The following is a 109611-nucleotide window of genomic DNA, read 5'->3' on the forward strand; positions in this document are numbered from 1 at the left end:
GACGAATCCCAGGGCGAGACTCAGCGCCGGGGGCACCTCCGCCACGCCCGTCTGCGCGGCGAAGAGAATCGCGCCCGCCGCCGCGTTCACCACCCCGCCGACGAGGTGCAGCGCGTGGTCTACGCCGGGAATCTTGTCCCCGACGAAGTCCAGCACGCCCAGCACCCCGATTCCCAGCAGGACCCAGGGATTTGCCAGCAGGTCGAAGGGCGCGGCGAGGTCGAGGACCCCAAACCGCGCGAGCAGGCCCACGAGCAGCAGCGGGATGGAGGCGTTCAGCCCCGCCGCCCCCGACAGGCCCAGCGAGGACAGCAGACCGGAGAGGAGTTCCATAGCCCCTACGCTTCCCGGCCGCTCAGCGCAGGTACGCGACGAGGAGGTCCACCCCGGCCCGCAGGTCCGTTTCGTGGACCGCCTCGACGACCGTGTGGATGTAGCGGGTGGGTAGGCTGAGGGTCAGGGCGGGCACCCCCGCCCGCGTGCGCTGGATGGCCGCGCCGTCGGTGCCGCCCAGGGCCAGCACTTCCATCTGGTAGGGAATGCCTTCTTTCTCCGCGAGGTCCACGAACTCGTCCACCAGCCAGCGGGTCGAGATCATGGTGGAGTCGAAGACCTTGATCCCGATGCCCTCGCCCAGCCGGGTGACCGCCTCGTCGGGGCCGACGCCGGGGGTGTCCACCGCGAGGGTCACGTCGAGGCCGATGCCCAGGGTCGGCTCGACCCCATACGCCGCGACGATGGCCCCGCGCAGGCCGACCTCCTCCTGCACGCTGAAGACGGCCACCACGTCGTGCCGGGGGCGCTCCTCCCGGAAGGCCCGCAGCACCTCGAGTTGCAGGAAGACGCTGGCGCGGTCGTCCATCGCCTTGCCGACCGTCATGGCCCCGATCTGCCGGGCGGTCTGGTTGAGGGTCACCATGTCCCCGATCCGCACCCGGCCCTTCACGTCGTCCGCACCCAGGCCCAGGTCCACGAAGAACTCCTTGACCTCGGGCACCTTCTTGCGGTCTTCCGGGGTGGCAATGTGGACGGGGCGACCGCCGGGGGTCAGCAGGCCGGGAAGCGCCCCGCCGCGCGTGTGCACCGTGACGTTGCGGGCGAACAGGTTGCGGGTGTCGAAGCCGCCGAGCGCCTGCACCCGCAAGAAGCCCTTCTCGTCGATGTACCGCACCAGAAAGCCGATCTCGTCCATGTGGGCGCTGAGCATCACGCGCTCGCGCTTCCCCTCGGCGTCCTCGCGCCCGCGCTTGAGGGCAATCACGTTGCCCAGCGCGTCCACCCGCACCTCGTCCACCAGCCCGTCGAGGTCGGAGAGCACGAAGTCGCGCACGGCGTCTTCCTGACCGGGGACGCCGTTCAGGTCGGAGAGGTGGCGCAGGACATCCAGCCGCAATTCGGTTGTGGTCACGCGGGTCAGGATACGCCGGGGTCGGAGGCCGCGCCGGAGGTGCTCGGCTCGGCGGGACGCTCGGGCACGGGCGTGGGTTCCGGCTTGGGCCGCAGATCGGTGCTGTTGAAGCGGCCCTGCGCCTCGGCCAGCCCGGACCCCGCCCAGACCTCCACCGCGTCGGCCCCCAGCCGGACGAGTTCGGCCAGCGTTGCGGCCTCCTCCTCCCGCCACTTGCTCAGCACCCAGTCCGCCGGGTCCCAGCCCGCCGGGGGGCGGGAAATGCCGATCTTGAGGCGCGGGAACGTCTCGGTCCCCAGCACCCGGATCAGGTCGCGCACCCCGTTCTGGCCGCCGTGCCGCCCGCCGGGGCGCAGTTTCAGCAGACCGAAAGGGCTGTCGAGGTCATCCTGCACGGCCAGCACCGCCGTCGGCTCCAGCTTGTAGAAGCCGACGAGGGGGGCCACCGCCTTGCCCGACGCGTTCATGAAGGTCTGTGGCTTGACCAGCAGGACCTTCGTGCCGGGGGCCGGACCCACCCGGACCTCTGCGACGTGCGCGTCCTTCTCCTTGCGCCACACGGCTCCCCAACGCCGCCCCACCTCGTCCACGACGAGCCAGCCGACGTTGTGGCGGGTCCGCTCGTACTGATTCCCCGGATTGCCCAGCCCCACGACGAGCTTCAAGGGTCAGGCCTCCAGACTGTTCAGCGTCTCGCGCCAGCGGGCTTCGGTCTCGCGCACGCGGGCCTCGCCACGGGCGCGGGCGTACCCGGCGCGGAAGTCGGCGAAGCGGGTGTCCGTCTCCGCGAAGAGCAGGCCCAGCGCCTGCCGCACGTCGGCCACGTTCTGGGGGGTGAGGGTGGTGTCTTTGGCGTCCAGCACCTCGTCCAGCGTCGCCATCAGGCCGGAGAGGGGCCGCAGCCACTGAAAGGAGGGGTGGTTGATGACCAGCGAGTACAGCTCGAAGGGTCCCTTCACCGGGCCGTGCAGGAACTCGTACTCGCCCTTGGCGAAGTCGAGCAGGGCCGAATGGAAGTGCCGCAGGGCTGTTGCCAGCGCCGTGAGCCGGGTGCGAACCGCCGCGTCGGAAGCCGTCATGCGCCGAGGGTAGCAAGCGCGGCGAGGTCGGCCCGGTCCTTCTCTCTTAATTCCACCCCGTAGAAAGCCGCCACGACGCCTTTCATCGCGCGGTGCCCGGCGGGGGTGAGCGTGGGCACGCGGACCCCCTCCCACTCCACCACGTGGGTCGTGAAGATTCCGGCGGGCCACACGATGGAGGCGAGTTCGCCCACGGTGCGCGGCGGCTCCACGTCATCCCGGACAGGCACGAGGTCCACCAGCACCTCCCCCCGGCGGTAGAACACGTCCCCGGCGGCGAGCGAGCCGTGCGCGTGGGTGAAGCCGAGGCCCTCCAGCACGGCGACGGCCCGCGCCCCGTCGGCCTCCCGCACCAGGAAGTCAATGTCGTCGTGGGTGCGGACATTCCCGCCGCACAGCACTTCCACCGCCTGACCGCCGATCAGCCAGCAGGTGACGTCCGCCTGCGCGAACGCCCGGACGAGGGGGAGGGTGTCGGGGTGCAGCACGGGCCGGACTCTAGCACTCCCCTTCCCCTACCAGCCCCACGTCCCCGGCTCGCCCTTGAACGGTCCCACCACGTCGGGCGTGATCCAGCCGCCGTAGAAGCCGCCCGGTTGCGGGGTCACGCGCACTCCGTCCACCCGGCACTCGTCCATGCGGCCCGCGTAGACGGCGACGTATCCGGCGATCTCCCGGAAAGCAGGGGTGGGCCGCTCATAGCTCCAGCCCGCGCCCTCGGCCACCTTGCCACCGGCTGAGAGCGTCCAGTACGACGCCTCACCCTTCCACTCGCAGACGCTGCCGCCGGGGGCGGGGGTCAGCACGCCGGGCCGGAAGGCTTCGCGGGGCAGGTAGTAGGTGGGTGGGTGGCTGGTTTCGAGGACGCGGAAGGCGCCGGTCGTCTCGGCAATCTTGACGCCGCCCAACCAGAGTTCCACTGTCCGGGCGGTGCGCTCCAGCCGAGGCGGGCGCGGGTAGTCCCAGACGCTTTCCTGGCCGGGACCGGGGGGAATGGGCTGTGGGCGCGGCATGGGGGCAGTGTGACGCCCCGTGCGGCCGCAGGCTGTCGGCTTCCTTGCCCTTCCGTTACCCTGACCCATGACCACCCCCAACCTGCCGGACGCGGAAACGCCCGAACTCGGCGGCACCGTCAACCTCGCGGACCTGGAAGCGCTAGGCCGATCACGCCTCGACCGCAATGCGCTGGAGTACTACGCGAGCGGGGCGAATGACGAGCTGACCCTGCGGGAAAACCGCGCCGCCTTCGCCCGGCTGAAGCTCAGGCCCCGCGTGCTGGTGGACGTGTCGAACGTGGATACCCGGACCGAGGTGCTGGGCCTGCCGTTGAGCAGCCCGGTCGGCATCGCGCCCAGCGCCTTTCACGGCCTCGCGCACCCGGACGCGGAGGTCGCCACCGCGCGGGCAGCGGCCTCGGCAGGCAGCGTGATGACGCTCTCGACGCTCAGCAACACCCCGATTGAGGAGGTCGCGGCGGCGGCGGGCGGCCGGTTCTGGTTCCAGCTCTACCTCTACACCGACCGCGCCCTGAGCGCCGAGATCGTGCAGCGGGCGGAGGCGGCGGGGGCGCGGGCGCTCGTGCTGACCGTGGACGCGCCTTTCCTGGGCCGCCGGGAGGCGAACGAGCGTCACCGCTTCGCCCTGCCGCCCCACCTGCGGGTGCCCAACGCGGGGAGCCGGGAGCGGCTGGCGCAGATGGAGTCAGCGAGCGGCTCGCAGCTCGTGAACTACTTTCAGGGCCTGATCGACAAGACCTTCACCTGGGCGGACCTCGCGTGGCTGCGCGGGCAGACTTCCCTCCCCATTGTCCTGAAAGGCATCCTGACCGCCGAAGACGCCCGCCTCGCCGCCGAGCATGGATGCCACGTCTGGGTGAGCAACCACGGCGGACGCCAGCTCGACACCGCCGTTTCCTCCATTGAGGCGCTGCCCGAGATCGCGGACGAGGTGGGCGGTGAGGTGGAGGTCTACCTCGACGGCGGCGTGACGCGCGGCACGGATGTGGTCAAGGCGCTGGCACTGGGAGCCAGGGCGGTTTTCCTGGGTCGTCCCATCCTGTGGGGCCTCGCGGCGGGAGGGGAGGCGGGCGTGCGCCGAACGCTGGACCTGCTGCACGACGAGGTACGGCTGGCGCTCGCGCTGTGCGGCAAGCAGAACGTCGGGCAGGTGGGGCGGGGGTTGGTGCGGCTGTGAAGGGGAGCCTTGTAGAGTCAGCCCATGCCCCACGCCCTGATCGTCCACGCCCATCCCGAGCCGAACTCGTTTTGCTCCGCGCAGATGCGGGAAGCGGCCCGGACCCTCACCGAGCAGGGCTATACCGTGGAGATCAGCGACCTTTACGGCATGGGCTGGAATGCCGAACTGGGACGGGGCGATTTCACCCACCCACTTGCCGACTTTTTCAAGCCCCAGGCGGAACAAGTCAGAGCGGTCCAGGAAGGCACCTTCGCGCCCGAAGTCGCCGCAGAACTGGAGAAGCTCCGCCGGGCCGACCTCCTGGTGTTCTCGTTCCCGATGTGGTGGTTCTCGCTTCCGGCGCTGCTGAAAGGCTGGGTGGACCGGGTCTTCGCTATGGGCGCGGCCTATGGCGGCGGCGTCGGCACCTTCGCGCAGGGGGCGTTCCGGGGACGGCGGGCGCTCCTGCTGTTCACGACCGGCAGCCTGGAGGAGTATTTCGGCCCCGGACGACGGGATGGGGAGATGGACACGCTCCTCTTCCACATCCAGCACGGCATGTTTTACTTCGTGGGCTATACGGTGCTGGCTCCAGTGGTGAGCTTTGCGCCCGTCCGGCAAACGCCTGAGGAGCGCGAAGCCCAGTTGCGGAAAGTCCGGCGGGCTTTCGCGGAACTGGGAACGCGGCAAGTCATCTTCGATTTTCAGGAGGGCTGACGCATAGGAGCAGATGGGTGGCCACCGGCGAACGGGGGCAGCCTGCGGCCAGCCCCACTCCAGCCGAGGCCCAACCTTCCGCTGCCGACGTGAATGAAGCGCCCAGACCCAACCCCCGCACGAGGTCCACATGCACATCACCCAGTCGGCCATCTCCCTCAACGTGCCGGACGTTCGCGCCTCCGCCGAGTTCCTGAAACGGCACTTCGGTTTCGTGCCCGAGATGGAGTACGAGGGCGTCGCATCCCTGACGCGCGAGGACACGGGCTTCAACCTGATCTTCCTCCAGACAGGGCTGTCCACCTTCAAGCCGCCACAGATCGCCGGAAGTGCTGGGCAGGGGCTGCTGGTGGTATTCGTGGTGGACGACATTGACGCCGAGTACGCCCGACTACAGGCCGAAGGTGTGCCTGTGGTCACCCCCATCGAGACTGAGCCGTGGGGCGAGCGGTACTTTCAGGTTTCGGACCCCAACGGCGTCGTGGTGCAACTGGTGCAGTGGGTTACGCCGCCGGAAGGTGCGGAGAACGTCTAAGCGTTAACCCCGCTCCCCACGCGGCCCCGGCCACGCCCCGGTCGACCACAGCGCCCACAGCACCAGCAGCGGCTGGAAGAACAGCCGGGTCAGCCGTGCCTGGTCCGTCTCCAGCCCGAAGGCGTCCGTGCGGGTGAGGTACTGCGACACGTTGCCGGGAAAGATGGCGACGAAGAAGGCAGCCGTAATCCACCCCACCGTCCTCCGCTGGCGTGGCAGGGCAAGCAGCGCGGCCCCCAGCCCGATCTCGACCACGCCGGAGGCCAGCACCACGAAGTCCTTGTCGAGCGGCACCCAGTTCGGTACTTGGGCCTGAAATTCCCCGCGCAGGGTGGTCAGGTGCCCGGTCCCGGCTCCGATCAGCGCCAGCCCCAACAGCCAGCGGGCGACGTGGCGCGGCCAGGACAGACGGGTCACGCGGCCACGTCCACCTTGCGGCGGGGGCGGCGGGTCCGCAGCGTCTTCTCGCTTTCCAGCATCCGCTTGAGCGCGGCTTCCGAGCGGGTCAGGCCTTCCAGATCGGCCTCGGTGCGGCCCGCGCGGGGTTCGTAGTCGTCGAGCACCTTGCCTTCCTGGTAGCGGTCAAAGATCACCGGGCAGATGTAGCTGCCGCGCGTGACGGCGGGCGTGTTGCCCAGGTCAGCGGCCACGTATTTGACGCACTCCACCAGCGTCTTGCGGGCCTGCCGCTCGGACTGGGGCGCTCCGGCTTCGGCCAGAAACTCGGCGGCCACCAGCGTTCCGCCCCAGGTGCGGAAGTCCTTGGCGGTGAAGGGGCCGATCACGTCTCGCAGGTAGGCGTTGAGGTCGTGGGCGCGGACACGCGAGCGCACGTCCTCCTCCACGCTCTGGAACAGCCAGGGGCCGGGCAGTGCGAGCAGGCGCTCCATGTTCGTCGCCAGGGTGCGGTCGCGCACCGTCTTCTCCTGCAGGATGGAATGCTTGCCCTTGAACCTGAACTGCACGGCGCTGCCCTCCACCTTCACGTGCCGCTGGCGCAGGGTGGAGAGGCCGTGCGTCTTGTGGGCGCGGGCGTAGGTGTCGCTGCCCACCCGAAAATGCGCGACGTGCAGCACCCGCGTCATCACGGCGAGCACCTTGCGCCGGGGCAGCCCGGAGAGGCGCAGGTCGGCGGCCGTGACGGTGCGGAGGGTGGGCAGCGCCTCGGCAAACCGCGCCAGCCGTTGCCACTTCTTCAGCGCCCCCGCCTGCATGAAGTCGGGGTGGTAGCGGTACTGCAGCCGCCCCGCCGCGTCGCGCCCGAAGGCCTGCAACTCGGCGTCCGGGTCGGGCGAGACGTACACGTCCGTGTAGGCGGGCGGCACGGCGAGGGACGCGATGCGGGCCAGGCCTTCAGCGTCGCGGTACTCCTCCCCGTCCGGCCAGAAGTAGCGGAACTCGGTGGGCTTCTCCCCCTCCCGGCGGAGGTACTCGTCTTGCAGGATGGTGGTGCGGCTCGTCATGGGCGTCAGGATGGGCAGGCGAGGGCGGGCGTGGCTGTCCGGCAGGCTGCAATCCGGCTTGAGCCGAGCTGAAGGTGGCGGGGGAGGCTCAAACGGATTCCGTCCGATGGATGAACAGGCGGGACGGCGCCGCCTGTTCATCCATCTCCCGAAATCTGTCACCTTTCCTGCTCCCTTCCGTCGGATTTCCGGGTGCTGGGGGCACCCTTCAATCGGAATTTTTATCTCTCCTCGGCCTGCATGGGCAGTTGCCAGTCGATTGGCGTCTGTCCCGACTCCTCCAGCGCCGCGTTGACCCGCGAGAAGGGCCGCGTCCCCATGAACTTCGCCACGCTGAGGGGGCTGGGGTGGGCCGACTCGATGATGACGTGCTGGGGATTGGTGACCAGCTTCGCCTTCTTGCGGGCGTAGGCGCCCCACAGCACGAAGACCACCCGCGACTCCTTCGCGTTGACGTGGCGAATCACGGCGTCGGTGAAACTTTCCCAGCCCTTCCCCGCGTGGCTGTTGGGCTCGCCCTGGCGCACGGTGAGCACGGCGTTCAGCATCAGCACGCCCTGCTCGGCCCAGTGGCGGAGGTAGCCGTGGCGAGGCGGCTGGAAGCCCACGTCGGCCTGCAACTCCTTGTAGATGTTCGCCAGGCTGGGCGGCGGGCGCACGCCGGGCCGCACGGAGAAGGCCAGCCCGTGCGCCTGACCGGGGCCGTGGTAGGGGTCCTGCCCCAGGATGAAGACCTTCACGTCCTCCAGCGGCGTGTACCGCAGCGCATTGAACACGTCGGGCGCGGGTGGGAAGACGTTGTGGGTGCGGCGCTCCTCCACCAGAAAGTCCTTGAGCGCGTGGAAGTACGGCGCGGCGAACTCGTCATGGAGGGCCTCACGCCACGAGTCGGGCAGACCCGCCGGAACGAGGGGCTTGGGAGCTTCGGGAGTGGTGCCGAAGAGGTCGGGCTGGTCGGTCATGGGGGGCTTCCTCCGGGGGGTGGACTTGGGCGGCCGAACAGGTTTGGCAGGCAGACCCCGCGCCACCCGCTCGGCCCGCAGCACCGCCTTCTTGCGGCTGCCATGCCTGTGATAGACGCGCCGGGCCTCGGCCTCAAAGGTCGCACTCTCCCGCGCAGCATAGATTCTGGCCCGCGCGGCGGCCCCCGCCTTTCCTTCATCCACGATCGGCGGCGGGTAGCCCAGCCGGGTCGCCCCGCTCCACTCCCAGGGCGCGTGCAGGAAGTCGCCGGGCACGTCCCCCAGTTCGGGCACCCAGCGGCGGATGAACGTGCCGTCCGGGTCCTGTTCGCGGGCCTGCCGGGTCGGGGAATAGATGCGGACGCGGTTGATCCCCACCGTCGAACTCTGCATCTGCATCTGCGACCAGTGGATGCCAGGTTCGTTGTCCAGCCACTGCCGCGCCAGGAAGAGGCCCGTCGGCCGCCAGTGCAGCCACAGGTGCTGCGAGGCGAAGGAGACGAGCATCGCTCGCATCCGAAAGTTCAGCCAGCCCATCTCGTGCAACATCCGCACGCAGGCGTCCACGAGGGGATAACCCGTCTGCCCGTGCGCCCAGCGGTCGAAGAACTCCGCGTTCCAGCCGGGGTCGCCCACGTCCGGGCGCAGGCCGTCGAAGGCGCGGTTGAGGTTGCGGAACTCCATCTCCGGCTCGGATTCCAGCCGCTGGATAAAGTGACAGTGCCAGTGCAGGCGGCTCTCGAAGGAACGCAGAGACCGCACCCAGCGCTCGTCGGCGTCGGGGTCCCCCTTGACCGCCGCCAGCCGCTGCCGGGTCGCCTGCACCACCTCCCGCAGCGACACGGTGCCGAAAGCGAGGGGAGCCGAGAGCCGAGAGCAACTCTCCTCGGCGGTCAGCGGGCTGCTCATCTCGCGCATGTAGTTCACGCCGCGCACGGCCAGGAAGCTCTCCAGCGTGGCGCGGGCGACGCTCTCGCCGCCAGGCGGAATGACCTTGCCCTCCGCGGGAACGCCCAGCTCCGCGTGGGTGCAGAGGCCGCCGGGCGGGAGGCCGGTGCCCCTCAGCGCGGCGGGCACGGGCACGACCAGGGCCGACATCCGTTCCTCCCAGATGTCGGCCCAACCGTCGCGGTCACGCAGCCTCCGCACCACGCCCGTCTGCGGCAGCTCCACGAACGGCACCCCCCGCTCCCGCGCCCAGGCCCGCACCCGTCGGTCGCGCTGGAAGCTGACCATATTGCCCGTCTCCTCGTGCGCCCACAGGCCGCCGATGGGCACGAGTTCGGCCAGTTCCTCCAGCACGGCCACCGCCTCGCCGCGCCGCACCACCAGCCCCGTGCCCAGCGCCCGCAGCCGCCCATCCAGCTCGGCGAGGCACTCATTCAGGTAGGTCAGGTGGTGCCCGGCGAACTCCTCGTGGTGCAGTTGTTCCGGCTCGTAGAGGTAGAGCGGCAGCACCGGCCCCCGCGCGGCCGCCTCCGCGAGCGGCGCGTGGTCGTGCACCCTCAGGTCCTTTTTGAACCACACGACTTGAACGGGCGGGCCAGTGGGCGGACGGAGCATCTTTCCCAGTTTCCCCCACCCCGCCCACGCCGTCGGTACGCGCCCCCGCAAACAGAAAGGGACGGGCGCTCAACCCGTCCCCTGCTGGCTGTTGGCCGCTCCTACACCCCCAGTCGCCCCGCCACGGCCTTTACCACGGGCGAGCCGTCCGCCCCGTCGAAGGCGTCGATCTCCTCGATAAAGCGGTCGAACAGGTAGCGGCTGTCGTGCGGCCCCGGCGAGGCTTCCGGGTGGTACTGCACCGAGAAGACGGGGTAGCGGCTGTGCGCCATGCCCTCCAGCGTCTGATCGTTGAGGTTGACGTGCGTGGCGACGAAAGCCCCGTCGGGAATGGACTCGATATCCACCGCGTAGCCGTGGTTCTGGGAGGTGATCTCTACGTTCCCGGTGAGCAGGTTCTTGACGGGCTGGTTGCCGCCCCGGTGCCCGAACTTCATCTTGAAGGTCCGGCCACCCGCCGCGAGGCCCAGAATCTGGTGCCCCAGGCAGATGCCGAAGGTGGGCAGCAGGCCCATCAGCTCCCAGGCGGTCTTGTGCGCGTACTCCAGCGGCGCGGGGTCGCCGGGGCCGTTGGAGAGGAACAGGCCGTGCGGTTGCAGCGCCATGATCTGCGCGGGGGTGGTGTGCGCGGGCACCACGATGGGCTCGATGCCCACCTCGGCCAGCCGCTCAATGATGGTGTGTTTGATCCCGAAATCCATCAGCACAACGCGCTTGCCGTGGCGCAGGGTGGGAAAGGCGTAGGGCAGGGCGGTCGTGACTTCCTTGGTCATGTCGTGCCCGTCAATGTCCTGATGGTCGCGGGCACGCTGGACATACACCTGTTCCTCGGCGGGAGTGAACTCGCCGTAGGGGTCTTCGGGGTGGGTGTAGGAGCGGTGGGCGATCACGCCCTTGACCACGCCGCCCGACCGCAGCCGCCGCACGAGCGCCCGCGTGTCGATGCCCTGGATGGACACGACGCCGTACTGCTGCATAAAGGCTTCCAGCGACTGCTGCGCCCGGTGGTTGGAGTACTCGCCGGAGAACTCGCGGGAGATGAAGCCCCGCACGTAGGGCTTGTTGCTCTCCATGTCGTAGATGGCCACGCCGTAGTTCCCGACGTGGGGATAGGTGATGGTCACGATCTGCCCGTTGTACGAGGGATCGGTCATGATCTCCTGGTATCCGGTCATGGAGGTGTTGAACACGACCTCTCCCACCGTCTCGCCCCGGTGCCCGAAGGCGTAGCCTCGGTACACGGTGCCGTCTTCCAGCGCCAGGATGGCGCGTTCCTTGCGAATCATAGGGACCTCCATTCGCGCCTCACGGGACGCGTTTTATGGCGGAAGCAGGAGGTCGGACGCCGCCCGCTTTCAGCCACAGAGCTTATCAGGCGTGCCAGCAGCCAATCGTGCCGACCGGACCGGGCCACGTCACGCCAATTCCCTGAGCATCGCGATCTCGTTGCAATTCTCGAAAAAGGCGCAGCGCTGGCACTCCGACCACACCTTGGGATGCAGGTGGGTCTTGTCGATCCGCACGAAGCCGCACTTCTCGAAAAAGGCCTGCTGGTAGGTCCACGCGAAGAGGGCGGGGAGGTCAATGTCGCGGGCCTCGCGCTCGCAGGCTTCGACGAGCTGCTTGCCCAGCCCCCGCCCCTGCATGTGGGGATGGATGGCGAGGCCGCGCACCTCCGCGAGGTCCGGCGCGAGGAGGTGCAAGCCGCACACGCCCGCCAGGCCACCCGGCTTGTCCCCGTACGGCTCGGCCAGCACGAGGTGAAAGTCCCGGATGGTCTCGGCGAGCAGCGACCGGGACCGCACGAGCATCTGCCCCCGCGCGGCCCAGTAGCCAATCAGTTCGTGAATCGCTTCGATGTCGCCCAGCCGCGCCTTGCGGGTGACGAGCGGTGCCTGCGGGTGAATGTCGGGAACGGCGATGGAATCGAGGCTGAGAAAGGTCATGGCTGAACCTCCCCCGGCCAGCCACGAAGAGCGTGGACCGTGAAGAGGCGTGCCCCTCCCACGACCCACGCGGACGACGGCGCGGCGGGCGTTAGGCCTGCCCGACCCCCACGTCCAGCGCCCGCATCCACGTAAAGCCGCCGGGGCGCTCGCTGCGGGCGCGGTAAGCGCGGACCTGCGGGGTGTCGGGCACGTCGCCCAGCACGACCGCGAGGGGCACCTGCGTGAAGCCGAAGCTGTGCCAGTCGCCGCCCTTGCTGAACAGGTAGATGGCCCGGTCGCCCCGCGCCCTGGCATACTCCACGGCGCTCATCACCAGCCGCCGCCCCAGCCCCTGCCCCTGCGCCGAGGGGAGCACCGCCGCGCCGCGCAGCAGGGAGGCTCCCTCGCCATGCTCCAGGCCGATGGCCCCGACGGGCTTTCCGCCGCGTTCCATCACCCAGTAGGTGGTGCCCGCTTCCAGCGCGGCCTCGGTTTCCAAACCGGCTTCCTGAAAGATGCGGCAGACGGTGTCCTTGTCCTGGGGCTGCGCGAGACGAATCTGAACGCTCTGCTCGGTCATGGGTGGGTCCTCCGGAGGGGATGTCCGACCGGACGACCCAGCGGGCGTCCGGCGCGGCTGGATTGTGCGTGGGGGCAGCATAGCGCACGCCCGCGCCGCGCGAGCCCAGGACCCTCACGCCCCCCCTCCCCCGCCCAGCACGCGCTTCCAGGCCTGCTCGCGCTCGATCCAGCCTTTCAGCAGCCCGCTCTGCACCTGCGGTGTGTCCGGCAGCGCGGCGGCGATCTCGTCCGCGCCCACGGGAACGAAGCCGAAGCGCCGCCAGTAGTCCCCCGCCTCCTGCGAGAAGAGGTACACCGTCCGGTCCCCGCGCAGGCTGGCATAGGTCAGCGCCGACGCCACGAGCGCCCGCCCCAGCCCCTGCGAGCGGGCTTCCGGGAGGACGGCGGTGGACCGGATCAGGGACGCGCCTTCGCCGTGTTCCAGGCCGATGCAGCCGCCCGGCACCCCGTTGAGGTCGGCGATCCAGTAGGTGCTGCCCTCCGGCGTCACGCTGGAGGTGTGCAGGTCACAGCGGGTCAGCAGGTCCACGATGGTGGGAAAGTCGGCGGGCGCGGCCTGCCGCAGCTTGACGTGCACCGTGTCGAGGGGCGCGGGGATGTAGGTCATGGGGAAGGCCTCCTCTGGGGGCAGGAAAGGGAGATCAGACGGATTCGGCGGCTTGTGCAGCGCGGGCCGCTTCCTTGAGGAAGTACCGGAGGCCCGCCCCCGCGCTGGCGTCCGTACTCCAGCGGGGAATGACGTGCAGGTGAACGTGCGGGATGTGCTGCCCCCCGGCGGGGAGGACGTTCCAGCCCACCGTATAGCCGTCCGGCCGGATGGTGGTGTCGAGGTGCGCCCTCACCTCGGCGAGCAGGGCATGGGTGGCGGCGGTCTCCTCGGGCGTGAGGTCGAAGACTGTCTCGCAGGGGCGCTTGGTGACGATGATGCCTGAATAGGGCAATCCCTCGGCGTACTGGGGCTGAAGCTGGCTGTAGACACACAGGTCGTTCTGAATCGTCCAGCCCTCCCCGGTCAGGCGACCTGCGGCGTTGGGGACGAGGGGGTTGTCCTCCGGCTGGGCGAGGTGCTGCTGCCACTCCGCCTCCCGCTTCTTCAGCAGGGTGCCGTCCAGAGTCACCGTGACTTTCACGAGAGGGCCGCCTTCGCCGCCGCGACCGCCTCGCGCACCCGGTCCGGCGCGGTGCCGCCGAAGCTCCGGCGGGATTTCACACTCTCCTCGACGGTGAGCGAGCGGGCCACGTCCGCACTCAGGAGGGGATGGGCCGCCCGCAGCTCCCCGTCCTCCAGTTCCCACAGTTGGCGACCCGAGCGCGAGGCCAGCCCAACGAGACCGCCGACGACCTCATGCGCCTCGCGGAAAGGCACCCCCTCACGGGCCAGGAAATCTGCGAGATCGGTCGCGGTGGAAAAGCCCCGACCCGCCGCCGCCTTCGTCACGTCCGCGTGCCAGACGGATTTGGGCAGCATGTCGGCGTAGAGCCGCAGCACGATGGAGAGGGTGTCGTAGGAGTCGAACACACCCTCCTTGTCCTCCTGAAGGTCCTTGTTGTAGGCCAGCGGCGTGCCCTTCACGACCGTCAGCAGGCCCATCAGGTTGCCGAACAGCCGCCCCGCCTTGCCCCGCGCGAGTTCGGCCACGTCGGGGTTTTTCTTCTGGGGCATGATGGAGCTGCCCGTCGTGTGCGAGTCCGGCAGCGTCAGGAAGCCGAACTCGAAGGTGGAATAGAGGATCAACTCTTCGCTGAGGCGCGAGAGGTGCGCTCCCAAGATCGCCGCCGCCGACAGAAACTCCAGCGCGAAATCCCGGCTGCCCACCCCGTCGAGGGAGTTGGCGGTGGGCCGCGCGAAGCCCAGCGCCCCCGCCGTCGCGTGCCGGTCGATCGGCCAGGGCGTTCCGGCCAGCGCAGAAGACCCCAGCGGCGACTCGTCCATCCGCTCGGCGGCGCCCCTGAAGCGCCCCTCGTCACGCTCCAGCATGGCGGCGTAGGCCATGAACCAGTGCGAAAGAAGGATGGGCTGCGCGACCTGAAGGTGCGTGTAGCCGGGCAGAATGACGGCCTCTCCCCCGTCCGAGGTCAGGTGATTTTCAGCCTCTGCCACCATCACGGCCCGCAGCGCCCGCGTCTTATCGGCGAGGTCGAGCGCGGCTTCCTTTGTGAACAGGCGGAAATCGACCGCCACCTGATCGTTGCGGGAGCGGGCGGTGTGCAGCTTCCCCGCCACCGGGCCGATGCGGTCGCGCAGGGCGGCTTCCACGTTCATATGAACGTCCTCGCGGTCGAGCCGCCATTCGAAGGCCCCGGCGCGGACCTCGGCCAGGATGCCCTGCAAGCCCTCCTGAATTTGCGCGACGTCTTCCGCCGTCAGGATGCCCACCTGCCCCAGCATCGCCACATGGGCGAGCGAGCCGCGAATGTCCTGCTCGGCGAGGCGCTGGTCGAAAGGCACGGAGGCGTTGAACAGCTCGACGAGGCCGTCAGTGGCTTCGGCGAAGCGGCCGCCCCAGAGTTTGGATTCTTGTTGAGATTGAGTCATGCATCGTCCTTGCGGGCGGGAGAAGTTAGGGAAGCGTCAGCACGCGCAACAGTGCCCAGGCCAGGTACAGCACGGTCAGCACGGCTCCGACAATAAAAACGCCGCGCCACAGGGACGGGGAGCAGGGTGCGACTGATCACCGGACCTCCCTGACCAGCACCACCGGCGGTGGACTCGCCGGATTCGCGTGGGCGTATGCGGCCCCCTCGTCCACCCGGTAGCCCAGGCGCTCGTAGAAGGGGACGACTTCGAGGTTGTACTGGCTGACGGCCAGCAACACGCGGGCGTAGCCGTCCTGCGCCGCGATCTCCTCCACCGCCCGCACCAGCGCGAGGCCGAGGCCCTGCCCACGCACGTCGGGGAGGGTCGCCAATTTGTTAAGGGTCAACGTCTCCGGTCCATCCGGGCGCCAGCCCACGCAGCCCACCGCCCGCTCCCCGTCCCAGGCGAGGAAGCCCCCGCCCTGGCCCAGGCTCCAGGCCACGTCCTCTGGCCGGGTGCGGCTCCAACTGGAGCGTGGGTCCATCCCGGCGGCCATCATGACCGCGTGGAAGGCGGCGGCGTCGGCGGGGGTCGCGGGGCGAATCATGCGGGCGGCTCCAGGGTCAGGCGCAGCTCGGGGTGGGTGGACTCCACGAAGCCCAGCCGCTCGTAGATCCGGCGGCCCATCGGCGCGGCGTTGAGGGTAACCTGCCGCAGCCCCCGTGCCCGGACCTCCTCCAGCACAGCTTCCATCAAGGCTTCAGCCAGTCCCTGGCGGCGGTGGACACGGTCCACCGAGACGTTCAGGACGTGGACTTTCTGGGTCGCGGGATCAGCGGTGGTGGGCATCTTGGGAAAGACCATCAGCCCCGCGCCGCCCACCACCGTTCCCTCCCACTCGGCCAGCACGCCTACGTACTCGCCGGATGCGAGCGCCCCGCGCAGCCAGTCGGTCCAGAGGGGCACTTCCGGGGCGGCGGCCTCCGGGGTCAGGGTGCCCATGTCCACGAACATCTGCGCCCGCTGCCGGGCGACGGCGGGCGCGTCGGCGGGGGTGGCCCGGCGCAGCGCGTAGCCCGGTGGCTGGGAACCCTGGGGCGCGGTCATCTCAGACCCGCTCGACTTCCTGTTGCCCGGCCTTGGCCTCGACCCGCGCCTGCACCCGCATCCGCAGGGCGTTCAGCTTGATAAAGGCCCCCGCGTCGTGCTGGTTGTAGTCGCCGCCTGCCTCGAAGGACACGAGGTCCTTGTCGTACAGGCTCCGAGGAGCCCTGCGGCCCACCACGGTGCAGTTGCCCTTGTACAGCTTCAGGCGGGCGGTGCCCGTCACGCTGCGGGCCACGTGGTCGATGTAGACCTGGAGGGCCTCGCGCTCGGGAGCGAACCAGAAGCCGTTGTAGACAAGTTCGGCGTACTTGGGCGCCAGGGCGTCGCGCTGGTGCAGCACCTCGCGGTCGAGGGTCAAGCTCTCCACCGCGCGGCGGGCGTGGTAGAGCAGCGTGCCGCCGGGCGTCTCGTACACGCCGCGCGACTTCATCCCCACGAAACGGTTTTCCACGAGGTCAATGCGGCCCACCCCATGCTTTCCACCGAGTTCGTTGGCCTTCTGCAGCAGGGCGGCGGGGCTGAGGCGCTCGCCGCCAATCGCCACCGCGTCCCCATTCTCGAACTCGACCTCCACGTATTCGGGCTGGTCAGGCGCGTCTTCCGGGCTGACGGTGAGCTTGAACATGTGCGCGGGCGGCTCGTTCCAGGGGTCTTCTAGAATCCCGCCCTCGAAGGAGATGTGCAGCAGGTTGGCGTCCATGCTCCAGGGGTCCTTCTGGGTGGTGGGCACCGGGATGCCGTGCTCGCGGGCGAAGGCTTCGAGGTCGGCGCGGCCCTGGAAGTCCCAGTCGCGCCAGGGGGCCACCGTCACGATGTCGGGCTTGAGCGCGTAGGCCGTCATCTCGAAGCGCACCTGATCGTTGCCCTTGCCCGTCGCCCCGTGCGAGACGGCGACCGCGCCCTCCTGCCCGGCGATCTCGACCATCTTCTTGGCGATCAGGGGCCGGGCAATCGAGGTGCCCAGCAGGTAGTAACCCTCATACAGCGCCGAGGAGCGGAACATCGGGAACACGTAGTCGCGCACGAACTCCTCGCGCAGGTCGAGGGCGTAGGCGGCCACGGCGCCCGTGTTCAGCGCCTTGACCCGCGCTTCCTCGACCTCGTCCCCCTGCCCGAGGTCGGCAGTAAAGGCCACCACGTCGTAGCCGCGCTCGGTTTGCAGCCACTTCAGGATGATGGAGGTATCCAGCCCGCCCGAGTAGGCGAGGACAATCTTGGGTCGGTCGGCTTGGGTCATGGGTCGATTCTCTCCTGTGCGGGGCAAGGCCACACGACCCCCCGGCGCGTGAGCCCCCGGCCTGTCCAGAAAGGAAGGCCGGGCGGTCAGCGTCGGGGGGTCAGGATGGGCATAGGGTGTATGGATATACGCAAAAAGCGTATAGCTATTCAGGAGGGTAGCAGCCGGGGGCGCCGAACGCAAGGGTACCCACGAAAAACCCCAGCCACCGAGGGCTGGGGCTGGGGGTGAGATGTGACTCAGCGCAGGTTGTAGTTCAGGCCCAGCCGCACGCCCGCGCCGAAGCCGAAGCCTGACCCCCCCGTCGACACGCCGATGGTCGGGCCGACATTCCCTTCCACGAACACGCTGAAAGGTTGGGCCACGTTGTAGCGCAGCCCGCCCAGCACGTGCGGGTAGGCCGAGACGCCAACGACCGAGCCGACCGCCGCGCCCGCCCCCAGGCCAAAGCCGTAGTAAGGCTCGAGGCCGCCGAAGCTTTGTCCACTGATGTTCTGGAGGTACGCCACCTCGCCGCCCACGCGGAAGGCCCCCGCAAACAGCCCGGTGGTGCTGAGGTTCAGGCCGTAGCGCACCGCCGAGTTGGCGGTCAGGTCGGTCTGGTAGTGCAGACCTGTGGTCGTGCCGATGTGTCCACCAATCGAGTCGGCGGCGGCCGTCGAGACGGCGCCCAGCGCCAGGAGTCCAAGCATCGTCTTCTTCATGGGTTCAGCTTAGGCGGCGGCTCCCGTCCGGCACACCCCGCAAAATCTTTAGGAAGGTGCCGGGGCTATCCTCATGCCCGTGCCTCCTTTCCTGCGCGGCCTGGGCCTGGGGCTGTCCCTGATCGTCGCCATTGGACCGCAGAACGCCTTCGTGCTGCGCCAGGGGCTGACCCGGCGGCACGCGCTGCTGGCCGCGCTGGCCTGTTCGCTGTGCGACACCCTGCTCACGGCGGTCGGGGTGCTGGGGGTGGGGGCGCTGCTGGCGCGGTCCCCGGCGCTGGTGACCCTGGGGACGCTGGCGGGCGCCGCCTTTTTGCTGTGGTACGGGTGGCGCTCCTTCCGCTCGGCCCAGCATCCGGCAACGCTGGATACCGGGGGGCAGGCTGCGCCGACCCCGGCCACCGTGATCGCTACCGCCGCCGCCTTCAGTCTCCTCAATCCGCACGCGATTCTCGACACGGTGGTGCTCATCGGCGGGGCCAGCGCGGGATTGGGCGACCGGGCACGGCTGGCCTTTCTGGGGGGCGCGGTCGCTGCCTCGTGGCTGTGGTTTTTCGCGTTGGCGCTGCTCGCGGGCCGCCTCGCGGGGCTGATGCGCTCGGCGCGGGCGTGGCAGGTGCTGGACGTGCTGATCGGGCTGCTGATGTGGGCGATTGCGGGGGGATTGGTCGCCAGCCTGCTTCATCGGTAGAACTGCATAACCTTGCAGCTACCTTCGCCTCCCATCCGTGCCATACTCCCTTTCTGGAATGCCCAAGCGCACTGACCTCCAGACCATCCTGATTCTCGGCAGCGGCCCCATTCAGATCGGGCAGGCGGCCGAGTTCGACTATTCGGGCACGCAGGCGCTCAAGGCGCTGAAAAAAGAAGGCTACCGGCTCGTGCTGGTGAACTCCAACCCGGCGACGATCATGACCGACCCCGATCTCGCCGACGCCACCTACCTGGAGCCGCTGACGCCCGAGTTCGTCCGCAAGGTCATCGAGAAGGAGCGCCCTGACGCCCTGCTCCCCACCCTGGGCGGGCAGACAGCGCTGAACCTGGCGATGGACCTCAACGCCAACGGCACCCTCGCCGAGTTCGGCGTGGAACTCATCGGCGCCAACGCCGAGGCCATCCACAAGGGCGAGGACCGCGAGGCGTTCCAGGCCGCGATGAAGAAGATCGGCGTGGAGACGGCACGCGGGAAGATGGTGCATTCGATGGAGGAGGCCGTCGAGTACCAGAAGGAACTCGGCCTCCCCATCGTCATCCGGCCCTCCTTCACGCTGGGCGGCACGGGCGGCGGCATCGCGCACACCTACGAGGACTTCCTGAAGATCACCGAGGGCGGCCTGCGCGACTCGCCGGTCCATTCGGTGCTGCTGGAAGAATCTATCCTGGGCTGGAAGGAGTACGAGCTGGAGGTGATGCGCGACCACGCCGACACGGTGGTCATCATCACCTCCATCGAGAACTTCGACCCGATGGGCGTGCATACCGGCGACTCGATCACGGTGGCCCCGGCGCAGACCCTCAGCGACGTGGAGTACCAGCGGTTGCGGGATCAGTCGCTCGCCATCATCCGCGAGATCGGGGTGGACACGGGCGGCTCCAACATCCAGTTCGCGGTGAACCCCGACAACGGGCGCGTCATCGTGATCGAGATGAACCCGCGCGTCAGCCGCTCCTCGGCGCTGGCGAGCAAGGCGACCGGCTTCCCCATCGCCAAGATCGCCGCCCTGCTCGCGGTGGGCTACCACCTCGACGAGCTGCCGAACGACATCACCCGCGTCACCCCCGCCGCCTTCGAGCCCACCATCGACTACGTGGTGACGAAGATTCCGCGCTTCGCCTTCGAGAAGTTCCCCGGCACCCCCGACGCGCTGGGCACCCAGATGCGCTCCGTGGGCGAGGTCATGGCGATTGGCCGCACCTTCAAGGAGAGCGTGCAGAAGGCGCTGCGGAGCATCGAGTCGGACGTGCGCGGGGCGTTCGCCGCCATGTCCGACGACGACTTACGCGGCCTGCTGTACGGCAACCCGCGCCGATTAGAAGCCGTGCTGGAATTGCTGCGGCGGGGCGAGGGTGTCTCGGCCCTCCACGACGCGACGAAGATCGACCGCTGGTTCCTGGGGCAGCTTCAGGAGATTGTGGACGCCGAGAAGGAGATCGCGGACCTCGGCCCTATCCAGGGTTGGAAGTACGAAATCTGGCGCGAGGTCAAGCGGCTGGGCTTCTCCGACGCGCGGCTGGGCGAACTCGTGGGGCTGAGCGAGTTGGAGGTGCGCGGGCTTCGCAAGGCCGCCAAAGCCACCCCGGTCTACAAGACGGTGGACACCTGCGCCGCCGAGTTCGAGGCGTACACGCCCTACCACTACTCGACCTACGAGTGGGAGGACGAGGTGACGCCGACCGACAAGCCCAAGGTCGTGATCCTGGGCAGCGGCCCCAACCGCATCGGGCAGGGGGTGGAGTTCGACTACGCGACCGTCCACGCCGTCTGGGCGCTTCAGGAGGCGGGCTACGAGACGATCATGGTCAACTCCAACCCGGAGACGGTCAGCACCGACTACGACACCGCCGACCGCCTGTACTTCGAGCCGCTGACCTTCGAGGACGTGATGAACATCGTCGAGCACGAGAAGCCCGTCGGCGTGATCGTGCAGCTCGGCGGGCAGACGCCCCTCAAGCTGGCGCGGCGGCTGGCGGACGCGGGCGCCCCCATCATCGGCACCAGCCCCGAGACGATCCACGAGGCGGAGGACCGCGCGAGCTTCAACGCCCTGTGCGAGCGGCTGGGGCTGCCGCAGCCGAGGGGCAAGGTGGCCGAGACGCCCGCGCAGGCCCGCGAACTCGCCGCCGAACTCGGCTTCCCCCTCATGGCCCGGCCCTCCTACGTGCTGGGGGGCCGCGCGATGCGGACGGTGCGGAGCATGGAGGAGCTGACGACCTACCTGGACGAGGTGTACGCCGCCGTCGAGGGGCAGCCGTCCATCCTGCTCGACCAGTTTCTGGAGGGCGCCCTGGAACTCGACGTGGACACCCTCTGCGACGGGGAGCGGGCGGTCGTGGCGGGGGTCATGGAGCACGTCGAGGCCGCCGGGGTCCACTCGGGCGACTCCGCGTGCGTGCTGCCCCCGGTGAACCTCTCCCCCGAACTGATGGCGCGGGTGAAGGCCGACACGGAACGCCTCGCCCTGGAGCTGGGCGTGCGGGGGCTGATGAACGTGCAGTGGGCGGTGAAGGACAGCGTGGCGTACATCCTGGAGGCCAACCCGCGTGCCAGCCGCACCGTGCCCTTCGTCTCCAAGGCGGTGAACCACCCGCTCGCCAAGAGTGCGGCGCGGATCGCCGTGGGGCAGACGCTGGAACAGATCGGCTTCACCGAGACGCCCACGCCCCCCATGTACTCAGTGAAGGAGGTCCACCTGCCCTTCCTGAAGTTCAAGGGGGTGCTGCCCGTCCTCGGCCCGGAGATGAAGAGCACGGGTGAGAGCATGGGCATCGACACGGACCCGTACCTCGCCTTCTACCGCGCGGAGCTGGGGGCCAAGAGCAACCTGCCGCTGTCGGGCACGGCGCTCCTCCTCGGGGACGGTCTGGACGGGGTGGCCGCCACGCTGGAGGGCGCGGGGCTGCGGGTGATCCGCGAGCAGGAAGGCGACACGCTGCCCGACCTCCTCATCGACGTGACCGCCTCGCCGCTCCTCCGCACCGCCCTGGAACGCGGCAAGCCCATCGTCAGCACCCGCGAAGGCGCCGAGTGGACCGCCAGGGCGATAGGAGCGGTGAAGGGGAAGGAGTTGGGGGTGCGGAGCTTGCAGGAGTGGCAGAAGTTGGAAGCTGTGGCTAACTGAATGGTGGTTTCTTTGAACGATGACTTTTATGTTCGTTACCTCAGCATTCTCCGCATGGCGAGAGAGGCCGGAATAAACAGCATCAACTTTTCACCCCGTTTGATTCACGAAGGGAAGGCAAAGCCGTCAGATGTCAAGAGGTTTGTGGCAGCTTGTCATAGAGGCTTTCAAAAAGCTCAAGATGCCGTTGTAAAAGAGTTGACGAATTTATCGTCTACAGAGGAGCTGCCAGAGGATGAAAAGGGTTATAGAGAAATACTTTTAAGAAAGGTAATAGATCATATTGCCTTCACAATGTTACAGGGGAAAGTGCATGTACAGAGAAGAATAGGTTATCTTGACGAGATACCCTCGATTGATTTATCTACTGTATATGTAGCTCAGAAAGAAGCGAATAATCATAATGAGATGTCACGCTCAAGCTTCTCACTTCTAGCGGACCTAAGTACATTTATACATGTTTGCGATATTTTGAAAATTGAAACCCAACCGGAGAAAAAAATTTCATATATTGAATTGAAGAGTGGAAAAACAAACGAATTTTTGATGGATAGAATCAAGAACATAGAATTGAAGGATGAATCTATAGATATAATTGAAAAAGATCTAACACTTACGGTGAAGCAGAGAAAGCAAGCGAAAAGAATGCTGCGACAAAAAATTAGGATCGCCAATGTAGAAGAGGTTATTTCCACTGATTCAGGCATCGATTTAGGAACACGAAAACCAATTAGATTGTCGAAAGACTACGTAAATGTGGACGACTTTGGTGGCGTTCTCCAAGAATTAATTGATGTAGCGGTTGAAAAATCCCTATCATCTCACACGGTAGACCGTTGCCTACATCTCGCCGTTGGCTATAGTGAATCGATAGAGGAGGCACGTAAGCTCGCTGCCCTAGCCTTGCAAACCCAAGTAGCTCTTGCACGAGCGGGCGCTGATGAACGAGAAAGAGAAGTTATTGAAGAGATTAACAGAAAGATTGCAGAGGGGAAGTCTCTTACGCTAACTAATCTATTCAAAACCAATCTAATTAGCGTCCCATCTGAACCATTCACAACATGGCCTGTATCTATAAACAACCTTAAACATATAATAGAGGGCAAGGCAATTATATACATAGCATTTGATCTGCCACTCTTTCTTGCCTTAGCAAAATCCATGAACATAGAGCTATCACTTGCCTCTCGCAGCGCAACAACAAAAGTAATAGAGCAATATGGCTCCAGCAATGTACCCCGATGGGATAATAGGGGGATTGAGTTTAAAAGTATTAATGGCAGACCAGTGAATAGCTTTCTATTATCCGGTTTCATAGGTCGCTTTTTTGTAAATCTAACAACTCCATCATCATTCTTACAAGGTCTCAAAGAGTCAAGCCTACTAATGTAATACCAGGACTTGCTTTTGTTTGACAAAAACCAGGAACTGCCTCGCCCCAGCACAGGCCGCAGCCCCAGACAGTGGGGTTGGGCGGGGTGGGGTGGGGAGGGGATAGAACGGCCCATCTCCCGTTCAGCCCTCCGACTCCCCCTCACGGTTCTACACAACCTCTTGTGTAAGCATAGGGTATGGCGACGAACCTGCAAATCGACCCGGAACTGCTGGAGCGTGCCCTCAAGGTGGGCGGGCACCGCACCAAACGGGAGACGGTGAACGAGGCTCTGGCCGAGTACATCCGCCACCGCGAGCAGCGCAAGGTGCTTGAGCTGTTCGGCACCATCGACATGGACAGCGAAGAGGAGATGCGGGCACAGCGCAAACGCTCGTGAGCGGCCTCGTCATCGTGGACACGGACGTGTGGTCGGAGGGGTTTCGCAAGCGCGTCGGCGACCCCTCTGCCGAACGCCTGTTCCTGGCCGAACTGGTGGAGGCCGGGCGGGTGCAAATGCTGGGATGCATCCGTCAGGAGGTCTTGCAAGGCATTCGTGACCGGGCGCAGTTCGAGCGTACCCGGACGGCCCTGCAAGCCTTCGAGGACCGGGCACCGAGGGCGGCGGAGTACGAGTTGGCGGCAGAGTTCTTCAACACCTGCCGGGGCAAGGGCATTCAGGGGAGCAGCACGGATTTCCTGATTGCCGCTTGCAGCGTGGCCTGGGGAATGCCCCTATTGACGAAGGACAAGGATTTCCAGCGGTACGCCGAGCACATCCCACTGCGGTTGGTCCGGGTTTAGCCTTCCCCCAGCACGGGCCACAGCCACAGACGGTGGGGTTGAGCTGGGGGGGGGCAGGACCATAACAATCACAGAGAAGGGGCGGACGCCGCTTGGGTGTCCGCCCCTCTTCCCTCCTTGGCTTTAGCTGCCAGCGGGGGCCGTGCTCGCCGTGCCGATGCGCGACCACACGATGACCGTGAAGCCGCCGCGCTCGTAGACGCGCAGCTCGTAGGTCTGGCCGCCCTGGGTGAAGATTCGGCTTTCACCCTCGGGGAGCCCGGCCAGGCCGGTGGCGGTGGTGCCGGTGCCCGCGCTGGCGGCTGTGTCGGTGGCCGCCGTGTCGGTGCCGGTAGCGGCATCGTTGGTTCCGGTCGCAGCGGTGTCGGTGCCCGTGGTGCCCGTGCCAGTAGCGGCCGTGCCCGTCGCGGCGGTTCCCGTCGCCGCCGTACCGGTGGCAGCCGTTCCCGTTGCAGCGGTGCCCGTCGCGGCCGTGCCGGTGGCGGCCGTTCCAGCCGCCGCGTCGCCCGTGGTGCCGGCCGCGGCGTCAGTGCCCTCGGCCGTGTCGCCAGCGTCGGTGCTGTCAGCCGCCGTGAAGCCGGCGGTGGTGAAGGCCTGCACGATCTGGTCGATGGAGCCCGTCACCGAGCCGCGGTAGATCACGCCGCCACCCAGCACGGTGGAGAATGTCTTGACCAGCGTGGCGTCCTGAAGGCCGGGAATCGTGACCGTGGCTTCGCCGATGGTCAGGGCGGCTTCCTGCGACACGACCGGGGCAGGCGTCTCCTCGGTGGCGGGGGGCGTGGCGGGCGGGGTCTGCGTCTGGGCGAAGGCGGTTCCCAGGCCCATCAGCAGCGCGGCGGTCAGCAAGCTCAGGCGTCCAATGTTCTTCATAGCAATACCCCCAATGGTGCGGTCCTGCGGCGTGACAAAGGTCCGAAACGAAAACAGCTCTGCGGTTGGTTCCCGCGTAGCCTAGCATCCCAGATGAGAACCCGCGCAAGTCTCCCCCGCCGGGACCCTGCGGCAGCGTTTATCTCGCCGCCCGCCCCCGCAACACTTGCGGCACGCAGGCTGCCCCAAGCTGCCTCAAGGCCGGTTGGGAGGCCCCACACCCGGCTTCCGGCCCCACCGCCTACCCTCGGGCCATGACCGACGACAGGAAGAGCGGCAACGAGGCCGAGCAGATGCAGGAGGCTTACGCCCAGCGCCAGGAGCACGAGCGCCAGACGGGCAAGACCAGTGCGGGCGGCGCGGGCAGCACGGGCACCCCCGGCAACGCCGAGTCCGGCGCGGACCCCACCGAGGCCGGGGACGGCGGAGCCCGGTCGGGCGCTGCCGAGAGCTGAACAGGACGACGGCAGAGGGCCGCGTGCAAGTCGTTCACGCGGCCCTCTCTCCTGTTCGCCTTACTTCTGGAACAGGTTCAGGTACTCGCCGTAGCCCTGAGCCTCGAGCTCGGCCACCGGCACGAAGCGCAGCGCCGCCGAGTTGATGCAGTAGCGCAGGCCGCCTTCCTCCCGCGGGCCGTCCGGAAAGACGTGGCCGAGGTGCGAGTCGGCCTCCCGTGAGCGGACTTCGGTGCGGGCGTAGCCGATCTTGTAATCGGTGTTTTCTGCCAGGGAGGTGCCCGGCAGCGGGCGGGTGAAAGAGGGCCAGCCGCACCCCGCGTCGTACTTGTCGAGGCTGGAAAAGAGCGGCTCGCCCGACACCACGTCCACATAGAGGCCGGGTTCCTCGTGGTCCCAGTACTCGCCGGTAAAGGCCCGCTCGGTCCCTTCCTGCTGGGTCACCCGGTACTGCATGGGCGTGAGCCGCTGACGCAAGTCGTCGTCGCTGGGCTTGACGAAGGGGGGCCGGGCAGGATCGGTGGTCATGGCCCGAGTGTAGGCAGCCGGGGCGGCCGGGAATAGGACCTCCCTCCCGCGCTCCGCGTGCTCTCATCCTGGCAAGGGTGTATCCGCAGAGGAACGGGAGACTTGCGCGGCTGCGGACCCGAGGGGGCGGGGGCGGGCGGTTCCCCCCCACCTGCCCGACCAGGCTCCCGGCCGCAAACGTGCCCCAATGCGTTGCTTTGTTTTTTAAAGCAGATCAGAATGGGGGCATGACAGCTTTCACTCCCTCCTCTCCGGACAAGCTGCGGGTGGATATCTGGTCGGACATCGCCTGCCCGTGGTGCTACGTCGGCAAGCGGCGCTTCGAGACGGCCCTCGCGGCCTTTCCTCAGCGCGATCAGGTCGAGGTGGTGTGGCACTCCTTCGAACTCGACCCTGGGGTCGCCGCGCGGCCGGGTCAGTCCATGCGGGCCATTCTGGCGGGCAAGTACGGGCGCAGCGAGGCGCAGGCGCAGCAGATGCTTGATGCCATGACCCAGACGGCGGCAGGCGAGGGGCTGGACTACCACTTCGGGGACCTCCAGCCCACGAACACCTTTCAGGCCCATCAGGTGATTCACCTGGCGGCGGAGCGGGGCTTGCAGGACGCCATGAAGGAGCGCCTGCTGCGGGCCTACTTCACCGAGGGCGAGTTTCTGGGTGACCCGGAGGTGCTCGTGCGTCTGGCGGCAGAAGTGGGGCTGGACGCGGAGGAGGTGCGGGCGGCCCTGGCTTCCGGCGAGTACGCGGGGGCCGTGCGGCAGGACGAGGCGCAGGCCCGCGCCCTGGGAATCGGCGGCGTGCCCTTCTTCGTACTGGGGGGCAAGTACGGGGTCAGCGGCGCCCAGTCTCCCGAGGTGCTGCGCTCGGCGCTGGCGCAGGTGTGGGCCGAGAGCCACCCCGAGCCCCTGACCCTGCTGGGCGGCGACACCCCCGCCGAGGGCTGCGAGGGGGATGCCTGCGCGGTGCCGGGCGCGGCGAACCGGGCCTGATACGGAGTTGAAAGGGCCGCCTTCTCCTGTGGGGGAGGGCGGCCCTCTTCCTTGTCTTACATCCGGCGCACCAGCCAGCGCATCACCATCTGGCTGCCGAAAAAGACGGCGGCGAACAGCAGCGCCCCGGTCGGCTCGCGCACGCCAAAGATCGCCACCCCGCTCAGCAGCGAGGCGAGGACCCGCAGGGCCAGCCGTCCCCGGCCGTCGCCCGCCAGCGTGAGGCGCAGGAGCAGCCCCAACCCCAGCAGCCCGGCCAGCAGCACGCCGAGGTCCAGCGGGTCACGGCGCAGCACCCAGGTCGCTCCGAGGAGGGCGGCGGCCAGCAGCGCCCCGGCCAGTGGCGCTGCCCCGCGCATCACTCCCTCCAGAGGTCGCAGCGGTGCTCCTGTTCAAAGGCGGTGGTGCCCGCGATGCGGCCTGGCTGGAAGGTCTGGACCGTGCCGCCGGGGGAAACGAAGGGTTGCCACAGGGGCAGGCCCGTTCCATTGGGGTTCCCCGTGCGGGCGAAATTGCCCCAGTAGGCGCGGAGGGTGCGGGCGAGGTCGGCCTGGGCGGGCGTGAACTGCGCGGGGCTGGCGAGGCCGGTGAGCGGCGTGCCGAACACGCTGACGAGTTCACCCGCGTGGTAGGCGCCGTAGTCGGGAATGGCCGCGCTGGGCTTCAGGAAGCTGGGGGCGTCGCGGTCGCGGAACTCGTAAGCGTAGACGGGCGTCAGGCGGGCGAGGTCGCGGGCGATGTCGGAGCTGGGGCAGGCGAAGACCCCGTCCGTGACCAGCGCGGCGGCGGTCAGTCCCACCGTGGGGTAGTCGCGGGTGGGGTAGTTGAACAGCACCCGTAGCGCGTCCCAGCCCTCCAGTTGCCCCACCAGCAGCCAGTACTGCCACACCGGGAGGTCCTGCCCGCCGCGCCCGAACGGGGCGACGAAGAGCGTGCCCTCGTCGAGGTTGGTGCCGATCAGGGTGGGTACCCGGATGAACTCACCGCTCGCAAAGACCTCCTGCGGCGAGCGGGGCAGCACCCCATCCCCGTACACCGGCGGGAAGGCCACGAAGGTCAGCCCCGGCGTCTCGGCGGTGAGCAACCGCTCGGCAGGTACGGCCCGCAGGCAGGCGGCGCCCGCGTCGGGGCAACCCACGGTGCGGGCAAACGCCGCGCCCGTCTTCAGCGCGTCCGCGAGCGGGCTCAGCACGATCTCCGGCGTGCAGGGACCGCTCTGGATCATCGCCTTGTCGAAGAGGCCCGCCGCTCCCGGCGAGGCGAGCTGGTCACAGATGCTCATGCCGCCCGCCGACTCCCCGAACACGGTCACGTTGGCAGGGTCCCCCCCGAAGGCCGCGATATTCTCGCGCACCCAGCGCAGCGCCGCCTGCTGGTCGAGCAGGCCGTAGTTCCCGGCCCCCCGGCTGTCTACCAGCCCCGGCGCGGCCAGAAAACCCAGCGGCCCCAGCCGGTAGTTGATCGTCACCACGACCGCGCCCTGCTCGCGGGCAAGCACCCGCGCGTCGTAGTCGCTGCCCGCGCCGCTGCGGAAGGAACCGCCGTGAATCCAGACCATGACGGGGGCGCGGCTGGCCCCCGACGGGGCATGGACATTCAGGTAGAGGCAGTCCTCGCTGCCGCGCGTGGGGCCGTCGCCCAGGGCCGAGCGCTGGAGGCAGACATTGCCGGGCCGCGAGGCGTCGCGCTCGCCCACCCAGATCGCCGGGGGCTGGGGCGCCCGCCAGCGGCGGTCCCCGACGGGCGGCGCGGCGTAAGGAATCCCCTGCCAGAGCCGCACCCCACTCGCCTCGCGGCCCACCAGCGTCCCGGTGCGGACCTGGGCGCGGACGGGCGTGCCGGGCGCGGCCGACGGAGCCGACTGGGAGGTGGGGGGGGCCGCAGGCGCGGCCGTGTCCTGGGCGTGGGCGACGCCGAGCACGAGCAGCGCAGTGGTGATCAGGGTGCGGGTCATGCCCCAGCGTAGGGGACGGAGCGCGGGGCGGGATGGGACCGAACTTCAGGCCGGATTGGGCGTCAGTCCGGGAGGCGCAGCGGGTGCCTCGCCGTCGTCGTCCGGGAAGGCGGGGACCGTGAGGCTTCCTCCCTGCAAGATGGTGACGAGTTCCTCGCCGCTCAGCGACTCGCGCACGATGAGTTCGTCGGTCAGGCGGTGCAGCACATGCAGGTGCTCACGCAGCAGCCCCACGGCCCGCTCGTACTGGCCGTTGAGGATGCGGGCGACCTCCGCGTCGATGCGCTCGGCGGTGTGGTCGCTGTACACACCCTGCTGCGGCCCGTACCCCAGGAAGCTGCCGCTCTCCTGCGCGAGCGCGAGCTGCCCGACTTCCGACATGCCCCACTCGGTGACCATGCGCCGGGCCAGACCTGTGGCCTGCTGGAAGTCCTTGGCCGCGCCCGTGGTGACCTCCCCGGTGGCGACCTCCTCGGCGGCGTGCCCAGCGAGGGCCACGCACAGGCGGTCAAGCAGCGCCGCGCGGGTGTGGTGCATCCGGTCTTCCGGCGTGTAGAGCGCCGACCCCAGCGACCGCCCACGCGGCACGATGGTGAGCTTGTGGGCCTTGTCCGCGTGGGGGAGAAGCTGAGCGGCGAGGGCGTGACCGACCTCGTGGTAGGCCGTCACCCGCCGGTCCGCTTCCCGCACCACCAGCGAGCGGCGCTCCGGTCCCATCAGCACCCGGTCCCGCGCTTCTTCCACATCCCGCATCACGATCTTCGATCGCCCTGCCCGCGCCGCCCCCAGCGCCGCCTCGTTCAAGAGGTTCTCCAGATCCGCCCCCACCATCCCCGCCGTCCGGCGGGCAATCACCCCCAGATCGACGCTGGGATCCAGGGGCTTCTTGCGGGCATGAATGCGCAGGATCATCTCCCGCCCCCGCACGTCGGGGGCGTCCACGACCACCTGACGGTCGAAGCGTCCTGGACGCAGCAGCGCGGCGTCCAGGACATCGGGGCGGTTGGTGGCGGCCAGGATGATGACTTCCTGCCCGGAGGCGAAGCCGTCCATTTCCACCAGCAACTGATTCAACGTCTGTTCGCGTTCGTCGTTGCCGCCCTGGAGGTTGACGCCGCGCTTTCGGCCCACGGCGTCGATCTCGTCGATAAAGACGATGCAGGGGGCGGACTTGCGGGCCTGTTCGAAGAGGTCACGGACGCGGGCGGCGCCGACGCCGACGAACATCTCGACGAAGTCGGAGCCGGAGATGGAGAAGTAGGGGACGCGGGCTTCGCCCGCGACCGCTTTGGCCAGGAGGGTCTTGCCGGAACCGGGGGGGCCGACGAGGAGGACGCCGTGGGGGATGCGGGCACCGAGCTGGTGGTAGCGCTCGGGGTGGCGCAGGAAGTCGACGACTTCCTGCAAGTCCTGCTTGGCCTCGTCGCACCCGGCGACATCGGCGAAGGTCAGTTTGATCTGGCCCTCGCTGATCACCGCCGCCTTCGACTTCCCGAAGTTCCCCGCCGCGCCCTCCCCACCCCCAGGGCGGCGGAAGAGCAGGACGAGCAGGGCCACGATCAGCAGGCCCGTCAGCAGGCCGCTCACCAGCGTGATCACGCTCAGGCGGGGAGGCGCGGCGTAGGTGACCTCCACCCCCGCCGCCTCCAGCCGGGGCAGCGCGATCAGGGGATCCGCGGCCAGGGTGCGGGTCTGGAACGATTCCCCGTCGTCCAGCCGACCCGTCAGCAGGGCGGTGTTGTTCTGAATCTGCACGGTCAGCGTCGCGACCTTGCCTGCCCGCAGCGACGCCGCGAGGTCGTCCAACCCGAGTTCGTCCGGGCGGCTGCGGGGACTCAGCACGATGATCAGGAGCAGCAGCGCCCCCACCGCCGCCGCCAGTCCCCAGCCCCAAGCGCCGCGTTTCACCCGCGTGCCCCCCGCCCCCGCCCCTGTGTCATGCCCCAGTGTAGGCCGATGCGTCCGGGAAACTCTGGAAGAGAACTAGCGATGTGGAGGACTGGCCAGTCGTCAGGGTTGAGCGAAGTGCACTCAAGTCTATTGACATCTCCAAACTGTAGCCTTATGCTGTGAGCAGTTCAGAACTGCTGTCCACCGGGCAGCAGAATCTTACGTCTGTACCCCTCACTTCTCGGTTTCAAGGAGTCATCATGCCCAAAGCTGTCGGAATCGACCTCGGTACCACCAACTCTGTGATCGCTGTGATGGAAGGCGGGCGTCCCGAAGTCATCGTGAACGCCGAAGGCGCCCGCACCACCCCCTCGGTCGTGGCCTACAAGGGCGACGAGCGTCTTGTCGGGCAGATCGCCCGCCGTCAGGCCGCGCTGAACCCCAAAGCGACCCTGTTCGAGGTCAAGCGCTTTATCGGCCGCCGCTGGGACGAGATCCGCGAGGAAGCGGGCCGCGCTCCCTTCGTGGTGAAGGAAGGCCCGGGCGGGTCGGTGCGCATCGAAGTGAACGGCCAGGACCTCGCCCCCGAGCAGGTCAGCGCGGAGGTGCTGCGCAAGCTCGTCAACGACGCCTCCGCCAAGCTCGGCGAGAAGATCCGCGACGTGGTGATCACCGTGCCCGCGTACTTCGACAACTCGCAGCGTGAAGCCACCAAGCAGGCAGGCGAGATCGCGGGCCTGAACGTGCTGCGCGTGATCAACGAGCCCACCGCCGCCGCGCTCGCCTACGGGCTGGAGCGCAAGGGCAACGAGACAGTGCTCGTGTTCGACCTCGGGGGCGGCACCTTCGACGTGACCATCCTCGAACTCGGTGACGGCGTCTTCGAGGTGAAATCCACCTCCGGCGACACGCACCTTGGCGGCGCGGACTTCGACCAGCGCCTCGTGGGCTGGCTCGCGGGCGAGTTCCAGAAAGAGCACAACTTCGACCTGCGCAAGGACCCCCAGGCCCTCCAGCGCCTGATCGAGGCCGCCGAAAAGGCCAAGATTGAGCTGTCCAACGCCTCGGAGACCACCATCAGCCTGCCCTTCATCACCTTCGATCCCGAGACGCGCACCCCGCTGCACCTTGAGCGCAGCCTGACGCGGGCCAAGTTCGAGGAGCTGACTGCCGACCTGCTGCGCCGCGTGCGGCACCCGGTCGAGCAGGCCCTCGCGGACGCCAAGCTGAACGCCTCGCAGATCGACGAAGTGATTCTGGTCGGTGGTTCGACGCGTATCCCCGCTGTCAAGCGCATCGTGCAGGACATCATCGGCAAGACGCCCAACGAGTCGGTCAACCCCGACGAGGCCGTGGCGCTGGGCGCGGCGGTGCAGGCGGGCATCATCCAGGGGGACTCGTCCCTCGGTGACATCGTGCTGGTGGACGTGACCCCGCTGACCCTGGGCGTGGAGGTCAAGGGCGGCATGATCGCCCCGATGATCACCCGCAACACCACGGTCCCCGCCAAAAAGACCGAGATCTACACCACCGCCGAGAACAACCAGCCCGGCGTGGAGATCAACGTGCTGCAAGGCGAGCGCCCGATGGCCGCCGACAACAAGAGCCTCGGCCGCTTCAAGCTCGAAGGCATTCCGCCCATGCCCGCTGGCCGCCCGCAGATCGAGGTGACCTTCGACATCGACGCGAACGGCATCTTGCACGTGACCGCCAAGGAGAAGACCAGCGGCAAGGAAGCGTCGATTCGCATCGAGAACACCACCACCCTCGACAAGGGCGACGTGGAGCGCATGGTCCGCGAGGCCGAGCAGAACGCTGAGGCCGACCGCCAGCGCCGCGAGAAGGTCGAGAAGCGCAACAACCTCGACTCGCTGCGGGTGCAGGCCCTGACGCAACTTGACGAGAACGCCGGGGCCGCCCAGGATGCCAAGGACCGCCTGAAGGCCGCCGCCGACGAGGCCGAGGACGCCGTGCGCTCGGACGACGACAGCCGCATCGAGAGCGCCCAGAAGCGGCTCGAAGATGAACTCCGCACCTTTATGAACGCCGCGCAGTCGGGCGGACAGGGTCAGGACGGCGCCGCCCAGGGCCAGGCGCAGAAGCAGGACGACGACGTGATCGACGCGGACTTCAAGCCCGCCGACTGAGCCCAGCGTCCACTCCGCGCAAGACCACACACCCAGGGGAGAGGACGGCTGATTGGCCCCTCTCCCCTATCTTCACACCATGTTTCGCAGACGGGGGACCCCCATGACCCAGGACGACCAGAACACAGAGAACCAGAAGAAGACCGTGGACGCCGACACCGGCACCGAAATCGACACGGACCTCCCGACCGCCGAGACGGACAACCTCGAAGAGGACCTTGACGCGGCGGGCTTCCCCGGCATGGACGAGGGGATGTTCGCCCAGGTGCAGGAGATGATGGGCAAGCTCGAACGGGCCGACGAGCTGGAGAAGGAAAACGCCGAGCTGAAGAATCGGCTGGGGCGCCTCGCCGCCGACTTCGAGAGCTACCGCCGCCGCACCCAGGAGGACGTGGACGCCGCCCAGGGGCAGGGGGTGGCGAAGGCCGCCGAGGCCCTGATGCCCGTCTACGACGACCTCGACCGGGCGCTGAGCATGGGCACGGGCGACCCCGCCAAGCTGATTCCCGGCATGCAGGCCGTGCAGAACAAGGTGCTGCTGGTCTTCAGCGGGCTGGGCCTGGAAGCCACCGGGCGCGAGGGCGAGGTCTTCGACCCCCGCTGGCACGAGGCGATTCAAGTCGTGCCCGCCGACGAGGACGACGTGATCGTGCAGGTCTACCAGCTCGGGTTCCGCATGGGCGACCGCTCGGTGCGGCCCGCGCGGGTGGTGGTGGGCAAGAAGCAGTGAGCACCCCGTGGTCAGCCGCCAGCCCGTGACAACTCTGTTCCCGCTGGCGGCTGGCCGCTGAACGCTGGAGGCTCCCTATGGCATACAAGGATTACTACAACGTCCTCGGCGTCACGCGCGGCGCCTCGGACGCGGACATCAAAAGCGCGTACCGCAAGCTCGCCAAGCAGTACCACCCCGACAAGAACCAGGGGGACGAAAAGGCCGCCGACCGCTTCAAGGAGATCGGGGAAGCCTACGCGGTCCTCTCTGACCCGGAAAAGCGCAAGCTCTACGACCAGTTCGGCCACACCGGGCAGGTGCCGCCGGGGTACGGCGACGCCGGGAACTTCCAGGGCGGCGACTTCGCGGGCTTCGACCCCTCGCAGTTCAGCGACTTCTTCCAGGGCCTCTTCGGCATGGGGGGGCGCCGGGGCGGCGGCTTCCAGGGGGGCACGGGAGGCTTTCCGGGCGGCGGGCAGGTCAACCTCGACGACCTGCTGGGCGGCATCGGCGGCACCCAGGGGCGGAGATTCGTGCAGAACGTGGAGGGCGAGTTGCAGGTCACCCTTCAGGAAGCGTTCCAGGGCTCGGACGAGGTCATCAACGTGGACGGCAAGCGCCTCGCCCTGCGCGTGCCTGCCGGAACCCGTGACGGCTCCCGGCTGCGGCTGGCGGGGCAGGCTCCGGGGGGCGGCGACGTGCTGCTCACCATCCGGGTGCTGGAAGACGCCCGCTTCGACCTGGAGGGCGACGACCTGATCACCACGGTGGACGTGCCCGCTCCTGTCGCGGCGCTGGGCGGCTCCGTCACCGTGCCCACGCTGGGGGGCAACGTGACCCTCACCGTGCCGCCCGGCAGCAGCGGGGGCCGCCGTATGCGCCTGCGCGGGCAGGGCTGGCCGAGGCGGGACGGCACGCGGGGCGATCTCTACGCCCGGCTGAACCTGACCGTGCCCCGCGACCTCACCGACGAGGAGCGGGAGCTGTACCGCAAGCTGCGCGAGTTGCGCCCATGACCACCACAGCGAGAAGGGCCGCCCGGTGAAGAGGCGGCCCTTCTCGCTGTCACGCTTACTGGGGATCGACGCTGGGCTGGCTGACCCCTTGCAGGGCCGTCTCGTCGGCATTCCCGCCCGCGCGGACGGCGAGGTCCCCCAGGCTGACCATGCCCACGACCTTGCCGCCGTCGGTCACGGGCAGGCGGCGAAGCTGGCGGTCGGCCATCTCGCGGGCGGCCTCCTGCACGTCGGTGTCGGCCTCCATCGTGAAGACGCTGCCGGTGGTGTAGTCGGTCACGGCGGTGCCGTAGTCGTGACCGTAGGCGACCGCCCGAATCACGATGTCGCGGTCGGTGATGATCCCGCTGGGGTGCTCCCCGTCCATCACCAGCACGGCCCCGATGTCCTGTTCCAGCATCAAGGTGGCGACTTCCTTGAGGGTGGCCTGGGGGTCCACGGTCACGGGGTTGGGGGTCATGATCTCTCGGAGGGTGGGCATGGGGGGACGTTACCCTGGCGCAGGGCGGCGTCCGGTGGGAGCCAGCTAAAGAGGTCAAGAGAAGAGGAGAAGGCCGGTGGCCCTCTCCCCTTTCCCGGATGGCTGCGGCTTCAGCGCATCAGCCAGTCGAAGCTCGTCTTCATCAGCAGGGTGCGGCTCTGGGGGGTCAGGCCCTCCAGTCCGAAGCCCATGTTGACGGTGCGGTAGGTGCCCGCGTCGTTGGCGACGATGGCCCCGGCGTTCTCGCCCGCGTTCTGGGCCGACACGCGCGGCGCGGGGGTCTGGGCCTGGGCCTGCGTCTGGCCGCCGAAAATCTGGTTCAGCAGGCCGCCGATCAGGTTGGCGGCGAGGCGCTCGACCAGGCCGCGCGGGTCCTGCACCTTCTGCCCGGCGCGGGCCGTGTTGGGGTCCACCCGGATGCTCTGGGCGGTGATGGTGCCCGCCGTTGCATTCGCGCTGCCCCAGGAGGCGACGACCTGCGAGCCGCTGAGGTCTGCGATCACGTCGGGGTAGTACTGGTTGCCCGCGCTGCCCGCCGCGTTGAGGGTAAAGGCGGTGTTGCCGAACGCGCCGCGCGTCACCAGCTTCGGGGTGCCCGAGCTGTCCGCCACGAAGCGGGTCTTGAGGGTCCCCGTGTAAAAGGCGCTGCCGCCGATGTCATAGCCGATGTCCTGCCCGGTCACGAGCAGACGGCCCCCACCCGCGAGGTATTGGCGCAGGGTGTTCTGGTCCTGCGCGGTGAGGGTGTTCTGGTACTGCTCGCCCGTGGCCCAGATCACGACGTCCACCCGCTGCATCTCGGAGAGGGGCACCGCGCCCTGGGTCTGGGTGTTCCACACAAAGGCGCCGCCCGCAGCCGCGTTGGCCCGGATCGCGTCGCGCAGCGCGGCCGTCACGTCGGCACCCTGGCCCATGTCGTCGTCGACCAGCAGCACGCGGGGCTTGGTGTCACTGGCGGGCGGCGTGGGCGTGGGAGCCGGAGTCGGCGCGGGGGCAGGCGCAGGAGCGGGCTGGGCCGCCACCGGCTTGATGAAGCAGCCCTTGCGCACGCCGGGAGCGGGGTCACTGCCCCACTCGGCCACCGTGCAGTTGAAGCCGTCGGTGCCGATACCTGTCAGGTAGCGCCCGGCGGTGCCGAAGGCCGCCTCGCGCTGGCCCTTGAAGTCGCAGAAGCTGCCCTCCACCGCGCACAGCTCGAAGCCCGCCGGACCCGTGGGGTTGGCCGGAGCGGGAGTCGGGGCCGGGGTGGGTGCCGGAGTCGGCGTGGGGGCGGGCGTGGGCGCCGGGGTCGGCGTGGGGGTCGGGGCCGGAGTGGGCGCAGGGGTGGGGGTCGGCGCGGGCGTCGGCGCCGGGGCCGGAGTGCCCGCCGTCACACCGAGCTTGCCCAGCGCTCCGGGCACGCTGATCAGCCCGTAGCCAACGTTGTTGTTCTTGCTGCCCGCGTTGCTGGCAGAGGTGTACAGCGCGTTCTTGATCGCGTCCACACCCGTGCCCGGCTTGGCCGAGAGCATCAGGGCGACCGCGCCCGCCGCGATGGGGCTGGCCTGGGAGCTGCCGCTCAAGGCCCCGTACTGCCCGTTCGGGAAGGAACTCGTGATCGCCACGCCAGGGGCGGCGATGTCGGGTTTCACGAAAACGCCGTTGATCTGGCCCTGCCACGCGACCGGGCCACGGCTGCTGAACGAGGCCACCTGCCCGTTCTGGTCCACCGCGCCCACCCCGATGGCGTCCGGGAGGTTGCCGGGACTGCCCGTGCTGGCGGCCGTCGGCCCGAAGTTGCCGATGGCGAAGACCGGAGCCACGCCTGCCTTGAGCATGTTCTGCACCGGCACGATGAACTCGTCGTAGGTGCCGGGAATCCCCAAGCTCATGTTCACGACCTGGGCGCCGTCGTTGGTGTCGGCATTGTTGTCGGGGTCGAGGACGTACTGCATCCCCGCGATGACCTGCGCGAAGGTGCCCTCGTTGTTGGGGAGCACCAGCGCACTGATCAGCCGGGCCTCAGGTGCCACGCCCACCGTCTTGCCCGCGATCAACCCCGCCGTGTGGGTGCCGTGGTTGGTGGTGTCGCGCGGGGTGCTGCCGATGCGGTCGCCCTCGGCGTTGAATTCCGCGAAGGCGGCGATCCGGCCCGCGTATTCGGGGTGGTTGGGGTCGATGCCGCTGTCGAGGTGCCCCACCCGGATGTTCTGGCCCCGGAAGCCCGAAGCCCACGCCTGGGGCGCCCCGATGCTCTGGAGGTGCCACGGGGTCCCGGTCGGCGCCGAGGCCGCGCTGAGGGCGGCGGCGCGGGGAATCTGGACCCGGAAGTTCTCGAACACCGCGTCGACAAAGGGCAGCGCCGCGAGCGCCCGCGCCTGCACCGGGGTCAGCGGCAGGAAGATGCTCTGGTCGAGCCACAGTTGGGTGACCCGGCCCGAGTTGACGGCCTGCCCGATGAATCCGGCGGCGGGACCAAGCTGCGCGAGCCGCGCCTGAAGCTGCTGGCGCGAACTCTTGAACAGCGCCCGGCCCCGGTCGGTGTTGCTGAACTTGAAGCGGACGATCACGCCCGTGGGGGTCTGGTCGCCCTGCTGCGCCCGCTGGAGCAGCGTGGGCGAGAGGGTTCCAGCCTCGGCGAGGCTGGCGCTGCCCAGCGTCAGCGCGGCGCCGAGCAGCAAGGTGGCCTTGGTCTTGGTCATACCCGGCAGCCTAACGGCCCCCTGGTGACGCCCCCTTAAGCTCAGGTGAGGACGCCTTGAGGCGGCGTCAGGGTCGGGTCAGTCGCCGGGGGGCCGGGGGCAAGGTTCTCAGCGCACGTACTGCACGATCACGCGTCCGTCGCTGGTGCGGCCGTTCATCATGCTGAAGCGCGACACGCTCAGGACAATCTGCCCCCCCTTGAGCGCGACGAGCTGCACGATCAGGTTGATGCCGTTCTGGGTGTAGGGGTTGTTGCCGCGCAGGTTCCACTCGAACCCGCTCTGCACGTCGAGGGCACGTTCCTGCCCGTTGTCGGCGACGAACGCCTGCGGCTTGCCGGAAAAGCCCTCCGGCGCCCGCAGCTCGCCCGTCAGCAGGTCGATCTCCAGGCCGCGCAGCACCCCGGCCAGACCTGCCACGTCCCCGAAGCGCAGGCGGTTGCCCTCGCGGGTGACGGGCAACTTGACCCGCTTGTTGGACGGCACCAGCGAAGGCTCGAACAGCACGTAACTGTCGAACTCGGCGCGGCTGATGCCCAGCCGGGGGTCGTAGGCGAGCTTCTCGCCGCGCTGGAACTTGCTCATGATCGTCCGCAGCGCCTCGCGGTCGCCCCCCGTCTCCGCGACCCGGGCCGTCAGCGTCACGATCAGGCGGCTGGGCTGCCAGTCCATCAGTTGGGCACTCTGTCCCGGCTGCGGCAGCAAGCCCACCAGGCGCGTCAGCCAACCGCTGGGAAGCGGCGTGCCCGCCGGGGCGGCGTGGACCCCCACCGGAGCCAGGGCCACGCTGCCCAGAACCAGCAGCATCAGAGGAAGGCGAAAGGCGCGCATGCCACGGCGGAGCATACGCGCCCAGGGTGAGAATTGCCCTCCGGCTGCGCCTCATCCGGCCCCACGCGGGCGTCAGACGGACGTCAGCTTGGCCGGGCGAGGCCCAGGCATCAGGCTTTGCCCACGCTCCCCAGCACCCGCAGCTTGTGCTCCACGATCTGGCCCATCAGGTCACGGGCGGGGCCAAAGATCTTGCGGGGGTCGAATTCCTTGGGATTTTTCTGGAGGGCCTCGCGGATGGCGACGGTGCTCGCGAGGCGCAGGTCGGTGTCCACGTTGACCTTGGCGATGCCGTGCTGGGTGGCCCGCTGAAGGTCCTCGTCCGCGATGCCCGCCGCGTCCCCGATCTCGCCGCCCGCGTCGCGGAAGCGCCCCACGATCTCGGCCGGAACGCCGGAGGAGCCGTGCGCGACGAGCGGGATGGTCGTCAGCCCCGCGATCTTCTCGATACGGGCGTGGTCGATGTAGGGACGGCCCTTGCCCTTGTACGCCCCGTGCGAGGTGCCGATGGCGATGGCGAGGTAATCGGTGCCCGTCTGCTCGATGAACTGCACGGCTTCCTCGGGGTCGGTCAGGAAGGCGTCTTTCTCGTCCACGACGATGTGCTCCTCGATGCCGCCCAGGCGCCCGAGTTCGGACTCTACGCTGATACCCATCGCGTGCGCGGCCTCCACGACGCGGCGGGTCTCGCGGACGTTTTCCTCGAACCCGTGGTGCGAGGCGTCGATCATGACGGAGGTGAAGCCCATCTTGATCGCCTTCAGGGCCGACTCGTAGGACGAGCCGTGGTCGAGGTGCAGCGCGACGGGGACGGTCGCCCGCTGGGCGAGGTCGATCACGATATTGGCGAGGTCCTGGCCGCCGTACTTGATGGCGCCCTCGGACATCTGGACCATCACGGGCGCCCGCAGCCGCTCGGCGGTGTGGATGATCGCCTGGGTGATCTCCATGTTGTTGGTGTTGAACGAGGGAACGCCGTAGCGCCCCGCGCGGGCGGGAACCAGAATGTCGCTGCCGGTGACGAGCATGAGTCCTCCTTGGGTGGGCCTACTTCGGTGGGCCGCGTAGGCCGGAATGTGCCTCAACATCCTAACCCGGCCGGGTCCAGCGTCCCCGGACACCCGGCCGGGACAGGGGCGGGCAGGGGTAGGATGGACCCATGACCCCCACCCTCCCCACGCGGCCCGACGTGGATTTCGCGCACCTGCTCTCGGCCCGTGCCGGGCGCATGAGTGTCAGCGCCATCCGCGAACTCCTGAAGCTCACGCAGCGCCCCGAGATCATCTCGTTCGCGGGGGGCCTGCCCGCCCCCGAGCTGTTCCCGCTGGACGCGATCCGCACGGCCGCCAACACGGTCCTCGACCGCTACGGCCCCGCCGCCGTGCAGTACGGCACGACCGAGGGCCACCTCCCCCTGCGCGAGTGGATCGCTGCGCAGACCCCCGGCCTGACACCGGGACACGTGCAGATCGTGACCGGCAGCCAGCAGGGACTCGACCTCCTGGGCAAGATTCTGATCGACGAGGGCGACGTGGTGCTGGTGGAGGCCCCGACCTACCTGGGCGCCCTGCAATCCTTCCAGCCCTACGGCCCGCGCTACGTGGAGCTGCCCACCGACGAGCACGGCATCGACGTGGACGCGCTGGAGGACGTGCTGAAGGCGCACCCCGCCAAGCTGCTGTACGCGATTCCCAACTTCCAGAACCCCACCGGGCGCACCCTGAGCCTGGAGCGCCGCCGCCGATTGGTCGAGCTAACGGCCCAGTACGGCGTGATGGTGCTGGAAGACGATCCCTACGGCAAGCTGCGCTTCCGGGGCGAGGCGCTGCCCAACCTCTTTACGCTGGGGCTGGAGCACGCGGGCGGCGACCCTGAGCGCAACCACGTGCTGTACTCGGGCTCCTTTTCCAAGACGCTGGTGCCGGGCCTGCGCGACGCCTGGGTGCAGGGGCCGCACCTCATCATCGAGAAGCTGGTGCAGGCCAAGCAGGGCGCCGACCTGCACACGCCGATCTTCAACCAGATGATCATCACCGAGCTGGTGGGCGAAGTGCTGCCGCGCCAGATCGAGATCGTGAAACAGGCCTACGGCGAGCGGGCGCAGGACATGGTGGGCCGCATCCGCGAGCACTTCCCGGCGGGCGTGCAGTTCACTGAGCCGGAAGGCGGCATGTTCCTGTGGGTCACGCTGCCGGAGACGCTGGACACCACCGAGTTGTTCCCGCGTGCCCTGGAACGCGGCGTGGCCTACGTGCCGGGCCGTCCCTTCTTCGCGCTGGGCGGCGGCGCCAACACCATGCGCCTGAGCTACTCCTCGGCCACCCCCGAGCAGATCGAGCGCGGCATCCGGGCGCTGGCCGAGACGTTCCGGGGGGCGATGGGCTGAAGCTCATCCGGATTCGGGAGGCCTCCACGCGGGGGCCTCTTTTTGTTGTCTTCCATCCATCCGGCTGACCCCCGCTATCATCCCCCCCGATGACCCCGCCGCCGACCCCTTCCGAAGCTCCCCTGGGCGTATTCGACTCCGGCGTGGGGGGCCTGAGCGTGCTCTCGGAACTGCGCCGGGTGATGCCGGGGCAGGACTTCCTGTATCTCGCGGACACAGCCCATGTGCCTATCGGGGGGCGGCCCGACGAGGAAATTCGTGATCTCACCGACCGAGCAGTCTCGGCGCTGCACGCTCGGGGGGCGGGGGGAGTCGTCGTGGCCTGCAACACGGCCTCGGCGTTCAGCCTCACGCACCTGCGGGAGCGGTACGGTCCGGACTTCCCCGTGATCGGCCTGGTGCCCGCCGTCAAGCCCGCCGTGGCCGCGACCCGCACGGGGGTGGTGGGCGTGCTCGCCACGCCGGGGACCCTGCGCGGCACGCTCCTCAAGGACGTGATCGAACGCTTCGCGGACCCCGCCGGGGTGCGGGTCCTGACCGCCGTGAGCGCCGAACTCGTGCCGCTGGTGGAGGCGGGACAGGCCGAGGGCGAGCGGACGCGGGCGGTCCTGCGTGAAGTGCTGACCCCCCTGGACGAGGCCGGGGCCGATCAACTGGTGCTGGGGTGCACCCATTATCCCTTTCTGGCGCCGAGCATCCGGGCCGAGTTCGGAAACACCTTCACGCTGGTGGACTCGGGGGCGGCGGTGGCGCGGCACGCCCGCAACGTGCTCTCGGCGTCGGGGAGGCTGCGGGAGGGGACGGGGAGCGGGCACGTGACCTACCTCGTGACCGGGGACCCGGCGGCGGCTCGGCCAGTGATCACCACCCTGACGGGCGAAGACGGGCACAATGTCACGGTGCAGCAGGTGACGACTTGACCTCTTCCCCCTCCTCCCGGCTCCCCGTGCGCGAGGGCCGCGACCTCCTGACCCCCCGGCCGCTGACGCTGGAGCGGGGCATCAACCCCCACGCGCCCGGCAGCGCCCACCTGAAACTCGGGCGTACGGAAATCCTGGCGACCGTGAGCATCGAGGACAAACCCGCTCCCCACATGCGCGGCAAGAAGGAAGGCTGGCTGACCGCCGAGTACGCCATGCTGCCCCGCGCCACCACCGACCGGCAGGCCCGCGAGCGCAACCTGCAAAACGGCCGCCGCCACGAAATTCAGCGGCTGCTGGGGCGGGCGCTGCGGGCTTCCATCGACCTGCGGCACTTTCGCAACCAGACCCTCTACGTGGACTGCGACGTGCTGGTGGCCGACGGCGGCACCCGCGTCGCCAGCGTGCTGGCCGGGTACGCCGCGCTGCACGACCTGTGCGACCGTCTGATCCACTCCGGCACCCTGACCGAGTGGCCGCTGGTGCATACGGTCGGAGCTGCCAGCGTGGGGCTGGTGGGCGACGAGCTCCGCGTGGACCTCGACTACGCCGAGGACAAGGTCGCGCGGGCCGACCTCAACGTGGTCGCCACCGCCGGGGGCCTGGTCATCGAGGCGCAGGGCGGGGCGGAGGAAGGCCCCATCTCGCCGGAGGAGTATGTGCGGCTGCTCACGGCGGGTGTGGAGGCGGTGGGCGGGCTGCTGCGGGAGCTGGGGCGGCAACTCTAGAGCCGTTGTCCGAATGGACCCGGTGTCGCCCACCCAGCCCGGTCAGAAAGAACCTCTCTCTTTGACCAATGCTCTCGCCGGGCCGCGCCCCTATACTGGCCTTTCAAGCCAAGGAGGCCACATGAGCGTGACGGGAGCCATCGGGCGGGCGCTGCTCGCCAGCATCTTCATCAAGAACGGGCTGGACCACCTCCAGAACCCCGAGCCCATCGTGCGGGCCACGCGCGGCGCGGAGATCCCGCAGCCCGAACTCGCGGTCAAGGCCAACAGCGCCGTGATGGTGGGCGCCGGAACGCTGCTCGCGCTGGGCCTTGCACCCCGCGCGGCGAGCGCGGCGCTGGCGATCAGCCTGGTGCCGACCACCGTGATCGGCCACCCCTTCTGGGACCGCGAGGGCCGCGAGCGTCAGCAGCAGCAGAACCAGTTCCTGAAGAACCTGGCGCTGTTCGGGGCGCTGCTGGCGGTGGGCAGCCGCCGCTGAGCCTGGTTACAGCTCCAGTCCGCCCGGCGTCCGCGCCCCCGCCGGAATCGCCGTGACGAGCACCTCGTATTTGCCCGTCACGAACACCTTGAAGCCCGCCTTCTGCAAGCCCCGGCGGGCTTCGGTCACGTCGGCGGCGAGCAGGCTGAGGTCGGGGCGGGCGAAGTTGCGGAGCCGTGCGCCGTAGCTCAGCAGGCCGTCGCGGTAGCGGGCATTGGGGTAGCCCAGCACGAAGCCCCCCGCAGGCGTGAGGTGGTGCCGCCGCAGGGCCGCGAGCAGCACGTCCTGCCGGATGCCGGGGCTCTGGAGCAGGCTCAGCGCGAGGACGAGGTCGAACTGGCCCAGCTCCGGCCGGGGCAGGGTGGTCACGTCGAGTTCCAGAAAGGTGCCGCTCGGATGCTGCGCCCGCGCCGCGGCGAGGGCCGAGGTGTCCACGTCCACGCCGACGACTTCGGGGGTCCGGCCCCGAAGCGCGAGAGCCAGGGCATCCAGCTCCCGGCCCCGGTTCACCCCCAGCGCGAGCACCCGCCCACTCTCCGGAGGATTCACCCGGCGCAGCGCCTCCACCAGCGTGAAAAGGAACACCGGGTCTTCCAGCTTGTCCACCCGCGCCCAGTCGCCCCCTGCCCCGTAGCCCCCGGCGTCCGGCTCAGGGGCGTCCGCCCACGCCCGGAACCGCAGGCGCACCCGGCCCTCCCCCATCCGTTCCGGGGTGAGCAGGTGTGCCCCCAGCAGGTCCGCGAGGTCGGTCCAGGTTTGCCAGGGGCGGTGCAGGCCGTGTGCGGCCGCCTCGCCCGCGTAGAGGCCCACACCCACGTCGGGGTCGGGAACGGTGAAAGTGACCTCGCCCGCGTCGGCCAAAGCTGTGCGGAGGGCGGGCAGGATGACGGAGAGGGGTTCGTGGGTGAAGTCGAGGTCAGGGGGCGGGGACACGGCGCGTCCGAGCCTACCCTGGGGCGGCGGAGGGGACAAAAGGACGCAGCCCAGACCCGGAAGGGCCTGAGCCGCTGCGAGGGGTGGGGTCTCAGGGGCGCAGCATGGAGGCGAGCTGGCGCAGACCGTCCTGATCGGCGGCGGGGGCCATCTGCGCGGCCTGCTCGGTGGCATCGGCGAGCGAGGGAAGCAGGGCCGCCGCGCCGTCGAGGTCGCCGCTTTCCAGCATGGAGCGTAGGCTGGCGAGCTGGCTGGTCAGGCCCCCGGCGCCCGCCGCGCCGCCCAGGGTCTGCTCCCAGGCCGAGATGTTGCGGATGGCGCTTCCGGCATCCAGGCCAGTCACGCCACCCTGAAGGGCTTGCAGGGTCTGCTGAAGCTGCTCGTTCATCTCCCTACCTCCTTGTGATGGTGCCCGGCCATCTCACTCCGCCGGGGCGGGGCAAGCTGTAAGCGTTGATGCAGGTGCGGCCAGAGGTGAAGCTCCGCTTCAGATGAGTGTGGGACCCCTTACACCTGCGCCCATCGCGGCGGCATCTGCTGAGGCATGACGGCACCGGACAGTCCCGCCGCCCGGCTGGAAGCCCGCCTGTTGCGGGTGCTGGGGGCCGTCCACCACGACCCTGACGCCGATGCGCTGGTGCGTCGGCGAGCGGCCATCACCTTCCAGATCACCGACCCCAACGTGACGGTCCGGGTCAGTGGCCGTGACGGGGTGCGGGCCGTGGTGACTACGGGCGAGGCGGCGCGGGGGGAGACGAGCGACCTGACCTTCGGCCTGAGTGCGCGGGTGGCTCATGCGCTGTGGCTGGGACAGCTCAATCCCGCCGCCGCCGTGCTCTCCGGGCAGATGACGATGCGCGGGCCGCTGCCCCTCGCCCTGGCGCTGGCTCCGGGCATGCGGGCGATGCAGGCGGCGTACCGGGCGGCGGTGGAGGAAGAGGAGGCCGCGGGTCGGGTCAGTACCCCCGGTGGGTGACCCGTGCCCCCTGCCCTTCCAGCCAGTCCGTCAGCGCGCCTACCGCTGCCTTCACCCCGGGCGTGACCACCGGGCCGCCGAAGCGCGAGAGCCGGATGAGGTGCGAGCCGTCCTCCCGCGCCGTGATGCCGACGAGCACCTCCTGGGTGAGTTCGCCCTCCACGACGTGCGCGAGGGCCACCCAGCCGTCCTTGCCGAGACTGGCGTAGAGGTCGAGCAGCACGACGGTCCAGCCGTCCGGGTTGTTGCGGGTGACGCCGCCACGGGCGGTGTGCTTGGCGAATGCGGTGGGGGCGAAGTCGGCGGGCAGGGTCAGGATCGCGTGGGGCACGGCAGGGGCATCCTCGGAGTCGGGAAAGCGGGCGGCGGTGACGGGGAACTCGCCTGCCAGGGCGGAGGCCGGAGCCGTCGGCACGAAGCGGGCGTGCCGGGGGTCCAGGCCGAGGTCGCGCCACTTGCGGGCGTATTTGGTTTCCAGGGCGGCGGGGGGCGGGGGCTCGGTGAGGTGAACGGCCATCACGCCGCTCGCCCCGGCCTCGCGGCAAGCGAACTCGAAATATTCCTCGTGGTCGGTGGTGAACAGCACGGCCCCGCCCGGTTTCAGGCGGCTCGCGGCCAGCCGAAAGAAGGGTGCCCGCAGCAGGCGGTGCTCCTCGTGGCCCGCCTTGGGCCAGGGGTCAGGAAAGTTCACCACGATGGCGTCCAAGCTCTCTGGCGGCACCACCTCGCGGATCAGGGGCGTGGCGGGCAGACGGGTCAGCACCGCACCCCCCAGTCCCGCCGCCCGCAGCCGCCGCTCGGCCTTGAGCAGCGACGTGCCGCTGATTTCCACGCCGAGGTAATTGGGAGCCTCCGGAAAGCTCGCGGCGAAGTGCGGCCAGAAGCGTCCGTCGCCGAAGCCCACCTCCAGAATCCAGGGGCGCTCCGGCGTGTCCGGGTACAGGTGGGTGGGCGCGTCGGGGAACTGGAAGTCGGAGAAGCGGTAGATCATGCCTCCCCCTCCCCCAGCAACTCGGCGGCGAGGCGGGCGGCGTCCTCCAGCACGCTGCGGTAGGTGTGCTCGCCCGGCGTGCAGCGGCCCAGGGCATAGAGGTGGTCGCAGCGGGTCACGCGAAACTCCTCCAACTCGCCCGGCGCGGGCGTCAGGAAGCGCACCGTGTAGGGCGGCGCCCCCTCCACTCCGGCGGCCTCCTGCTCGGCGCCGATCAACCACACGCCCGCGCGGGCGAGGTCATCGGCCAGGAAGTCATAGGCGACTTCGGAGAGCCGCCCGGCCTCCTCCATCGTGTCGCCGATCAAGAGGCGGCCCTTCAAAAAGGCGCCGACCGCGAGCACCCCCCGGCGGGCGTGCAGGGCGGGGCCTTCCCAGGTAGCGAGGGTGAGCCGTCCGCCTTCCTCCTCCAGCCCGGTGACGGTGCTTTGCAGGAGATGAATGCCGGGAGTGGCCTCCACCTCGGCCTTGAGAAGGCGGTGAAAGGTCCAGCCGTCGGTGTCGGGGGCCATGCGGGCGGCGACCTCGGCGAACAGGCTGCCGGGCGGAAAGTCCGCGCCGCCTATGGTCGGCCCGTACAGGTTGCCGAGATGGTCGAGGGCCTGGGTGACGAGGAGCACGTCCTGCCCGGCGCGGGCGAGCCGCCACGCGAGTTCAGTGCCCGCGGGGCCCGCGCCGATCACGGCCACGTCATAGAGGTGCCCCGGCTGCGGCAGGCTGCGGGGAGAGGAGGGGCCTGACATCGGGACGAAGTGTAGGGCATCGGGGCACCCCTTCCCCACCGTCCCTTCACACGGTCAGCCTGCCTACCGTTCGCGCGGGCGCAGGCCACCTAGCGTGGGCGGCATGACACAGCAAGGCGGGCAGGCGAGCGGCAGGGTCCTCACGCGCAGCGAGGCGACCGCGCACGGCGGGCGCAATGGGTACATCGAGACGCCCGACCATCACCTCGGCGTGAAGTTCAGCGTGCCACAGGAACTCGGCGGCGACGGCGGCGTGGGCACCAACCCCGAGCAACTGTTCGCCGCCGCCTACGCCGCGTCCTTCCAGAGCGCCATCGGCATGGTCGCCCGGCGCGACGGGATCACCTTCGGGACCTCGCAGGTGACCGGGGTGGTCGGCCTGCGCCGCGAGGACGAGGCGGACCCCAGCTACCACCTCGACGTGGAACTGCGCGTCCTGCTGCCGGGTTTGGACCGCGAGCAGGCCGAGCGGATGGTGCAGGAGGCGAAGGCCCTGTGCCCCTACTGCCGCGCCCTGGGGGAGTCGGTGGGCGTGCGGCTGACCGTGGTGGACGAGGAAGCAGCGGAATAATTCAGCGGTCGGTCGTCGCCGTGTACGTGCCGTCCGCGTTTGCCGTGAAGGTCACCGTGCCCTGACGGTCGGTGCGGTAGACGCGGGCACCGGTCTCGCGGTAAAGGTTAAGAGCCGTCTGTGTGGGGTGGCCGTAGTTGTTCTCGCCCACGCCGATCACGACGTTCTCGGGCCGCACGGTGGCGAGCCAGGCGGGATGGTCGCCGTTGGCCGCCCCGTGGTGGATGCTCTTGTAGAGCTGGAAGGGACCTTTGATCTCGGGGCGGTCCTGTTCCAGCCACGCCTCGGTCTCGGGCTTCTCGCTGTCGCCGGTCAAGAGGGCGCGGAATTCCCCGAACTCGATCCGCACGCCCACGCTGTTCTCGTTCTGGTCGTCACCCATGCCGGGGGGCGGGGCGATCACCCGGACCTTCACGCTGCCCAGGTTGACCACCTGCTTGTTGGCCTTCTGGAAGGTGGTCCCGGCCTCCTCCAGTGCGTTCACCAGCCGTTCCCAGGTCTGGGTGGTTCCGGCCAATCCGTTGTTGATAAAGAGGGTCGGCTTGGCCCGCTGCGCCGCCGGAACCAGCCCCGCGATGTGGTCGGCGTCGGCGTGGCTGGCGACCATCAGGTCTATCTTGTCCACCCCATAGGTGTCCAGGTGCGTCCGCATCCGCTCGGCGCTGCGGCCCCCGTCGTAAAGCAGGGTCTTGCCTTCGGGACTGCGGACCAGCACCGCGTCCCCCTGCCCCACGTCGAGGAAGCGAATCACCATCTGCCCGGTAGGGGCCTGGGGGTCGGTCTTCTGGTCCCCGCTGCCGCCCCTCAGCACTTCCTTGCCCGCGCAAGCGGCCAGTCCCGCCGTGAGCAGCAGCACGAACAGCCCCAGCAGGTCGGACGGTCCCGGCCCGCCCCGGCGTTTGCCTTTCGCGCCTTTTGGAGCGGACTTGCGGGCGGGGGCTTTCTTGGCCTTGGCCGCAGGCTTGCGGGAAGCAGGCGCTTTGGCCTTCGGAGTCGGTCGGGCGCTCACAGGCTGATCTCCTCTTCCCCACCCTCGGCGTTCCGGGCGTCGAGACGGCGCTGGGCGGCGCGGCGGCGGGCGGCGGTCTCGTCGGACAACAGGTGCAGGGTCACGCCGTCCGGCCCTTCCACCACCGCCAGCAGGTCGCCCTCGCGCACGCCCTCGGGCAGCGCGTGCAGGGGCACGTCGAAGGTCAGGCCATCCGCCCGTTCCACCCGCGCGAGGCGTCCCCGTGGACTGTCCTCAATGGCGTCCACCGTCCAGCGTTCCGGCCCGTCGTTCACGCCCCCAGCGTAGCGCGGCGGGCCACTTCTGCCCAGAGCGCACTCGGTCCGGGCGGGCCTCTCCCCTGTCACACTGCCCCCATGCACCACGACGTGACGCTGCGAGACGGCGACCTGACCTTGCGGCCCCTGACGGGAGGGGACATTCCCAGCCTGTGTGCCCTGGCCGAGTCTTGCGCGGGGGAACTGCGGCTGATGGGGTCGCCGCCGTCCAGCCCGGCCTATTACACGGCGGCGCTGGAGGCCCCCGACGCCCTGCCCTTCGTGGTAGAGGTGGGCGGGGAGTTGGCCGGAAGCACCCGCTACGGCGACATCCGCACGGCCCACGCGGGCCTGGAGATCGGCTGGACCTGGCTGCACCCCCGCTGGCACGGCACGGGCGTCAACCGCCGGATGAAACGGCTGCTGCTCGCGCACGCCTTTGAGCCGATGGACATGGAGCGTGTGCAGCTCAAGACCGACATCCTGAACGTGCGGAGCCAGCGGGCCATCGAGGGGCTGGGGGCCGTGCGCGAGGGGGTGCTGCGCTCGCACCTGCGGCGGCCGGACGGGACCATGCGTGACACGGTGATGTACTCGGTGGTGCGGGCGGAGTGGCCGGGGGTGCGGGCGCGGCTAGCAGAAATGGCCTAACCCTCCGTCTCCTCAACGCCGGGCGCGGCATAGTGGGGGCGCAACCTCAACCCATATTCCGGCCCTCCCCCGCGGACGGCCCCAGGAGACTCCATGCTCGATCAGGCCCTAGTCGCCGAAGTGCTGACCCTCGCCCGCGCAGGTGGGGCGGACTTCTCGGAACTCTTTGTGGAAGACAGCGTGAACACCAACCTCCGGCTGCACCAGGGGGAGGTGAAGGACGCGGGCGGCGGCAACCTGTTTGGCGCCGGGCTGCGGCTGCTGTACGGCACGCGGGTGGTGTACGCCTACACCAACGACGTGACCCCGGCGGGCCTGCGCGACCTCGCGGACCAGGTGGCGCGGGCACGCGGCGCGGCGGGCGAGACGGACCGCTCAGGCGCGGGCGGCATGGACTTCCGGCGGGTGGACGCCCAGCCGCTGTATGTCGCGCGGCGGCATCCCCTCCAGGCGGCGGGCCGCGAAAAGCTCGCGCTGATGCGCCGGGCACACAGCGGCGCGGCGGGTGTGGGCGACGTGAAGACGGTGGACGTGAACTACCTCGACCGGGTGCAGCGCGTCCTCGTCGCCAATTCGGAGGGGCTGTGGGCTGAAGACGAGCGCGTCTGGACCCGCCTGATGGTCAGCGCCATCGCCCAGGACGGCGCCCTGCGAGAGACGGGCTACTACGGCCCCGGCGCCGGACAGGGCCTGGAGTTCTTCGACGACGTGGCCCCCGAATCCATCGGCGCGGAGGCCGCCCGCATCGCCAACGCCATGCTGCGGGCCGGGTACGCCCCGGCCGGGAAGCTGCCCGTGGTGATCGGCAACGAGTTCGGCGGCGTGATCTTCCACGAGGCCTGCGGGCACATCCTGGAGACGACGGCGGTGGAGAAAAATGCCAGCGTCTTTGCCGACAAGCTGGGCGAGAAGATCGCCCACGAGTCGGTGTCCGCCATCGACGACGGCACCATCCCCGGCTCGTGGGGCATGGTCACCGTGGACGACGAGGGAATGAAGGGCGAGCGCACGGTCCTGATCGAGAACGGCGTCCTGAAGTCCTTCATGGTGGACCGGGTGGGCAGCATGAAGACGGGCCATGCTCGCACCGGCAGCGGGCGGCGGCAGAACTACACCTTCGCCCCGGCCAGCCGCATGCGCTCGACCTTCATCGATAAGGGGCAGGAGACGCCCGAGAGCCTGATCGGGCAGGTCTCGCACGGCATCTACGCCCGGCGGATGGGGGGCGGCAGCGTGACCCCCGGCACCGGGGACTACAACTTCGCGGTGAACGAGGCGTACATGATCCGGGACGGCGAAATCGCCGAGCCGCTCAAGGGCGCTTCGCTCGTCGGCAATGGGGCGCAGGACCTCCGCAACATCGTGGGCGTGGCGGGCGACCTCGCGCTGGGCCAGGGCATGTGCGGCAGCATCTCCGGCTCGCTGCCCACCGACGTGGGTCAGCCGCACATCCTGATTTCCGAAATCACCGTGGGAGGCCGCGCATGACCGCAACGAGCGAACAGCAACTCTCTCTGCCCGACGCCCGCGCCTACCTGCTGGAGCGTGCCCGCGAGCGCGGCGTGACCCTGGAGGTCTACGGGCAGCGCACGAACGCCACGAGCATCCGGGCCTTTGACGGCGACGTGAGCGAGTTCAAGCTCTCGGCGCGGCAGGGGGTCGCGCTGCGGGCGGTGGTGCGCGGCGCGTGGGGGCACTCGTTCAGCGAGAACCTGTCGCGGCCCGCGCTGGACCGGGCGCTTGATATGGCGATTGAAAATGCCGAACTCGTCGCGCCGGAGCCGGGCGCGGGCCTCCAGAACTGGCCGCCGCCCCCCGCGCTCGACCTCTACGGCGAGGGCCTCAGCGGGGTCACGGTGGAGCAGAAGGTGGGCGTGGCCCTGGACCTGGAGCGCGCGGCGCGGGAGGCCGACCCCCGCGTGACCAGCGTGCCCTACGGCGGGTATCAGGACGGGGACGTGTACGGCACCGTCGCCAACACCGAGGGGCTGGAGCGCGAGGACCGCCAGCTCTACGCGATGCACATGATCGCGCCGCTGGTCAGCGAGAACGGCCAGAACAAGATGGGCCGCGACTGGCAGTTCACCCGCGAATTCACCGAACTCGACCCCACCCGGACGGCGATCTCAGCGGTGGAGGACGCGGTGGCCCTGCTGGGGGCCAAGCCCGCGCCCAGCGGCACCTTTCCGGCCCTGATCACCGGGGACTGCCTCGCGCAACTGCTGATGCTGTACTCCGGCATGTTCAGCGGCAAGATGGTGGAGGAAGGCAAGAGCCCGCTCGCCGGACGGCTGGGCGAACAGGTCGCCTCGCCCCTCGTCACGCTGGTGGACGACGCCACCCTGCCGCGCGGCCTGAACTCGCGGGCCTTCGACGCCGAGGGCTGCCCGAGTGCACCCCTCACCTTGATCGAGGCGGGGCGGCTGGCCGCCTTCCTGCACAACGCGCAGACCGCTGCCCGCGCGGGAACGCAGAGCACCGGGCACGCGGCGCGGCAGGGCTTGCAGGGCACCGTGGGCGTGGCCCCCAGCAACCTGATCCTGTCGCCCGGCGGGGCGGACGCGGCGGCCCTCGCCTCCGGCCTGACCGGGGTGCGGCTGACGGGCGTAGCGGGTGGGCACGCGGGTGCGAACCCCATCACCGGGGACTTTTCCCTCCAGGCCGAGGGCTTCTGGCTGGAGGGCGGCGAGGTCGCGCACCCGTTGGAGGTGTTCACGGTGGCCGGGAACATCCTCGACCTTCTCGCGGGCATTGAGGCCGTCAGCAGCGAACTGGAAGACACCATGTATGGGGTCAGTGCCCCCGCCGTGCGCGTCTTGGGGCTGGCGGTAGGCGGCGGCTGAGGATCAGCTCAACCAGAGGGGCGGGGAGTGCATCAAACTCCCCGCCCTTTTTTCGTCTCTGCTGGAGCACGCGTGAGAGAATGCCGCCCATGACTCCCGCCCGGCTGATCTATGTCACCGACACCTACTGCATCTGGTGCTGGGCCTTTGGCGAGGCGCTGCGCGAGTTCGTGGCCCGGAACGCCGGGCGCCTGACGCTGGAAGTCCTGCCCGCCGGGATGCTGGTGGGCGAGCGGGTCGTGCCGGTGGGCCAGAAGCCGCGCGTCCTGGAAACCGCGCGGCGCGTCACCGAGCTGACCGGGGCCAGGTTCGGGGACGGCTTTCGCGCCAGTGTGGAGCGCGGCAAGACCGTGCTGGACTCCGGCGTGTCGGCGGCCGCGTTCTGGGCACTGCACGCCCAGGCGCCGCAGCGGGGGCTGGACATCGCGCACGCGCTCCAGCACGCCTGGTACGTGGACGGCCGCGACCTGCACGACGAGGCCGTGGTCGCGGACGTGGCCCGCGCCCTGAACCTCGACCCGGCGCGGGCCACCTCGGACGTGCGCCGCCCGGAGACGTTGGCTCAGTCCCAGGCCGGGTTCGCACGGCGCCAGACCCTACCGGTGGAGGGCTACCCCACCCTGCTGATGCAGACCCCGGAGGGGTACCGCCGCCTGGGGGGAGCGACCACCAGCGCCGAGAAGCTTCAGCAGGAGTTCGAGGCCATCTTGCACGGCGAGCCGGAGGCGCAGCAAGCGACCGCCTGAGTCGGGCCAGAGCGTGACCTCGGCCCCTCCCCTCCCCGATTCCCGTCCCAGGGACACTTCCCTCCCCCTGCCGGGCGTAACATGGCCCTCATGAAGTGGCTGCGCGACCAGAGCCTCGCCCCCATCGTGGAGAAGGTGGAAGCAGGTGCCCGGCTCTCTTTCGAGGAAGGGCTGCGGCTCTACCACACCCGTGACCTCAACGCGCTGATGCGGCTGGCGAACCTGCAAAAGGAGCGGCTGCACGGCGACAAGGTCTATTTCGTGCATTCCATGCGGCTGGAGTTCACCAACATCTGTTACGTGGGCTGCACCTTCTGCGCCTTCGCCGCCCGCAAGGGCGAGGAGCGGGCCTGGGACTACTCGCCGGAGGAAGTGGCCGAGCAGGTCCGCCGCCGTTACCTCCCCGGCATCACCGAACTGCATATGAGCAGCGGGCACCACCCCAACCACAAGTGGGACTACTACCCCGAGATGGTGCGGCAGCTCCGGCAGAACTTCCCCGACCTCCAGGTCAAGGCGTTCACGGCCGCCGAGATCGAGCACCTGTCCAAGATCAGCAAGATGCCTACCCTGGAGGTGCTGCGCGAGCTTCAGGCGGCGGGCCTCGCGGCGATGCCGGGGGGCGGGGCGGAGATCTTCGCGGACCGGGTGCGCCGTCAGGTCGCCAAGAACAAGGTGAAGGCCGAGAAGTGGCTCCAGATTCACCGGGAAGCACACTCGCTGGGCATGCGCACGAACGCGACCATGCTCTACGGCCACATCGAGACGCTGGAGGAGCGGCTGGACCACATGCACCGCCTGCGGGAGTTGCAGGACGAGACGGGCGGCTTCCACGCTTTCATCCCGCTGGCCTTTCAGCCGCTGGGGAACACGCTGGCGCAGAACCTCGGCAAGACGGACTTCACGACCGGGCTGGACGACCTGCGCAACCTCGCGGTGGCCCGCATCTACCTCGACAACTTCCCGCACATCAAGGGCTACTGGGTGATGATCGGCTCGGAGCTGACGCAGGTCAGCCTCGACTGGGGCGTCAGTGACATCGACGGCACCATTCAGGAGGAGCACATCGCGCACGCGGCGGGGGCGACTTCCCCGATGGCGCTCTCGCAGGCGGGCATGGTGAAGATGATTCAGGACGCGGGCCGCCTCCCCGTGCTGCGCGACGCCTACTACCACGAACTCGAAACCTTTCCCCGCGCCGAGCTGGAGGCCGCCGATTAAGTGGGCGGTCCAGAGATAGGGGACCTCGACGCCGTGCTGAGCCTCGACGACGCCTGGAACGCCGCCTACCACCGCCGCGACCCGGCGGCAATGGAGGGGGTACTGGCGGACGACTGGGTGGGCTTTTTCCCCGACGGCCGCGCGGTCTTCAAGACCGGATTGCTGGAGGGGATGCGTCACAACCCGCCCGCCGCCCTGATGTTCGAGCGCCACGCGGCGCGGGTTCACGGGGACACGGGATTCACGCGCGGAACCCTCTATGCGAACGGCGTGCGGGTGCAGAGCTTTTTCCGGGTGTACGCCCGGCGGGGGGGCGAGTGGCGGGCGGTGGGCGTGCAGGTGGTGGCATGAGGCGAGTATTGACGGTTCTGGGACTAGTCCTGCTGGTGCTGCCGCCTCTGGCGGGATGGGTGGTGGGAATGATCCCGTTCGACTTTCAGGTCACCACGGGTTCTCCCCTGGTGACCTCTCTGCTGTCACCTGCCCCGTGGATGCTGCTCGGCGGCGTTCTGCTGCTGCTGGGTCTGCGTTGGAGGAGAGGGTGAACTGGGCCGCCGCCCTGGTTGGAGCCTCCGCCGCGTTCGCGCTCTCGGGCGCTTTCGTGGGCAACAGCAGCCTTCAATATTCCTGGCTGAAGCTGGCCTCCTCGCTGGGCCTCCTGCCGCGTGACGCCGCCTTCGCCGGAACGCTGCCCTTCCCCACCCAGCCGTCGCTCCCGCTCTACGCCTTGGCTGGAGTCAGTCTCCTGGCGGGTCTGGCGCTGCATGTTCGGGCCAGTCGTCCGCCCCGTGGGCCGAGGCGATGACCATGCCGGGACATGAACGCACGATACCCGCCTACCGCGCCGGATGGATTCACTACACCAACGTGGCCCCCATTCTCGACCCGCTGGTGCTGCCGCCGGGCGTGACGGCGATCACGGGCGTGCCCACCGAGATGAACGCGGCCCTCCTCTCGGGGCGGGTAGATATCGCCAACATCAGCGCGGTGGAGTTCATCCGGAATGCCGACCGCCTCGAAGCCCTGCCGGATTTCAGCGTGGCGGTGCTGGGAGCGGTGTACTCGGTCAACCTCTTTCACACCCGGCCGCTGGAAGAATTGCGCCGGGTCGCCCTGACCGCGCAGTCGGCCATGAGCGTGGCGCTGCTGGAAGTGCTGCTGCGCGAACGCGGCCTCTCCCCCACGCTGGAACGGGCCGAGGGCGAGGCCGAGGAGCTGCTGGCCTCCGGGTACGACGGGGTCTTGCGAATCGGGGACAGCGCCCTGCGCGAGTGGTACGGGGTGGCGGGGCCGCTGACGCCCGAGCGCAGCATGACCGCGCTGCCGAATGCGGCGCGGGGGATCACGGTGACCGACCTCGCGCAGGAGTGGTTCGCGCTCACCGGGCATCCCTTCGTCTTCGCGGTGTGGGCCTACCGCAAGGAGAATCCGCCGCCCCCCACCCTCCTTCAGGCGATGCGGGAGGCGCGGCGGCACGGGCTGGGGCACCTCGCGGACGTGTCGGCGCGGCACGCCCTCAAGCTGGGGCTGCCGGAGCGGGTGGTGCAGCACTACCTGTGGAACTTCCGCTACCACCTTGAAGCCCCCGACCGCCTGGGGCTCACCGAGTTCGCGGCCCTCGCCGAACCGGGGCACGCGCCGCTGAGCTTCGGGCCACGGCCGGGGGAACCCTCGGGACTGACCGCGCAGCCCTGAAGCGGGCATGAATGGACGCCCCGGCCCCCACCGGACCATGGCCTCACCCCCGCCGCCTAGGCTGCCCCCATGACCGACATTCTCTGGGGACTGGGCGGGATGGCGGTGCTGCTGGGGCTGGCGCTGCTCCTGAGCACCGACCGCCGCGCCGTGAACTGGCGCACCGTGCTGGGGGCGCTGGCCATTCAGGTCGCCTTCGCCCTGATCGTGCTGCGCTGGCCGCTGGGACGGCGGGCGCTCGACGCGGTGTCGGCGGGCGTGCAGGCCGTGGTGGGCAACGCGCAGGAGGGCATCAACTTCGTCTTCGGCAACCTGACCAACGGGGCGCTGGAGGGGGCAGGGTTCATCTTCGCCTTCGGGGTGCTGCCGGTGATCGTGTTTTTCAGTGCGCTGATCGCGGTGCTCTACCACATCGGCGTGATGCAGGCGGTCGTGCGGGTGCTGGGCGGCGGGCTCAGCAAGCTGCTGGGCACCAGCCGGGGCGAGAGCCTGTCGGCCACCGCCAACATCTTCGTAGGGCAGACCGAGGCGCCGCTGGTGGTGCGGCCCTACATCGAGCGGATGACCCGCTCGGAGCTGTTCGCGGTGATGGTGGGCGGGCTGGCGAGTGTGGCGGGCAGCGTGCTGGTGGGCTACTCGCTGCTGGGGGTGCGGCTGGACTACCTGATCGCCGCCTCCTTCATGGCCGCCCCCGCTGGCCTGCTGATGGCGAAACTGATGCTGCCGGAAAAGGACACCCCCCAGAACTACAAGGGCGAGGTGCCCGGCGACCCCGAGGGCGGCCCGGTCAACGCCATCGACGCGGCAGCGCGGGGCGCGAGCGACGGGCTGGGACTGGCGCTGAACGTGGGCGCGATGCTGATCGCCTTTATCGGCCTGATCGCGCTGCTCAATACCCTGCTCGGCGCTCTGGGAGGCGTGTTCGGCTTTCCCGACCTCAGCGTGCAGCTTCTGCTGGGCTACCTCTTCGCGCCCCTCGCCTTCGTGATCGGCGTGCCCTGGGGCGAGGCGGCCACGGCGGGCAGCTTTATCGGACAGAAGCTCGTGACGAACGAGTTCGTGGCCTTCGTGGAGTTCGCCGACGCGCTGAAGGAAGGTGCCTTCTCGCCCAAGGTGGAAGCCATCATCACCTTTGCCCTGTGCGGCTTTGCCAACCTCTCCAGCCTCGCCATCCTGCTGGGCGGCCTGGGCAGCCTCGCTCCGAGTCGGCGCGGCGACATCGCCCAACTCGGCCTGCGGGCGGTCGCGGCGGGCACGCTGGCGAATCTGCTCAGCGGCACGCTGGCGGGAATGCTGATTGGGTAGACCTCTGCCGTCCCCCCTCGTCTGCTCGCCAGCTCCCCCGCGTCCCGTGGCCGATGGGGGCTAGCCTTTGCCTTTGGCCTTACCCCGGCCTCCTCTGCCCCGCCGTACCCTGTCCCCATGCCCACCTCCCCCGACGCGACCTTCCGCGAACAGGTCCTCGCCCTCGTCGCCCGCATTCCCCCCGGCCGCGTGATGACCTACGGCCAGCTCGCCCTCCTCGCCGGACGCCCCGGCCCCGGCGGTGCGCGGCTGGCGGGGTTCGTGCTGGGCAGCCTCGCGGGACAGGCGCAGGGCGGCGACACCGACCTCCCCTGGCAGCGGGTGATCAACGCGCAGGGCAAGGTGAGCACCCACAAACTGGGGTTCGGGGACGTGCAGGAGCGGCTGCTGGAGGCCGAGGGCGTGACGTTCGACCCGTCCGGCCGCTGCGACCTCGCCCGCTGGCAGTGGTGGCCGCCGGAGGAGGCGCGGGACGCGGCGCCCGAACCTCTCTTGTAGCCCCGACCGATTGCAGCCCCGGAGCACAACGTCCCGCTGGCCCCGGCGTATTCTGGAGGGCATGAAGCGAACGAGGCGGCAGAAGTGGGTGGCGGGGGACGTGGCGTCCTGGGTGCTGGGGGTGACGCTGGGCCTGATCCTGGGCATCGCGCTCCTGATCGTGGTGCCCCGGCTGGGGCAGGCGCAGGGCGAGGCCAAGGCGGGCGAAGAGGGCACCATCATCGCGGACGGGGGAAACCAGACGAGCGCGGACGCGACCGGCTCCGAGTCCGAGGACGTGGCCTCGTCCCAGAACACGAATGAGGGCCAGGCGAACAGCGCGGGCAGCACCGGCGAAGGAGAAGCGACCGCCGCCGAGGGGCAGGACGGCGAGAGCGCCGCGATGGGCACGAACAGCGGTGACGAGGCCGAGGAAAGCGTGACGAGCACCGAGCAGGGGGCACAGGCCGAGGCCGACACCGCTGCCGGGGAGACCAGCACCAACGAGGCCAACACCGACGCCGTGTCTACCAGCGCCCAGACCGGCGCCGGGGCCACCGTCGCGCCGCTGGGCACCGCCGAGGCCGACGAGGCCCGCGCCACGGGCGAGATCGGCTCCTCGACCGCCAAGAACACCGGCGAGGGCAACACCGCCGAGGAAGCCATCACCGGCGAGCAGACCGACTCGGCGGGCGACGTGGGCGCGGGGCAGACCATCTACGCGAGCAACTGCGCGGGCTGCCACGGTGCCAACGGGCAGGGCGGCTTCGGCCCCAGCCTGGTCACGGCCGACGGCCCCAAGAGCTGGACGCTGGCCCAGTTCACGACCACCCTGCGCGAGGGCAAGACGCCCGAGCGCGAACTGGCCCCCACCATGCCCCGCTTCTCGGAGCAGCAGCTCAGCGACGCGCAGATCGCGGACCTGCACGCCTACATCAAGTCCCTGAACTGAGCCCCACAGCAGGAGCGCCGCCCCACTCGTACGGGGCGGCGCTTTCCTTTGTGCTCTTAGTGTGGCACGGCCCACGCCCGGACACGAGTCCACCCGGCCACGGTTGCCCCCGCCAGGGCTGCTTACACTCGGCGGGTGCGAAAACCCCCGGCGACCGGCCCCATCCCCACCTCCGAACTGCTCGCCGTGCTGCGCCGGGCGGTGCCCTCGCTGGTGCGGAGTGCGCCGCTGATCGTCTCGCTGATGGCGCTGATGGTGGTGCTCCAGGGCCTGCTGCCCGCCGCGACCGTCTTCCTGAGCAAGTGGACGGTGGACGGCATCACGGCGGTTGCGGGCGGCGGTGAGGCCAACCTCACCCTGCTGGCCGTGGCGTGGGCGGGCACGGCGCTGATCGGGCAGCTCACGGCGGTGGGGCGGGCCGTGCTCCAGGGGTACGCGACCGACCACTTCACGGTGCAGACGGTCACGCAACTCATGCGGAAAATGCAGGCGCTGCCGGGGCTGGACGTGGTGGAAGACCCCCGCTTTCACGACGACGTGGAGACACTCCAGACGGGCGCCCGCTTCCGGCCGCTGAACCTCACGGCGACGCTCCTGGGGCTGCTTCAGGCGGTCGTGGGCGTGGTCGGCGTGGCCGGGGCGCTTCTCACGGTGGGGTGGTGGGTGCCGCTCGTCGTCGTGGTCGGGATGATTCCGCTGGCCCGCACCCAGATTCGCCTGCGCGAGATGGGCTGGAGCCTCGCCATCCAGCGCACCCAGGAGGCCCGCGAACTCGCCTACGACCAGCGCGTCGCCCTGCGACACGAGTACGCCAAGGAGGTGCGCCTCTACGATCTGATGCCCTACCTCACCGGGCGCTATGTGGACGGGGCGCTGGCCTACCAGCGGGTCATGCGCGGGATGCGGAACAGGCAGGTGCTGGGCCTGCTTCCCGCGCAGGTGCTCGCGCTGGCGGTGACGGCGGGCCTCTTCGCCTACGCGGTGGCGCAGGCAGGTCAGGGCCAGCTCACGGCGGGCACGGTCGTGCTGGTGATCGGGGCACTCGCGGGGGTGCGCGACAGCCTGGGCAGCGTGACCGAATACCTCGGCATGGGAACCGAGCATCTCCGGTGGTTCCAGAAGTACTACGCCTTTCTGGACGCCAAACCCGGCGTGGCCGCGCCCGCGCAGCCCCGGCCCCTTCCCACCCGGCTGGACCTGCGGCTGGACGACGTGAGCTTCGGCTACCGCGACCTTCCGCCCGTGCTGGAGCACGTCAGCCTGCATATCCCCGAAGGGCAGGTCGTCGCCATCGTGGGCGAGAACGGGGCGGGCAAGACCACGCTGGTCAAGCTGCTGCTGCGCTTCTACGACCCCACCTCGGGCCGGGTGCTGCTGGGTGCCCCTGGCGAGGAGGTGGACCTGCGGGGCGTGAACCTCACCGCGTGGCGCTCGCAGGTCGCGGCGGTCTTTCAGGACTTCGCCCGCTTTGAGTGGACCGTGCGCGACAACGTGCTGCTGGGGCGGCCTGAGGATGGGGAGAAACTGGCTCTCACTGCCGATGCAAGCGGGTTGAAGAGCATCTTGCCCCGCCTTCCCGACGGTCTGAATACCCGCATCGGGCAGGCCTTCGGCGGGGTGGACCTCTCGGGCGGGCAGTGGCAGAAGCTGGCAACCGCGCGGGCACTGTACCGGGATGCCCGCGTGCTGATTCTGGACGAGCCGACCGCCGCGCTGGACCCCCGCAGCGAGAGCGAGGTCTTTGCCGCCTTCGCGGCGCTGGCGCGGGGCCGCACCACCCTGCTGATCACCCACCGCCTCGGCAGCGTGCTGATGGCCGACCGCATCTTGGTGATGAAGGCGGGCCGCTTGATCGAGGACGGCACCCACGCCGAACTGCTGGCGCGGGGCGGCGAGTACGCCGAACTGTGGCGCCTCCAGGCCGGGCAATACACCGGGGAAGATGCAGTGCGCGGGGAGCAGGACGTGGTGGGGACGAATTGAGTGGGCAATAAAAAAGCCGCCTTTTCGGGCGGTGATAAGAAAAAGATAGCGCAGTATGCGGTATTCGTCAAGGGGAACCGGGCGGCGCAGGCTCAGGGCGGGAGTTCCCCGCGCCATCCGCCGCTCACCTCGCCCTGCTACACTTTTTCACCTATGGCCCGATCAGCCCCAGCGTGGGCGGCGGGCACGGCGCATCCCCCCTCTGACGCCTGGGAGGAAGCGACACCGAAAGGAGCGTCCACATGCAGAAAGTCGCCATCGTGGGCCGACCCAACGTCGGCAAATCCAGCCTGTTCAACCGCCTGATCGGGCGGCGGGAAGCCGTCGTCGCGGACTTTCCCGGCGTGACCCGCGACGCCAAGGAAGGGCTGATGCTCTACCACAACCACCGCATCACCCTGATCGACACGGGCGGGCTGTGGAGCGGGGACGAGTGGGAACAGGCCATCCGCGAGAAGGCGGAGTGGGCGATGGAGGGCGCCCAGGCCGTCATCTTTGTCCTTGACCCGCGCGAGGGCCTCTCGGCGGCCGACTACGAGGTCGCGGAGTGGCTGCGGCGGCTCGGCAAGCCCGTGGTCGTGGTCGCCAACAAAATAGACAGCCCCAAGCACGAGGTCTACCTCGCCGAACTGTGGGGCCTGGGCTTCGGCGATCCGGTCGCCATCAGCGCGGAGCACGCCCGTGGCCTCGACGACCTGATGGACCGCGTGATGACGCACCTCCCCGCCGACGACGAGGACGTGCCGGAAATCGCGCCCATCCGCATCTCGCTGATCGGGCGGCCCAACGTGGGCAAGTCCAGCCTGCTGAACGCGATCACGCACACCGACCGGGCCATCGTCGCCGACCAGCCGGGCACCACCCGTGACAGCCTGGACGTGGAGTGGGATTACGGCGGGCAGCGCTTCGTGCTCGTGGATACGGCGGGCATTCGCAAGAAACCCGACACCGCCATCGAGGACTACGCGATTCAGCGCTCGCAGGCCGCCATCGAGCGCAGCGACCTGATCTGGCTGGTCGTGAACGCGACCGACCTCGGCGACCACGAACTCAAGCTCGCCAACCTCGCCTACGAGAGCGGCAAGCCCGTGATCGTGGTCGTGAACAAGTGGGACCTCGTGCCCGACGAGGAGCTGAAGCGCACCGAGAAGGACCTGAACCAAAAGCTCCACCACATCTCCTACGCGCCGCGTGTGTACACCTCCGCGATCAACGACTACGGCATCCACGACATGCTCGCCGAGGCCATGAAGCTCCACGAGAAGTGGCAGAGCCGCATCCCGACCGCCGAACTCAACCGCTGGCTGGAGGTCTGGCAGATGCGCCAGGCGGTGCCCAACTTCGGCGGCAAGAAGCTGAAGATGTACTTCATGACGCAGGTGGAAACGGCACCCCCCACCTTCGCCATCTTCTGCAACCGCGCCGACTTCGTGACCCGCGCCTACGAGGGCTTCCTGCACAACCGCATCCGCGAGGACCTGGGGCTCGCCGGAATCCCGGTGCGGCTGAAGTGGAAGGAGAAGGGACCCTACAAGAAGGGCAAGAAGGGCGAGGAAGCCGAGGCGTGAGCGTCGGGGCCGGGGAAAAGACCTCCGGCCCTCTTTCTTGCCTAGCGCTCCGCCCCGTCGGCCGCCCGCAGCAGCAACCGGGCGAACTCGGGGGGCAGGGGGTGCTTTGCCGCGGGATTCGTCCGCAGGTGCGCCGCCCGCACCTGTCCCTCGGCGGAGAGGGCACACAGCGCGACCGCGCCCAGACGCTGGCGGTGGCGCCGGAACTCCAGAACGCCTTCCGGCCGCAGCCCTGAAGGCACCGGGCCGTCCAGCAAGCGCAGGGCGGCGGGCACCAGGGTCTCATGGACGGCCCCCGGCGGCACGACGATGACCAGCAGGTTGGCCCCACCGGGCGCACACTGCCCGATCTTGTCGCAGATCACCCGCGCCACCCGGCGAACAGCCCCTGGTCCCACCGGGTCGCCCGCCTCGTCTTCGGGCAGTCGCAGCCGGGTCACCTCGACCCGCAGCGCGGTGTGCCCCTTGAAGGTCACCCCAAAATCCGGCCCCCGCTCCCCGGCCGGGTGGGGCGGCTCGTACCCCACGGCGCAGCGCGGATCGGCCACCAGCAGGGCGGCGACGGCGAGTTCGGCGAGCAGGTCCCGCTGCTCGCCCTCCGAGGAGGCCAGGCGCAGCTTCTTGCGAATCTTGGCCGCGTGGGCCTGGGCGAACCTCAAGAATCCAGGCGACGCCTCGCTCCAGCGGCGCAGGGAGGGAGCCAGCGGGTGAGCGGGGTCGGGGCAGAGGTCTGCCAGCAGTCCGTCAAGGCGTCGGCCCACGGGCCTCCCCTGAGGTCGGCCCCGCTCCGCTGGCCTGCTCCTCCATCGCCCGCCAGTCCTCCCAGGCCAGGGCAGGCAGCAGGGCGAAACTGCCCGCAAAGAGGGACGCGACGGCAGCGGGCACCCGCACCGCCGTCTTGCCGTTCAGCACGAGGTGCAGCGCTCCTAGGGTGCTCAGCACGCCGATGTCCATGAACATCACGCGGGCCAGGGGGCTGCGGCGCAGGGTGTCCACGGTCCCCAGGTCACCGGGACGGCCCCGCCCCAGCACGGCCGACAGCACCAGCATGACGAACAGGGCGGCGTAGAGCTTGAGCCGCTCGGGGCCGGGGGCGCGGTACTTTTCCAGGGCGGGAGGTGGGGAAGGGGTCATGCCCCAGCGTAGCCTCAAGGGGGTCACATGTGGGGCGTGGCACGGCCGCGTACGCTTGCCGCATGAGCCTCTTCCTGCGACTGCTGCTCGGCAGCCTGCTGGTCTTCAGCCTCGCGGCGTGTGCGCCCGGCGGCGGCGATGACGAGGACGACGCGGGCACCACTGTCTCCCAGCAGGATGACGACCGCGACGACGAGAACGACGACTGAGCGCCCCTTCCCGAAGCCCCCCGGACCCCGCGCCGGGGGTGTTCGCTTGGGGCAGGACCCATCACGGCTCACGCACAGGTGGGCCTCTACACTTCCGGGCATTCCACAACCTGGCGACCCACCCCCGCCTTCCCCCGGAGGATCCATGACGCGTACCCCCCTGTTCGGCCTGCTCACCCTCGGCATCCTGCTCGCCTCCTGCGGGAGCACCCCCAGCGCCACCGTACCGACTCCCGAAGCCTCGGCGCCCCAGGCCCCGGTGACGGCAGCGCGGGAGTACGTGCCCGGCGAAGTGATCGTGCAGCTCGCGGGCGGGCTGGGAGCCCAAGGCCTGACCGCACTGGAGGCCCGGCTGGGCGTGCAGTCGCTCGAACAGCTCGCGGTGGTGGACGGCGCGGCGCTGCTGCGCACCCGCGTGACCGACGGCCAGAGCGTGGAGGGCAAGATCGCGCAGCTTCAGGCAAGCGAGGCGGTGCGCTTCGCGGAACCGAACTGGATCTACCAGCATCAGGCAACGGCCACCGACGCGCAGTTCACGAACGGCACCCTCTGGGGTATGTACGGCGACGCGAGCACGCCCGCCAACCCGTACGGGTCGCAGGCCGCCGAAGCCTGGGCACGCGGCAGCGTCGGCAGCGACAGCGTGTACGTGGGCATCATCGACGAGGGCTACCAGTTCGACCACCCCGACCTGCGGGGCAATGCGTGGCTCAACCCCTTCGACCCGGTGGACGGGCGAGACAACGACGGGAACGGCTATATCGACGACACGCGCGGCTGGGACTTCGCGAACAGCGACAACAGCGTGTATGACGGCGGCACGCGCGGCAGCCTCGACAGCCACGGCACCCACGTCGCGGGCACCATCGGCGGCACCGCGAACGACGGCGGCGTGGTGGGCGTGAACCACAACGTCACCCTGATCAGCGGCAAGTTCCTGGGCCGCCGGGGCGGCACCACGGCCGACTCCATCAAGGCGGTGGACTACTTTACCGACCTCAAGACCCGGCACGGCCTGAACATTGTCGCCACCAACAACTCCTGGGGCGGCGGCGGCTACAGCCAAGCGCTGTACGAGGCCATCGTGCGCGGGGCGAAGGCGAACATCCTCTTTATCGCGGCGGCGGGCAACTCCGGCACCGACAACGACGCGGCCGCCTCCTACCCCAGCAACTACGACACCACCAAGGACGCGGGGTACGACGCGGTGATTGCGGTCGCCGCCATCGACAAGGCGGGGGCGCTCGCCAGCTTCAGCCAGTACGGCCGCACCCAGGTGGACCTCGGTGCCCCCGGCGTGGCGATCACCAGCAGCGTGCCCTACAACAGCTACGCGAGCTACAACGGCACGAGCATGGCGACCCCCCACGTCACGGGCGGCGCGGCCCTGTACGCCAGCACCCACCCCGGCGCGACCGCCGCGCAGATTCGTCAGGCCATCCTGGGCAGCGTGATCGCCACCCCCAGCCTGAACGGCAAGACCGTCACGGGCGGACGACTGAACGTCAGCGGGTTCTGATAGCGGCCAGCTTCCCGCCGCCAGCAACAAGAAGAGGGGACGGGCCTGCGGGCGCCGTCCTCTTTTCTCTGGGTTACAGACGGCGGCCGAGCGGACCCGGCACACTGACCCATGTCGCAACCCACCGTTCGCGCGGCGCTGATCCTCGGCGCGGCCCTGCTCGCCTCGTGCGCCACGGCCCAAACGCCGCAGGTGCGCTTCGTTCCATTCGCCAGCGGGCTCCCGCAGGTCACGACCATCACCCACGCGGGGGACGGGTCGGGGCGGCTGTACGTGACCCTTCAGGGGGGGCAGGTGCGGGTCATCCGCAATGGGCAGCTTCAGGCGCAACCCTTTCTCGACCTGAGCGGGCTGACCCGCGCGGGCGGCGAGCGCGGCCTGCTGGGGCTGGCCTTCGACCCCCGGTACAAACAAAACCGCCGCTTTTACGTCCACTACACCGACCGCAATGGGGACACGGTACTGGCCCGCTACACGGCGACCACCGATTTCAGCCGGGGCGACCCGCAGAGTGCCCGGACCCTCTTTACCGCCGAGCAGCCCTACGCCAACCACAACGGCGGGCAGCTCGCCTTCGGGCCGGACGGCTTCCTGTACCTGGGGCTGGGCGACGGCGGCTCGGGCGGCGATCCCCAGAACAACGGCCAAAAGCTGAGCACGCCGCTGGGCAAACTCCTTCGCTTTGACGTGAGCGGCGACGCGGCCCGGCCCGCTGCCGGAAACCCGTTCGTGAACCGCAGCGGGGCCAATCCTTACATCTGGGCGTATGGGCTGCGGAACCCCTGGCGCTTCTCCTTCGACCGGCAGGGCGGCGACCTGATCATCGCGGACGTGGGCCAGAACGCGCTGGAGGAACTCAACCGCCAGCCCCGCAGCAGCAAGGGCGGCGAGAACTACGGCTGGAAGGTGCGCGAGGGCAACCGCTGCTTCGAGCCATCTACAGGCTGCCGCACCTCCGGGCTGGTGGACCCCGTGCTGGTGTATGGCCGCAATGAGGGCCAGAGCATCACGGGCGGCTACGTCTACCGGGGGAGCGCCATTCCCGCACTGAAGGGCCAGTACGTGTTCGGGGACTTCGGGAGTGGCGCCGTGTGGGCGGCGCGGCCCACGGGGAACCGCTGGACCAAAACCACGCTGGGTCGCGTCGAGAACCCCTCCACTTTTGGGGAGGACGAGGCGGGCGAGCTGTACGTGGCCGAGTACGGCAGCGGGCGCATCCTGAAGATGGGCCGCTGAGACAAGCTTGCTCTAATCCCCGGTCATGCGGGACCGCACCGCATGACCGTCCATCGCCGCGACCGCGTATTTTTGCCTCTCGCTCTCCTCCGGAGCTGTGCCAGTCCGCTCGGGTTCGTCTGGGCCTCATCGCCATTTGTTCTGAGCCGGGGTCAACTCCCGACCTGTTCCACCCGGTAGCGCACGGTGCGGCGGCCGAGGTCCACCGTGAGCTCGCCCCCCACCTGTCGCCCCAGCAGCGCACGGCCCACCGGACTCTCGCTGCTGACGCGGGGGCGCTCGCCGGGCACCGCCGAGGCTTCGGGCGGACTGACGAGCTGGAGGATGAGGCGGCGATCCGCGCCGAGGTCCAGCAGTGTGACCACTGAACCAAGGTGAATGGCGCCTTCCTCTCCGGCTCCCGGCTCAATGACCACTGCCCGCGCAATCAGGTCTTCCAACTCGTCCACGCGGGCCTGTACCGCCAGCAGCCGCTGTTGAGCCTCGGGCAACCCCTGGTTCTCCTGATCGTTCGCTTCCATCTGCTCGCGCACGACGCGGCGGGCTTCTTCCAGCCGCTCCGTTTCCTGGGTCAATTGCCGCCGCAACCGGGCGAGGCCCTCGGGAGTCAGGGGGGCAGGCTGGGTCATGGCGGCATGGTGCCTCGCCTCAGGTCCAGGGTGCGTGAATCCCGGCTTCATCCTGTCATGCCACATCCCCGCCAGAATCGCGCCCATGCGTGCACAACGTTCTGCCCTCGTCCTCGCCAGCGCCCTGCTCGTGGTCGGTCCCGCCCAGCAGGCAGAGGCCACCGCCTGGGAAAAGGCCAAGTTCGTCTTTCACCTCGGCGCGGCCTACTACGCCTTCAACACCTGGGTCTGGCGGCCCTACCGCGAGTACAAGTTCCAGACGGGTGCCCCCGGCCAGCGGGCCAACATCGTCAAGGCGGGCGTGGCCCTGGCCTTCGCCGCCTATCAGGTCAACGCGGCGGTCCAGATGACCCGCAACACCAACGATCCCTTCCTGCGGCGCATCGGCTCGCTGCTGCCAGGCTTTAACAAGTCGCTGAACGCGGTCGGTAACGACCTGAAACGCGGCCGCTTCAACGAGGCGGGTATTCAGGGGCTCAACCGTCAGGTGAACACCTTGCTGAACACCGCCGAGCGCCAAGGGCAGCCGATTCGTCCGGTGGCGGTGCCGATTCCGGGGCTGTAATGAAGCCAACAGGAGAGGCGGGCCATTGCGTGCCCGCCTCTCCTGTTGCTCGGCTCTAGTTCACCCGCACTTGCTATACCCGCACGCCTGGCACTTCAGGCAGCCTTCTTCCCGAATCACGGCCTTTTCCTCGCACACCGGGCAGCGCTCGCGGCCCATGCCTTCCACGCTAACGCCACTGGGGGCCGCAGGCGCGGCGGCGGGCGCGTCCACGCTGCCCCCGGCGAGGGGCGGCAGGCTGGCGGCGTCCATGTCCTTGGCGAAGGTGTCGAGCGCGACGGCGATCAGGTCGGCCTTCGACCCCACGAGGCGGCCGTTGTAGGAGCCGTACAGCCCGCCGTTGATGCCCCGCAGCGTCTTGATGATCGCCTGCGCGGGCACGCCGTGTTGCAGGGCGATGGAGACGACGCGGCCCAGCGCCTCGGAGTCGGCGTTCGCCTCGTCCCCGGCGCGGCCCGAGATCACCATGACCTCCACGGGCTTGCCGTTCAGGTGGTTGACCGTGACGAGGAAGGAACGGCGGTGCCCGCTGGTGGGATCGGTGAGTTTGACCATGTCGGTGATCCCGCTCAGACGGGTGGGGCGCTCGTAGACGGGAGTCGGGGCGGAGGCTGCGGGGCGGGGGGTCGGGCCGGCGGGAGCGGAAGCAGCAGGCGCGGGGGCGGCTTCGGGCTGCGCGGCTACCGGGGCGGGCTGGGGGCTCTCCCCCATCACCTCGGCCACGGCTTCGGCGGCTACGGTCTCCTCCACCTTCTTCTCCTTCTTCTTGCTGGTGGACAGCACCTGGAACTGCCGCGAGCCGTCGCGGTACACGGTGATGCCCTTGCAACCCGTCCGGTAAGCCTCGGCGTAGGCGGTCTGCACGTCGGCGACGGTGGCCGAGTTGGGCAGGTTGATCGTCTTGGAGAGGCTGTTCGCCGCGTGCTGCCCGCCCTCGTCAAAGGCCCGCTGCACGGTGCCCTGCATCCGCACGTGGTCCACCGGGCTGATGTCGTGGGCGCACACGAAGACCTGTTGCAGCGCTTCCGGGATAAAGGCCAGCCCCACCACCGAGCCGTGGTTCTCGGAAACGGCCTCGGTCACGCGGTCCCAGTTCCAGCCCCCCTGGCCGTCGTCCATGTTGGCGGCGGGCGGGTACTGGTTCAGCAGCTCCATGAAGAGGGGGTGCAGCAGCGCCCGGTACTCGCTGCCAATCTTGCGCCAGATGAAAGGCGAGAAGACGGGCTCGATGCCGCTGGACACGCCCATCAGCATGGAGGTCGTGCCCGTGGGGGCCACGGTCAGCACCGCCACGTTGCGCCGCGCCGCGTGGGGAATCTTGCGGGGGCTGCGGGTGTAGACGGGGTAGTGGCCGCGCTCCTTGCCCAGCCGCTCGCTCTCGGCCACGGCCTCCTCGCGTAGGGCGGTCATGATGTCGTGGATGGCCTGCCGCCCGGCTTCCGAGTCGTAGCGCAGCCCCAGCTTGATCAGCGCGTCCGCGAGGCCCATCACGCCCAGGCCCAGGCGCCGCAGGTCCTGCGAGGCCACCCGGTTGTCCTCCAGCGCGAAGACGTTCACGTCCAGCACGTCGTCGAGGAAGCGCACGCAGGTCCGTACATCGGCGCGGAAGGTCGGGTAATCAAAGGCACTGCCCTTCACGTAGGCCGCGAGGTTGATCGCGCCGAGGTCGCAGGGCTCGCCGACGGTCAGGGGAATCTCGCCGCAGGGGTTGGTGGAGCGAATCTCGTACCGCTTGCCCAGGTTCTTGAGCGCGGAGTGCTCGTTCACCCGGTCCACGAAGATGAGTCCCGGTTCGCCCGTGCTCCAGGCGTGCTCGGCGATCTGGTCCCACAGCCACTTCGCGGGAACGCCGGGGCGCTTGTCGGCGGGGTTGTAGCGGCCCTGAGGGGCGGTGCGGTAGAGGGGCACCGCGCGGGCACTGTCCTCGGCGCGGTCGGGCAGCGCGGGCAGGCGGCCGTCGTACAGCCCGTCCTGGGGGGCGAGGTAGTACTTGCCGGGCACCTCCTGCACGTCCACGTGCCACAGGGCGTCGCGCTCCAGGGCCTGCCAGAACTTCTCGCTGACCAGGATGGAGATGTTGAAGGTGGAGATGTCGCCCTCCGCCGCCTCGCGGTCGAGGTCCTTGGCGGTCAGGAAGTCCAGCACGTCGGGGTGCTCGATGGCGATGGTCGCCATGCCCGCGCCCCGGCGGGTGCCGCCCTGCCGGACCACGCGCAGCACGGGCGCGTACACGAAACGCAGGGTATTGACCGGCCCGCTCGTCTCGCCGCCCCGGTTGGCCCATTCCAGGAAGTTGTCGAAAATCTCCATCAGGAAGGACACCGGGCCGGAGCTGGTGCCGCCCGAGCCCTTGATCGGGGCTCCCTCGGGCCGCATCTGGGAGAGGTCGATGCGCGGCTCGACGCCCACCCGCGCCGTCTCCGCGACCGCCCGCGCCGCGTCGATGATGCCGCCCATGTCGTCGGCGACGGCCTGCACGCCCCCCGGCAGCGCTCGCACGATCTGCACCCCGTTCTGCCGGGCCAGCGCCACGAGGTCGGTCGGGACCGCCTCACCGTAGACCACCCGCGTCCAGTTGCGCACCGCAACTGGGGCCTTGTCGCCGTCGGGCTGGGTGGGTGGGCGCATCAGGCCTTCCACGAAGTCGGTCACGTCGGGGTGCGTGGCCGCCATGTACACCCAGCCGCGCACGCCCGCGTCAGGGCGGCTCTGCGCCGAGCGCGGCGCGTACACGTCGAGGTTCACCCCGTTGCCGCCGCCCACCTTGGTCACCAGCGCGAGCTTGCGGGCGACTTCCATCACCCCGTCGAAGCTCTCGGGGGCCGAAGCGGTCGCGCCCTGCACGAAGCAGTTCAGCACGTTGCCGTGCTGCGTCCCCGCGCCCGCCAGCACGCGCCCGCCGGGGCAGAACTTCTTCTCGGCCATCAGGTCGTAGTACCGCTGCGCCCAGTGCTCCTGCACCTCCCCGGCCTCCGCGCCCGCCACCCAGGTCGCGATGCGGCGGAACATCCCCGCGATATCGCCGTCGCCAGGCTGGAGATACTGCCGCCGGGCGATGTGCTGGGCGTTGTCGTCGAAGTGGCGCAGGGTGGGATCGGGCGTGGTCGTCATGGCGGCTCCTTGGGGCGAGGCGGCAACAAAAAACCCTCACCACCCGGCGGGGGCGGTGCGGAAACGGATGGGCGGGGACCCGCTGTGGGGGCTCCTCTACGGTGCCTGACTCTACCATTCGGCCCCGCCTCATACAACGGCTTGTACTTCTACCCCGAATGGGGTACAAGATGCGGCCCCCAACCGGGCAGGTCAAGGGCCGCGTCAACCGTCGGAAATTAGCCTGTCCGTACCAGAAAACGGCCGCACGAGGGGCACTTCACCGGAGGCAGCTTGCCCTGCGCGGCTTTCTGCTGCACGTTGACAGGGAGCATCACGTTGCAGCCCGTGCAGCGGCCCCCACGAATCTCGACGAGGCCCAGGCCCTTTTTCGCCCGGCGAATCAGGTCGTATTCCTTGACGGTGCGCGAGTCGAGGCCACCGACCAGCCCGGCGCGTTCCTGGCGGGCGCCCTCGCCCTGGTCGCGCAGGCCCTGCACGCGGGCCTCGTCCTCCTTCTCCAGCGCTTCGAGGGAGGGGCGCAGAGCGCGGTGCTCGGCCCGTAGGCCGCTGGCCTTCTCGGTCAGCTCGCGCTGGCGCTCGCGCAGGGGCGCGAGGTCTTCTGCCATCTCCTCGGCCCGCTCCTCCAGCATCTGGATACGGCTGCCGTACTGCGACTGGGCGCGGGCGTCGAAGGCGTTTTTCTCCTGCTCCTCGCGGGCGCGGGCGGCCTGATCGCGTGTTCCGGCGAGGTCCTGCTCGAGGGCACGGAGCTGCTTCTCGACGCCTTCCAGGGTGATCTCGGTGTCCTCCAGGGCGTTGTTCAGGCGCTCCTGCTCCTGCCGGGCCTCGCGCAGGGCGTCCGGAATGCTGGCCTCCTCGCCCCGCAGGCGGTCGAGTTCGAGGTCAAGTTCCTGTACGCGCAGCAGGCTTTGCAGACTTCCGGTATCGCTCATCCCGGTCAGTCTACCCCCGCCTGGGCCGCCCGCGCCGCCGGGTGCCCGCCCCGCCGCGCCGGGCGGTAGAGGCCCAGGTAGATCGCCAGCACGCTGGCCGCGTACATCAGCAGCGTCCACGCGAACAGCAGGTTAAAGGCCACCCCGAAGGGCAGCGCCCCCCGCACCACCCCGCCCAGGATGCTGCTCGCCGCCCACCCCAGGTCCCAGGCGATCAGGTTGACGGCGGAATACATCGGGCGGTCCTCGTCGGGCAGGGCCGTCATCGCGTAGGCCGAGTAGACGGGTCCGGCGGCGTTCATCAGCGCCCCACGGGTAAAGAGGGCGACGGCGACCATCCAGAGTTGCGGCGCGTAGCCCAGGATCGCCAGGAAAGGCAGGCTGGCCGCTTGCACCACCAGCACCGCCGTGAGCTGCCCCAGCCGCCGCACCAGCAAGGGTTGCAGCAGCACGGTGGCGGCCGTCGCGAGGCTCGTCCACGCGAACAGGTTGCCCAGGCTGGCATAGTCCACCTCGAACTTGCCCTCGATATAGACGTTCAGGAAGGGAATGGTCGCCCCCGCCCCCAGCCCCACCAGCACGTTGGGCGCGACCAGCCGCCCCATCGTGAGCTTGTCGCGGATGGCGAAGGAACGGCCCTCCGGCGCCTTTTTCCCGCTGGGGCGCAGGAAGAGGACCGGCACCAGCCCCGCGAGCTGAAAGCCCGCCGACACCAGCAGGGCCGCCCGCAGCGCCCCCAGCCCGTCGGGTTCGGTCGCGGTGGCCGCCGCGTACACCTCCGGCACCCGCCCGCCGAAGAGGTTGCCGAGAAAGCCTGCCCCGGTCATCAGCGCACTCTGAACACTGAAGAGGGTCACCCGCGATTTCTCGTCGCTGTTGTTCGCCATGAAGGGCGACCCGGCGACCATCAGCATCGCGCCGCCCGCCCCCTGCACGAGCGCCCCCGCGATGGCCCCCAGCGGCCCCCCCGCCGTGGCGAGGATCAGCGCCCCCGCCACGCTGAAGATGCTTCCGAGCTGAATCGTTCGCGCGTTGGAGATACGCCGCGCGAGCGCCACCGCCGGGAGGCTGAGGGACGCGAGCGTGAGCGCAGGCAACGCGTTGACCAGCCCCTGCCACTCGGCCCCCAGCCCCAGCGCCCGCAGATAGAAGTTCAGAAAGAGGGCCGCGAACGCCTGCGCCAGCCCGAAGGTGAAGGCGGAAGCGAGGTAGAGCCAGACCTGACGGGAAAACTTCCAGGTCATTCGTGCACCCCGGTCTGCTCCACGCCCACCTTCGGGCAGAACCCCGCCATCACGCACTCCGGGCACAGCGGCCTGCGGGCCAGACACACCCGCCGCCCGTGCAGGATCAGCGCGTGGTGCAGGAACACCCAGCGGTCACGCGGAAAGAGGCGGCCCAGGTCGGCCTCCACCCTGTCGGGATTGGTCTGCACGCTCAGGCCCAGCCGCCGGGCGAGACGGCCCACGTGGGTGTCCACCGCGATGGCCGGGTACCCGTAGGCATTGCTCAGCACGACATTGGCCGTCTTGCGGCCCGCGCCGGGAAGAGCGACGACCGCGTCAAAGTCGTTGGGCACCTCCCCCCCATGCCGCTCCACAAGCAGCCGGGCAAGGGCGGCGAGGTTCCTGGCTTTATTCCGGTACAGGCCGATGGAGCGGATGTATGGCTCGATCTCCTCCGGGGTGGCCTGGCTCAGGGCGAAGGCGTCCGGGTAGCGGGCGAAGAGGGCGGGAGTCGCTGCGTTCACGCTCACGTCGGTCGCCTGGGCCGAGAGCACGGTGGCGACGAGGAGTTCGAAGGGGTTGCGGAAGGTTAACTCGGTGCGGGCGTCCGGGTAGAGGGCCTCCAGCGCCGCGAGCACCAGGGGGGCGCGGGCCGGGGCACCCTCCGGCAGGGGGGGGGCCGGGGCGGGGGCGGGAGTCACGCGGCGCAGCCTACACCCGCCCCCTGGGGGCCGTCTGGGGCATGGGGACACATCGCATCAGGCAACCCGCCACGCGCCCACCGCGTACCCTGAGCCATGAGAACCCTCTCGCTGATCCTCGGCATCCTGGCGGCATTGGGCCTCCTGCTGGGCCTGCTGCCCCTGTTCGGCTGGCTCAACTGGCTGGTGGTGCTGCCCCCCGCCGTGCTGGGGCTGATCCTCGGGGTGGTGGCCCGTGACCGGGGCGCGACCACCCTGAACGTGGTCGTGATCGGGCTGGCGGCCCTGCGGCTGATGCTGGGGGGCGGGGTGCTGTAGTCTTCCCCGGCCCTTGCAGGCCCGCGCGGGCCTCTGCTATCCTGCCCAGGCTCACGCGCCCGGTGGCGCGGCAAGCACGGGTCTTTAGCTCAGTTGGTAGAGCGGCGGTCTCCAAAACCGTAGGTCGTGGGTTCAAGTCCTACAAGGCCCGCCAAGAAACTTCCCCCGCCCCGCGCGGGGGGGTTTTGCTGTGGGGATGGTCGCTGTCCCACTGTGCCCCCGGTGACCTATTGCGGCCCCGCCCCGTGCTCTGCTGGGGCATGCCGACAACCCACCGCATGGCCCTGCTGGGAGCGCTGCTGCTGCCGTCCGCCGCCGGGGCGAGTGTGGAGACTCACCTCGCTGCCGTCCTCAAGTTCGGCCCGCGCGTGACGGGCAGTGAGGCCAACGCTCAGGCCCGCACCTACCTGGAGGGGCAGTTCCGGGCGCTGGGCTACGAGGTCCGGCGCGAGACCTTCAGTTACCCCCGCTTCGACGACCTCGGCTCGGGGGTGGAGGCGGGCGGGCGCACGCTGGCGGGCCTCGCGCTTCAGGGGTCGGTGGGCGGGGAGGTGACCGCCCCGGTCGCCCGCGTCTCCGGCGTGGGCACGCCCGAGGAGTTCGCGGCGGCGAATGTGCGGGGCCGCGTCGCCGTCGTGGACCGGGGCACGCTGCCCTTCGCGCAAAAGGCCCGCAACGCGCTGGCGGCGGGGGCGCTGGGGCTGATCGTCGTCAACAACCAGCCCGGCGAGGTGCGCGGCACCCTGGGGGAGCGGGTCGCCCTGCCGGTGCTGACCGTCACGCGCGAGGCGGGTGCGGGCCTGCGGGCGGGCGAGCGGGCCACCCTGCGCGTCCGGGTGCGCGAGGGGGACGTGACCGGGGTGAATGTGGTGGCGTTCAAATCGGGCGTCACTCGGCCCGACTTCCTCTTTGGCGGGCACATGGACTCGGTGCCGGGGGCACCGGGCGCGAACGACAACCTCTCGGGCACGTTGGCGGTGCTGGACCTCGCGGGACGGGTGGCCGGGACGCCGCTGGCGAACCGCAGCACCTTCGTCCTCTTCGACGGCGAGGAAGACGGGCTGCACGGCTCGCGGGCCTACGTCAAGGCGAATCCGGAGATCGTGCGGAACCTGCGGGGCATGTTCAACTTCGACATGGTGGGCGTCAATGTCACGCCCCTGACCGTCAGCGGCGAGGCCGGGCTGGTGGAGGCCGCGCGGCGGTCGGCGGGCGTCGTCGGCCGCGTGGGAGACACGGGCGGCAGCGACCACGTCCCCTTCGCGGGGGCGGGGGTGCCCACCCTCTTTTTCCACCGGGGGCTGGATGCCAACTACCACCAGCCCGGCGACGTGCTGGCCGACCCCGCCCTGATTCGGGAGACGGTCGACGCAGCGCTGAAGACGGTAGATGCGCTCACGGCGGCGCCGAGTACCCGGCCCTGACGCGCCCTAGCGCCCGCCCGCCGAGGTCGCGTCCAGCAGCCAGGTCTGGAACTCGGGCAGCGCCCGGTCCCAGGGGAGGGCCACGATCTCGGGGACCTCGTAGGGGTGCATCTCGCGGATGCGGGCCTCGAGTTCGGGGTAGCGCTCGCCGGTGGTCTTGATCAGCAGCAGGGTCTCGCGGTCCTCGGCGACCTCGCCCTCCCAGCGGTAGACGCTCTGGACGCCGGGCATCACGTTGACGCAGCCCGCCAGCCGCTCGGCCACCAGGGTCCGGGCCAGCTCGGGCGCCCGCTCCGGCGGGAGGGTGACCAGCACGACGAGTGACATAGTGCCCGCAGGATACGCCCCCCGGCTCCCGGCGGGCCTTGGGCCTTTCTTACAGCGCAGCTGGCAGCCCGGCTAGGGCAGGCGCAGCGTGTCGCAGACCTCGCCGGGCTCGTCGGGGGCGTTCTCGGCCACCACCAGCTCCTCGGCTTCGCCCACAAAGCCCTGGCAGCGGGCCAGCACCTCCAGGTAGGCGGGGTCCAGGGCGGCGGCCTCGGCCTCGCGCAGCACGCGCACGTCGCGCTCCAGGACACGGATGCGCTCGCGGGTGTCCTGCGTCTCGGCACTCCAGGTCACGGTGCGGTAGATCAGGTTGCCGAGTTGAAAACTCAGTTGCACGATGCCCAGCGCCGCGAGCAGGCTGGCGAACACCAGCGCGAGGGGCAGCCGCTGGAGCTGGCGCCACCGGGACCGCCAGCCCCGCCGGTCGCGGGGAGGGAGCGGTTCCGGAACAGACATGGTTCAGAAGATAGCGTCGGGCACGCGTGGGGCAAGGGGGAGGGGCGCCCATACGCGCGGCCAGATGCTCTAATGCCTCCATGAGCGGCGCAAGCACAGACACCACTCCCCTCTCGCGCCCCCCGGCTCCCTGGGAAGCGCTGGCGGCCCTCGACTGGGCGGGCGCCCACCGGGCGGGCATCCAGATGCGCTACGGCGACATCGACGCGATGGGGCACCTCAACAACGCCGTGTACGTGCAGTACCTCGAAACGTCGCGGGTGCTGCTGATGCGCGACCTCGGCGTGCCGGACCGCGACGACCGCTCGGTGATCGCCCGGCTGGAACTCGACTACCGCCACGAGGTGCGCTGGGGCCAGGAGGTCACGGTGGAATCGCTGGTCGAGCGCGTCGGCACCGCGAGCTGGACGGTCGTGTCCCGCCTCCTCGCCGACGGCCAGCCCTGCGCCTACGCCCGCACGGTGCAGGTCCGGGTGGGCGACGGGCTGCGCCCCGAGCCGCTGCCGCAGGCCCTGCGCGACCGCCTCTCGGGCCTGCTCGCCCGATGAGCCGCCCCCAGTACGAGGACCGGGTGCGCTATCAGGGCGACCTGTGGGTGCGCCTCGACACCCTGCCCCGGCTGCTCGCCGAAGGCTGGCGCCGCACCCTGGCCGAAGGGGGCGTGGTCACCGTCATCCGCACCCCCTTCCAGTGGGCGATGGCGACCCCGGTGATCGAGATCGAGACCGGCGGCTACATGGGCGACGTGGGCCTCTACGTGCCCGAGGTGCAGCTTCGGGAGGCCCTCGCCCTGCTGGGGGCGGAGGACTGACCCCCCTCTGCCCCGTTCTTGGAAGCGCTCCCGCCCCCCAGTTCCCCAGGAGGACCCTCCCTTGACCACTCCCGATTCCCCCCTCTCTCTCCCCTCCATCGGCGTGGATGTCGGTGGCACCAAGATCGCCACAGGCGTGTTGATCGGCGACGAGCTGCATGGCCGCCACGTCCAGCCCACCCCCGAAACCGGCTGGGAAGCCGTGCTGGACGCGGTCGCCGCGCAGGTGCGGGCGCTGCAAGCCCAGTACCCGCAGGCCACCCGCGTGGGCGTGGGCGTGCCCGGTCCCCTGGCCGAGGGCCGCACCCGCGTCAAGTTCGCGCCCAACATCTACGGCTTTACCGACGTGCCGCTGGTGCAGGGGCTGGAAGACCGATTGGGGGTGCGGGTGGTGCTGGAAAACGACGCCAAGGCCGCTGCGCTTGCCGAGGCGCACCTCGGGGCAGCGCGGGGCACGGCCAGCAGCGTGTACGTGACGGTCAGCACCGGCATCGGCTCGGGCATCGTGCTGGGGGGCCGGGTGTGGCGCGGGCACCACGGCATCGCGGGGGAACTCGGGCACGTCACCGTGATGCCGGGCGGCCCGGTCAGCGGTGCGGGGCTGGACGGGGCGCTGGAGGCCGTCGCGAGCGGCACCGCCATCGCCCGCGACGCGAGCTACGCCCTGAACCGCGAGGTGAGCACCGCCGAGGCCTTCGCCCTCGCCCAGAGCGGGCACCCGGCGGCGGGGCGGGTCGTCGCGCAGGCGCTGCGGCACATCGGCGTCGCGCTGGCCGACCTTCAGAAGTTCCTCGACCCGGAAGTCTTCGTGATCGGCGGCGGGGTGGCGAAGGTGGGCGACTTCTTCTTCGCCGGGGTTCAGGCCGCCGCCGACGAGTACGCGGGACCGTTCGCCCCCGTCACCCTGCGCCGCGCCCAGCTCGGCACCGACGCGGGCGTGATCGGCGCGGCACTCGCCGCCCGGCTGGAGGACCTGTGACAGCGCCCCAGACCGGCAGGCGGCGCGAGGTCGCCCTGATCGCCCACGATCGCCAGAAGCTCGAACTCGCCCTCTTCGCCCTGTCGCACCGCGACGTGCTGGGCCGCTTTCCCCTCGTCGCCACGGGCACGACCGGGGGCATCCTGGCGAGCAAGACCGGGCTGGAGGTCGAGCGTGTCCTGTCCGGACCCAAGGGCGGCGACCAGCAGATCGGGGCGCGAATCGCGGAGGACCGCGTGCTCGCCGTCTTCTTCTTCCGCGACCCCCTGACGGCCCAGCCCCACGAACCCGACGTGTCGGCCCTGCTCCGGCTGTGCGACGTGCACGACGTGCCGCTGGCGACGAACCCGGCGACGGCGGAGGCGTTGGTGCTGTGGCTGGCCCAGCGGGACGGCTAGCCCGCCAGCACGGGACCAAGGGGAGGTGGGCGACGTTCCGCACGTCGCCCACCTTCTCTGAGCCCAGGACTCAGATCACGAACTCGCCCGCCCGCATCACCGGCTCGCGGGCGCCGTCTTTCGTGACGCCGTCCACGTCGATCTCCCCCGAGCCGATCATCCAGTCCACGTGGGTGAGGGAATCGTTGCCGCCCTTGGCCGCGAACTCCTCGGTGGTCATCTCCACGCCGCCCCTGACGTTGAAGCGGTATGCACTCCCGATGGCGATGTGCGAGGCCGCGTTCTCGTCGTAGAGGGTGTTGTAGAAGAACAGCCCCGAACGGCTGATCGGGCTGGAGTGCGGCACCAGCGCGACCTCACCGAGGCGGTGGCTGCCCTCGTCGGTTTCGATCATCTGGCGCAGGGTGTCCTGACCATTCGCGGCAGTGGCCTCCACCACACGCCCGCCCTCGAAGCGGATGCGAATGCCGTCGATCAGCACGCCGTTGTACGAGAGCGGCTTGGTGCTGACCACCACGCCGTCCACCCGCTCGCGGTGGGGGGCGGTCCAGACTTCCTCGGTGGGGATATTTGCGGTGAAGGTGATGCCCGAGGGCGTCTGCGCGGCGCCGCCGCCCCAGATGTGGTCCTCGGCCAGTCCCACGGTGAGGTCGGTCTCGCCGCCCCGGAAGTGCAGGGCGTGGTACTGCCGCTCGGTCAGCCGTTCGCGGCGGCGCTGGAGGTCGGCGAGATGGGCCTCCCACTGCTCCAGCGCGTCGGGCTGGTCGGCGCGAGTGGCGGCGAAGATCGCGTCCCACTGCTTCTGGACCGCCTCCTCGCGGGAGACGCCGGGGAACATCAGCTCGGCCCACTCGGGGACCGGCGCCGAGATCAGGTTCCAGTTCAGGCGGTTGGTCATGACCTGAAGCGAGTAGGGCTTGCGGTAGGCCGCCAGCGTGCGCTGGTGCGCGGTCACGCGGGCCGGGTCCACCCCGGCGAACAGGCCGGGGTTGGTCGCGCGGATGGCGATTACCGCGCCGCCCGCCTCGGCGGTTTCCAGCTCGGCGTCCACGCGCCACTTGCTGATCTGCTCGAAGCTGCCCTCCGGCGCCAGCGAGAAGCGGGCGAGTTGCACGTCGTCGTCGTCCCAGCGCACGTCCGCAAAGGATGCACCCGCCGCGTAGGCCTCACGCACCAGCAGCCGGGCCAGCGGCGCGGTGTCGACCGGGGCCTGCACCAGCACCCGTTGGCCCTCCCGCACGCCCAGCCCGACCCGCACCGCCAGCCGCGCGTAGTTGCGCAGCTTCTCGTCAAAGGAAAGTGGTGTCACGCCGGGCAGGATAGCGCCCGCCCCCGCCCGCTTGACGATCCCCGGCACGGCGTCTATAGTTCTGTGGCTGGCCGTCGAGGCGTAGCGCAGCCTGGTAGCGCACTACCTTGGGGTGGTAGGGGTCGTGAGTTCAAATCTCGCCGCCTCGACCAGCATAGAACTCCCTCCTAGAGGGAGTTTTTCGTTTGGTCCAGGGGCCGTGACCGGCGCCCAGCCTGCTGGCTGCATCTCAGCTCAGTGGGCCGGGCCAGAGACGAGCCGGGGACGCCCGCGAAAGAAGTTTGTGAGGTTTCAAACATTAGTCTGTATCAGGCCGGAACCTGGGTGTCAAGACGGCCACACCTGGAAGGGGTCTTTTTTCAGACGATGCGTGACGCCGGACTCACACTCCTCGAACTGTTGCTCGTGCTCGCCATTCTGGGCATCTTGCTGGCCCTGGCGGGCCTGAACTTTGGCGGCTCGGCCAGGGCACTTGCCGTGACAGGATTTGCCCACGAGCTTGCGCTGGCCATTCAGCAAAGTGCCACGCGGGCCAACACCAACAACCAAGTTTATGCGGTGCGGTACGCGAGCACGGGCGTGACCTGGGGACCTGTCGCCAGCAGCATGACGCTGTCGGGATGTGAGACTGCCAGCACGGCCCCGGCCCTGGCCTCTGCGACTGGCACGGTGGCCGCTCCCACCGGAATCACCACTCCGGCAGGCTGGCTGTGTATCTCGGCACCTGGCCTCGTGACCCGGCTCGACCAGTTGACCCCCTGCAATGAGAACGGGGTGTCGATTCCCTGTCTGGCGGTGCGGCGCGGGACCACGGCCCGGCGGGTGCTGGTGTCGGGCAACGGGCAGACGGAGGTGCGGTGATGGGCCATCGGGCAGCGGGGCTGACGCTGGTCGAGGTGCTTGTCGCCCTGCTGGTGCTGATGATCGTGATGACGGCAGTGATGAACGTCTATCTGTCTGCCCTCTTCACCAACTCGGGGGCGGCGACGCGGACCCGCGTCACGCAAATCATGTCCAGCGTGACAGACCGCGTAACCCAGCATGTGCTGACCGTTGCCGAAGGCGAGAGCACTGTCTTGGTGTTTCAGCCCGGCACGCCGCCCACCCAACTCACGCTGGCCAGCGCACCGTCCAGCTGCGCGAGTTACCTGCTGAGCGAGGCGGGCCGTGCCCACCACTGCGTTACGGTCCGCAACAGCGGCAGTTTCAATCCCAGTGTGGGCGGCACGGCCCTGCTCGGGACGGCTGTCCGGACGTACCTTACCCAGGCCTGCTGGAACGAGAGAGGAACGGTGCGCTGTGTTGAAGCGACGACCATCTACTGAGGGCTTCACTCTGCTGGAGCTGCTGCTGGCGCTGACTATCCTGGGCATCCTGCTCACCCTGCTGCTGCAATCGAGCAGCGACACCATTCGCCTGCAAACGCGCACCGAGCAGGAGGTCAGTCTGGAAAGCAGCCTGCGCCGGACCGTGGCGATTCTCGCGCAGGACTTCCGGAACTCTGCTTATGGCCTCGTGACGGATACGCCCTACACGAGTACCGAGACGGCCATCTCCATGGCGCAGATGGTCGATACCGGCGTCTACCCCGTCGTTGGACCAACCGGAAACGGGTTCCCGAATGCCAACAACCTTCAGGCGCTCGCGCCGTCCGGCTTCGCCTGGCCCCGCGACACCCCCTTCCTGCTGATCCATCCGGCGCGGGAACTGGCCACAGTGCTGGACCTGAACGCGTCCAGCACTGTGGGCGGCAACGGGCAGGCTACCCTGAACCACTCCGGGCAGCCCAACACGCTCTGCTTCTCGCCCGGCAATCTCGTGCAGCGGCTGAGGCTGGTGGGCTACACCTACGACGCGGGAAGCCAGATGATCTTCCGGGGAGTGAGGGCCGGAGCCACCGTGGTCCGCACGCCTCTGGCTTTCAACGTCACCGGTTTCCAGATTCAGTACGTCGATACGGAGGGCACGGCGTATTCCAGCTTCGCCGCTTTACCCCAGACGCGGACCCTGAGCCGGATTCAACTCAGCGTGACCATGCAGCGCACGCGGAGCGGCCAGACCCTGACCCGGTCACTCAGCAGCACCGTGGAGATTCCCAAGGTATTCACGCTCACTGCCCGGCCGCTGCGCTACGTGGTCCCCGGTACGTCGGTGACCTGCTCGTGAGGGGGTCACCGTGAAGCGGGCACAACGTGAAGAGGGGCTGGCCCTCATTTCCGCTTTGATGCTGATCGTGCTGGTGCTGGGCGTGGTCGCCGTGACGGCCCAGCTCACCCTCGGCAACGTGAAGCAGACCAGTGACACGGTCGCCACCACGCGGACCCTCGCGCTGGCGCAGGGGGGGCGCAATTTCGCCCAGGCCCTTCTGCGCGGCCCGGTTGGGGCTGACCTCAGCGACGCAGTAGCCGACCTCGCCCAGCGCAATGTCCTGGGCAATGCCAGCACCTGGGTCTTTTCCAAGGGGGAGGCCAGCCAGACACCCGACCCGCAGCGCGTGGCGCAGAATACGCAGGTGCTTGCCGCCCAGTTACAGGGCCGCCTGCCGGGCGCTGGCTGCTACGGCCCCTTCATTGTCTCCAGCACCCAGACGCTCAGTGTCCGCGTGAGTTTCAATGGAACGCTGCCCGCCTGTGACGGTGCCGCAGAAGAAACGGTGCCCATCGGTGTAGGACGCTTTATCTCGGGGGCACGCAACAGCACGCAAACGTACAGCCTGCCGTACGTGATGGTGGTGGCCGCGAGTCAGGGCGACGCCCGGCGCACGCTGACCGTGAACGGCGAATACCAGTTCGACGTGGGCAACGGCAGTTTCGCTCGCTTCGCCCTGCTCACCGATATCCACCAGAACAGCAGCACCTCCGACGAGATCTACTTCACGTCCGACACGCTGTTCAACGGACCGGTGCATACGAACGGCAATTTCGCCTTTTACGGCGAACCCTGGTTCGGGGGAGCAGTGTCCAGTTCGGGCGTGAACGACCGGCAGACCCAGGGCGCGTGGTTTCAACGGACGGACAACTGCGGCCGTTGGTGGCAACCCGCCTGCGTCGCCTTTCGCGGGGTCGCGGCCCTGACACCGACCCCAGCATACGGCAATGCCGAGCCCAACTTCACCAATGGCGTGGACTGGGGAGCCGACGAGATCGAATTGCCTACCAACTCCAACGATCAGCGGGGGGCGGCCGAACGTGCGGGCATTTACGTGGACGGGAACGCCACGGTGACCATGACGGTTGGCACGGCGGGCAGCGAGATTTCCGGCAGGAACGGACAGACGTTTCAGCGCCTCGTCGTCAACGGAACCGAGTACCGCGCCTTTGAGGATGAGGCGCTGTACATGAGATCGGGGAACACCTGGATCCGGGCGAGAAACGCCAGCGGGCAGGAAATCACCAACTTCAACGGCGTTGTCTACGCGCGGGGTCAGATCACCCGGCTGGCCGGGCCGCCGCGCTCGGCCGCGAGTGACCCCGCCACGGCACCCCCGGCCCTGGCCTCCTTTTCACAGATCACAGTGGCCGCCTCCAGCCACATCCGCATCACCAGTGACCTGAAGTACGAGGACAATCCCTGCGACGGCGACCTGCGGCGCGGCAGCGGCGGTCAAGTGATCGTGCCAAGTTGCGAGACCGATCCGCTGCAAAAGAAGAACGTCCTGGGCATCTACACCAGCGGAGGCAACATCCTCATGGGGTTGGGAAACACAGACAGCAGCCTCAATGTTCCCCGCGACGTGCGTATCCACGCCACCCTGATGGCGTCGGAAGGACAGGTGCTCGTCGAAAACAACCGCACTGCCGCCTGCAACGGCAAGGTCTACATTCTGGGCGGCGTGATCTCGAAGACCTACGGGGCGTTCGGGCAATTCAATTCGGGCACGGGGCAATGCACGTCCGGAATGCAGCGCAGCTTCACCTATGACCAGCGCATGCTCAACGGCATGGCACCCCCTTACTTCCCCACCACGCAGATGACCAACTTGCTCCCCAGCCGCCGCATCATCCAGTACAGCCAAGCGGAGCAGGAGCGGCGCTAGGGACCGGCCCCCTCCTGGCCACCCTCGCCCCTTCTCTCGCGGATGGAGCGGAATGTCAGTCAGGCAGAGCGAGTCTTGACTGCGGGGCGCGGCGCAGTGGCACACCCAACGAACTGACCAAAGCGGAAACCGGGACCCCTCAGAACGGGTCCCGGCTGTTCACATGGAGCGCTTCAGCGGTTGACGAAGCGGCCACCGTGACGGGCCATCGCCGCTTCCACCACGTCCATGGGCACGTCGTCCTCAATGGCGATGGCGCGGCCACCGGCGTCGACGGTGCTCTGCATGTCGTTATAGTGGGTGTCCTCGAACTCGTAGCGGTCTTCATAGCTGCGGGTGCCTGCGGCCTCGCCCGAGCCAGCCACGCGGGTTTCCATGCCGTCCCCGTGCACGGCGGCGTCGGCAGTGCCCGCCGCCGCGCCGATGCCCGAGCCCAGCGCCCCCATGCCCAGCAGGACCGGCACGGCGGCGAGGCCCCCCGTCGCGGCGACCACGGCTCCGGCGGCCACGCCCGCGACCGCGCCGAGCGCCGTGCCCTTGAGCGCACCGCCCGCCATGTCCTGCCCGTCACCGCCGCCATCCACGTACTCGGTGGTCGTGGCGGTCGCCGCGCTCGTCTGGGTGGTCGTGGTGCCCATACCCGTCCCCCCCATGCTGCCCGCCGCGGTGCGGCGCTGGAAGGAGGTCTGGCCCATCTCCGGCTGGATCACGCCCTGGCTGAGCAGGTCCTGCACGAAAGCGTCGGCCTGGGCCACGGTCGGGAAAATCAGGTGTCGCATACCTCGCAGTGTGCCCGCTGGGGCGCCGGACAGAGATGAGAGGTCCGGCAAGGGGCTTTGGGGAACTCGGGGCAGGTGCCGCAGGCCCCGCGCCGCGCCGTCAGGCCTCGGCCCCGTCGCCTCCGGGGCGGCGCCCCTTGCCCCCGGCGGGGTCGGGGACGCGGGTCAGGGCCTGCGCAGGCACACCGGCGAGCAGGCCCTGGTCGGTCTGCACGTCCACCGTTCCCGCGAGGGGATGCAGCTTGGTGACCTTGCCGCACGCGCCGCTCTCCTCGTGGCACACGCGGGCGTTCTTGCGCGGCAGGTCGCGCAGCAGCTCGAGATACATCCCGTGCTCGAATTGCAGGCAGCACAGCAGGCGCCCGCACGGCCCCGAGAGCTTTTCCGGGTTGAGCGGCAGTTGCTGGTCCCGCGCCATGCGGATGCTGACGGGGGCGAACTCTTGCAGGTGGGTGCTGGAGCAGTTGCCCCGGCCACACGCCCCCAGCGTGCCGATCATCTGGGCCTGCTCGCGCGGGCCGACCGCCGCGAAGTTCACCCGGGCGCGGGTGTGTCCGCGCACTTCCCCGATCAGGCCGCCGAGTTCGATGCGGTCCTCGGCGCTGTAACTGACCGTCACGAGGCTCTCGTCAAGGGTAAATTCGACCGCCACGATCTTGACGGGTAGCCCGCGCTCGCGGGCACCGGCCCGCAACAGCCACTTGAGGTCCTCGCCCTGGCGGTGCAGCTCGTCCCAGCGGGCAAGGTCTTCCGGGGTCGCCGCCCGCAGCACGCTGCCGTAGCGGGCCTGGGGGTCAGGCTCTCCCGCCTCGCCCCGCACGGTGGCGACCTCCGGGCCACGTTTGCCCTGCACCACGACGCGCGTGCCGACCGCGTGCGGCGCCTCGCTGAGCATGGCGTGCAGGCGGGGACTGCGTTCGAAGCGGACAGGCAGGACAACCACGTCCGGCAGGATGTCACGGCCGGGCCGGGAGCGTCGAGAGAGGGATCACGAAGGGCAGTGGGCAGTGGGGGCGGGGGCCGCCGCTCAAGCCAAAGCGGGAGCGCCTGTCTCCACTCCCCTCTCAGTGCCGCTCGGCGATCACCTCGATCTCCACCCGCACGTCGCGGGGCAAGCGGGCGACCTGCACCGTGCTGCGGGCGGGGTAGGGGGCCTGGAAATACTCGGCGTACACGGCGTTCATGGCAGCGAACTCGTTCATGTCGGCCAGAAAGACGGTGGTCTTGACCACCCGGCCGAGGTCGGTTCCGGCCGCCTCCAGCACGGCCACGAGGTTGTCGAGGACCTGCCGGGTCTGGGCCTCGATACCGCCTTCGACGAGCGTGCCGTCCGGGGTCAGTGGAATCTGCCCGCTGGTGATCACGAGGTTGCCGAAGGTGGTCGCCTGGCTGTAGGGACCGATGGCGGCGGGGGCGGCGGCCGTCTCCACGATGTCTTTCATGGGGCCACTCTAACGGCCCGGCGCCCCTTCCAGACCTCGCTGGGCAGGCCGCACTCGCCGGACCCCGGCCCTGGGCGCCTGCGCCTGCTGCCTCCCCCTGCGGTGCGGGAAGGAGGAGGGCCAGCGAGAAGGAACAGTCTTTGTGGCTGCTGGGCCGCAATCCCCAGCAGACGGGCCACAGACCGGGTCTACAGGGTCTGGCCGGTCCGGCGCGGCCTCCGCACCGTGCCTTCAGCCCGCCGTCTCGCGGGATTCGGGGCGGGGACGGGCACGGGCTCGCAGGGACGTGGCCGACAGGGCCGGGCGGCGGGAGGACCGCCCACGGGCGCGGCGCTGCGCGTAGGCCACCCCCCCCAGCAGCAGGGCCCCGAGCAGCGCGATGGCGAGGCGCTGCTCGGGGACCAGCAGGACGCCGAGCAGGGTGAAGTACACCAGCATCAGCAGCAGGTATGTCAGTGGGCTGCTGCCGCGCTGGGCGCTCAGCAGGGCGTCCACGTACAGGGGGCCGCCCTCCTGACGCTCGGGCAGGGGGTACCGGGGCAGGCCGCCCGTGCGCAGGATGTCGACCACCACCGCTGTGATGTTGTCGGGGCCGCCCCCGTCGTTGGCCGCGTCGATCAGGGTGCGGGCCACCCGCTCAGGCGGCTGGGCGGGCAGCAGCAGTTCGAGCAGCGCGGGTTCGGCCACCACCCCGCTGAGGCCGTCGCTGCACAGCAGCAGGCGGTCCCCGGCGTGCAGGGGCAGCCCGAACAGCTCCAGCCGCACCCGTTCCTCGCCGCCCAGCGCGTTGCTCACCACGCTGCGCCACTGGTGGTGCCGGGCTTCTTCCTCCGAGATGTGCCCCAGGCGCACCTGCTCGGCCACCCAGGAATGGTCCTCGGTGAGGCGGTGCAGTTCGCCCCCGCGCAGCAGGTAGGCCCGCGAGTCGCCCACATGCGCGATCAGCGCCGCGCCCCGGTCCACGAGGAGCGCGAGCAGGGTGGTCCCCATGCCCGCGTACTCGCCCACCGCGTGCCGCAGCACCGCGAGGTTGGCCGCCTGCACCGCCCCCGCGAGGCGCTCGGGCGGCGCTCCCCGCCCCTCCAGGTAGTGCTGGCTGAGGCTGTCGAGCGCGAGGTTGGCGGCAAGTTCCCCCGCCGCGTGCCCCCCCATCCCGTCCGCGACCGCATACAGGCCGCCGTGCGGCAAGTCGAGCGCCAGCGCGGCGTCCTGATTGGTACGGCGCTGGCGCCCCACGTCCGTCAGCAGACCGGAGCGCAGGGGAAGGGGCGCGTCGGCGCGCATGGGTCCAATATAAGGGAATCGTGTAACAGGTCCGGAGCACTTGCCACGGTACCGGGTCTCCCGCCCCTCACTTTTCTCACCTTCCCCATCCGCCACCGTGGGGCATGAGTTCTCTGTCTCCCCGGCACCGCTCCGGCGTCTATATCGGCCGCTTCCAACCTCCCCACACCGCCCACCTGCGGGTGATGGCGGAGGCGCTGGGCAAGGTCGAAACGCTCGTCGTGGTGATCGGCAGCGCCTGGGCGCCGCGCACCCTCAAGAATCCCTGGACGGCGGGGGAGCGGGAGGAGATGGTTGGCGCGGGGCTGCAGGAGGCGGGCGTGGACCCCGCCCGGGTGCGCTTTGCCGCCGTGCCCGACCATCCCTACGACGAGGACCGCTGGCTGGCGGCGGTGCGGGCGGGGGTCGCGGCCCAGACGGGCGGGGGCAGCGACGTGGCGCTGATCGGCCATCTCAAGGACGACAGCAGCTATTACCTGCGCTCTTTTCCCGACTGGCCCTTTTTGCCCACCGCCGTCGTCAGTCCGCTGAGCGCGACCGACGTGCGCCGCGCCTACTTCGCGGGAGAGCTGGAATCGGTGGCCGGGATGGTTCCCCCGGCCGTTCACGCCTGGCTGGAGGCGTTCCGGCAGACTCCCGACTTCGCGGAACTGGAGGCCGAGGCGGCGTGGCTGCGGGCGGCGCAGGCGGAGGCCGGGACGTGGCCGCCCCTGCGGGTGGAGGCGCTCGCGGTGGTGCGGGACCCGGCCGGACGTGTCCTGCTCGTGCGGCGGGAGGAACGGCCCGGACGCGGCCTGCTCACGCTGCCGGGCGCCGAGGTCCTGCCGAGCGAGACACTCGCAGCGGCGGCGCGGCGGGCGGCGGCGGGGGCGCTGGGGGTGACGCCGGATGACCCGGCGCTCACCCTCTCCCCCACCCCGGCCACGGTGTACGACGCGCCGGGCCGCTCTGTGCGTGGCCGCGTCATCGCGCACGTCTTCGGGTTGGCCTGGGCGGGGCTGTCAGAGTACGGGGGGTGGACTGACGCGCATGAGGCCCTTTCCCACCCCGAGGCCTTTTTCGAGGACACCCACGCCCTCCTCGAACCGCTCCTCAGGCCAGCCGCACCCCGCTGACCACCTGCACCCCGTTGCGCTCCAGTTGGTGCAGAAAGAGGGCGTGGTAGAGGTCGCCAGGGTGACCGGGCGCGTCCCAGGTCTGGGCGCAAGGCTCGGGGACGACGACCATGCGGTCCAGCCCCCGCGCCATCCCGTCCGTGACGAGGTGCAGGGCGAGCGTGTACAGGCACAGGTCGGTCACGTCGCCCACAGCGATGACCGTGTCGAAGTCAGCGCCCCGCGCCTCCAGCCACGCCCGGAACTCGGGGCTGGTGTGGCTGGCGATGCTGTTTTTCTGGAAGTGCTGAACGCGGCCGAACTCGGGCAGCGCCTGCAACTCGGCCACGGCCTCGGCCTCGGGTGTGCCCGCGACGCAGTGGGGCGGATAGGCGGCGAACTCGCGGGCGTCACGGGGGTGCGAGTCCTGCACCAGCACGACGTTGTCGGCGGGCACCCCGGCATCCAGCAGCGACCGGATCAGCCCGGACACGCGCGGAATGATCGCCGCCACGCGCGGGCTGGCGAGGGGTCCCTGGCGGGTGAAACCCTCGATGAGGTCCACGCACACGACCGCGACCCGCTGGGGCGGGGCCTCCAGCGTGAGGGCCGGAAGGTCGGCCAGCCAGCGCTCCAGCAGTTCGGCCTGCTGGGTCGCCTGGTCGCGCAGGGTGGGGGCAGTGGGGGTCATGGGGCAGATGTAGCACACCCCGCACGGGCGGACCCTGCACCGTTTGGGGGACGCAACCCCGGCCCCCCGGATGGCGTACTGGGGGCATGACCCGAGACGACCGCGACCCCGGCCCCCGCCCGGACGACCCGCAAGCCCCGCGCCGGGAGGTGCCCTCCTGGGTGGACGAGGTGCTCAGCGCCCCGCCCGCGCCGTCACCGGCCGCGCCCACTCCGGCTCCGCAGGTGACGGTGGCGAGCGTGGACCCCGCCCCCGCCCCGCTCTCCGGCCCCGACGACCTGCGAATCCCGGAGCGCGGGCCTGCGGGCGCAGCGCCTCAGGCCCAGCCGCTGACGCCCCCGGCCCACGACCCGGCGCGGCCCACCCTGCTCGACTCCGCCGACGACTGGATCGCGCGGGCGACGGGGGGCACAGCCCCTACCCCCTCCATGCCGAATACCCCGCCTCTCTCCAGCGAGCCGGTCACGCACGCGCCCGCCTCCCGCCCGGCGGACCCCTGGGCGATGGGAGCGCCACCCACGCAGTACGCCTCCGGCCCCATACCCAGCGACATCGCCACCCGGCGGCTGATTGCCGGACTGCTGGGCATCGTGCTGGGGGCCTTCGGGGTTCACAAGCTGTACCTGGGCATCACCACGCCGGGGTTGATCATGCTGGGCGTGAATGTCGGCGTGTGGATCGTGGCGCTACTGCTGGGGCTGCTGCTGTTTATCGTCGGCGTGGTGGTGACTCTACCCATCGCCGGGCTGATCAGCGGGGCGGTGGGACTGCTGGGGCTGGTGGAGGGCATCCTCTATCTCACGAAGTCGGACGAGGACTTTTACCGGGAGTACGTGGTGGGCAAGAAACCCTGGCTGTGAGGTCGAGTGGACCATGAAGGGCCGTCCCGCAGCGGGGGCGGCCTTTTCGCGCCCCGGAACGCTAGGGTGCAGCCCATGTCTTCTCTGCCCAGCCTCCGCGCCGTCTGGGGCCGCGCCCCTCTGTTTTCCGTCGGCGTGAGCGTGCTGATTCAGGACGAGGGGAGCCGCGTGCTGCTCCAGCACCGGGGCGACGACGGCCTGTGGGGCACGCCGGGCGGCGGCCTGGACCCCGGTGAAGGTTTTCTGGAGGCTGCCCGCCGCGAGCTGTGGGAGGAAACGGGGCTGGAATGCCCGAACCTCGCCCTGATGGGACTGGAGGAGGGGCTGGTGGGTGGCCCGCAGTTCTACCACCGCTACCCCAATGGCGACGAGGTGTACATGGTCGGCATGCGGACGCACGGCATCCTGCCTGCGGCGGCCCTGGCGCACGCCGCGCCGGATGACGGCGGCGAGACGCTGGACCTGCGCTGGTTCACGCTGGATGACCTGCCGCCGCTGAGTTCCAACGCCAATGTCGCCAGCATGAACGTGCTGCGAGTGCGAGCGGGGCTGCCCGCTCTGTCACTGCTCCGCTTCCCGGAGCCCCCGCCCCATGACGACCATCTGGCGAGGCTCCGGGCCGCCGCCGGTCCCCGCCCCCTCTTCGCTCCCGGCGCGAGCGTGCTGGCGGAGGACGATCAGGGGCGCCTCCTCCTCCTCCGGCATGCCCGCACCGGGCAGTGGGTCCTCCCCGGCGGCAAGCTGCACCCCGGCGAGAGCTTCGGGGCCTGTGCCCAGCGGGAACTGCACGAGGAAACGGGGCTGCGGGCCGAACGGCTGACGCCCGCCGCGCTCCTGCAAGGGCCGGAGTTCCGCTACGAGGACGCCTCCGGCCCCTGGGACAGCGTGGGCGTGCTGTACCGGGCACAGGGCGTCACGGGGAAACTCACCCTGCCGGAAGGCGAGATCACGGGGGCACGGTGGTGGGCGGCTGGCGAGGTGGACGGGGCCGACCTGCTGGGCCTCTACACCCGGCGGGCGGTGGAGACGTGGCGGGGCCGCGCTAGCCTCAGGCCATGACCGCCGTCACCGACCCCCTGACCCTGCCCTGCGGCGTGACGGTCAAAAACCGCCTGCTCAAGGGCGCCATGAGCGAGGCGCTGGGCAACCGCGACCACGCGCCCCGGCCCGAACTGCCCGCGCTGTATGCCCGCTGGGCGCGGGGCGGCACCGGCCTCCTGCTCACCGGCAACGTGATGGTGGACGCCCGCGCCCTGGGGGAACCCGGCAACGTGGTGCTGGAGGACGAGCGGCACCTCGCCGACTTCCACCGCTGGGCCGTGCAGGGCTCGCGGGACGGAGCCGCGCTGTGGATGCAGCTCAACCACCCTGGCAAGCAGGCCCCACGCGGCCTGAACGCGGGCGGCACAGTGGCGCCGAGCGCCCTCCCCTTTGGGGGCGGACTGGCCCGCGCCTTTGCCACGCCGCGTGAGCTGACGGTCCCCGAGATTCATGACCTGACGGCCCGTTTTGCCCGCTCCGCGCGGCTGGCGCAGCGGGCGGGATTTGGCGGCGTGCAACTTCACGCGGCGCACGGCTACCTGTTCTCGCAGTTCCTCTCACCCCGGCACAACGTCCGCACCGACGAGTACGGCGGGAGCCTGGACGACCGCATGCGCTTCCTGCTGGAGACCTACGGCGCGGTGCGGGCGGCGGTGGGGCCGCGCTTTCCGGTCGGCGTGAAACTCAATTCCTCCGACTTCGTGCGGGGCGGCTTCTCGGAGGAGGAGAGTCTGGCGGTGGTGCGGGCGCTCGGCGAGCGGGACTGCGACCTGATCGAGCTGTCGGGCGGCACCTACGAGAAGCCGATGATGATGCTGGGCCGGGGCGAGCGCGGCGGCTTCTTCGCCGACTTCTCGCGCCGGGCGCGGGCGGTGGCGGGCGTGCCGGTCTGCGTGACCGGGGGCTTCCGCGACGCCGCCACCATCCGGCAGGCGCTGGAGGACGGGGCCGCCGACATGGTGGGCCTGGGCCGCCCGCTGGTGCTCGACCCTACCTTCAGCGCACGGGTACTGCGCGGCGAGGATGCGAGCAGCGGAGTCCGGCCTCTGAAGACGGGCATTCGCCCGCTGGACCACAGCGGCTATATGGAAATCGCATGGTACGAGGACGCGATGCGGCGGCTGGCCCGTGGGGAGGACGTGAACGCCGAGGAAGCCCCGCTGCTCGCCCTGGCCCGCATGACGGCGGAGATGGGGGCGGGCGCGGTGTTCCGGCGGCGGCGAGCATAAAGAGGAAGGGCTGGAGCCTCTCGCCCCAGCCCCCTCCTGCCCCCGCTCTACTTCTCGCGGATGCTCCAACCCTGCGCCCGCACCGCGTCCATCAGGCGGTCCATCACGGGGTCCACCTCGGCGTCGGTGAGGGTCCGCTCGCCCCGGAAGACGAGGCGCACGGCCACGCTGCGGTGGCCCTCGCCCACCTGCTCGCCCTCGTACACGTCGAACGGTTGCACGCTCTCCAGCAACTCGCCCGCTTCCCCGCGCAGCAGGGCGGCCACCTCGCCGTAGCTCACCTCACGCGGGGCGATCACGGCGAGGTCGCGCCACGCGGCCGGGGCACGGCTGGGATCGCGGAAGGTCCAGCTCCGGCCGGGCAGCGGCAGGGCGACCTCCAGCACGAAGGTGTCCCCCTTCAGGCCGAACTCGGCGGCGACCTCGGGGTGCAGCGCTCCCAGCCAGCCCACGGGTTGACCGTTCCACACGACTTCACCCGCGATGCCGGGGTGGAGGGCGGACGGCACCGCCTCGCCGCGCAGTTGCCGGACCTCCAGCCCCGCGCCCTGTCCGGCGGCGAAGGCTTCCACCAGCCCCTTGAACGCCGTGAACGACCCCGCCACGCCGGGCTGGTAGGTCGCCGGGGCGAGCGGGCCGCGCATCAACAGGCCCAGGCGCTCCGTCTCGCCCGACGCCGGGAAGACGCGCCCGATCTCAAACAGGAGGACGCGCTCCCCCTTCGGGTGCATCCCCGCCGCCCGCAGCAGGCTGGGGTAGAGGGCGGTCCGCATTCCGGTCCGGTCGGCGGTGAGGGGATTGCGCAGCCGGACGCCGGGGCGCTCGCTGCGGGCCTTCCCGGCCTCCTCGTCGCTGGTGAAGGTGTAGGTCACGACCTCCTGAAAGCCCAGTCCGGCGAGGGTGCGGCGCAGGTCCGTGCGGCCCGCGCTCTCGTCGCCCGCGCCCAGGTTGCTCTCGTGGACGCGCAGGGTGGGGAGCGTCTCGGGCAGCCCCGCGTAGCCGTGCAGCCGCGCCACCTCCTCCGCGAGGTCCTGCCACAGGGCCATGTCCACCCGCCACGAGGGGGGGGTAACGGTCAGGCGGTCGCCGTCGCGCGTAACGCGGCAGCCCAGGCGGGTCAGGATGGCCTCCATCTCCCCGGTCGGGATGTCCATGCCCAGCAGGGCGCGAATCTGCTCGCCCGTCGCCTCAATGGGGCCGGGGAGTTCCGGCCGGCCCACCACGGTCGCGCCGGGGTGAACCTGACCTCCCCCGCAGGCCGCGAGCAGGCCCGCCACCCGGTCGGCGGCGCGGGGCGCGAGCAGGGGGTCCACCCCGCGCTCGTAGCGGTAGACGGCGTCGGTCTTGAGGCCCAGGCGGGTGCTCGTGCGCCGCAGCAGCACGGGGTCAAAATGCGCGGACTCGATCACCACGTCCGCCGTGTCCGCCCGCACGTGTCCGTGGTCGCCACCCATGATGCCCGCGATGCCCAGCACGCCCTGGCCCGCTTTGGGCTGGCCCGCCGTGGCGAAGGCCTCCGCCACGCTGGGAATGCCCACCTCGCGCCCGTCGCGGATCAGGAGGTCCTCGGGGCCGACGGTGTGTTCGCCCCCCAGCAAGTCGCGCACCGTCTCACCCTGCCGCAGGCCGAAGGAGACGATGATCTGGTCCCCCCGCACGTCGCGGCGGTCGTAGAGGGCGGTGGGCTGGCCGAGTTCCAGCATCACGTAGTTGCTGGTGTCCACGATCAGGTCGATGGAGCGCATCCCGGCCAGAGTCAGGCGGCGCTGCATCCACAGAGGCGCGGGGCCGTTCTGCACTCCATTCACCGTTCGGGCCGCGAAGTGGTCGCAGCCGAACCGAATCTTGCCGGAGGGGTCGCGCTCCAGCGTCACCCCGCGCGGGGGGAGGACGACGCGAATCTCGCCCTCCCCGCTGGGGGCGGGTCCAGCCTCCGGCTCCACCAGCTCGGCGTCCAGGTACGCCGCGAGGTCGCGGGCAAGGCCCAGGGCACTCAGCACGTCGGCGCGGTTGGGGGTCACCTCCACGTCGAGGACCGAGTCAGCGGCCCACAGCTCGTGCAGGGGCGTACCGGGCGCCGACGTTCCTGCCGGGAACAGCAGCAGTCCGGCGCTGCTCTCCCCGACCCCGAGTTCCTTCGCGCTCGCGGCCATGCCCCACGACTCCACCCCCTGCATCGGGCGCACGCCGTACTCCACGTCGCCCAGGCGGGTGCCGGGGGTCACCAGGGCGACCATCGTTCCGGCGGGAAGACCGACCGCGTTGGGCGCTCCCGAGGCGATCTCCCGCGCCCCGTGCGGCCCCACGTCGAGCGCGAGGCGGGTCAGGGCGGTGCCGGGCAGAGGCTCAGCCTGCGTGACGGTGGCGAGCACGACCCCCTCGGCCGGGGCGGGCACCTCCTCCACCCCCTCCAGCGGCAGGCCCAGCGAGGCGAGCAGGGGTTCGAGGTCGGAGACGGGCGGGAGGGCAGGGACAAGTTCCTTGAGCCAGGAGTAGGGCAGTTTCATGGGGGACCTCGGGGGGGAGGGAGGGCTGGACGCTTCGGCGGGGTCACCCCCTCCCCGGCCCTCCCCCCTGAAGGGGGAGGGAGAAAAGATGTGGGGGCGTTAGGTTGAGGTGTGGGTTACAGGGGAGAAAGGACGAGTCCGTCCACCGAAGTCGCGCGGTCGCTGCGGCGGCGCATGACGCCCGAGGAGACGCTGCTGTGGCGGCATCTGCGTGGCAGGGGTCTGGGCGTCAGCTTTCGGCGGCAGGAACCGATGGGGCGATATGTGGCCGACTTTGTGTGCTACGAGCGCACGCTGGTGATCGAACTCGACGGCAGCCAGCACCTGAACAGCGCGGCGGATCGGGAGCGGGACACGGATATGGCGGCACACGGATTCCAAACGTTGCGCTTCTGGAACAACGAGGTCAGAACGAATCTGACGGGCGTGCTGGAACGAATCCAGCAAACCCTGGAAGCAAGGAGAGATCAGTAGCCCCTCCCCCTTCAGGGGGGAGGCCGGGAGGGGGTGAACAGGCCTGGCCGCCCTTCCAACATTCACTCCAACTCCCCCATCTCCCACACCAGCCGCCGCACCCCCTCCGGCACCAGATTCACCTCGTCCAGCCGGTCAAGCGTCACCCATTCGGGCGAATACCAGTTCTCGTCGCTGTGGCGCACGCCTTCGGGACCGTCCCCCAGGCGCATCTCGCCGGACAGCAGCCGGGTCAGGAAGTAGTGCTCGCGGTTGCCGAGGTTTTCTAACGTCAGGACTTCGCGCAGGGGTTCCACGACGAGGTTGACCTCTTCCAGCATCTCGCGGGCGCAGGCTTCGGCGGGCGTCTCGCTGCCCTCGATGCCGCCGCCGGGAAGGGTGGCGTAGACGCGGCCTTCCTTGCGGCGGCGCATCAGGAGGACTTCGCCCCCGGGGTTGAAGAGGATGCCGACGGCTCTGGCCCTCACCCCAGTTCCCCCCGGAACTGCCCCAGCACCCTCGGGTCGTTGGCGTAGAAGTATCGGATATCGGGAATCCCGTACTTCAGCATGGCGATGCGCTCCGGCCCCAGCCCGAAGGCGAAGCCGGTCTTGCCCTCGTACACGCGCGGCTTGCCCGCCGCCTCGCGCAGGTCGTCCACCGCCTTGAAGACGCTGGGGTGGACCATGCCGCACCCGCCCAGCTCCAGCCACTTGCTCTCGCCACGCGGATTCTCCCACCACACGGCGAAGTCGGCGCCCGGTTCCACGAAGGGGTAGTAGGAGGGCTGGAAGCGCACCTTCGCGCCCGGCCCGTACAGGCCCCGCGCCATCTCCGCAATCGTGCCCTTGAGGTCAGCCATGCTGATGCCGTCGCCGACCACCAGACCTTCGAGCTGGTGAAACATCGCCTCGTGGGTGGCGTCGGTGGCCTCGTAGCGGTAGACCTTGCCGCGCACGACGATCTTGAGGGGCGGCTCGTGCTCGACCATGTAGCGAATCTGCATCGGGGAGGTATGGGTGCGCAGCAACCTTCCGTCCTCCAGCCAGAAGGTGTCCTGAAGGTCGCGGGCGGGGTGGTACCACGGCACGTTGAGCGCCTCGAAGTTGTGGTGCTCGTCCTCGACCTCCGGCCCCTCGATCACGGCGTAGCCCATTCGCTCGTAGATGCCGGTGAGATCCTCGTACACGCGGTTGATGGGGTGCAGCCCGCCCGCCGGGAGGGGAAGGCCGGGCAGGGTCACGTCGATGGCTTCGGAGGCGAGGCGGGCGTCGAGCGCCTCGCGCTTCAGCACCGTCTCGCGCCCGTCGAGGGCCGCCTCGATGGACTGGCGCAGGGCATTGATCTCGGCCCCCCGCGCCTTGCGCTCCTCGGGGGCCAACTTGCCGAGGCTGCCGAGTTCCTTGGTGATCAGGCCGTTCTTGCCCACGTAGCGGGTCTTGACCGCTTGCAGGGCGGGGAGGTCGGGGGCGTCTTGGATGGCTTGTAGGGCTTCTTCTCTCATGGAGTCTCCTGTGGGCAAGAAAAAACCCGCCGCCGTGGGAACGGGGCGGGACGGCGCATTCGGTCTGAGGGTTCTAGTCAAGCACAGTCAGACGAACGCGGCCCCGCGAGCGGTAAACGGCGAAGGTGTACCGGCGCGGGGCGTCATGGGGTCAGGGTAGCGGGCGGGGGGTAGGGGGTCAAGGCGGCGGCCCGCCTCCCGGCCCCATCACACCTCGCGCGGCATGGTGGGCGCCGTGACTTCCCGGCTTTCCCTGGCGGCCCTCCTCAGCCTCTCGCTCGGCCTCTTTGCCTGCGGCTCCGTGCCGAACGCGTCCGCCCCGGCGGCGGCCCTGATGCCGCAAGCAGCGGCGGGCGAGCCCGTCCTCAACGAGCTGTACTACGACGCCCCCGGTACTGACGCGGGCACCTTCATCGAGCTGAAGGGTCCGGCAGGCAAGAGCCTGAGCGGCTACACGCTGACGGCTTTTGATACGGCGGGCACCGCGTACCGCACCCTGACGCTGTCGGGGACCATCCCCGCGAGCGGCTACTTCGTGGTGGCGCAGGACACCACCGTGCCGAACCGCTCGGCCGTGAACGTGGGCGCGGACCTGAACAACGGCAGCGGCAGCCTGCGCCTGCTGAGGTCGGGAACCGTGATCGACGCGGTGGCCTACGGCACGCCGACCTCGGGCCAGGGCGAGGGCAGCCCCGCACCCACGACCGGAGCGGGCAGCGCTCTGGCGCGGGTGCCCGACGGCTCGGACACGAACGCCAACAGCGTGGACTTCCGGGTGCAGGTCGCCACGCCCGGCACCGGGAACGGCGGGGGCAGCGGCGGCGGGACGACCGGCAAGAAGGTGCTGTTCGACCTGACAAAGGCGGAGGACGCCGGAAACGCCGACTGGCGCATCGACGGGGCCTACAGCGACTACGCGGCGGCGCTGCGGGGTCTGGGGTATGCGGTGAGCAGCGTGACGGGTACGGCGATCACCTCGACCACGCTCTCGGGCGCGTCCGTGCTGGTCATTCCCGAACCGCAGGCCCCCTTCAGCGACGCGGAGCGGGCGGCCATCCAGACCTTCGTGCAGAACGGGGGCGGCGTCTTCCTGATCACCGACCACCGGGTCAGCGACCGCAACAACAACGGCTGGGACAGCCCGGAAGTGTTCAACGGGTGGGACGGCAGCACGCCGAGCAGCGTGAGCGCCGCGTACCAGACCAGCCTGGACAGCGACGGCCTGTTCGGGCTGGGGGCCTCCTTCAATTCCAGCTTCAGTGACCCGGTGTACACCGCGACCCCGCTGACCACCCACCCCATCCTGAACGGCGTGGGCAGCGCAGGCGTGTACGTGGGCACCAGCGTGGACGTGCTGCGGGGCACCGCGCTGATGGGCACGGGCGGCAAGACCTACCTCGCGGTGAACACGGTGGGCGCGGGCCGGGTGGCGATGTGGGGCGACAGCAGCACCTTCGGGGACAACACCTATTCGGACGGCAGCACGGGCAGCTACAACAACTGGCCCAATCTGAGCAACGCGACGCTGGGGAAGAACGTGGTGCGGTGGCTGGCGGGTGACCTCTAGGCTCCCGCTCCGTGTCTGTGCAGGGCAGACACCATCCGCGCTCCTCAAGGGAGGGGGTGTTACCGTACCCGCATGACCACCGCTGAACCCTCTGTCCCCACGCCGGGGACCGCCGCCGACGTGGCCGCACATGATCCGGCCATCTTCGACCTGATCGCGCAGGAGGCCGAGCGCCAGCGGCACGGGCTGGAACTCATCGCCTCCGAGAACTTCACCTCGGCGGCGGTGCGGGCCGCCCAGGGCAGCGTCCTGACGAACAAGTACGCCGAAGGCTATCCCGGCAAGCGCTGGTACGGCGGCTGCGAGGTCGTGGACCAGGTCGAACTGCTCGCCATCGAGCGGGTGAAGGAGTTGTTCGGCGCGGCGTGGGCCAACGTGCAGCCGCACTCGGGCAGCAGCGCCAACCTCGCGGTGTACAACGCACTGATTCAGCCTGGCGACGTGGTGCTGGGGATGGACCTCTCGCACGGGGGGCACCTCACGCACGGCAACCCGGTGAACTTCTCGGGGCTGCGCTACCAGATCGTCGGCTACAAGGTGAACCCCGAGACCGAACGCATCGACATGGAGGAAGTGCGCCGCCTCGCCCACGAGCACCAGCCCAAGATGATCATCGCGGGGGCCAGCGCCTACAGCCGCACCATCGACTTCGCGGCCTTCCGTGCGGTGGCCGACGAGGTCGGCGCGATCCTGTTCGCGGACATCGCGCACATCGCCGGGCTGGTGGCGGCGGGGCTGCACCCCAATCCGCTGCCGCACGCGCATGTGGTCGCCTCCACCACCCACAAGACGCTGCGGGGACCGCGTGGCGGGATCATCCTCTCGAACGACCTGGAGCTGGGCGCCAAGATCGACCGGGCCGTCTTCCCCGGATATCAGGGCGGCCCGCTGGAACACGTGATCGCGGCCAAGGCGGTCGCGTTCGGCGAGGCGCTGCGGCCCGAGTTCCGTGAGTACGCCGCGCAGGTGATCAAGAACGCGCAGGCGCTGGCGCAGGCCTTCATGGACAAGGGCTACCGGGTCGTGTCGGGCGGCACCGACAACCACCTCTTCCTGCTGGACCTGCGGCCCCAGGGGCTAAACGGCACCAAGGCCACCAAGCGGCTGGACGCCAACCACATCACCATCTCCAAGTCCACCCTGCCCTACGACACCGAGAAAATTCTGCACGGCGGCGGCATCCGCATCGGCACGCCTGCGGTGACCACGCGCGGCATGACGGAGGCCGATATGCCCAAGATCGCGGACCTGATCGACCGGGCGCTCAAGGGCGAGGACGTGAAGGCGGAGGTCCACGGCTGGATGGGGAGCTTTCCGTTGCCCTGAGCATCCCGCCCCCTGCCCTGGCCCCCGGCACGTCCGGGGGTCGGCCCTATTCGGGCCGCAGCGTGAGCAGCGTCACTTCCGGCGGGCAGAGGTTGCGCAGCGGCACCCCGCTGACCCCCAACCCCCGGCTCACGTAGCCCGGCGTGCCGTGGGCACCCTGCACCCAGCCCATCGCGTAGCGCTGGCCGTACTTGCTGGGCACGACCGGAGCGCCCACGACCGGCAGCCGAATCTGCCCGCCGTGGGTGTGGCCCGACAGGACCAGCCCGACGCGCTGGGGCAGATCGGGCAGCAGGTCGGGGTTGTGGCTCAGGAGCACGCTGGCCTGCCCCTCCCCTGCTCCGGCGAGCGCCGCCCTCACGTCCGGCTCGCCGCGCCACAGGTCGTCCACGCCGCCCACCCACAGGTCGTCCCGCACCGAGCGGCCCGCGTTGCGCAGCACAGTGATGCCTGCCGCCGCAAAGGCCGCCGCCACCTGCTCGCGGCGCTCGGCCCAGCCTGGGATGCCCTGGCCCAGCACGCCCCGGTCGTAGGCCCCGAAGGAGCCGTAGTCGTGGTTGCCCCATACCGCGTAGACCCCCAGCGGCGCCCGCAGCCGCGCGAGTTCGGTCAGGAGGGGCGCGGGGTCCACGTCCGAGCGCACGTCCAGAAAATCGCCGCCCAGCAGCACGAGGTCGGGCTGGGCCGCGTTCGCCGTGTCCACCCAGGCGCGAATCTGCCGCTCGAAGATGTAGAGGCCGTAGTGCAGGTCGGTCAGAAAGGCCACCCGCAGCGGTGAGCGCAACCCCGGTAACACCCCTTCCTCGCGCACGGTGCCGAAGTCGTAGGCCTGGGCCACGCCCACGCCCCCCAGGGTGCCCAGCGCCAGCGTGCCGCCCAGCAGTCCGCGCAGGAAACGGCGGCGGCCAGGGTCGGTGGACGAGGCGGGGACCTTCATGGGGTTCAGGGTACCGGCGGGGGGTGAGAGGGGCACCCGTCAAAAGATGGAGGGGGCGCTACACTCGCCCCATGACCCCCTCCTCCTCCCCTGACGCCTGGGCCGACCTGCTGGTGGTGGACGTGCTCGACGAGGACGCGGGCCTCGCCGAGGTGGAAGACAGCCGGGGCCGCACCTACGCCCTCCCCGCCGAGTGGCTCCCCGGCGTGGCCGACGGCGCGGCGTACCGGGTGGGCGGGGAGGCCGGGCACCTCACTTTTATCCCCGACCCCACCGGCGCCCGCGAGCTGCGCGAACGCTCCAAGCAAACGCTGCTCGACTTCGCGGATGAGCCGGGAGACGGCTGAGATGACCCGGCCCGTCGTCATCCTGCCCGACCTGCACGGGCGGCTGGACCTGCTGGAGGGGGCGCTGGAGTACGCCGGGCGCGAGTGGGGGCCGCAAGTCCACTTCCTGAGCCTGGGCGACGCCATCGACCGGGGGCCGCAGAGCGTGGCCTGCGCGGGGACACTGCTGGACCTCGCGCGGGCGGGCCGGGCCACCCTCCTGATGGGCAACCACGAGCGCATGGCGCAGGAGGGCTTGCAGTGGTACCGCGCCTACCTGACCTCGCAGGACCCCGCCGACTATCGCCGGGCGCTGGAGGGCTTTCGCTGGTGGATAGGCAACGGCGGCGAGAGCGTGCGCCGCGAGGTGGGGGCGCTGACGCTGGAGACCTTTCCGACCGGGCTGGCCGAGTACCTCGATACCCTGACGCGGGTGGTGTATGTGACCGGGGATGGGGAGGTGCACCGCGCGGTGCCCGCTGAACCCAGCGTGCTCGTCGCCCACGCCAGCCCGCCCGTTCAGCACCGCCAGTACCCCAGCCCCGAGTCGGCGGCACTGTGGCTGCGGCCCTTCGAGGGGCCGTTTCCGCTGCCGCCGGGAGTCACCTACAGCGTCCACGGGCACACCCCGGTGCGGGCGCCCACCCGGCTGGCGCGGCACGTCTACCTCGACCTGGGGGCCTATGAGACAGGCCGGGTCGCGCTGCTGACCGTGCGGGGGCCGGAGGACGTGGCGGCCCCGCCCCCCGTCACCGTGCTGGAAGGCCGGGGCGACCCCGCCGCCGCCCGCCGCTATCCCACCTTCGGGGAGGCGCTCCCCGTGGGGCTCGCCGCCCGGACCGGAGGTCACCCATGAACCGACACCTGCGTTTGTCCACTCCCTGGGGGACCTGGTGAGCCGCCGCAGCGAGGCCGCCGGACGGCTGCGCCCGCTGTGGGACGCCCTGACCGCCGGGGACCCCGAGGCCGTCCACCGCGCCCGCAAGCTCACCCGCCGCGCCCAGGCCGAGCTGCGGGTCGCCGACGCCGGGGGGAAGACCGAGCGGGCCTGGCGCGACCTGCGCCGCGCCGCCGCCCCGCTGCGCGACCACGACGTGGCCGGGGACCATCTGCGTCAGGCGCTGACCGAACTGGACGTGCCGGGCGACACCCTCGCCTACTTCGACCGCACCTGGGCCGAGCGCCGCGCGGCGCGATTGGCGGCGACTGAGTGGCCGGAGCCTCCTCCCGCCTTCAAGCTGAGGCGGGGCTGGAAGGACCGCGCCCGCCGCCTGATTCGCAGGGACGGCAAGCGGCTGCTGGCCGCCGGGGAAGCCGCGCTCGCCACCCACGACGCCGAGCAGTGGCACGACTGGCGCAAACGCCTTAAGCGCTACCGTTACACGCTCGCGCTGCTGGGCGAGGTGCCCCCGGTGCTGACCGACACGCTCGAAGCCCTGGGTCGCTTTCAGGACGCCGAGGTCGTGCTGGGCATCCTGCACGGCGACCCCGACCTCTTGCGCTACGAGCGTGCCCGCCTGATCGCGCGGGAGGAAGTGGCCCGTAACAAAGCCCAGGGGCGGGTGCGTGAACTGTTCCCGGAGCTGGCCCGTTTGCTCAGCGTGGGGGACGCGGGGGAGGACTGAACCGGGCCTCGGCCTGGGCCAGAGCCTCCGGCGTGTCCACGTCGAGGAGTTGACCAGCGGAAACGTCCACATCCACGGCCCCCGCCGCATGTGCCCGCAGCACCGAGCGGGGGCCGTGGTCGGCGTCCGGCAGGGCGAGCACCTCCGGCCAGAGGTCGGCCCGGAGGAGGTGGGGCGGGGCGTGGACGGCCTCCTCCCCATAGCGGGCCAGCACGAGGGGCGCCCCCGTCTCCCGGAACGCCGAGACGAGTGCCCGGTGCGTGTCTGCCGTCACCAGCGGCATATCCGCCAACGCGAAGGCCGCCGCACTCACCCCCTCCGGGAGCGCCCCCAGCGCGACCCGGAAGGAGGAGAGCAGTCCCCGTTCCGGCTGCGGATTCTCGACCACCATGAAGGGCCACTCCGAGAGTGCCGCCCGCACCCCCTCCCCCACCTCGCCGGGGGGCACGGCCGCGAGCAGGCCGCCGTACCCTCCCGCCGCGAGCGACGCGGCCGCGTACGCGATCAAGGGGCGCCCACCCAGCAGCACCAGCGGCTTGGGCCGACCCATCCGGCGGCCCCGTCCAGCGGCGAGGAGGATGCCCCAAACAGGACGGGGGGAAGTGGGGGGCATGGGGGGAGTGTAGGAGAAAACCTCTGACCTGCACTCACGCTCCCCACCCTGGGGCACAATGGGGGGACCCACAACCCGCCCCCTTCCCGAGGTGATGTCCCCCGAGGTGACCCCATGAAACTGAGCTACAGCGGCCAGGAACACGTGCAAGCGCCCCCGGCGGCGGTCTGGGCTTTTGTTCAGGACCCCGAACGGGTGGCCCGCTGCCTGCCCGACGTGCAGGAAGTCGTGGTCCACGACCAGACCCATATGGACGCGACTGTGCAGGTCGGCGTGGGCATGGTGCGCGGCAAGTTCAAGTTCAAGATCGAGGTCTTGCCTGATGAGGCCGCCAACCGGGTGAACGTGAAGGTGCAAGGCGGCGGCCTGGGCAGCATGGTGGACCTGACGGCGGGAGCGAACATCGTGGACAACGGGAACGGGACGACCACGCTGGACTGGACCGGCGACGCGACCATGCGCGGCCCGGTGGCGACCGTGGGGGGGCGGGTGCTGGACGCGCAGGCGCAGAAGTTGATCGAGAAGACCTTCCAGAACATGAGCGCCCAGGTCGGCGCTAACGCCGGAACCCTGGCGTGACCGCGCCCCCCGAACCCCCCGACCTCCGCGCCGCCTTCCGCGAGCGGGGCTACGTGGCGGGGGGCGCCCTGGCGACGGCCCTGCGGCTGGTCGTGGCGCTGGGCAAACCGCTCCTGCTGGAAGGGCCAGCGGGCGTCGGCAAGACGGAGGCCGCCAAGACCCTCGCGGCGGCGCTGGGCACCCGCCTAATTCGCCTTCAGTGCTACGAGGGGCTGGACGCGCAATCGGCCCTCTACGAGTGGAACTACGCCCGCCAACTGCTGCACCTGCGGGCGGCGGAGGCAGGGGGGCGACCCGTCCGCGACGCCGACCTGTACGGCCCCGAGTTCCTGATGCAGCGGCCCCTGCTCGAAGCGATTCGGCAGTCCGCGCCCCCGGTCCTCCTGATCGACGAGGTGGACCGGGCGGACGACGCCTTTGAAGCCTTCCTACTCGAACTGCTCGCCGAGTGGCAGGTCACGGTGCCGGAACTGGGCACCCTGACGGCGACCGCCCGCCCCCACGTCCTGCTGACCAGCAACCGCGCCCGCGAACTCAGCGACGCGCTGCGGCGGCGCTGCCTCTACCTGTGGGTGGACTACCCCAGCCGTGCCGAGGAGCTGGAGATCGTGCGGGCGCGGCTGCCGGGCATCGACGGGGCGCTGGCGGGACAGGTGACGAGGGCCGTCCACGCCCTGCGCGAGCTGCCGCTGGGCAAGCCCCCCGGCGTGGCCGAGACGCTGGACTGGGCGGCGGCGCTCGTGGCTCTGCACCGTGACCACCTCGACGCGGAGGCGCTGGAGCTGACCCTGGGCGCGGTGCTGAAACTGCGCGAGGACCAACTGCTGGCCCGCCCGGTGCTGGAGAAGATCGCCCGGCCGTGACTGCCGATCTCCCCTCGCGCGTGGCGGCCCTGTGCGGCCACCTGCGTTCGGCCCACGGGTTCCGGCTGGGACCGGGCGAGACTGCGGCGGCCCTCGCAGCGTTGGAGGTCGTCCATCTGGGGCGTCGCCGCGAGGTGCGGGACGCCCTGCGGGCCGTGCTGACCGCCAGCCGGGAGGAGGGGCGCGTGTTCGACGCGGTCTTCGACACCTTCTTCCGGAGGGGCGAGGCCCCCGAACCGCCGCACCTCCCGCCCCTGCTTGCGCAGACCGAGGCCCCGCTGCCGCCTCCACCCCCAGCTCCGGCAGGTCAGACGGGAGATGAGGGGCCGCCCAAACCCACTGAGGCGGGCCGAGCTGCCACCGCCGAAGACGACGCCGCCGCGCCCACCCCCACCCGTCCCGACCCGGAACGCGAGGCAAAGGGCGAGCCGGACACTCCCGCCCCGCTGCTGCACGCCCGCCGCAGTCCGAACGCGGGCGCGGGGGACGGCGTGACCACCCCGGAGGATGATCTCGCGGGGATGCTGCGGGCGGCGGGGGCGCTGGTGCGGGCGGTGGAATTGGGACGCGGGCGACGGCTGGTGTCCCGGCCCCGTGGCCCCCGGCTCGATGCCCGGCGCACCCTGCGGGCGGCGGCGCGGACGGCGGGCGACCCGGCCCGGTTGCGCTGGCTGGGGCGGCCCCGCCGTGCCCCCCGCTTCCTGCTGGTGCTCGACGGCAGCCGCAGCATGGGAGCTCACGCGGCGCGGCTGCTGCGCTTTGCCCACGCGCTGCACCTGCGCTCCCGGCGGGTGGAGGTCTACGCCTTTTCCACCGACCTCACCCGCCTGACCCCCCACCTGCGCCGGGCGGTGCCGGGAGTGACGCTCACCCTGCCCGACCTCGGCGGGGCGTGGGGCGGCGGCACCCGCATCGGGGACAATCTGCTGCGGCTGGCGCGGGAGGAACGGGGGCGGGTCACCCGCGACACGGTGGTGCTGATTCTCAGCGACGGGCTGGACACGGGCGAGCCGGACACGCTGACCCGTGCCCTGCGTGACCTTCGCGCCCGCGCGGGGATGCTGGTGTGGCTCTCGCCGCTGGCCTCTCTCCCCGGCTACCAGCCGGTGCAGCGGGGGGTGGCGGCGGCCCTTCCGCACCTCGACGCCTTCCTGCCCGCCGCCAATCTGCGCGACCTTCACGCGCTGCCGGGCCGGTTGCGACAGCAGAAACGGCCAGCCGCTGGGGACTGACCGCTGGAGGCTGGAAGCTGGCCCCTACCGGTACTTCAGCGCCTCCATCAACTCCTCCACCATCTCCAGCGTGTCGCCGCGCTCGTGGGCGGTGGCGACGTGCGCTTCGAGGTGCCCGCGCAGCACCACCTCGCCCGCGCCGGAGAGGGCGCCCTGCACCGCCTTGATCTGGCGCAGCACGTCCACGCAGTACACGTCCGGCTCGTCGAGCATGCGCACGATGGAGTCCAGATGCCCCCGCGCGATGCTCAGGCGCCGGGCCGCGCGGCGGCGGGCATCTTCGGGCATACAGAGCTTGTTCTCGGGGTGACAGTGAGCGGTGGGGTCGGCCTGGGTCATTTCACGACCCTCAGCCACGCGCGGTACCTGTTGATCTCGGCGGACTGGCTGCGGATGATCTCCCCGGCCAGCTTCCGCACGGCGGCGTTCTGGGTGCGGGCCGGGACCAGCCGCGCCATGTCCACCGCGCCCTGGTGGTGGGGAATCATCTCGGTCAGGAACCAGCGGTCGGTGCCGGAGGAGGGCACGTTCATGGCCGCAGAAGCGGAGCGGTAAGCCTTGCCCGTCCAGGCTTTGACCCAGGCGCCCATCTGCGCCAGTTCCTTTGCCTGCGCGGCCATCACCTCACGGGCGGCCCCCCGCACGCGGGCGTCCCGGCCCGAGCGCAGGGCGGCCCGCGCCATGTCCACGGCCATCTGGTGGTGGTCCATCATGAGCTGCGAGAAGCGCACGTCAAAGGCCCGGCCCTTCAGGGGACGCAGTTCGGCCAGCATCTGCGCGTTCATCGCCTCCATCGTCATGGCCCCGCCGTGCCCCGCGTGCCCATGCGTCTGAGCGCCCGCACTCCCGGTTCCCGCGAGCGCCAGCCCCAGCAGCACCTGCTTCACTGCCCGGCGACCGTGGCGCCGTAGCCTTCCTCGGTCACGGCCGCGATCAGGGCACCCTGCTCGGCCTCGCCCTGCACGGTGGCCTTGCCCGTGGGCAGGTCCACCTGCACGTCCTGCACGCCGGGAACGCCCTTCAGTGCCCCCTCGACGGCCTTCACGCAGTGCCCGCAGCTCATTCCCGAGATGGTCAGTTCAGTGGTCATGCGGTCAGGATAGACCCAGGGGGGGAGGGTGTCAAGGATTCGCTATTGTCCGTAGTCAGCGAAGCGCATTGGGGGAGAGCCAACAGCCGATGCTCAAAGTCATGACTTGCCCAACCCTCCCCAGGGGGATAGACTGACCCCATGAACACCAAGACCCTCGACCTCGACATCGGCGGGATGACCTGCGCCGCCTGCGTGGGACGAGTCGAACGCGGATTGAAAAGGGTGGACGGCGTGGAGAACGCGGTCGTGAACCTTGCCACCGAGCGGGCCACCGTGACCTTCGACCCCGCACGGACGGACGCGGCGGCGCTGGTTCAGAAAGTGCAGGACGTGGGCTACGAGGCCCGCACCGCCGAACTCTCCTTCCCGGTGGAGGGGATGACCTGCGCGGCCTGCGTGGGCCGGGTCGAGCGGGCGCTGGGCAGGGCGGAGGGCGTGCTGAACGCCTCGGTCAACCTCGCCACCGAGCGGGCCACCGTGACCTACCTGCCCGCCGCGACCACGCCCGCCGCCCTGCGGGACGCGGTGCGCGGGGCGGGGTACGACGTGCCCGACGAGGCGAGCCAGGCCCAGTCGCGGCTGGACGCCGACCGCAAGCGCAAGGCCGCCGAGATCGCGGCGCTGCGGCGGGACGTGACCTTCGCGGCAGCCTTCAGCATTCCGCTCTTTCTGATCGCGATGGTGCCCATGCTGTACGACCCGCTGCACCACTGGCTGCTGGGAGCGGTGGGCGAGCGGACGCTGAACTGGATCATGCTGCTGCTCGCCGCCCCCGTGCAGTTCGGCCCCGGCCTGCGCTTCTACCGCACGGGCTGGGCCGCGCTGCGGCACCGCTCGCCCGATATGAACACCCTGGTCATGCTGGGCACGACCGCCGCCTTCGCCTACTCGGTGCTGGCGACCGTCGCCCCCGGCCTCTTCCCGCCCGGCAGCGCCCACGTCTATTTCGAGGCGTCGGCGGTGGTGATCACCCTGATCCTGCTGGGCAAGCTGTTTGAGGCGATCGCCAAGGGCAGAAGCAGCGAGGCGATGCGGACCCTGCTGGCCCTGCAGCCGAACACGGCGCGGGTGCAGCGCGGCGGCGAGGTGCTGGAGGTCGCGGCGGACGACGTGCGGATGGGCGACCTCGTGCTGGTGCGCTCGGGCGAACGGCTGCCGGTGGACGGCGAGGTCGTCGAGGGCCGCTCCTACGTGGACGAGTCCATGCTGACCGGCGAACCCGTACCCGTCGAGAAGATGCCCGGCGCGAAGGTCACGGGCGGCACGGTGAACGGCAACGGGGCCTTGACCTTCCGGGCGACCGGGGTGGGGGCCGACACCGCCCTGTCGCGCATCATCCGGCTGGTGGAGGGGGCGCAGGCGAGCCGCCCGCCCATCCAGGGCCTGGCGGACCGGGTCGTCGCCATCTTCGTCCCAGTCGTGCTGGTGATCGCCGCCCTGACCTTCCTGACCTGGATGCTGATCGGGGGGGAAGGAGCGCTGGCGAACGCGCTGGTGCATACGGTCGCCGTGCTGATCATCGCCTGCCCCTGCGCGATGGGCCTCGCCACCCCGGTGAGCATCATGGTGGGCAGCGGCAAGGCCGCGCAGATGGGCGTGCTGTTCCGCACCGGGGCCGCGCTGGAGGGTCTGGGCCGCGCCGGGGTGGTCGCCCTGGACAAGACGGGAACAGTGACGCGGGGAGCGCCGGAGGTCACGGAAGCGGTCAGCGGTCAGCGGTCCGCGATCCGCGAGGACGAGTTGCTGCGGCTGGCGGCGGCGGCCGAAAGCTCCTCCGAGCATCCGCTGGCGCGGGCGATTGAGCGGGCGGCGAAGGAACGCGGGCTAAACATTCCGACCGCGACGGACTTCGAGGCGGTCCCCGGCTACGGCCTGCGGGCCACGGTGGAGAGCCGCCGGGTGGAGGTCGGCGCGGCGCGGTACATGGCGCGGCTGGGGCTGGATTTGGGCGAGTTGGGAGCGCAGGCGCAAACGCTGGCAGAACGGGGCCGCACCCCCGTCTTCGTGGCAGTGGACGGCGTGCTCGCCGGGCTAATCGGCGTGGCCGACCCGGTGCGCGAGGGCAGCGCCGAGGCCATCCGCACGATGCAGGCGCAGGGAGCCGAGGTCGCCATGGTCACCGGCGACACCCGCGCCACCGCCGAGGCCGTCGCCCGCGAGGTCGGCGTGACCCGCGTGCTGGCCGAGGTGCTGCCCGAGGGCAAGGCGGACGCGGTCGCGGAACTGCAAGCGGAAGGGCGCACCGTCGCCTTCGTCGGGGACGGCATCAACGATGCCCCCGCCCTCGCGCGGGCAGACGTGGGCGTCGCCATCGGCACCGGGACGGACGTGGCCGTGGAGACCGCCGACGTGATCCTGATGTCGGGCGACCTGCGCGGGGTGCCCAACGCGGTCGCACTCTCGCGGGCCACGCTGCGGAATATCCGGGTGAACCTCTTCTGGGCCTTCGCGTACAACGTGCTGTTGATTCCGGTGGCGGCGGGCGTCCTCTCACGCTGGGGCATCACCCTCTCGCCCGTGCTGGCCGCTGCCGCGATGGGCCTGAGCAGCGTCTTCGTCTTGACCAACGCGCTGCGGCTGCGGGGCTTCCGGCCCCCGCTGGCTCCTCCGCCGCCGCAGGGGACGCCGGACCTGCAGCCCATCACGGCCTGACCCTCTCCCCCGCCCCACGTTCGGCTAGCCTCGGTCCATGGCGAAGCTGAACGTGGGGCCTTACGTGGCCAGTCTCAAAACCTCCCCGGCGCAGGTGCGCGACCGGGCCGCCTTTCTGGACCGCGCCCGGCTGCGCGACGAGGTGCCGCAGGTGGCCGGGATGCCGCTCGTCGGCCTGGGCGGAAGCTGTGGCAAACCCGCCTTCCTGCTCCCCTACCTGATCCGCTGGGACGAGGCGAACACGCGGGCGCTGGAGGACGTGGCGGCCGAGTTCGGCTGCTTCGTCGAGTACGGGGCGTATCCCCACCTCAAGCTGGAAGGCGGCGGGCAGGAGATCGCGGCGGTGCAGGACTGGGCCACCATGGCGATGGTCTTCGTGCGCCCTGGCTACGAGCGCGGCGAGGAGGTGCTGACCCGGCTGGCCGAGGCCCTGCGCCCGGTCTGAAGGCTTCTCCCACGTCCTGCTCAGGGGGGCGGGTACGGTGGGGGCAGGAGGCCCACCATGACCCAGTCCCTGAACGTGCACCAGATGCAGGAGTGCCTCGACGCCTGCCTCGCCTGCCTACGGGCCTGCGAGATGTGCGCCGAGGCGTGCCTGGCCGAGC

General features: G+C 69.9%; 119 protein-coding genes and 2 tRNA genes (2 of these 121 cut by a window edge). 64 read left to right on the forward strand and 57 right to left on the reverse strand.

Annotated elements, in window-relative coordinates:
- The 6 genes in view from L1280_RS06435 to L1280_RS06460 are tightly spaced (at most 27 nt apart) and all read right to left on the reverse strand, a layout consistent with a single transcriptional unit that may run on beyond the window.
- On the reverse strand, positions 1 to 333 hold the 5' portion of the coding sequence (locus L1280_RS06435; protein WP_253581277.1) for a DUF4126 domain-containing protein. 231 nt of this gene lie to the left of the window's left edge; only the first 333 of its 564 coding nucleotides appear in the window; it begins with the start codon at positions 331 to 333; its stop codon lies off the left edge, out of view.
- A 22-nt stretch (positions 334 to 355) separates the two neighbouring features.
- Entirely contained in the window at positions 356 to 1408 is a 1053-nt protein-coding gene (locus L1280_RS06440) for a M20/M25/M40 family metallo-hydrolase (protein WP_253581278.1), read from the reverse strand.
- A gap of 5 nt (positions 1409 to 1413) precedes the next feature.
- Positions 1414 to 2073, reverse strand: coding sequence for an aminoacyl-tRNA hydrolase (gene pth, locus L1280_RS06445; RefSeq protein ID WP_253581279.1), 660 nt, complete (start codon positions 2071 to 2073; stop codon positions 1414 to 1416).
- A gap of 3 nt (positions 2074 to 2076) precedes the next feature.
- A complete protein-coding gene (locus L1280_RS06450) occupies positions 2077 to 2487 on the reverse strand; it encodes a hypothetical protein (RefSeq protein WP_253581280.1) in 411 nt (136 codons plus the stop codon).
- On the reverse strand, positions 2484 to 2975 hold the full coding sequence (locus tag L1280_RS06455; protein ID WP_253581281.1) for a nucleotidyltransferase domain-containing protein: 492 nt from the start codon (positions 2973 to 2975) through the stop codon (positions 2484 to 2486). The genes L1280_RS06450 and L1280_RS06455 overlap by 4 nt, the downstream gene beginning before the upstream one ends.
- Before the next feature lie 27 nt (positions 2976 to 3002).
- Positions 3003 to 3500 carry a DUF427 domain-containing protein gene (locus tag L1280_RS06460; RefSeq protein ID WP_253581282.1) on the reverse strand — a complete coding sequence of 166 codons (498 nt, stop codon included), beginning with the start codon at positions 3498 to 3500 and terminating at the stop codon, positions 3003 to 3005.
- A gap of 67 nt (positions 3501 to 3567) precedes the next feature.
- Here L1280_RS06460 and L1280_RS06465 point away from each other — a divergent pair, with 67 nt between their 5' ends.
- The 3 genes from L1280_RS06465 to L1280_RS06475 all read left to right on the forward strand — a co-directional run bounded on the left by L1280_RS06465 (position 3568) and on the right by L1280_RS06475 (position 5914).
- The gene (locus L1280_RS06465; protein WP_253581283.1) at positions 3568 to 4680 is read left to right on the forward strand and encodes an alpha-hydroxy acid oxidase; all 1113 of its coding nucleotides are present in this window, start codon (positions 3568 to 3570) and stop codon (positions 4678 to 4680) included.
- A gap of 24 nt (positions 4681 to 4704) precedes the next feature.
- A complete protein-coding gene (locus tag L1280_RS06470) occupies positions 4705 to 5379 on the forward strand; it encodes an NAD(P)H-dependent oxidoreductase (RefSeq protein WP_253581284.1) in 675 nt (224 codons plus the stop codon).
- Positions 5380 to 5509: 130 nt separating this feature from the next.
- Complete coding sequence (locus L1280_RS06475) at positions 5510 to 5914, forward strand: VOC family protein (protein ID WP_253581285.1); 405 nt, start codon at positions 5510 to 5512, stop codon at positions 5912 to 5914.
- Positions 5915 to 5917: 3 nt separating this feature from the next.
- On the opposite strand, the gene L1280_RS06480 is transcribed toward L1280_RS06475, so the two are convergent.
- From L1280_RS06480 to L1280_RS06540, 13 genes are all read right to left on the reverse strand, one after another.
- Positions 5918 to 6331, reverse strand: coding sequence for a hypothetical protein (locus tag L1280_RS06480; RefSeq protein ID WP_253581286.1), 414 nt, complete (start codon positions 6329 to 6331; stop codon positions 5918 to 5920).
- Complete coding sequence (locus L1280_RS06485) at positions 6328 to 7377, reverse strand: DNA topoisomerase IB (RefSeq protein ID WP_253581287.1); 1050 nt, start codon at positions 7375 to 7377, stop codon at positions 6328 to 6330. Before L1280_RS06485 ends, L1280_RS06480 begins: the two co-directional genes overlap by 4 nt.
- A gap of 221 nt (positions 7378 to 7598) precedes the next feature.
- The gene (locus L1280_RS06490) at positions 7599 to 9902 is read right to left on the reverse strand and encodes a uracil-DNA glycosylase (protein ID WP_253581288.1); all 2304 of its coding nucleotides are present in this window, start codon (positions 9900 to 9902) and stop codon (positions 7599 to 7601) included.
- Between the two features lie 101 nt (positions 9903 to 10003).
- Positions 10004 to 11188: a glutamine-hydrolyzing carbamoyl-phosphate synthase small subunit gene (carA, locus tag L1280_RS06495; RefSeq protein WP_253581289.1), complete on the reverse strand. Its 1185-nt coding sequence runs from the start codon at positions 11186 to 11188 to the stop codon at positions 10004 to 10006.
- A gap of 129 nt (positions 11189 to 11317) precedes the next feature.
- Positions 11318 to 11848 (reverse strand): N-acetyltransferase, encoded by a 531-nt coding sequence (locus L1280_RS06500; protein WP_253581290.1) that lies wholly within the window; start codon positions 11846 to 11848, stop codon positions 11318 to 11320.
- Positions 11849 to 11939: 91 nt separating this feature from the next.
- Entirely contained in the window at positions 11940 to 12410 is a 471-nt protein-coding gene (locus L1280_RS06505) for a GNAT family N-acetyltransferase (protein WP_253581291.1), read from the reverse strand.
- 114 nt (positions 12411 to 12524) lie between these two features.
- Positions 12525 to 13019: a GNAT family N-acetyltransferase gene (locus tag L1280_RS06510; protein ID WP_253581292.1), complete on the reverse strand. Its 495-nt coding sequence runs from the start codon at positions 13017 to 13019 to the stop codon at positions 12525 to 12527.
- 34 nt (positions 13020 to 13053) lie between these two features.
- A complete protein-coding gene (locus tag L1280_RS06515; protein WP_253581293.1) occupies positions 13054 to 13542 on the reverse strand; it encodes an HIT domain-containing protein in 489 nt (162 codons plus the stop codon).
- Complete coding sequence (argH, locus tag L1280_RS06520) at positions 13539 to 14948, reverse strand: argininosuccinate lyase (protein ID WP_253581294.1); 1410 nt, start codon at positions 14946 to 14948, stop codon at positions 13539 to 13541. Before argH ends, L1280_RS06515 begins: the two co-directional genes overlap by 4 nt.
- A 136-nt stretch (positions 14949 to 15084) precedes the next feature.
- Positions 15085 to 15537, reverse strand: coding sequence for a GNAT family N-acetyltransferase (locus tag L1280_RS06525; RefSeq protein WP_253581295.1), 453 nt, complete (start codon positions 15535 to 15537; stop codon positions 15085 to 15087).
- Complete coding sequence (locus L1280_RS06530; RefSeq protein ID WP_253581296.1) at positions 15534 to 16037, reverse strand: GNAT family N-acetyltransferase; 504 nt, start codon at positions 16035 to 16037, stop codon at positions 15534 to 15536. The genes L1280_RS06525 and L1280_RS06530 overlap by 4 nt, the downstream gene beginning before the upstream one ends.
- Before the next feature lies 1 nt (position 16038).
- Positions 16039 to 17274, reverse strand: a complete 1236-nt coding sequence (locus L1280_RS06535) for an argininosuccinate synthase (RefSeq protein ID WP_253581297.1) — start codon at positions 17272 to 17274, stop codon at positions 16039 to 16041.
- 239 nt (positions 17275 to 17513) lie between these two features.
- On the reverse strand, positions 17514 to 17978 hold the full coding sequence (locus L1280_RS06540; protein WP_253581298.1) for a hypothetical protein: 465 nt from the start codon (positions 17976 to 17978) through the stop codon (positions 17514 to 17516).
- A gap of 73 nt (positions 17979 to 18051) precedes the next feature.
- Between L1280_RS06540 and L1280_RS06545 the strand changes: the two genes are divergently transcribed.
- From L1280_RS06545 to L1280_RS06565, 5 genes are all read left to right on the forward strand, one after another.
- The gene (locus tag L1280_RS06545) at positions 18052 to 18669 is read left to right on the forward strand and encodes a LysE/ArgO family amino acid transporter (protein ID WP_253581299.1); all 618 of its coding nucleotides are present in this window, start codon (positions 18052 to 18054) and stop codon (positions 18667 to 18669) included.
- Positions 18670 to 18727: 58 nt separating this feature from the next.
- The gene (carB, locus tag L1280_RS06550; RefSeq protein ID WP_253581300.1) at positions 18728 to 21817 is read left to right on the forward strand and encodes a carbamoyl-phosphate synthase large subunit; all 3090 of its coding nucleotides are present in this window, start codon (positions 18728 to 18730) and stop codon (positions 21815 to 21817) included.
- A 54-nt stretch (positions 21818 to 21871) separates the two neighbouring features.
- Positions 21872 to 23209 carry a hypothetical protein gene (locus L1280_RS06555; protein ID WP_253581301.1) on the forward strand — a complete coding sequence of 446 codons (1338 nt, stop codon included), beginning with the start codon at positions 21872 to 21874 and terminating at the stop codon, positions 23207 to 23209.
- Between the two features lie 179 nt (positions 23210 to 23388).
- Entirely contained in the window at positions 23389 to 23589 is a 201-nt protein-coding gene (locus tag L1280_RS06560; protein ID WP_253581302.1) for a type II toxin-antitoxin system VapB family antitoxin, read from the forward strand.
- Positions 23586 to 23993 (forward strand): PIN domain-containing protein, encoded by a 408-nt coding sequence (locus tag L1280_RS06565; protein WP_253581303.1) that lies wholly within the window; start codon positions 23586 to 23588, stop codon positions 23991 to 23993. The genes L1280_RS06560 and L1280_RS06565 overlap by 4 nt, the downstream gene beginning before the upstream one ends.
- Before the next feature lie 123 nt (positions 23994 to 24116).
- Here the strand turns inward: L1280_RS06565 and L1280_RS06570 are convergent, their stop codons facing one another.
- The gene (locus L1280_RS06570; protein ID WP_253581304.1) at positions 24117 to 24866 is read right to left on the reverse strand and encodes a hypothetical protein; all 750 of its coding nucleotides are present in this window, start codon (positions 24864 to 24866) and stop codon (positions 24117 to 24119) included.
- A gap of 254 nt (positions 24867 to 25120) precedes the next feature.
- Here L1280_RS06570 and L1280_RS06575 point away from each other — a divergent pair, with 254 nt between their 5' ends.
- Complete coding sequence (locus L1280_RS06575) at positions 25121 to 25321, forward strand: hypothetical protein (RefSeq protein WP_253581305.1); 201 nt, start codon at positions 25121 to 25123, stop codon at positions 25319 to 25321.
- Positions 25322 to 25381: 60 nt separating this feature from the next.
- Here L1280_RS06575 and msrB read toward each other — a convergent pair whose 3' ends face one another.
- Positions 25382 to 25849 (reverse strand): peptide-methionine (R)-S-oxide reductase MsrB, encoded by a 468-nt coding sequence (gene msrB, locus L1280_RS06580; protein WP_253581306.1) that lies wholly within the window; start codon positions 25847 to 25849, stop codon positions 25382 to 25384.
- Between the two features lie 227 nt (positions 25850 to 26076).
- On the opposite strand from msrB, the gene L1280_RS06585 reads away from it, so the two are divergent.
- Positions 26077 to 26838, forward strand: a complete 762-nt coding sequence (locus tag L1280_RS06585; RefSeq protein WP_253581307.1) for a DsbA family oxidoreductase — start codon at positions 26077 to 26079, stop codon at positions 26836 to 26838.
- A gap of 56 nt (positions 26839 to 26894) precedes the next feature.
- Here the strand turns inward: L1280_RS06585 and L1280_RS06590 are convergent, their stop codons facing one another.
- The 3 genes from L1280_RS06590 to ftsH are packed head-to-tail and all read right to left on the reverse strand — an operon-like array spanning position 26895 to position 30700.
- The gene (locus L1280_RS06590) at positions 26895 to 27197 is read right to left on the reverse strand and encodes a hypothetical protein (protein ID WP_253581308.1); all 303 of its coding nucleotides are present in this window, start codon (positions 27195 to 27197) and stop codon (positions 26895 to 26897) included.
- A complete protein-coding gene (locus L1280_RS06595) occupies positions 27197 to 28792 on the reverse strand; it encodes a carboxylesterase/lipase family protein (protein WP_253581309.1) in 1596 nt (531 codons plus the stop codon). Before L1280_RS06595 ends, L1280_RS06590 begins: the two co-directional genes overlap by 1 nt.
- A gap of 45 nt (positions 28793 to 28837) precedes the next feature.
- Positions 28838 to 30700 (reverse strand): ATP-dependent zinc metalloprotease FtsH, encoded by a 1863-nt coding sequence (gene ftsH, locus L1280_RS06600; RefSeq protein ID WP_253581310.1) that lies wholly within the window; start codon positions 30698 to 30700, stop codon positions 28838 to 28840.
- A gap of 242 nt (positions 30701 to 30942) precedes the next feature.
- Between ftsH and dnaK the strand changes: the two genes are divergently transcribed.
- The 3 genes from dnaK to L1280_RS06615 all read left to right on the forward strand — a co-directional run bounded on the left by dnaK (position 30943) and on the right by L1280_RS06615 (position 34557).
- Positions 30943 to 32829: a molecular chaperone DnaK gene (gene dnaK, locus L1280_RS06605; RefSeq protein ID WP_253581311.1), complete on the forward strand. Its 1887-nt coding sequence runs from the start codon at positions 30943 to 30945 to the stop codon at positions 32827 to 32829.
- Positions 32830 to 32932: 103 nt separating this feature from the next.
- The gene (locus tag L1280_RS06610; RefSeq protein ID WP_253581312.1) at positions 32933 to 33559 is read left to right on the forward strand and encodes a nucleotide exchange factor GrpE; all 627 of its coding nucleotides are present in this window, start codon (positions 32933 to 32935) and stop codon (positions 33557 to 33559) included.
- A 77-nt stretch (positions 33560 to 33636) separates the two neighbouring features.
- The gene (locus L1280_RS06615; protein WP_253581313.1) at positions 33637 to 34557 is read left to right on the forward strand and encodes a DnaJ C-terminal domain-containing protein; all 921 of its coding nucleotides are present in this window, start codon (positions 33637 to 33639) and stop codon (positions 34555 to 34557) included.
- Positions 34558 to 34612: 55 nt separating this feature from the next.
- Here the strand turns inward: L1280_RS06615 and L1280_RS06620 are convergent, their stop codons facing one another.
- From L1280_RS06620 to fba, 4 genes are all read right to left on the reverse strand, one after another.
- Positions 34613 to 35038, reverse strand: coding sequence for a CBS domain-containing protein (locus tag L1280_RS06620; RefSeq protein ID WP_253581314.1), 426 nt, complete (start codon positions 35036 to 35038; stop codon positions 34613 to 34615).
- A gap of 110 nt (positions 35039 to 35148) precedes the next feature.
- Complete coding sequence (locus tag L1280_RS06625; RefSeq protein WP_253581315.1) at positions 35149 to 37719, reverse strand: S8 family serine peptidase; 2571 nt, start codon at positions 37717 to 37719, stop codon at positions 35149 to 35151.
- 108 nt (positions 37720 to 37827) lie between these two features.
- Positions 37828 to 38550 carry a hypothetical protein gene (locus tag L1280_RS06630; RefSeq protein WP_253581316.1) on the reverse strand — a complete coding sequence of 241 codons (723 nt, stop codon included), beginning with the start codon at positions 38548 to 38550 and terminating at the stop codon, positions 37828 to 37830.
- Positions 38551 to 38660: 110 nt separating this feature from the next.
- Positions 38661 to 39578, reverse strand: a complete 918-nt coding sequence (gene fba / locus L1280_RS06635; protein WP_253581317.1) for a class II fructose-1,6-bisphosphate aldolase — start codon at positions 39576 to 39578, stop codon at positions 38661 to 38663.
- 131 nt (positions 39579 to 39709) lie between these two features.
- On the opposite strand from fba, the gene L1280_RS06640 reads away from it, so the two are divergent.
- From L1280_RS06640 to L1280_RS06655, 4 genes are all read left to right on the forward strand, one after another.
- Positions 39710 to 40936 carry a PLP-dependent aminotransferase family protein gene (locus tag L1280_RS06640; protein WP_253581318.1) on the forward strand — a complete coding sequence of 409 codons (1227 nt, stop codon included), beginning with the start codon at positions 39710 to 39712 and terminating at the stop codon, positions 40934 to 40936.
- An 89-nt stretch (positions 40937 to 41025) separates the two neighbouring features.
- Complete coding sequence (gene murI / locus L1280_RS06645) at positions 41026 to 41856, forward strand: glutamate racemase (protein WP_253581319.1); 831 nt, start codon at positions 41026 to 41028, stop codon at positions 41854 to 41856.
- The gene (gene rph / locus L1280_RS06650) at positions 41853 to 42584 is read left to right on the forward strand and encodes a ribonuclease PH (RefSeq protein WP_253581320.1); all 732 of its coding nucleotides are present in this window, start codon (positions 41853 to 41855) and stop codon (positions 42582 to 42584) included. Before murI ends, rph begins: the two co-directional genes overlap by 4 nt.
- Positions 42585 to 42705: 121 nt before the next feature.
- Positions 42706 to 43065, forward strand: coding sequence for a DoxX family protein (locus tag L1280_RS06655; protein WP_253581321.1), 360 nt, complete (start codon positions 42706 to 42708; stop codon positions 43063 to 43065).
- A 6-nt stretch (positions 43066 to 43071) separates the two neighbouring features.
- On the opposite strand, the gene L1280_RS06660 is transcribed toward L1280_RS06655, so the two are convergent.
- Positions 43072 to 43998 (reverse strand): methyltransferase, encoded by a 927-nt coding sequence (locus L1280_RS06660; RefSeq protein ID WP_253581322.1) that lies wholly within the window; start codon positions 43996 to 43998, stop codon positions 43072 to 43074.
- A 91-nt stretch (positions 43999 to 44089) separates the two neighbouring features.
- Positions 44090 to 44386, reverse strand: a complete 297-nt coding sequence (locus L1280_RS06665) for a hypothetical protein (protein WP_253581323.1) — start codon at positions 44384 to 44386, stop codon at positions 44090 to 44092.
- Positions 44387 to 44542: 156 nt separating this feature from the next.
- On the opposite strand from L1280_RS06665, the gene L1280_RS06670 reads away from it, so the two are divergent.
- On the forward strand, positions 44543 to 44974 hold the full coding sequence (locus L1280_RS06670; protein WP_253581324.1) for an SCP2 sterol-binding domain-containing protein: 432 nt from the start codon (positions 44543 to 44545) through the stop codon (positions 44972 to 44974).
- Here the strand turns inward: L1280_RS06670 and L1280_RS06675 are convergent.
- Positions 44955 to 45965, reverse strand: a complete 1011-nt coding sequence (locus tag L1280_RS06675; protein ID WP_253581325.1) for a tRNA (guanosine(46)-N(7))-methyltransferase TrmB — start codon at positions 45963 to 45965, stop codon at positions 44955 to 44957. The two genes, L1280_RS06670 and L1280_RS06675, sit on opposite strands and share 20 nt — an antisense overlap.
- Complete coding sequence (locus L1280_RS06680; RefSeq protein ID WP_253581326.1) at positions 45962 to 46708, reverse strand: FAD-dependent oxidoreductase; 747 nt, start codon at positions 46706 to 46708, stop codon at positions 45962 to 45964. Before L1280_RS06680 ends, L1280_RS06675 begins: the two co-directional genes overlap by 4 nt.
- A 103-nt stretch (positions 46709 to 46811) precedes the next feature.
- Here L1280_RS06680 and L1280_RS06685 point away from each other — a divergent pair, with 103 nt between their 5' ends.
- Positions 46812 to 47279 carry an Ohr family peroxiredoxin gene (locus L1280_RS06685; RefSeq protein WP_253581327.1) on the forward strand — a complete coding sequence of 156 codons (468 nt, stop codon included), beginning with the start codon at positions 46812 to 46814 and terminating at the stop codon, positions 47277 to 47279.
- A gap of 1 nt (position 47280) precedes the next feature.
- Here the strand turns inward: L1280_RS06685 and L1280_RS06690 are convergent, their stop codons facing one another.
- Together L1280_RS06690 and L1280_RS06695 are read right to left on the reverse strand one after the other, a co-directional pair.
- Positions 47281 to 48288 carry an MBL fold metallo-hydrolase gene (locus L1280_RS06690; protein ID WP_253581328.1) on the reverse strand — a complete coding sequence of 336 codons (1008 nt, stop codon included), beginning with the start codon at positions 48286 to 48288 and terminating at the stop codon, positions 47281 to 47283.
- Entirely contained in the window at positions 48285 to 48563 is a 279-nt protein-coding gene (locus L1280_RS06695) for a DUF3006 family protein (protein WP_234009119.1), read from the reverse strand. Before L1280_RS06695 ends, L1280_RS06690 begins: the two co-directional genes overlap by 4 nt.
- 81 nt (positions 48564 to 48644) lie before the next feature.
- Here L1280_RS06695 and L1280_RS06700 point away from each other — a divergent pair, with 81 nt between their 5' ends.
- The 13 genes from L1280_RS06700 to der all read left to right on the forward strand — a co-directional run bounded on the left by L1280_RS06700 (position 48645) and on the right by der (position 61986).
- Positions 48645 to 49196 carry a GNAT family N-acetyltransferase gene (locus L1280_RS06700; protein WP_253581329.1) on the forward strand — a complete coding sequence of 184 codons (552 nt, stop codon included), beginning with the start codon at positions 48645 to 48647 and terminating at the stop codon, positions 49194 to 49196.
- Positions 49197 to 49289: 93 nt separating this feature from the next.
- The gene (locus L1280_RS06705; RefSeq protein WP_253581330.1) at positions 49290 to 50684 is read left to right on the forward strand and encodes a TldD/PmbA family protein; all 1395 of its coding nucleotides are present in this window, start codon (positions 49290 to 49292) and stop codon (positions 50682 to 50684) included.
- Positions 50681 to 52039: a TldD/PmbA family protein gene (locus tag L1280_RS06710; protein WP_253581331.1), complete on the forward strand. Its 1359-nt coding sequence runs from the start codon at positions 50681 to 50683 to the stop codon at positions 52037 to 52039. Before L1280_RS06705 ends, L1280_RS06710 begins: the two co-directional genes overlap by 4 nt.
- Before the next feature lie 89 nt (positions 52040 to 52128).
- A complete protein-coding gene (locus tag L1280_RS06715; protein ID WP_253581332.1) occupies positions 52129 to 52785 on the forward strand; it encodes a DsbA family protein in 657 nt (218 codons plus the stop codon).
- 90 nt (positions 52786 to 52875) lie between these two features.
- Positions 52876 to 54006 (forward strand): aminofutalosine synthase MqnE, encoded by a 1131-nt coding sequence (gene mqnE, locus L1280_RS06720; protein ID WP_253581333.1) that lies wholly within the window; start codon positions 52876 to 52878, stop codon positions 54004 to 54006.
- A complete protein-coding gene (locus L1280_RS06725; RefSeq protein WP_253581334.1) occupies positions 54007 to 54357 on the forward strand; it encodes a DUF4440 domain-containing protein in 351 nt (116 codons plus the stop codon).
- 190 nt (positions 54358 to 54547) lie between these two features.
- Positions 54548 to 54811 (forward strand): hypothetical protein, encoded by a 264-nt coding sequence (locus L1280_RS06730; protein ID WP_253581335.1) that lies wholly within the window; start codon positions 54548 to 54550, stop codon positions 54809 to 54811.
- A gap of 2 nt (positions 54812 to 54813) precedes the next feature.
- A complete protein-coding gene (locus L1280_RS06735) occupies positions 54814 to 55701 on the forward strand; it encodes a menaquinone biosynthesis protein (RefSeq protein ID WP_253581336.1) in 888 nt (295 codons plus the stop codon).
- A gap of 69 nt (positions 55702 to 55770) precedes the next feature.
- On the forward strand, positions 55771 to 57006 hold the full coding sequence (locus L1280_RS06740; protein ID WP_253581337.1) for a NupC/NupG family nucleoside CNT transporter: 1236 nt from the start codon (positions 55771 to 55773) through the stop codon (positions 57004 to 57006).
- Between the two features lie 117 nt (positions 57007 to 57123).
- A complete protein-coding gene (locus L1280_RS06745) occupies positions 57124 to 57504 on the forward strand; it encodes an MGMT family protein (RefSeq protein WP_253581338.1) in 381 nt (126 codons plus the stop codon).
- 61 nt (positions 57505 to 57565) lie between these two features.
- On the forward strand, positions 57566 to 58435 hold the full coding sequence (locus tag L1280_RS15735; RefSeq protein ID WP_305881870.1) for a cytochrome c: 870 nt from the start codon (positions 57566 to 57568) through the stop codon (positions 58433 to 58435).
- Positions 58436 to 58570: 135 nt separating this feature from the next.
- The gene (locus tag L1280_RS06760; RefSeq protein WP_253581339.1) at positions 58571 to 60418 is read left to right on the forward strand and encodes an ATP-binding cassette domain-containing protein; all 1848 of its coding nucleotides are present in this window, start codon (positions 58571 to 58573) and stop codon (positions 60416 to 60418) included.
- 242 nt (positions 60419 to 60660) lie between these two features.
- Positions 60661 to 61986 carry a ribosome biogenesis GTPase Der gene (gene der / locus L1280_RS06765; RefSeq protein ID WP_253581340.1) on the forward strand — a complete coding sequence of 442 codons (1326 nt, stop codon included), beginning with the start codon at positions 60661 to 60663 and terminating at the stop codon, positions 61984 to 61986.
- 41 nt (positions 61987 to 62027) lie between these two features.
- Here der and L1280_RS06770 read toward each other — a convergent pair whose 3' ends face one another.
- Both L1280_RS06770 and L1280_RS06775 read right to left on the reverse strand, forming a co-directional pair.
- Complete coding sequence (locus L1280_RS06770) at positions 62028 to 62747, reverse strand: hypothetical protein (protein ID WP_253581341.1); 720 nt, start codon at positions 62745 to 62747, stop codon at positions 62028 to 62030.
- On the reverse strand, positions 62731 to 63120 hold the full coding sequence (locus tag L1280_RS06775; protein WP_253581342.1) for a hypothetical protein: 390 nt from the start codon (positions 63118 to 63120) through the stop codon (positions 62731 to 62733). The genes L1280_RS06770 and L1280_RS06775 overlap by 17 nt, the downstream gene beginning before the upstream one ends.
- A 62-nt stretch (positions 63121 to 63182) precedes the next feature.
- Here L1280_RS06775 and L1280_RS06780 point away from each other — a divergent pair, with 62 nt between their 5' ends.
- The 3 genes from L1280_RS06780 (at position 63183) to L1280_RS06790 (ending at position 66084) form a co-directional block, all read left to right on the forward strand.
- The gene (locus L1280_RS06780; RefSeq protein WP_253581343.1) at positions 63183 to 63329 is read left to right on the forward strand and encodes a hypothetical protein; all 147 of its coding nucleotides are present in this window, start codon (positions 63183 to 63185) and stop codon (positions 63327 to 63329) included.
- Between the two features lie 145 nt (positions 63330 to 63474).
- Positions 63475 to 64848, forward strand: coding sequence for a S8 family peptidase (locus L1280_RS06785; RefSeq protein ID WP_253581344.1), 1374 nt, complete (start codon positions 63475 to 63477; stop codon positions 64846 to 64848).
- A 111-nt stretch (positions 64849 to 64959) separates the two neighbouring features.
- On the forward strand, positions 64960 to 66084 hold the full coding sequence (locus L1280_RS06790) for a sorbosone dehydrogenase family protein (RefSeq protein ID WP_253581345.1): 1125 nt from the start codon (positions 64960 to 64962) through the stop codon (positions 66082 to 66084).
- A gap of 152 nt (positions 66085 to 66236) precedes the next feature.
- Here L1280_RS06790 and L1280_RS06795 read toward each other — a convergent pair whose 3' ends face one another.
- On the reverse strand, positions 66237 to 66713 hold the full coding sequence (locus L1280_RS06795; RefSeq protein WP_253581346.1) for a GreA/GreB family elongation factor: 477 nt from the start codon (positions 66711 to 66713) through the stop codon (positions 66237 to 66239).
- 85 nt (positions 66714 to 66798) lie between these two features.
- On the opposite strand from L1280_RS06795, the gene L1280_RS06800 reads away from it, so the two are divergent.
- Positions 66799 to 67278, forward strand: coding sequence for a hypothetical protein (locus tag L1280_RS06800; protein ID WP_253581347.1), 480 nt, complete (start codon positions 66799 to 66801; stop codon positions 67276 to 67278).
- A gap of 60 nt (positions 67279 to 67338) precedes the next feature.
- On the opposite strand, the gene L1280_RS06805 is transcribed toward L1280_RS06800, so the two are convergent.
- From L1280_RS06805 to nth, 4 genes are all read right to left on the reverse strand, one after another.
- Positions 67339 to 70389 carry an adenosylcobalamin-dependent ribonucleoside-diphosphate reductase gene (locus tag L1280_RS06805; RefSeq protein ID WP_253581348.1) on the reverse strand — a complete coding sequence of 1017 codons (3051 nt, stop codon included), beginning with the start codon at positions 70387 to 70389 and terminating at the stop codon, positions 67339 to 67341.
- 218 nt (positions 70390 to 70607) lie between these two features.
- Positions 70608 to 71324 (reverse strand): zinc ribbon domain-containing protein, encoded by a 717-nt coding sequence (locus tag L1280_RS06810; protein WP_253581349.1) that lies wholly within the window; start codon positions 71322 to 71324, stop codon positions 70608 to 70610.
- A 5-nt stretch (positions 71325 to 71329) separates the two neighbouring features.
- A complete protein-coding gene (locus L1280_RS06815) occupies positions 71330 to 72568 on the reverse strand; it encodes an MFS transporter (RefSeq protein WP_253581350.1) in 1239 nt (412 codons plus the stop codon).
- The gene (gene nth / locus L1280_RS06820) at positions 72565 to 73251 is read right to left on the reverse strand and encodes an endonuclease III (protein WP_253581351.1); all 687 of its coding nucleotides are present in this window, start codon (positions 73249 to 73251) and stop codon (positions 72565 to 72567) included. The genes L1280_RS06815 and nth overlap by 4 nt, the downstream gene beginning before the upstream one ends.
- Positions 73252 to 73347: 96 nt before the next feature.
- Here nth and L1280_RS06825 point away from each other — a divergent pair, with 96 nt between their 5' ends.
- From L1280_RS06825 to L1280_RS06835, 3 genes are all read left to right on the forward strand, one after another.
- On the forward strand, positions 73348 to 73569 hold the full coding sequence (locus tag L1280_RS06825) for a hypothetical protein (protein ID WP_253581352.1): 222 nt from the start codon (positions 73348 to 73350) through the stop codon (positions 73567 to 73569).
- A gap of 78 nt (positions 73570 to 73647) precedes the next feature.
- Positions 73648 to 73723, forward strand: a tRNA-Trp gene (locus tag L1280_RS06830).
- Between the two features lie 106 nt (positions 73724 to 73829).
- A complete protein-coding gene (locus L1280_RS06835) occupies positions 73830 to 74993 on the forward strand; it encodes a M28 family peptidase (protein WP_253581353.1) in 1164 nt (387 codons plus the stop codon).
- A 6-nt stretch (positions 74994 to 74999) separates the two neighbouring features.
- Here the strand turns inward: L1280_RS06835 and cutA are convergent, their stop codons facing one another.
- Both cutA and L1280_RS06845 read right to left on the reverse strand, forming a co-directional pair.
- Complete coding sequence (cutA, locus tag L1280_RS06840) at positions 75000 to 75320, reverse strand: divalent-cation tolerance protein CutA (protein ID WP_253581354.1); 321 nt, start codon at positions 75318 to 75320, stop codon at positions 75000 to 75002.
- A 72-nt stretch (positions 75321 to 75392) separates the two neighbouring features.
- Positions 75393 to 75776, reverse strand: a complete 384-nt coding sequence (locus L1280_RS06845) for a cell division protein FtsB (RefSeq protein WP_253581355.1) — start codon at positions 75774 to 75776, stop codon at positions 75393 to 75395.
- Between the two features lie 80 nt (positions 75777 to 75856).
- Here L1280_RS06845 and L1280_RS06850 point away from each other — a divergent pair, with 80 nt between their 5' ends.
- The 4 genes from L1280_RS06850 (at position 75857) to L1280_RS06865 (ending at position 77964) form a co-directional block, all read left to right on the forward strand.
- Positions 75857 to 76324 carry a thioesterase family protein gene (locus tag L1280_RS06850; RefSeq protein ID WP_253581356.1) on the forward strand — a complete coding sequence of 156 codons (468 nt, stop codon included), beginning with the start codon at positions 75857 to 75859 and terminating at the stop codon, positions 76322 to 76324.
- Complete coding sequence (locus tag L1280_RS06855; protein ID WP_253581357.1) at positions 76321 to 76587, forward strand: hypothetical protein; 267 nt, start codon at positions 76321 to 76323, stop codon at positions 76585 to 76587. The genes L1280_RS06850 and L1280_RS06855 overlap by 4 nt, the downstream gene beginning before the upstream one ends.
- Positions 76588 to 76648: 61 nt before the next feature.
- A complete protein-coding gene (locus L1280_RS06860; RefSeq protein WP_253581358.1) occupies positions 76649 to 77566 on the forward strand; it encodes an ROK family protein in 918 nt (305 codons plus the stop codon).
- Positions 77563 to 77964, forward strand: coding sequence for a methylglyoxal synthase (locus L1280_RS06865; protein ID WP_253581359.1), 402 nt, complete (start codon positions 77563 to 77565; stop codon positions 77962 to 77964). Before L1280_RS06860 ends, L1280_RS06865 begins: the two co-directional genes overlap by 4 nt.
- Positions 77965 to 78034: 70 nt before the next feature.
- On the opposite strand, the gene L1280_RS06870 is transcribed toward L1280_RS06865, so the two are convergent.
- Entirely contained in the window at positions 78035 to 79285 is a 1251-nt protein-coding gene (locus L1280_RS06870; protein ID WP_253581506.1) for an aminopeptidase, read from the reverse strand.
- Between the two features lie 63 nt (positions 79286 to 79348).
- On the opposite strand from L1280_RS06870, the gene L1280_RS06875 reads away from it, so the two are divergent.
- From L1280_RS06875 to L1280_RS06895, 5 genes are all read left to right on the forward strand, one after another.
- A tRNA-Pro gene (locus tag L1280_RS06875) sits at positions 79349 to 79425 on the forward strand.
- Positions 79426 to 79639: 214 nt separating this feature from the next.
- Positions 79640 to 80134, forward strand: coding sequence for a prepilin-type N-terminal cleavage/methylation domain-containing protein (locus L1280_RS06880; protein ID WP_253581360.1), 495 nt, complete (start codon positions 79640 to 79642; stop codon positions 80132 to 80134).
- A complete protein-coding gene (locus L1280_RS06885; protein ID WP_253581361.1) occupies positions 80134 to 80598 on the forward strand; it encodes a prepilin-type N-terminal cleavage/methylation domain-containing protein in 465 nt (154 codons plus the stop codon). The genes L1280_RS06880 and L1280_RS06885 overlap by 1 nt, the downstream gene beginning before the upstream one ends.
- Complete coding sequence (locus tag L1280_RS06890) at positions 80573 to 81439, forward strand: prepilin-type N-terminal cleavage/methylation domain-containing protein (protein WP_253581362.1); 867 nt, start codon at positions 80573 to 80575, stop codon at positions 81437 to 81439. The genes L1280_RS06885 and L1280_RS06890 overlap by 26 nt, the downstream gene beginning before the upstream one ends.
- A gap of 10 nt (positions 81440 to 81449) precedes the next feature.
- Complete coding sequence (locus L1280_RS06895; protein WP_253581363.1) at positions 81450 to 83309, forward strand: DUF4900 domain-containing protein; 1860 nt, start codon at positions 81450 to 81452, stop codon at positions 83307 to 83309.
- 173 nt (positions 83310 to 83482) lie between these two features.
- Here L1280_RS06895 and L1280_RS06900 read toward each other — a convergent pair whose 3' ends face one another.
- The 4 genes from L1280_RS06900 to L1280_RS06915 form a co-directional block, all read right to left on the reverse strand.
- On the reverse strand, positions 83483 to 84088 hold the full coding sequence (locus L1280_RS06900) for a hypothetical protein (protein WP_253581364.1): 606 nt from the start codon (positions 84086 to 84088) through the stop codon (positions 83483 to 83485).
- A 100-nt stretch (positions 84089 to 84188) separates the two neighbouring features.
- Positions 84189 to 84983: a stage 0 sporulation family protein gene (locus L1280_RS06905; RefSeq protein ID WP_253581507.1), complete on the reverse strand. Its 795-nt coding sequence runs from the start codon at positions 84981 to 84983 to the stop codon at positions 84189 to 84191.
- A 169-nt stretch (positions 84984 to 85152) separates the two neighbouring features.
- Entirely contained in the window at positions 85153 to 85530 is a 378-nt protein-coding gene (locus tag L1280_RS06910; protein WP_253581365.1) for a RidA family protein, read from the reverse strand.
- Between the two features lie 231 nt (positions 85531 to 85761).
- Positions 85762 to 86814, reverse strand: coding sequence for a PP2C family serine/threonine-protein phosphatase (locus tag L1280_RS06915; protein ID WP_253581366.1), 1053 nt, complete (start codon positions 86812 to 86814; stop codon positions 85762 to 85764).
- A gap of 104 nt (positions 86815 to 86918) precedes the next feature.
- Between L1280_RS06915 and L1280_RS06920 the strand changes: the two genes are divergently transcribed.
- The gene (locus tag L1280_RS06920; protein WP_253581367.1) at positions 86919 to 87929 is read left to right on the forward strand and encodes an NUDIX domain-containing protein; all 1011 of its coding nucleotides are present in this window, start codon (positions 86919 to 86921) and stop codon (positions 87927 to 87929) included.
- Here L1280_RS06920 and L1280_RS06925 read toward each other — a convergent pair.
- Positions 87907 to 88599, reverse strand: coding sequence for a cysteine hydrolase family protein (locus tag L1280_RS06925; RefSeq protein ID WP_253581368.1), 693 nt, complete (start codon positions 88597 to 88599; stop codon positions 87907 to 87909). The genes L1280_RS06920 and L1280_RS06925 overlap by 23 nt on opposite strands.
- Positions 88600 to 88685: 86 nt before the next feature.
- Here L1280_RS06925 and L1280_RS06930 point away from each other — a divergent pair, with 86 nt between their 5' ends.
- The 3 genes from L1280_RS06930 to L1280_RS06940 all read left to right on the forward strand — a co-directional run bounded on the left by L1280_RS06930 (position 88686) and on the right by L1280_RS06940 (position 91729).
- Positions 88686 to 89459 (forward strand): TM2 domain-containing protein, encoded by a 774-nt coding sequence (locus tag L1280_RS06930; RefSeq protein ID WP_253581369.1) that lies wholly within the window; start codon positions 88686 to 88688, stop codon positions 89457 to 89459.
- A 75-nt stretch (positions 89460 to 89534) separates the two neighbouring features.
- Positions 89535 to 90518, forward strand: a complete 984-nt coding sequence (locus L1280_RS06935; protein ID WP_253581370.1) for an NUDIX domain-containing protein — start codon at positions 89535 to 89537, stop codon at positions 90516 to 90518.
- Entirely contained in the window at positions 90515 to 91729 is a 1215-nt protein-coding gene (locus L1280_RS06940) for an NADH:flavin oxidoreductase/NADH oxidase family protein (RefSeq protein ID WP_253581371.1), read from the forward strand. Before L1280_RS06935 ends, L1280_RS06940 begins: the two co-directional genes overlap by 4 nt.
- A 47-nt stretch (positions 91730 to 91776) precedes the next feature.
- On the opposite strand, the gene L1280_RS06945 is transcribed toward L1280_RS06940, so the two are convergent.
- Positions 91777 to 94236, reverse strand: a complete 2460-nt coding sequence (locus tag L1280_RS06945; RefSeq protein WP_253581372.1) for a phenylalanine--tRNA ligase subunit beta — start codon at positions 94234 to 94236, stop codon at positions 91777 to 91779.
- Positions 94237 to 94347: 111 nt separating this feature from the next.
- Here L1280_RS06945 and L1280_RS06950 point away from each other — a divergent pair, with 111 nt between their 5' ends.
- Positions 94348 to 94710, forward strand: coding sequence for an endonuclease domain-containing protein (locus L1280_RS06950; protein ID WP_371922888.1), 363 nt, complete (start codon positions 94348 to 94350; stop codon positions 94708 to 94710).
- 62 nt (positions 94711 to 94772) lie between these two features.
- On the opposite strand, the gene L1280_RS06955 is transcribed toward L1280_RS06950, so the two are convergent.
- Together L1280_RS06955 and pheS are read right to left on the reverse strand one after the other, a co-directional pair.
- Complete coding sequence (locus tag L1280_RS06955) at positions 94773 to 95177, reverse strand: NUDIX domain-containing protein (RefSeq protein ID WP_253581374.1); 405 nt, start codon at positions 95175 to 95177, stop codon at positions 94773 to 94775.
- Entirely contained in the window at positions 95174 to 96193 is a 1020-nt protein-coding gene (pheS, locus tag L1280_RS06960) for a phenylalanine--tRNA ligase subunit alpha (protein ID WP_253581375.1), read from the reverse strand. Before pheS ends, L1280_RS06955 begins: the two co-directional genes overlap by 4 nt.
- Positions 96194 to 96428: 235 nt before the next feature.
- Between pheS and L1280_RS06965 the strand changes: the two genes are divergently transcribed.
- Together L1280_RS06965 and glyA are read left to right on the forward strand one after the other, a co-directional pair.
- The gene (locus L1280_RS06965) at positions 96429 to 97760 is read left to right on the forward strand and encodes a lamin tail domain-containing protein (RefSeq protein WP_253581376.1); all 1332 of its coding nucleotides are present in this window, start codon (positions 96429 to 96431) and stop codon (positions 97758 to 97760) included.
- A 72-nt stretch (positions 97761 to 97832) separates the two neighbouring features.
- Positions 97833 to 99086: a serine hydroxymethyltransferase gene (glyA, locus tag L1280_RS06970; RefSeq protein ID WP_253581377.1), complete on the forward strand. Its 1254-nt coding sequence runs from the start codon at positions 97833 to 97835 to the stop codon at positions 99084 to 99086.
- Between the two features lie 46 nt (positions 99087 to 99132).
- Here the strand turns inward: glyA and L1280_RS06975 are convergent, their stop codons facing one another.
- Positions 99133 to 100023, reverse strand: coding sequence for a metallophosphoesterase (locus L1280_RS06975; RefSeq protein ID WP_253581378.1), 891 nt, complete (start codon positions 100021 to 100023; stop codon positions 99133 to 99135).
- Positions 100024 to 100094: 71 nt separating this feature from the next.
- Here L1280_RS06975 and L1280_RS06980 point away from each other — a divergent pair, with 71 nt between their 5' ends.
- The 3 genes from L1280_RS06980 to L1280_RS06990 are packed head-to-tail and all read left to right on the forward strand — an operon-like array spanning position 100095 to position 101974.
- Complete coding sequence (locus L1280_RS06980) at positions 100095 to 100370, forward strand: hypothetical protein (protein WP_253581379.1); 276 nt, start codon at positions 100095 to 100097, stop codon at positions 100368 to 100370.
- A 1-nt stretch (position 100371) separates the two neighbouring features.
- Complete coding sequence (locus L1280_RS06985) at positions 100372 to 101205, forward strand: metallophosphoesterase (protein ID WP_253581380.1); 834 nt, start codon at positions 100372 to 100374, stop codon at positions 101203 to 101205.
- 37 nt (positions 101206 to 101242) lie between these two features.
- Positions 101243 to 101974 (forward strand): CHAD domain-containing protein, encoded by a 732-nt coding sequence (locus tag L1280_RS06990; protein WP_253581381.1) that lies wholly within the window; start codon positions 101243 to 101245, stop codon positions 101972 to 101974.
- Here the strand turns inward: L1280_RS06990 and L1280_RS06995 are convergent.
- On the reverse strand, positions 101946 to 102587 hold the full coding sequence (locus L1280_RS06995; protein ID WP_253581382.1) for an NTP transferase domain-containing protein: 642 nt from the start codon (positions 102585 to 102587) through the stop codon (positions 101946 to 101948). The two genes, L1280_RS06990 and L1280_RS06995, sit on opposite strands and share 29 nt — an antisense overlap.
- 114 nt (positions 102588 to 102701) lie before the next feature.
- Here L1280_RS06995 and L1280_RS07000 point away from each other — a divergent pair, with 114 nt between their 5' ends.
- Genes L1280_RS07000 through L1280_RS07010 form a run of 3 tightly spaced genes read left to right on the forward strand, consistent with a single transcriptional unit; the run spans position 102702 to position 105261 of the window.
- The gene (locus L1280_RS07000; RefSeq protein ID WP_253581383.1) at positions 102702 to 103166 is read left to right on the forward strand and encodes a carbon monoxide dehydrogenase subunit G; all 465 of its coding nucleotides are present in this window, start codon (positions 102702 to 102704) and stop codon (positions 103164 to 103166) included.
- Entirely contained in the window at positions 103163 to 104029 is an 867-nt protein-coding gene (locus L1280_RS07005) for an AAA family ATPase (RefSeq protein ID WP_253581384.1), read from the forward strand. The genes L1280_RS07000 and L1280_RS07005 overlap by 4 nt, the downstream gene beginning before the upstream one ends.
- Positions 104026 to 105261, forward strand: a complete 1236-nt coding sequence (locus L1280_RS07010) for a VWA domain-containing protein (RefSeq protein WP_253581385.1) — start codon at positions 104026 to 104028, stop codon at positions 105259 to 105261. Before L1280_RS07005 ends, L1280_RS07010 begins: the two co-directional genes overlap by 4 nt.
- A gap of 24 nt (positions 105262 to 105285) precedes the next feature.
- Here L1280_RS07010 and L1280_RS07015 read toward each other — a convergent pair whose 3' ends face one another.
- The 3 genes from L1280_RS07015 to L1280_RS07025 are packed head-to-tail and all read right to left on the reverse strand — an operon-like array spanning position 105286 to position 106351.
- The gene (locus L1280_RS07015; RefSeq protein ID WP_305881871.1) at positions 105286 to 105600 is read right to left on the reverse strand and encodes a metal-sensitive transcriptional regulator; all 315 of its coding nucleotides are present in this window, start codon (positions 105598 to 105600) and stop codon (positions 105286 to 105288) included.
- Positions 105597 to 106148: a DUF305 domain-containing protein gene (locus L1280_RS07020; protein ID WP_253581386.1), complete on the reverse strand. Its 552-nt coding sequence runs from the start codon at positions 106146 to 106148 to the stop codon at positions 105597 to 105599. The genes L1280_RS07015 and L1280_RS07020 overlap by 4 nt, the downstream gene beginning before the upstream one ends.
- On the reverse strand, positions 106145 to 106351 hold the full coding sequence (locus tag L1280_RS07025) for a heavy-metal-associated domain-containing protein (RefSeq protein WP_253581387.1): 207 nt from the start codon (positions 106349 to 106351) through the stop codon (positions 106145 to 106147). The genes L1280_RS07020 and L1280_RS07025 overlap by 4 nt, the downstream gene beginning before the upstream one ends.
- A gap of 141 nt (positions 106352 to 106492) precedes the next feature.
- Between L1280_RS07025 and L1280_RS07030 the strand changes: the two genes are divergently transcribed.
- The 3 genes in view from L1280_RS07030 to L1280_RS07040 are tightly spaced (at most 57 nt apart) and all read left to right on the forward strand, a layout consistent with a single transcriptional unit that may run on beyond the window.
- A complete protein-coding gene (locus L1280_RS07030; RefSeq protein WP_253581388.1) occupies positions 106493 to 109006 on the forward strand; it encodes a heavy metal translocating P-type ATPase in 2514 nt (837 codons plus the stop codon).
- 37 nt (positions 109007 to 109043) lie between these two features.
- Positions 109044 to 109451, forward strand: coding sequence for a hypothetical protein (locus L1280_RS07035; RefSeq protein WP_253581389.1), 408 nt, complete (start codon positions 109044 to 109046; stop codon positions 109449 to 109451).
- A 57-nt stretch (positions 109452 to 109508) separates the two neighbouring features.
- Positions 109509 to 109611, forward strand: partial view of a four-helix bundle copper-binding protein gene (locus tag L1280_RS07040; protein ID WP_253581390.1) — the 5' portion only. Its footprint extends 245 nt past the window's final position; 103 of the gene's 348 nt are visible here — the first part of the coding sequence; its start codon is at positions 109509 to 109511; its stop codon lies beyond the right edge, outside the window.

Source organism: Deinococcus sp. HSC-46F16 (genome assembly GCF_024171495.1).
Classification (GTDB): domain Bacteria; phylum Deinococcota; class Deinococci; order Deinococcales; family Deinococcaceae; genus Deinococcus.

Coding starts and splice junctions, on each gene's coding strand:
- L1280_RS06610 (WP_253581312.1), top strand. CDS start 32,933: ATGACCCAGGACGACCAGAACACAGAGAACCAGAAGAAGACCGTGGAC.
- L1280_RS06475 (WP_253581285.1), top strand. CDS start 5,510: ATGCACATCACCCAGTCGGCCATCTCCCTCAACGTGCCGGACGTTCGC.
- L1280_RS06740 (WP_253581337.1), top strand. CDS start 55,771: ATGACCGACATTCTCTGGGGACTGGGCGGGATGGCGGTGCTGCTGGGG.
- L1280_RS07030 (WP_253581388.1), top strand. CDS start 106,493: ATGAACACCAAGACCCTCGACCTCGACATCGGCGGGATGACCTGCGCC.
- L1280_RS06800 (WP_253581347.1), top strand. CDS start 66,799: ATGCGTGCACAACGTTCTGCCCTCGTCCTCGCCAGCGCCCTGCTCGTG.
- L1280_RS06710 (WP_253581331.1), top strand. CDS start 50,681: ATGACCGCAACGAGCGAACAGCAACTCTCTCTGCCCGACGCCCGCGCC.
- L1280_RS06815 (WP_253581350.1), bottom strand. CDS start 72,568: ATGACCTGGAAGTTTTCCCGTCAGGTCTGGCTCTACCTCGCTTCCGCC.
- L1280_RS06685 (WP_253581327.1), top strand. CDS start 46,812: ATGACACAGCAAGGCGGGCAGGCGAGCGGCAGGGTCCTCACGCGCAGC.
- L1280_RS06630 (WP_253581316.1), bottom strand. CDS start 38,550: ATGCGCGCCTTTCGCCTTCCTCTGATGCTGCTGGTTCTGGGCAGCGTG.
- L1280_RS06850 (WP_253581356.1), top strand. CDS start 75,857: ATGAGCGGCGCAAGCACAGACACCACTCCCCTCTCGCGCCCCCCGGCT.
- L1280_RS06640 (WP_253581318.1), top strand. CDS start 39,710: ATGACCCCCACCCTCCCCACGCGGCCCGACGTGGATTTCGCGCACCTG.
- L1280_RS06465 (WP_253581283.1), top strand. CDS start 3,568: ATGACCACCCCCAACCTGCCGGACGCGGAAACGCCCGAACTCGGCGGC.
- L1280_RS06745 (WP_253581338.1), top strand. CDS start 57,124: ATGCCCACCTCCCCCGACGCGACCTTCCGCGAACAGGTCCTCGCCCTC.
- L1280_RS06505 (WP_253581291.1), bottom strand. CDS start 12,410: ATGACCGAGCAGAGCGTTCAGATTCGTCTCGCGCAGCCCCAGGACAAG.
- L1280_RS06825 (WP_253581352.1), top strand. CDS start 73,348: ATGAGAACCCTCTCGCTGATCCTCGGCATCCTGGCGGCATTGGGCCTC.
- L1280_RS07035 (WP_253581389.1), top strand. CDS start 109,044: ATGGCGAAGCTGAACGTGGGGCCTTACGTGGCCAGTCTCAAAACCTCC.
- L1280_RS06555 (WP_253581301.1), top strand. CDS start 21,872: ATGGCGAGAGAGGCCGGAATAAACAGCATCAACTTTTCACCCCGTTTG.
- L1280_RS06625 (WP_253581315.1), bottom strand. CDS start 37,719: ATGACCAAGACCAAGGCCACCTTGCTGCTCGGCGCCGCGCTGACGCTG.
- mqnE (WP_253581333.1), top strand. CDS start 52,876: ATGAAGTGGCTGCGCGACCAGAGCCTCGCCCCCATCGTGGAGAAGGTG.
- L1280_RS06655 (WP_253581321.1), top strand. CDS start 42,706: ATGAGCGTGACGGGAGCCATCGGGCGGGCGCTGCTCGCCAGCATCTTC.
- L1280_RS06775 (WP_253581342.1), bottom strand. CDS start 63,120: ATGACCCCTTCCCCACCTCCCGCCCTGGAAAAGTACCGCGCCCCCGGC.
- der (WP_253581340.1), top strand. CDS start 60,661: ATGCAGAAAGTCGCCATCGTGGGCCGACCCAACGTCGGCAAATCCAGC.
- L1280_RS06785 (WP_253581344.1), top strand. CDS start 63,475: ATGACGCGTACCCCCCTGTTCGGCCTGCTCACCCTCGGCATCCTGCTC.
- L1280_RS06780 (WP_253581343.1), top strand. CDS start 63,183: ATGAGCCTCTTCCTGCGACTGCTGCTCGGCAGCCTGCTGGTCTTCAGC.
- L1280_RS06490 (WP_253581288.1), bottom strand. CDS start 9,902: ATGCTCCGTCCGCCCACTGGCCCGCCCGTTCAAGTCGTGTGGTTCAAA.
- L1280_RS06535 (WP_253581297.1), bottom strand. CDS start 17,274: ATGACCCAAGCCGACCGACCCAAGATTGTCCTCGCCTACTCGGGCGGG.
- L1280_RS06925 (WP_253581368.1), bottom strand. CDS start 88,599: ATGACCCCCACTGCCCCCACCCTGCGCGACCAGGCGACCCAGCAGGCC.
- carB (WP_253581300.1), top strand. CDS start 18,728: ATGCCCAAGCGCACTGACCTCCAGACCATCCTGATTCTCGGCAGCGGC.
- L1280_RS06795 (WP_253581346.1), bottom strand. CDS start 66,713: ATGACCCAGCCTGCCCCCCTGACTCCCGAGGGCCTCGCCCGGTTGCGG.
- L1280_RS06845 (WP_253581355.1), bottom strand. CDS start 75,776: ATGTCTGTTCCGGAACCGCTCCCTCCCCGCGACCGGCGGGGCTGGCGG.
- L1280_RS15735 (WP_305881870.1), top strand. CDS start 57,566: ATGAAGCGAACGAGGCGGCAGAAGTGGGTGGCGGGGGACGTGGCGTCC.
- L1280_RS06975 (WP_253581378.1), bottom strand. CDS start 100,023: ATGAAGGTCCCCGCCTCGTCCACCGACCCTGGCCGCCGCCGTTTCCTG.
- cutA (WP_253581354.1), bottom strand. CDS start 75,320: ATGTCACTCGTCGTGCTGGTCACCCTCCCGCCGGAGCGGGCGCCCGAG.
- L1280_RS06915 (WP_253581366.1), bottom strand. CDS start 86,814: ATGCGCGCCGACGCGCCCCTTCCCCTGCGCTCCGGTCTGCTGACGGAC.
- glyA (WP_253581377.1), top strand. CDS start 97,833: ATGACCACCGCTGAACCCTCTGTCCCCACGCCGGGGACCGCCGCCGAC.
- L1280_RS06790 (WP_253581345.1), top strand. CDS start 64,960: ATGTCGCAACCCACCGTTCGCGCGGCGCTGATCCTCGGCGCGGCCCTG.
- L1280_RS06590 (WP_253581308.1), bottom strand. CDS start 27,197: ATGCGCGGGGCAGCGCCACTGGCCGGGGCGCTGCTGGCCGCCGCCCTC.
- L1280_RS06995 (WP_253581382.1), bottom strand. CDS start 102,587: ATGCCCCCCACTTCCCCCCGTCCTGTTTGGGGCATCCTCCTCGCCGCT.
- argH (WP_253581294.1), bottom strand. CDS start 14,948: ATGACTCAATCTCAACAAGAATCCAAACTCTGGGGCGGCCGCTTCGCC.
- murI (WP_253581319.1), top strand. CDS start 41,026: ATGACCCCGCCGCCGACCCCTTCCGAAGCTCCCCTGGGCGTATTCGAC.
- dnaK (WP_253581311.1), top strand. CDS start 30,943: ATGCCCAAAGCTGTCGGAATCGACCTCGGTACCACCAACTCTGTGATC.
- L1280_RS06570 (WP_253581304.1), bottom strand. CDS start 24,866: ATGAAGAACATTGGACGCCTGAGCTTGCTGACCGCCGCGCTGCTGATG.
- L1280_RS06905 (WP_253581507.1), bottom strand. CDS start 84,983: ATGCTCAGCGAGGCGCCGCACGCGGTCGGCACGCGCGTCGTGGTGCAG.
- L1280_RS06900 (WP_253581364.1), bottom strand. CDS start 84,088: ATGCGACACCTGATTTTCCCGACCGTGGCCCAGGCCGACGCTTTCGTG.
- L1280_RS06880 (WP_253581360.1), top strand. CDS start 79,640: ATGCGTGACGCCGGACTCACACTCCTCGAACTGTTGCTCGTGCTCGCC.
- L1280_RS06470 (WP_253581284.1), top strand. CDS start 4,705: ATGCCCCACGCCCTGATCGTCCACGCCCATCCCGAGCCGAACTCGTTT.
- L1280_RS06920 (WP_253581367.1), top strand. CDS start 86,919: ATGAGTTCTCTGTCTCCCCGGCACCGCTCCGGCGTCTATATCGGCCGC.
- L1280_RS06525 (WP_253581295.1), bottom strand. CDS start 15,537: ATGATTCGCCCCGCGACCCCCGCCGACGCCGCCGCCTTCCACGCGGTC.
- L1280_RS06855 (WP_253581357.1), top strand. CDS start 76,321: ATGAGCCGCCCCCAGTACGAGGACCGGGTGCGCTATCAGGGCGACCTG.
- L1280_RS07025 (WP_253581387.1), bottom strand. CDS start 106,351: ATGACCACTGAACTGACCATCTCGGGAATGAGCTGCGGGCACTGCGTG.
- L1280_RS06700 (WP_253581329.1), top strand. CDS start 48,645: ATGCACCACGACGTGACGCTGCGAGACGGCGACCTGACCTTGCGGCCC.
- fba (WP_253581317.1), bottom strand. CDS start 39,578: ATGCTCGTCACCGGCAGCGACATTCTGGTTCCCGCCCGCGCGGGGCGC.
- L1280_RS07000 (WP_253581383.1), top strand. CDS start 102,702: ATGAAACTGAGCTACAGCGGCCAGGAACACGTGCAAGCGCCCCCGGCG.
- L1280_RS06595 (WP_253581309.1), bottom strand. CDS start 28,792: ATGACCCGCACCCTGATCACCACTGCGCTGCTCGTGCTCGGCGTCGCC.
- L1280_RS06585 (WP_253581307.1), top strand. CDS start 26,077: ATGACAGCTTTCACTCCCTCCTCTCCGGACAAGCTGCGGGTGGATATC.
- L1280_RS06620 (WP_253581314.1), bottom strand. CDS start 35,038: ATGCCCACCCTCCGAGAGATCATGACCCCCAACCCCGTGACCGTGGAC.
- L1280_RS06715 (WP_253581332.1), top strand. CDS start 52,129: ATGACTCCCGCCCGGCTGATCTATGTCACCGACACCTACTGCATCTGG.
- L1280_RS06805 (WP_253581348.1), bottom strand. CDS start 70,389: ATGACGACCACGCCCGATCCCACCCTGCGCCACTTCGACGACAACGCC.
- L1280_RS06705 (WP_253581330.1), top strand. CDS start 49,290: ATGCTCGATCAGGCCCTAGTCGCCGAAGTGCTGACCCTCGCCCGCGCA.
- L1280_RS06575 (WP_253581305.1), top strand. CDS start 25,121: ATGACCGACGACAGGAAGAGCGGCAACGAGGCCGAGCAGATGCAGGAG.
- L1280_RS06885 (WP_253581361.1), top strand. CDS start 80,134: ATGGGCCATCGGGCAGCGGGGCTGACGCTGGTCGAGGTGCTTGTCGCC.
- L1280_RS06530 (WP_253581296.1), bottom strand. CDS start 16,037: ATGACCGCGCCCCAGGGTTCCCAGCCACCGGGCTACGCGCTGCGCCGG.
- L1280_RS06560 (WP_253581302.1), top strand. CDS start 23,389: ATGGCGACGAACCTGCAAATCGACCCGGAACTGCTGGAGCGTGCCCTC.
- pheS (WP_253581375.1), bottom strand. CDS start 96,193: ATGAGAGAAGAAGCCCTACAAGCCATCCAAGACGCCCCCGACCTCCCC.
- L1280_RS06980 (WP_253581379.1), top strand. CDS start 100,095: ATGACCCCCTCCTCCTCCCCTGACGCCTGGGCCGACCTGCTGGTGGTG.
- L1280_RS06985 (WP_253581380.1), top strand. CDS start 100,372: ATGACCCGGCCCGTCGTCATCCTGCCCGACCTGCACGGGCGGCTGGAC.
- L1280_RS07015 (WP_305881871.1), bottom strand. CDS start 105,600: ATGACCCAGGCCGACCCCACCGCTCACTGTCACCCCGAGAACAAGCTC.
- L1280_RS06665 (WP_253581323.1), bottom strand. CDS start 44,386: ATGAACGAGCAGCTTCAGCAGACCCTGCAAGCCCTTCAGGGTGGCGTG.
- L1280_RS06460 (WP_253581282.1), bottom strand. CDS start 3,500: ATGCCGCGCCCACAGCCCATTCCCCCCGGTCCCGGCCAGGAAAGCGTC.
- L1280_RS06500 (WP_253581290.1), bottom strand. CDS start 11,848: ATGACCTTTCTCAGCCTCGATTCCATCGCCGTTCCCGACATTCACCCG.
- L1280_RS06935 (WP_253581370.1), top strand. CDS start 89,535: ATGTCTTCTCTGCCCAGCCTCCGCGCCGTCTGGGGCCGCGCCCCTCTG.
- L1280_RS06680 (WP_253581326.1), bottom strand. CDS start 46,708: ATGTCAGGCCCCTCCTCTCCCCGCAGCCTGCCGCAGCCGGGGCACCTC.
- msrB (WP_253581306.1), bottom strand. CDS start 25,849: ATGACCACCGATCCTGCCCGGCCCCCCTTCGTCAAGCCCAGCGACGAC.
- L1280_RS06940 (WP_253581371.1), top strand. CDS start 90,515: ATGACCGCCGTCACCGACCCCCTGACCCTGCCCTGCGGCGTGACGGTC.
- L1280_RS06810 (WP_253581349.1), bottom strand. CDS start 71,324: ATGAGCGATACCGGAAGTCTGCAAAGCCTGCTGCGCGTACAGGAACTT.
- L1280_RS06675 (WP_253581325.1), bottom strand. CDS start 45,965: ATGATCTACCGCTTCTCCGACTTCCAGTTCCCCGACGCGCCCACCCAC.
- L1280_RS06540 (WP_253581298.1), bottom strand. CDS start 17,978: ATGAAGAAGACGATGCTTGGACTCCTGGCGCTGGGCGCCGTCTCGACG.
- L1280_RS06910 (WP_253581365.1), bottom strand. CDS start 85,530: ATGAAAGACATCGTGGAGACGGCCGCCGCCCCCGCCGCCATCGGTCCC.
- L1280_RS06945 (WP_253581372.1), bottom strand. CDS start 94,236: ATGAAACTGCCCTACTCCTGGCTCAAGGAACTTGTCCCTGCCCTCCCG.
- L1280_RS06545 (WP_253581299.1), top strand. CDS start 18,052: ATGCCCGTGCCTCCTTTCCTGCGCGGCCTGGGCCTGGGGCTGTCCCTG.
- L1280_RS06485 (WP_253581287.1), bottom strand. CDS start 7,377: ATGACGAGCCGCACCACCATCCTGCAAGACGAGTACCTCCGCCGGGAG.
- L1280_RS06510 (WP_253581292.1), bottom strand. CDS start 13,019: ATGACCTACATCCCCGCGCCCCTCGACACGGTGCACGTCAAGCTGCGG.
- carA (WP_253581289.1), bottom strand. CDS start 11,188: ATGATTCGCAAGGAACGCGCCATCCTGGCGCTGGAAGACGGCACCGTG.
- L1280_RS06735 (WP_253581336.1), top strand. CDS start 54,814: ATGCCGGGACATGAACGCACGATACCCGCCTACCGCGCCGGATGGATT.
- L1280_RS06670 (WP_253581324.1), top strand. CDS start 44,543: ATGACGGCACCGGACAGTCCCGCCGCCCGGCTGGAAGCCCGCCTGTTG.
- L1280_RS06930 (WP_253581369.1), top strand. CDS start 88,686: ATGACCCGAGACGACCGCGACCCCGGCCCCCGCCCGGACGACCCGCAA.
- L1280_RS06615 (WP_253581313.1), top strand. CDS start 33,637: ATGGCATACAAGGATTACTACAACGTCCTCGGCGTCACGCGCGGCGCC.
- L1280_RS06835 (WP_253581353.1), top strand. CDS start 73,830: ATGCCGACAACCCACCGCATGGCCCTGCTGGGAGCGCTGCTGCTGCCG.
- L1280_RS06450 (WP_253581280.1), bottom strand. CDS start 2,487: ATGACGGCTTCCGACGCGGCGGTTCGCACCCGGCTCACGGCGCTGGCA.